At 68.5% G+C, this 82,857-nt stretch carries 71 protein-coding genes and 3 pseudogenes (1 of these 74 cut by a window edge); 34 read left to right on the forward strand and 40 right to left on the reverse strand.

Going from position 1 to position 82,857, the window contains the following annotated elements; all coding sequences use genetic code 11:
• The 4 genes from ACIF6F_RS29870 to araB form a co-directional block, all read right to left on the reverse strand.
• A protein-coding gene (locus tag ACIF6F_RS29870; protein WP_399953637.1) for a non-reducing end alpha-L-arabinofuranosidase family hydrolase crosses the window boundary here: on the reverse strand, window positions 1–279 show its beginning. Its footprint begins 1,200 nt before the window's first position; 279 of the gene's 1,479 nt are visible here — the first part of the coding sequence; its start codon is at window positions 277–279; its stop codon lies beyond the left edge, outside the window.
• A gap of 66 nt (window positions 280–345) precedes the next feature.
• Window positions 346–1,059 (reverse strand): L-ribulose-5-phosphate 4-epimerase AraD, encoded by a 714-nt coding sequence (araD, locus tag ACIF6F_RS29875; RefSeq protein WP_399953640.1) that lies wholly within the window; start codon window positions 1,057–1,059, stop codon window positions 346–348.
• 47 nt (window positions 1,060–1,106) lie between these two features.
• On the reverse strand, window positions 1,107–2,615 hold the full coding sequence (gene araA / locus ACIF6F_RS29880) for an L-arabinose isomerase (protein ID WP_399953643.1): 1,509 nt from the start codon (window positions 2,613–2,615) through the stop codon (window positions 1,107–1,109).
• 60 nt (window positions 2,616–2,675) lie between these two features.
• A complete protein-coding gene (araB, locus tag ACIF6F_RS29885; RefSeq protein ID WP_399953646.1) occupies window positions 2,676–4,385 on the reverse strand; it encodes a ribulokinase in 1,710 nt (569 codons plus the stop codon).
• A gap of 1,388 nt (window positions 4,386–5,773) precedes the next feature.
• Between araB and ACIF6F_RS29890 the strand changes: the two genes are divergently transcribed.
• Window positions 5,774–6,070 (forward strand): transposase, encoded by a 297-nt coding sequence (locus tag ACIF6F_RS29890; RefSeq protein WP_399953841.1) that lies wholly within the window; start codon window positions 5,774–5,776, stop codon window positions 6,068–6,070.
• A 262-nt stretch (window positions 6,071–6,332) separates the two neighbouring features.
• Here ACIF6F_RS29890 and ACIF6F_RS29895 read toward each other — a convergent pair whose 3' ends face one another.
• A complete protein-coding gene (locus ACIF6F_RS29895; RefSeq protein WP_399953844.1) occupies window positions 6,333–7,343 on the reverse strand; it encodes a LacI family DNA-binding transcriptional regulator in 1,011 nt (336 codons plus the stop codon).
• Between the two features lie 258 nt (window positions 7,344–7,601).
• Here ACIF6F_RS29895 and chvE point away from each other — a divergent pair, with 258 nt between their 5' ends.
• From chvE to mmsB, 3 genes are all read left to right on the forward strand, one after another.
• Entirely contained in the window at window positions 7,602–8,711 is a 1,110-nt protein-coding gene (chvE, locus tag ACIF6F_RS29900) for a multiple monosaccharide ABC transporter substrate-binding protein (RefSeq protein WP_399953650.1), read from the forward strand.
• A gap of 62 nt (window positions 8,712–8,773) precedes the next feature.
• Window positions 8,774–10,345: a multiple monosaccharide ABC transporter ATP-binding protein gene (mmsA, locus tag ACIF6F_RS29905; RefSeq protein ID WP_399953653.1), complete on the forward strand. Its 1,572-nt coding sequence runs from the start codon at window positions 8,774–8,776 to the stop codon at window positions 10,343–10,345.
• The gene (gene mmsB, locus ACIF6F_RS29910; protein ID WP_399953656.1) at window positions 10,342–11,586 is read left to right on the forward strand and encodes a multiple monosaccharide ABC transporter permease; all 1,245 of its coding nucleotides are present in this window, start codon (window positions 10,342–10,344) and stop codon (window positions 11,584–11,586) included. Before mmsA ends, mmsB begins: the two co-directional genes overlap by 4 nt.
• Window positions 11,587–11,686: 100 nt before the next feature.
• Here the strand turns inward: mmsB and yjfF are convergent, their stop codons facing one another.
• The 5 genes from yjfF to ACIF6F_RS29935 all read right to left on the reverse strand — a co-directional run bounded on the left by yjfF (window position 11,687) and on the right by ACIF6F_RS29935 (window position 17,944).
• Window positions 11,687–12,685, reverse strand: coding sequence for a galactofuranose ABC transporter, permease protein YjfF (gene yjfF, locus ACIF6F_RS29915; RefSeq protein ID WP_399953847.1), 999 nt, complete (start codon window positions 12,683–12,685; stop codon window positions 11,687–11,689).
• Window positions 12,686–12,690: 5 nt separating this feature from the next.
• Window positions 12,691–13,809 carry an ABC transporter permease gene (locus tag ACIF6F_RS29920; protein ID WP_399953659.1) on the reverse strand — a complete coding sequence of 373 codons (1,119 nt, stop codon included), beginning with the start codon at window positions 13,807–13,809 and terminating at the stop codon, window positions 12,691–12,693.
• Complete coding sequence (locus tag ACIF6F_RS29925; protein ID WP_399953662.1) at window positions 13,806–15,377, reverse strand: sugar ABC transporter ATP-binding protein; 1,572 nt, start codon at window positions 15,375–15,377, stop codon at window positions 13,806–13,808. The genes ACIF6F_RS29920 and ACIF6F_RS29925 overlap by 4 nt, the downstream gene beginning before the upstream one ends.
• Before the next feature lie 66 nt (window positions 15,378–15,443).
• Window positions 15,444–16,445: an ABC transporter substrate-binding protein gene (locus ACIF6F_RS29930; RefSeq protein WP_399953664.1), complete on the reverse strand. Its 1,002-nt coding sequence runs from the start codon at window positions 16,443–16,445 to the stop codon at window positions 15,444–15,446.
• 485 nt (window positions 16,446–16,930) lie between these two features.
• Window positions 16,931–17,944: a LacI family DNA-binding transcriptional regulator gene (locus ACIF6F_RS29935; protein ID WP_399953668.1), complete on the reverse strand. Its 1,014-nt coding sequence runs from the start codon at window positions 17,942–17,944 to the stop codon at window positions 16,931–16,933.
• Between the two features lie 303 nt (window positions 17,945–18,247).
• Between ACIF6F_RS29935 and ACIF6F_RS29940 the strand changes: the two are divergent.
• Window positions 18,248–19,212, forward strand: a pseudogene (locus ACIF6F_RS29940) (glycoside hydrolase family 6 protein).
• A gap of 113 nt (window positions 19,213–19,325) precedes the next feature.
• Window positions 19,326–20,606, forward strand: coding sequence for a glycoside hydrolase family 6 protein (locus tag ACIF6F_RS29945; protein ID WP_399953671.1), 1,281 nt, complete (start codon window positions 19,326–19,328; stop codon window positions 20,604–20,606).
• Between the two features lie 3 nt (window positions 20,607–20,609).
• Here ACIF6F_RS29945 and ACIF6F_RS29950 read toward each other — a convergent pair whose 3' ends face one another.
• Complete coding sequence (locus tag ACIF6F_RS29950) at window positions 20,610–22,541, reverse strand: serine/threonine-protein kinase (RefSeq protein WP_399953674.1); 1,932 nt, start codon at window positions 22,539–22,541, stop codon at window positions 20,610–20,612.
• A gap of 106 nt (window positions 22,542–22,647) precedes the next feature.
• Complete coding sequence (locus tag ACIF6F_RS29955) at window positions 22,648–22,827, reverse strand: hypothetical protein (RefSeq protein ID WP_399953677.1); 180 nt, start codon at window positions 22,825–22,827, stop codon at window positions 22,648–22,650.
• Between the two features lie 1,461 nt (window positions 22,828–24,288).
• Here ACIF6F_RS29955 and ACIF6F_RS29960 point away from each other — a divergent pair.
• Window positions 24,289–24,495: pseudogene (locus ACIF6F_RS29960) on the forward strand (helix-turn-helix domain-containing protein); the annotation flags it as partial.
• A gap of 66 nt (window positions 24,496–24,561) precedes the next feature.
• Complete coding sequence (locus tag ACIF6F_RS29965; protein WP_365134524.1) at window positions 24,562–24,969, forward strand: hypothetical protein; 408 nt, start codon at window positions 24,562–24,564, stop codon at window positions 24,967–24,969.
• Between the two features lie 1,250 nt (window positions 24,970–26,219).
• Here ACIF6F_RS29965 and ACIF6F_RS29970 read toward each other — a convergent pair.
• The 3 genes from ACIF6F_RS29970 to ACIF6F_RS29980 all read right to left on the reverse strand — a co-directional run bounded on the left by ACIF6F_RS29970 (window position 26,220) and on the right by ACIF6F_RS29980 (window position 28,246).
• Window positions 26,220–27,074, reverse strand: coding sequence for a tyrosine-type recombinase/integrase (locus ACIF6F_RS29970; protein WP_399953679.1), 855 nt, complete (start codon window positions 27,072–27,074; stop codon window positions 26,220–26,222).
• Between the two features lie 358 nt (window positions 27,075–27,432).
• Window positions 27,433–27,633 (reverse strand): helix-turn-helix domain-containing protein, encoded by a 201-nt coding sequence (locus ACIF6F_RS29975; protein ID WP_399953682.1) that lies wholly within the window; start codon window positions 27,631–27,633, stop codon window positions 27,433–27,435.
• A gap of 205 nt (window positions 27,634–27,838) precedes the next feature.
• Window positions 27,839–28,246: a MarR family transcriptional regulator gene (locus tag ACIF6F_RS29980; RefSeq protein ID WP_399953685.1), complete on the reverse strand. Its 408-nt coding sequence runs from the start codon at window positions 28,244–28,246 to the stop codon at window positions 27,839–27,841.
• Between the two features lie 230 nt (window positions 28,247–28,476).
• Here ACIF6F_RS29980 and ACIF6F_RS29985 point away from each other — a divergent pair, with 230 nt between their 5' ends.
• Both ACIF6F_RS29985 and ACIF6F_RS29990 read left to right on the forward strand, forming a co-directional pair.
• Window positions 28,477–29,286 (forward strand): serine/threonine protein kinase, encoded by an 810-nt coding sequence (locus ACIF6F_RS29985; protein WP_399953688.1) that lies wholly within the window; start codon window positions 28,477–28,479, stop codon window positions 29,284–29,286.
• Window positions 29,287–29,376: 90 nt separating this feature from the next.
• Entirely contained in the window at window positions 29,377–29,994 is a 618-nt protein-coding gene (locus ACIF6F_RS29990; RefSeq protein ID WP_399953692.1) for a class I SAM-dependent methyltransferase, read from the forward strand.
• A gap of 91 nt (window positions 29,995–30,085) precedes the next feature.
• Here ACIF6F_RS29990 and ACIF6F_RS29995 read toward each other — a convergent pair whose 3' ends face one another.
• The 3 genes from ACIF6F_RS29995 to ACIF6F_RS30005 are packed head-to-tail and all read right to left on the reverse strand — an operon-like array spanning window position 30,086 to window position 34,424.
• Window positions 30,086–30,985 (reverse strand): phospholipase D family protein, encoded by a 900-nt coding sequence (locus tag ACIF6F_RS29995; RefSeq protein ID WP_399953695.1) that lies wholly within the window; start codon window positions 30,983–30,985, stop codon window positions 30,086–30,088.
• Entirely contained in the window at window positions 30,982–32,853 is a 1,872-nt protein-coding gene (locus ACIF6F_RS30000) for an ATP-binding protein (protein WP_365134257.1), read from the reverse strand. The genes ACIF6F_RS29995 and ACIF6F_RS30000 overlap by 4 nt, the downstream gene beginning before the upstream one ends.
• Complete coding sequence (locus ACIF6F_RS30005; protein ID WP_399953700.1) at window positions 32,850–34,424, reverse strand: DEAD/DEAH box helicase; 1,575 nt, start codon at window positions 34,422–34,424, stop codon at window positions 32,850–32,852. Before ACIF6F_RS30005 ends, ACIF6F_RS30000 begins: the two co-directional genes overlap by 4 nt.
• A gap of 714 nt (window positions 34,425–35,138) precedes the next feature.
• On the opposite strand from ACIF6F_RS30005, the gene ACIF6F_RS30010 reads away from it, so the two are divergent.
• The 5 genes from ACIF6F_RS30010 to ACIF6F_RS30030 are packed head-to-tail and all read left to right on the forward strand — an operon-like array spanning window position 35,139 to window position 42,364.
• Window positions 35,139–36,314, forward strand: a complete 1,176-nt coding sequence (locus tag ACIF6F_RS30010; protein WP_399953703.1) for a cysteine desulfurase family protein — start codon at window positions 35,139–35,141, stop codon at window positions 36,312–36,314.
• 59 nt (window positions 36,315–36,373) lie between these two features.
• Window positions 36,374–37,480 carry a DUF4007 family protein gene (locus ACIF6F_RS30015; protein ID WP_365134248.1) on the forward strand — a complete coding sequence of 369 codons (1,107 nt, stop codon included), beginning with the start codon at window positions 36,374–36,376 and terminating at the stop codon, window positions 37,478–37,480.
• Between the two features lie 2 nt (window positions 37,481–37,482).
• Window positions 37,483–41,091 (forward strand): ATP-binding protein, encoded by a 3,609-nt coding sequence (locus ACIF6F_RS30020; protein ID WP_399953707.1) that lies wholly within the window; start codon window positions 37,483–37,485, stop codon window positions 41,089–41,091.
• Window positions 41,088–41,924: a phosphoadenosine phosphosulfate reductase family protein gene (locus ACIF6F_RS30025; protein WP_399953711.1), complete on the forward strand. Its 837-nt coding sequence runs from the start codon at window positions 41,088–41,090 to the stop codon at window positions 41,922–41,924. Before ACIF6F_RS30020 ends, ACIF6F_RS30025 begins: the two co-directional genes overlap by 4 nt.
• Window positions 41,925–41,968: 44 nt before the next feature.
• Window positions 41,969–42,364, forward strand: coding sequence for a contact-dependent growth inhibition system immunity protein (locus ACIF6F_RS30030; protein ID WP_399953714.1), 396 nt, complete (start codon window positions 41,969–41,971; stop codon window positions 42,362–42,364).
• Window positions 42,365–42,407: 43 nt separating this feature from the next.
• Here ACIF6F_RS30030 and ACIF6F_RS30035 read toward each other — a convergent pair whose 3' ends face one another.
• Window positions 42,408–43,301, reverse strand: coding sequence for an IS5 family transposase (locus ACIF6F_RS30035; protein ID WP_399953850.1), 894 nt, complete (start codon window positions 43,299–43,301; stop codon window positions 42,408–42,410).
• Between the two features lie 302 nt (window positions 43,302–43,603).
• Between ACIF6F_RS30035 and ACIF6F_RS30040 the strand changes: the two genes are divergently transcribed.
• Entirely contained in the window at window positions 43,604–44,455 is an 852-nt protein-coding gene (locus ACIF6F_RS30040; protein ID WP_399953717.1) for a phosphoadenosine phosphosulfate reductase, read from the forward strand.
• 204 nt (window positions 44,456–44,659) lie between these two features.
• Here the strand turns inward: ACIF6F_RS30040 and ACIF6F_RS30045 are convergent, their stop codons facing one another.
• Both ACIF6F_RS30045 and ACIF6F_RS30050 read right to left on the reverse strand, forming a co-directional pair.
• Window positions 44,660–45,463: a class I SAM-dependent methyltransferase gene (locus ACIF6F_RS30045; protein ID WP_399953720.1), complete on the reverse strand. Its 804-nt coding sequence runs from the start codon at window positions 45,461–45,463 to the stop codon at window positions 44,660–44,662.
• 165 nt (window positions 45,464–45,628) lie between these two features.
• Entirely contained in the window at window positions 45,629–46,711 is a 1,083-nt protein-coding gene (locus tag ACIF6F_RS30050) for a PQQ-binding-like beta-propeller repeat protein (protein WP_399953723.1), read from the reverse strand.
• A gap of 412 nt (window positions 46,712–47,123) precedes the next feature.
• Here ACIF6F_RS30050 and ACIF6F_RS30055 point away from each other — a divergent pair, with 412 nt between their 5' ends.
• A complete protein-coding gene (locus ACIF6F_RS30055; RefSeq protein WP_399953727.1) occupies window positions 47,124–47,621 on the forward strand; it encodes an NUDIX domain-containing protein in 498 nt (165 codons plus the stop codon).
• A 72-nt stretch (window positions 47,622–47,693) separates the two neighbouring features.
• Here the strand turns inward: ACIF6F_RS30055 and tyrS are convergent, their stop codons facing one another.
• From tyrS to ACIF6F_RS30100, 9 genes are all read right to left on the reverse strand, one after another.
• Window positions 47,694–49,097 (reverse strand): tyrosine--tRNA ligase, encoded by a 1,404-nt coding sequence (tyrS, locus tag ACIF6F_RS30060; RefSeq protein WP_399953730.1) that lies wholly within the window; start codon window positions 49,095–49,097, stop codon window positions 47,694–47,696.
• Window positions 49,098–49,206: 109 nt separating this feature from the next.
• Window positions 49,207–50,106 (reverse strand): glycosyltransferase family 2 protein, encoded by a 900-nt coding sequence (locus tag ACIF6F_RS30065; protein ID WP_399953732.1) that lies wholly within the window; start codon window positions 50,104–50,106, stop codon window positions 49,207–49,209.
• Window positions 50,103–51,197 (reverse strand): hypothetical protein, encoded by a 1,095-nt coding sequence (locus ACIF6F_RS30070; protein ID WP_399953735.1) that lies wholly within the window; start codon window positions 51,195–51,197, stop codon window positions 50,103–50,105. Before ACIF6F_RS30070 ends, ACIF6F_RS30065 begins: the two co-directional genes overlap by 4 nt.
• A gap of 5 nt (window positions 51,198–51,202) precedes the next feature.
• Complete coding sequence (locus ACIF6F_RS30075; RefSeq protein WP_399953739.1) at window positions 51,203–51,904, reverse strand: class I SAM-dependent methyltransferase; 702 nt, start codon at window positions 51,902–51,904, stop codon at window positions 51,203–51,205.
• Window positions 51,905–51,920: 16 nt separating this feature from the next.
• A complete protein-coding gene (locus ACIF6F_RS30080; protein ID WP_399953742.1) occupies window positions 51,921–52,937 on the reverse strand; it encodes a hypothetical protein in 1,017 nt (338 codons plus the stop codon).
• The gene (locus ACIF6F_RS30085) at window positions 52,934–53,836 is read right to left on the reverse strand and encodes a radical SAM protein (protein WP_399953745.1); all 903 of its coding nucleotides are present in this window, start codon (window positions 53,834–53,836) and stop codon (window positions 52,934–52,936) included. The genes ACIF6F_RS30080 and ACIF6F_RS30085 overlap by 4 nt, the downstream gene beginning before the upstream one ends.
• Window positions 53,830–54,981: a hypothetical protein gene (locus tag ACIF6F_RS30090; RefSeq protein ID WP_399953748.1), complete on the reverse strand. Its 1,152-nt coding sequence runs from the start codon at window positions 54,979–54,981 to the stop codon at window positions 53,830–53,832. The genes ACIF6F_RS30085 and ACIF6F_RS30090 overlap by 7 nt, the downstream gene beginning before the upstream one ends.
• A 17-nt stretch (window positions 54,982–54,998) precedes the next feature.
• Complete coding sequence (locus ACIF6F_RS30095; RefSeq protein WP_399953751.1) at window positions 54,999–56,084, reverse strand: alcohol dehydrogenase catalytic domain-containing protein; 1,086 nt, start codon at window positions 56,082–56,084, stop codon at window positions 54,999–55,001.
• On the reverse strand, window positions 56,015–56,824 hold the full coding sequence (locus ACIF6F_RS30100; protein ID WP_399953754.1) for an HAD family hydrolase: 810 nt from the start codon (window positions 56,822–56,824) through the stop codon (window positions 56,015–56,017). The genes ACIF6F_RS30095 and ACIF6F_RS30100 overlap by 70 nt, the downstream gene beginning before the upstream one ends.
• Before the next feature lie 409 nt (window positions 56,825–57,233).
• On the opposite strand from ACIF6F_RS30100, the gene ACIF6F_RS30105 reads away from it, so the two are divergent.
• From ACIF6F_RS30105 to ACIF6F_RS30135, 7 genes are all read left to right on the forward strand, one after another.
• On the forward strand, window positions 57,234–58,472 hold the full coding sequence (locus tag ACIF6F_RS30105; protein ID WP_399953757.1) for a helix-turn-helix domain-containing protein: 1,239 nt from the start codon (window positions 57,234–57,236) through the stop codon (window positions 58,470–58,472).
• Between the two features lie 108 nt (window positions 58,473–58,580).
• Complete coding sequence (locus tag ACIF6F_RS30110) at window positions 58,581–59,015, forward strand: hypothetical protein (protein ID WP_399953760.1); 435 nt, start codon at window positions 58,581–58,583, stop codon at window positions 59,013–59,015.
• A gap of 135 nt (window positions 59,016–59,150) precedes the next feature.
• Window positions 59,151–59,345 (forward strand): hypothetical protein, encoded by a 195-nt coding sequence (locus tag ACIF6F_RS30115; RefSeq protein ID WP_399953763.1) that lies wholly within the window; start codon window positions 59,151–59,153, stop codon window positions 59,343–59,345.
• 222 nt (window positions 59,346–59,567) lie between these two features.
• Window positions 59,568–60,557, forward strand: a complete 990-nt coding sequence (locus ACIF6F_RS30120) for a hypothetical protein (RefSeq protein ID WP_399953767.1) — start codon at window positions 59,568–59,570, stop codon at window positions 60,555–60,557.
• A 77-nt stretch (window positions 60,558–60,634) separates the two neighbouring features.
• Window positions 60,635–62,170, forward strand: coding sequence for an amino acid permease (locus ACIF6F_RS30125; protein WP_399953771.1), 1,536 nt, complete (start codon window positions 60,635–60,637; stop codon window positions 62,168–62,170).
• Window positions 62,170–63,615 carry a glutamine synthetase family protein gene (locus tag ACIF6F_RS30130; protein ID WP_399953774.1) on the forward strand — a complete coding sequence of 482 codons (1,446 nt, stop codon included), beginning with the start codon at window positions 62,170–62,172 and terminating at the stop codon, window positions 63,613–63,615. Before ACIF6F_RS30125 ends, ACIF6F_RS30130 begins: the two co-directional genes overlap by 1 nt.
• 107 nt (window positions 63,616–63,722) lie before the next feature.
• Window positions 63,723–64,196 carry a LuxR C-terminal-related transcriptional regulator gene (locus ACIF6F_RS30135; protein WP_399953777.1) on the forward strand — a complete coding sequence of 158 codons (474 nt, stop codon included), beginning with the start codon at window positions 63,723–63,725 and terminating at the stop codon, window positions 64,194–64,196.
• Window positions 64,197–64,297: 101 nt separating this feature from the next.
• Here ACIF6F_RS30135 and ACIF6F_RS30140 read toward each other — a convergent pair whose 3' ends face one another.
• Together ACIF6F_RS30140 and ACIF6F_RS30145 are read right to left on the reverse strand one after the other, a co-directional pair.
• Complete coding sequence (locus ACIF6F_RS30140) at window positions 64,298–64,723, reverse strand: acyl-CoA thioesterase (RefSeq protein WP_399953780.1); 426 nt, start codon at window positions 64,721–64,723, stop codon at window positions 64,298–64,300.
• A gap of 230 nt (window positions 64,724–64,953) precedes the next feature.
• The gene (locus ACIF6F_RS30145) at window positions 64,954–66,300 is read right to left on the reverse strand and encodes a helix-turn-helix transcriptional regulator (protein WP_399953783.1); all 1,347 of its coding nucleotides are present in this window, start codon (window positions 66,298–66,300) and stop codon (window positions 64,954–64,956) included.
• Between the two features lie 931 nt (window positions 66,301–67,231).
• Between ACIF6F_RS30145 and ACIF6F_RS30150 the strand changes: the two genes are divergently transcribed.
• The 10 genes and pseudogenes from ACIF6F_RS30150 (at window position 67,232) to ACIF6F_RS30195 (ending at window position 75,551) form a co-directional block, all read left to right on the forward strand.
• Complete coding sequence (locus ACIF6F_RS30150) at window positions 67,232–68,320, forward strand: hypothetical protein (RefSeq protein ID WP_399953786.1); 1,089 nt, start codon at window positions 67,232–67,234, stop codon at window positions 68,318–68,320.
• Entirely contained in the window at window positions 68,317–69,078 is a 762-nt protein-coding gene (locus ACIF6F_RS30155; protein WP_399953789.1) for an ATP-binding protein, read from the forward strand. Before ACIF6F_RS30150 ends, ACIF6F_RS30155 begins: the two co-directional genes overlap by 4 nt.
• 157 nt (window positions 69,079–69,235) lie before the next feature.
• Window positions 69,236–69,958, forward strand: coding sequence for a WhiB family transcriptional regulator (locus ACIF6F_RS30160; protein WP_399953793.1), 723 nt, complete (start codon window positions 69,236–69,238; stop codon window positions 69,956–69,958).
• Window positions 69,949–70,074: a hypothetical protein gene (locus tag ACIF6F_RS30165; RefSeq protein ID WP_399953796.1), complete on the forward strand. Its 126-nt coding sequence runs from the start codon at window positions 69,949–69,951 to the stop codon at window positions 70,072–70,074. Before ACIF6F_RS30160 ends, ACIF6F_RS30165 begins: the two co-directional genes overlap by 10 nt.
• Window positions 70,071–70,497, forward strand: a pseudogene (locus ACIF6F_RS30170) (DUF2637 domain-containing protein); the annotation flags it as partial. The gene ACIF6F_RS30165 and the pseudogene ACIF6F_RS30170, both read left to right, overlap by 4 nt.
• 1,057 nt (window positions 70,498–71,554) lie before the next feature.
• Complete coding sequence (locus ACIF6F_RS30175) at window positions 71,555–71,746, forward strand: hypothetical protein (protein ID WP_399953799.1); 192 nt, start codon at window positions 71,555–71,557, stop codon at window positions 71,744–71,746.
• Window positions 71,747–71,915: 169 nt separating this feature from the next.
• Window positions 71,916–72,524, forward strand: a complete 609-nt coding sequence (locus ACIF6F_RS30180) for a plasmid mobilization protein (RefSeq protein ID WP_399953802.1) — start codon at window positions 71,916–71,918, stop codon at window positions 72,522–72,524.
• Window positions 72,521–74,251: a relaxase/mobilization nuclease domain-containing protein gene (locus tag ACIF6F_RS30185; protein WP_399953806.1), complete on the forward strand. Its 1,731-nt coding sequence runs from the start codon at window positions 72,521–72,523 to the stop codon at window positions 74,249–74,251. Before ACIF6F_RS30180 ends, ACIF6F_RS30185 begins: the two co-directional genes overlap by 4 nt.
• Before the next feature lie 155 nt (window positions 74,252–74,406).
• Window positions 74,407–74,760, forward strand: a complete 354-nt coding sequence (locus tag ACIF6F_RS30190) for a hypothetical protein (RefSeq protein WP_399953809.1) — start codon at window positions 74,407–74,409, stop codon at window positions 74,758–74,760.
• 92 nt (window positions 74,761–74,852) lie between these two features.
• Entirely contained in the window at window positions 74,853–75,551 is a 699-nt protein-coding gene (locus tag ACIF6F_RS30195) for a hypothetical protein (RefSeq protein WP_399953812.1), read from the forward strand.
• 140 nt (window positions 75,552–75,691) lie between these two features.
• Here ACIF6F_RS30195 and ACIF6F_RS30200 read toward each other — a convergent pair whose 3' ends face one another.
• The 8 genes from ACIF6F_RS30200 to ACIF6F_RS30235 all read right to left on the reverse strand — a co-directional run bounded on the left by ACIF6F_RS30200 (window position 75,692) and on the right by ACIF6F_RS30235 (window position 82,827).
• On the reverse strand, window positions 75,692–76,504 hold the full coding sequence (locus ACIF6F_RS30200; protein ID WP_399953815.1) for a class I SAM-dependent methyltransferase: 813 nt from the start codon (window positions 76,502–76,504) through the stop codon (window positions 75,692–75,694).
• 524 nt (window positions 76,505–77,028) lie between these two features.
• Entirely contained in the window at window positions 77,029–77,778 is a 750-nt protein-coding gene (locus tag ACIF6F_RS30205) for a DUF317 domain-containing protein (protein ID WP_399953854.1), read from the reverse strand.
• A gap of 16 nt (window positions 77,779–77,794) precedes the next feature.
• Complete coding sequence (locus ACIF6F_RS30210) at window positions 77,795–78,085, reverse strand: hypothetical protein (RefSeq protein ID WP_399953818.1); 291 nt, start codon at window positions 78,083–78,085, stop codon at window positions 77,795–77,797.
• A gap of 56 nt (window positions 78,086–78,141) precedes the next feature.
• Entirely contained in the window at window positions 78,142–78,504 is a 363-nt protein-coding gene (locus ACIF6F_RS30215) for a DUF317 domain-containing protein (RefSeq protein WP_399953821.1), read from the reverse strand.
• A gap of 224 nt (window positions 78,505–78,728) precedes the next feature.
• Window positions 78,729–79,697, reverse strand: a complete 969-nt coding sequence (locus ACIF6F_RS30220; RefSeq protein WP_399953823.1) for a SpaA isopeptide-forming pilin-related protein — start codon at window positions 79,695–79,697, stop codon at window positions 78,729–78,731.
• Between the two features lie 74 nt (window positions 79,698–79,771).
• Window positions 79,772–80,668: a hypothetical protein gene (locus ACIF6F_RS30225; RefSeq protein ID WP_399953825.1), complete on the reverse strand. Its 897-nt coding sequence runs from the start codon at window positions 80,666–80,668 to the stop codon at window positions 79,772–79,774.
• Between the two features lie 21 nt (window positions 80,669–80,689).
• A complete protein-coding gene (locus ACIF6F_RS30230; RefSeq protein WP_399953828.1) occupies window positions 80,690–81,526 on the reverse strand; it encodes a DUF317 domain-containing protein in 837 nt (278 codons plus the stop codon).
• A 20-nt stretch (window positions 81,527–81,546) separates the two neighbouring features.
• Window positions 81,547–82,827, reverse strand: coding sequence for an acetyl-CoA carboxylase biotin carboxylase subunit family protein (locus ACIF6F_RS30235; protein ID WP_399953831.1), 1,281 nt, complete (start codon window positions 82,825–82,827; stop codon window positions 81,547–81,549).
• Window positions 82,828–82,857: the final 30 nt, after the last annotated feature.

An 82,857-nucleotide genomic window follows, 5' to 3' on the forward strand; every position in this document is an offset into this window, starting at 1 on the left:
CTTGACGCGGTAGTAGCCGTCGCCGGAGGCGACGAACTGCCACTGCTGCTGGTTCTGGTCGTTCCTGGTCCACTGGGTGATGCGGGCGCCGTCGCCGGTCGCCAGGTTGTACACGTCCAGGGCCTTGCCGCTGTTGCGGTTGACCAGCACGTACCAGGCGTTGGTGTCGACGGTCGCGGCGGCGGCCGGCGGGGCGGTGAGGAGAGAGGCCCCGAGCAGCAGGGACGACAGGACCGCGAGGACGAGACTCAGGACCAGGGGTGGGCGGCGCAATCTCATCGGAAGGGCTCCTTCGGGGGGCGGGTACGGGGTGAGGTGTCCGGTCCGGCCTCTGCCTCGGTGCGGTCAGACGGAGGACGGGTTGCCGTAGTAGGCGTCCGGGCCGTGCTTGCGGGTGAAGTGGCGGTCCAGGAGGTGCTGCGGGGGTTCGACCGTGCCGAGGGCGATGGTGTGGAGGGCCATCTCGGCCACCGCCTCGCAGATGACGGCGTGCTCCAGGGACTTCGTGGCGTCGGCGCCCCACGTGAAGGGGCCGTGGTGGGCGACCAGGGCGCCGGGGACTTCCCTGGCCCGGGTGTCGTCACGGCCCAGCAGGTCCACGATGACCTGACCGGTGTTGTACTCGTAGTCCGTGGCGCACTGCTGGGGGGTGAGGGCCGCGGTGACGGGGACAGGACCGTTGAAGGTGTCCGCGTGGGTCGTGCCGAGCACCGGTATCGGACGCCGGGCCTGGGCGAAGGCGACGGCGTGGGTGGAGTGCGTGTGGGTCACGCCGCCGATGGAGGGGAAGGCCAGGTAGAGGCTGCGGTGCGTCTCCGTGTCGGTGGACGGGCGCAGGTGGCCGTCCACGACGCTCCCGTCGGACAGGGAGACGACGACCAGGTCCTCCTCGCCCAGCACGTCGTAGGCCACACCCGAGGGCTTGATGACGAAGACGCCGGCTTCCCGGTCCACACCGCTCACGTTGCCCCAGGTGAGGGTGGCGAGGCCGGCTCGGGGGATGCGGAGGTTGGCCTCCAGCACCTCTCGGCGCAGTTCCCTGGAAACGGTCGTGCTCACGGAGGTCTCCGTCCGGGTGGGGGTGGAGGCGGTGGCGGCGGGGGTGTTCACAGGCTCTGCGCCAGACGGTGGTAGGCCTGGTTCCAGCGCAGCTCGCGTGTGAAGCGCCGGACGGTGGTGTCCTCGTCGATGACGGCGAGTTCGGTCCGCAGCATCTCGGCGAGGTCGTCGAGCTCCTCGCCGCCGAGAGCGGTGGTCAGGACGGTGTGGTGCGGTGCTCCGGCCGTCAACCAGGCCTCGGCCGAGGTACGGAGGTCGGGGCGGGGCTGCCAGACGGCTCGGGCGACGGGGAGCCGGGGCAGCGGCTCGGGCGGGGCGACGACGTCGACGTGGTTGGCCACGAGACGGAACCGGTCGCCCATGTCGGCGAGACCGACGACGACGGCCGGACCCGGGTCCGCGTCGAAGACGAGGCGGACCGGGTCTTCGCGGCCGCCTATGCCGAGCGGGTGGATCTCGCAGGTGGGCCTGGCCGTCGTGAGCGAGGGGCAGACCTCCAGCATGTGGGCGCCGAGGACGAGTTCCCGGCCGGGGGTGAGGTCGTAGGTGTAGTCCTCCATGAAGGAGGTGCCGCCGGGCAGGCCGTGGGCCATCGCCTTCAGGGTGCGCAGCAGGGTGGAGGTCTTCCAGTCTCCTTCGCCGCCGAAGCCGTAGCCGTCCGCCATCAGGCGCTGCACGGCGAGGCCGGGCAGCTGGCGCAGGCCGCCGAGGTCCTCGAAGTTGGTGGTGAAGGCGCGGAAGCCGCCTTCGGTGAGGAAGGCGCGCAGACCGGCTTCGATGCGGGCGGCGTAGCGCAGGGAGTCGTGGCGCTCACCGCCGGTCCGCAGTTCGGGCGCGAGGGCGTAGAGGTCCTCGTACTCCTTGACGAGGGCGGAGACGGTGTCCTCGGGGGCGGCGTCGACCGCAGCGACGAGGTCGTTGACGCCGTAGGTGTTGACCGAGACCCCGAACCGCAGCTGCGCCTCGACCTTGTCGCCCTCGGTGACGGCGACGTCGCGCATGTTGTCGCCGAACCGGGCGAGTCTGAGGGTGGTGAGTTCGGAGCGGCCGACGGCGGCGCGGGCCCAGCCGGCGATGCGGTCGACGACCTCGGGCGTGGAGACGTGGCCGGCCACGGTCTTGCGCGGGACGCCGAGGCGGGTCTGGACGAAGCCGAACTCGCGGTCGCCGTGGGCGGCCTGGTTCAGGTTCATGAAGTCCATGTCGATGGTGGACCAGGGCAGTCGGCGGTTGGCCTGGGTGTGCAGGTGCAGCAGGGGCTTGCTCAGCGCGTCGAGGCCGGCGATCCACATCTTGGCCGGGGAGAAGGTGTGCATCCAGGCGATCAGGCCGATGCAGCGGTCGTCGGCGTTGGCCTCCAGACAGACCGCGCGGATGGCGGCCGCGTCGGTGAGGACCGGCTTCCAGACGAGCCGGACGGTCAGCTGCGGCTGGTCGGCGAGGGTCGCGCAGGTGACGCGGGACTGGTCGGCGACCTGGGCCAGGGTGTCGTCGCCGTAGAGGGCCTGGCTGCCGGTCAGGAACCAGATCTCGCGGTCGGTCGTGGCGGGTGTCATGTCGGGTGTGCTCCTCGGAGGTACGGGGGTGGCCCGCTCGGGGCCGGTGGTTTCGGCCGGTCAGTCGGCGGGCGGGGCGACGCGTGCGCTGTTGCGGATCCGGCGCAGGCGGTGCAGGAGAAGGTCCGCGCCGGTACCGAAGTGCTCGTGCAGGGCGCGGTACTCGCCGAACAGCGCGTCGTAGGCGTCCGCGCGAGCGGCGTCGGGCAGGTACGCGTGGCGCCGGACGCTGCCCATGACGGAGGCGGCGGCGCGGACGTCGGGGTAGGCGCCCGCGGCGACGGCGGCGTGAATGGCCGAGCCGAGCGCCGGCCCCTGTTCGGAGGTGCCGACCGAGACGGGGCGGCGGAGCACGTCGGCGTGGATCTGCATGAGCAGCGCGTTCTTCTTCAGGCCTCCGGTGACGATGAACTCCTCGACCGGGATTCCGCCGCCCTCGAAGGACTCGACGATCACCCGGGTGCCGAAGGCGGTGGATTCGAGCAGAGCCCGGTAGACGTCCTCGGGCCGGGTGTCGAGGGTGAGGCCGACGACGACTCCGGAGAGGTGGTGGTCGACCAGAGGGGAACGGTTGCCGTTCAGCCAGTCCAGGGCGACCAGGCCGTGCGCGCCGACCGGCTGACCGGCGGCCTTGCGGGTCAGGAGCTGGTGGAGGTCCTCGCCCGACGCCTCCGCCTCGGCGCGGTAGTGGTCCGGGACGCCCTGCCGGAGCCACCAGGCGAAGATGTCGCCGACCGCGCTCTGGCCGGCCTCGTAGCCGTAGGCGCCCTCGACGATGCCGCCGTCGACGACCCCGCAGATGCCCGGGATCTCGGCGAGGGCGGCGCCGTTGAGGACGTGGCAGGTGGAGGTGCCCATGATGGCGAGCAGACGGCCGTTCTCGACGGCGCCCGCCGCGGGCGCGGCGACGTGGGCGTCGACGTTGCCGACGGCGACGGCGACGGTCTCGGGCAGGCCGGTCCAGTGCGCGGCCCGGCGGCTCAGGTTGCCGACGCGGGAGCCCAGCGGGGACAGCGGGTGCTCCAGGCGGGTGGCGGCGAAGTCGGCGAAGTCCGGATGCAGGCGGGCGAGGAAGTCGGGCGAGGGGTAGGCCCCGTCCTGGTGGATGCCCTTGTAGCCGGCGGTGCAGGTGTTGCGGGACTCGGCGCCGGTCAGCTGCCAGACGATCCAGTCGGCCGCCTCGATCCAGCGGGCGCAGGCGGCGTAGACGGCGGGGTCCTCCTCCAGGACCTGCAGGGCCTTCGCGTACTGCCACTCGGCGGAGATCCTGCCGCCGTACCGTGCGATCCACTTCTCGCCGTGCGCGTGGGCGAGGGCGTTGATGCGGTCGGCCTGGGCCTGGGCCGCGTGGTGCTTCCACAGTTTGGGCCAGGCGTGCGGGCGGTCGGCCCACTCGGGCGTCAGGGCGAGGGGGACGCCGTCCGCGGTGGTCGGCAGGACCGTGCAGGCCGTGAAGTCGGTGGCGATGCCGATGACGCGGGCCGGATCGACTCCGGCGTCGGCGAGCGCCGCCGGAACGGCGGTACGCAGGACGTCACGCCAGTCCTCCGGGTGCTGCAGGGCCCAGTCGGGAGGCAGGGGGGCTCCGGTGGAGGGAAGGCGGTCCTCGATGACGGCGTGGCGGTACTCGTGGACCGACGAACCGAGTTCGGCGCCGTCCCGGACTCTGACCACGACGGCGCGCCCGGAAAGAGTGCCGAAGTCGACTCCGACCGTGCACGCCTCGGGATGGTGACGGGCTGCGGGGTCGGAAGGGGTGTGTGCGGTCACGATGTGGTCTCTCTCGTCATGAGCGGGGCCGGAGGAGCGCTCTGATTGTTAACGCTCACATTTGGATTGGACAAGAGCTGGGTGCACTCCGATCGAATATCGAGCAAGAAATGAGGTCCCGGAGGTGAGCGCTCACTTACGCACCAGGACAGCCCCGGGAGCCGCGGCCGGCCCGGTGGGAGGCGGGACGGGCGAGCGGCCGAGGGAGCGGGGCCCGAGGCGGGCGGGTCGGCGGCGAGCGTCGGCCAGGCGCCGAAGGGCCGGCAGGAGGCCCGCCGGCGGCGGCCGGGAGACGGCGGGCCAGGGGGTGTCACCCGGATCGGGGGCCGGACAGGACGCGGCGCCCGGTGCATGGGGGCTCCGTACGAGTCGGCGATGGTGACCGCGCCCGGTGAGATCCTGGAGCGGGCCGACCGGCTCCAGGGGGCGGTGGACATCTCCGGCACACCGCCCGCGCCGTTGCCGGCTGAGCTCACGACTCACGACGACTCACGACTCCCGACCGGCAGGCGTCCATGTACCCGGCCGCACCGCCAACCGGACGTCCGGGGCCTGGGCCGTCTCCTTCGGGCCGCGCTCCCCCGGCCACCGCCGGGAGGTGCCCTCGGACCCGCGCCACCCGGCACCGCACCTCGCCGCATGGTCGAGGCGACCGAGTACGTCCAGTCCGCGGGCACCTCGCCGCCTTGCGGTGCACGGCACTGGACGGCGCGGGCTTGACCGGCAGGTCCGAAGGAGACGGCCCACCGGGGCGGGGCCACGACCGACGCCGGGGGCGCCTGCGTCATGGCCGAAGCCGCGGGCCACCGCCGGGACTTCGGCACGGCTGACGTGCCTGCCGAGCCGGCCGCCGATCCGGCCCTGCCGACCGCTCACCGATCCCATCCGGTCGCCGGCAGAGTGCGGATGGTCAACCGGCTGCGGGACGTGCCGACCGGCGCCTTTCCGCTCCGGAGCGGGCCTTCGACCACTCCGCGCACGAGGGTGCGCGGGTGCTGCCGACCGCTGCCGGACCCCCGGCCCCGATCCGCCGCCGCGGCCGGACGGGGCCGGCAGCGCGCCCTCCCGGAGGGGGCCCTTGCGGCTCCGACGCGGTCGCCGCGACCGCCCTGGAGGCAGCCCGAGCCCAGCAGACCGCACTGCCCGTCGAGGATGTCGCCGGGCAGTTCGCCGGCGACCCGGCTTGGCGGATCCTTGCCACGGACGACGGGCCAAGCGGATTGGCGAGCAGATCCGCGGGACGCGCCGCGGCCCCCGACAGGCCGGGATCGTCGAGTCCCGGTCCGGGAAGCTCACCGGCCCGTTCCGGTCCGGCTGGCAGGGCGACTACCCGCTGATCCAGAACTTCGAGCCCGATACTCGGGGCCGGGTTCGTCGTCGCCGCCGGCCTGTCGGCCCATGCCGACGACGGCCCCCGGCCTCGGCGGCCGGACCGGTGCCGGACCGGTGCCGGACCGGTGCCGGTCCCGCGCGACTCCGGAGGCCGCTCCGGCGACCTGCACCGCACTCAGCGGCACAGTCGGCGCCTGCGCAGGCCGTTCTGCACGTCCTCGCAGACCGGCATCATCCGCAAGGGACCGATCCGGGGCTGCCACGTCAGGAAGCGAGGCGGGGGCTGCGGGCACGTCCGGGCCGCCATCGCCTCGCCCTCGCCGGGCCGGAGTGCTGCGGGCCCTCCGACGTGACCGACGAGTCTTGACGTCTTGACTCCGCCCCACCCTCCACGCAGGCGGCTGACTTCGCCACCGAGGCTCCCCCGCCCCCGACGGGCCGAGGGCGGGGCCCGGGGACCCGGGGCCCGGGGACCCGGGGCCCGGGGGCCGCCCGGAGCCCGGGGGCCGCGCACGGAGCCCGGGGGCCGCGCCCGGGGGCCGGGGCCCGGAGGATACGGCGACGCGCCGTGGCCCCTGCCGTGATCCGCCGTCCACCCCCAGGGCGCCCCCGGCGTCAGGCTTCGTTCAGCGGGCGCGTGCTCGCGCGCATGATGAGCTGCGGTTCCACCAGGAGGTGCTCGGCCTTCCGGGCTCGGCCCTCGATGTGGTCCACCAGGAGCCCGATGCTGCGGCGTCCGATGGCGGCGAAGTCCTGGCGGACCGTCGTCAGCGGCGGAGGGAAGTACTCGGCCTCCGGGATGTCGTCGAAGCCGGCGACGGCCACCTGCGCGGGGGTGCGGATCCCGCCCTCGCGCAGCGCCCGCAGGACACCGAGCGCCATCTGGTCGTTGGCGACGAAGACGGCCGTGACCGGTGTCGCCCCGCGTCGGGCCAGCGCGAGTCCCGCCAGCTCCTGCCCGGCCCGGTACCCGGACAGCGGGCTCCAGTCCCCCGTCAGTACACGCGGAGGCCGGATGCCGCTCTCCTCCAGGACGGCGCGCCATCCCGCCGTGCGGGCCTCGCTCTCCAGCCAGTCGTCGGGGCCTGCCACGTGCCAGACGTTGCCGTGCCCGGCCGCGAGCAGGTGCTCCGTGACCATGCGGGCGCCGAGCTCCTGGTCGAGGGAGACCCCCGGCAGGTCGAGCTGATGGCCGCCCTCCACGGTGACCACGGGGAAGGGTGCGTCCAACTCGGCCAGCGCCTGCACGTGCGAGCGCTGCGGGGTGATGGCGACGACACCCTCCACACCCCAGGCCGCGAGATGGTCGATGGCGTCCTTGAGCGCCTGCCCCTCGCCGGCGCGGAGACTGACGGTCGAGACGAGGTAGCCCTCCTCGCGGGCCGCCTCCTGCAGGCCGGTCAGGGTGCTGGCAGGGCCGTACAGGGCGGTGTTGACGGCGATGACGCCCAGCGTCCTCGTACGGCGCGTCACCAGGGCGCGCGCGGCGGAGTTGCGGCGGTAGCCCAGCCGCTCGATGGCCAGGGTGACCTGCTCCCGAGTGGCCGCGCGCACGTTGGGGTGATCGCTCAGCACCCGGGAGACGGTCTGGTGGGAGACCCCCGCCTCGCGTGCGACGTCGGCCATCGTCGGCGGGCGGACGTCTTCCGCGGGATGCACCACGTTCGCCTCCCTTCTCCCTGCGAGCGGCTGTGGATCGATACGAGAAAAACCTTAGCGCCTCTTGTATCACGCTGTTGTGAGCGCTAACAATCAAGCTCGACCGGGGCGCGACGCCCCGGCGACCCAGCCGGAACGGTGCCGTCCAGGTGGTGCGAGGACGCGCGCTGCCGTCGAGCCCGTCCCCGGTCGGAGCCGCCCTCGACGACGGGATGGGTAACGCCCATGAAGAAGTTCCGATCCGTATCCGCCCTCCTGGCCGTGACCACCGGCTGCGCCCTGCTCCTGACCGGCTGCGGACAGGACGGCGAGGGCGGCATCCACGAGTCCAAGGACAAGAAGGACCTCACCATCGGCATCGCCATGCCCACCAAGTCCTCGGAGAGGTGGATCGCCGACGGCCGGAACATGACCGCGAGCCTGGCGAAGGCCGGTTTCGCCACGACCCTGCAGTACGGCGAGGACGACCCCGACCAGCAGGTCGCCCAGATCGAGAACATGATCACCCAGGGCGTCGACGCCCTGGTCGTGGCCGCGATCAACGGCGAGGCGCTGTCCAACGTCCTTCAACAGGCGGCGGACGCCCACATCCCGGTGATCTCCTACGACCGGCTCATCCTGGGCTCCCCGCACGTCGACTACTACGCCTCCTTCGACAACGAGAAGGTCGGCGAGCTCCAGGCCGCGTACATCGTCGACAAGCTGGGGCTGAAGGGCGGCTCGAAGAAGGGGCCCTTCAACATCGAGCTGTTCGCCGGGTCCAACGACGACAACAACACCAGGTACTTCTTCAACGGCGCCATGAAGGTGCTGAAGCCCTATCTCGACCGCAAGCAGCTGGTCGTGCGCTCCCAGCAGACCCAGCTCAACCAGGTCACCACGCTGCGCTGGGACGGCGGGACGGCGCAGAAGCGCATGGACGACCTGCTGACCTCCTCGTACTCCACGGCCCGGGTCGACGCCGTGCTGTCCCCCTACGACGGCATCTCCATCGGCATCCTGTCCGCCCTGAAGTCCGACGACTACGGGAGCGCCGCCAAGCCGCTGCCGATCGTCACCGGCCAGGACGCGGAGATCGCCTCCGTGAAGTCGATCATCGCGGGCCAACAGACGCAGACCGTCTACAAGGACACGCGCGCGCTCGCGCAGGTCGCCTCGGAGATGGTGGCCGCCGTCCTGGCCGGCAAGAAGCCCCGGATCAACGACGACACCACCTACGACAACGGAAAGAAGGTGGTCCCGGCCTTCCTCCTCGACCCGGTCAGCGTCGACAAGTCGAACTACCGGAAGGTCCTGGTCGACTCCGGCTACATCGACGCTGGCGCCCTGCGGTGACCCCCGCCGCGCCCCATTCCCCCGGCGTCCCCGCTTCGCCGCCGGTCGGCCCCGTCCTGGAGATGCGGTCCATCGTCAAGACCTTCCCCGGAGTCAGGGCACTCTCCGAGGTGACCCTGTCCGTGGCGCGCGGCGAGGTGCACGCCCTGTGCGGGGAGAACGGTGCCGGGAAGTCGACCCTCATGAAGGTCCTGTCCGGCGTCCACCCGCACGGGACCTACGAGGGCGAGATCCTCTTCGAGGGCGAGCCGTGCCGCTTCAAGGACATCAGGGCCAGCGAGCAGCACGGCATCGTCATCATCCACCAGGAACTCGCGCTCGTCCCCCACCTGTCGATCGCCGAGAACATGTTCCTCGGCAACGAACCGTCGCGGCACGGCATCATCGACTGGCACGAGGCGCTGCGCCGTGCGTCCGAACTCCTCAGGCGGGTCGGGCTCGACGAACACCCCGAGACCCGGGTCGCCGACATCGGTGTCGGCAAGCAGCAGCTCGTGGAAATCGCGAAGGCGCTGGCGAAGGACGTCCGCCTGCTGATCCTCGACGAGCCGACAGCGGCGCTCAACGACGAGGACAGTGCGAAGCTGCTGCGGCTGATGCGTGAGCTGAAGAGCCAGGGCATCACCTCGATCATCATCTCGCACAAGCTGAACGAGATCGCCCGGATCGCCGACTCCGTCACCATCCTGCGTGACGGGCGCTCCATCGAGACCCTCGACGTCACGGACCCGGCCACCACCGAAGAGCGCATCATCCGCGGCATGGTCGGACGGGACCTCGACAGCCGCTTTCCCGACCGCACGCCGTACGAGGGCCCGGCCGACGCCGAGTCCGTCCTGGAGATCCGGGACTGGACCGTGCGCCACCCGCTCGACCGCGGCCGCAGGGTGGTCGACGGGGTCTCGCTCCACGTCCGCCGCGGGGAGATCGTCGGGGTCGCGGGACTCATGGGGGCCGGCCGGACCGAACTCGCCATGAGCGTCTTCGGCCGTTCGTACGGCCGCTTCGAGCGGGGCACCGTGCTCAAGGAGGGCCGCGAGGTACGGACGCGTACGGTCCCCGAGGCGGTCGCCCACGGCATCGCGTACGTCACCGAGGACCGCAAGCACTACGGGCTCGACCTCGGGGCCTCCGTGAGCCGGAACATCTCCCTCGCCTCCCTCGGCGCGCTCGCCCGCCGCGGGATCGTGGACGGGCACGGGGAACGCAAGGTGGCCGAACGGTTCCGGCGGACCATGAACATCAAGGCTCCGAACGTCCTCGAACCGGTCGGCCGGCTTTCCGGCGGCAACCAGCAGAAGGTCGTCCTCAGCAAGTGGATCCTCGCCGGACCGGACGTCCTCATCCTCGACGAACCCACGCGTGGAGTCGACGTCGGGGCCAAATACGAGATCTACACCGTGATCGACCGGCTCGCCGCCGAGGGCAGGGCGATCCTCCTCATCTCCTCCGAACTGCCCGAACTGCTCGGAATGTGCGACCGCATCTACACCATGGCCGCCGGACGGCTGACCGGCGAGGTCACCCGCGAAGACGCCACCCAGGAAGTGCTGATGCGGCACATGACCCAGGACACCCCCGCACCGCCGGCGGTCACCGCAGACTCCGCCTCCAGCGAAGGACACCAGCCATGAGCACCGAAGTCGGCACGACGACGACCGCCCCGGCGCCACCGGGCAGCGCTTCCCCCTCCACCGGGACACCGGTGGCCCGGGTACTGCTGGACGGCGTCCGGCGGAACATGCGCCAGTACGGGATGCTCTTCGCCCTCGGCCTGATCGTGCTCCTGTTCCAGATCTGGACGGGCGGCGACCTCCTGCTGCCGCGCAACGTCTCGAACCTGGTGCTGCAGAACAGCTACATCCTCATCCTGGCCATCGGCATGATGATCGTCATCATCTCCGGGCACATCGACCTGTCGGTCGGCTCCCTGATGGCCTTGGTCGGCGGCATCGGAGCGGTGCTGATGGTCGAGCACCAGGTCTCCTGGCCCGTCGCCGTGCTCCTCACCCTGCTGCTCGGCGCGGTCGCCGGCGCGCTCCAGGGATTCTTCATCGCGTACGTCGGCATACCGTCGTTCATCGTGACCCTGGCCGGCATGCTGCTGTTCCGCGGGCTCACGGAGATCTTCCTCAAGGGCCAGACGCTCGGCCCCTTCCCGGACGGACTGCAGAAGATCGCCAACGGCTTCCTGCCGGAGGCGGGGCCGCAGACCAACTACCACAACCCGACCCTGCTCCTCGGCGTGGGACTGATCGCCTACGTGGTCTTCCAGGAGGTGCGGGACCGTCGCCGTCAGCGGGAGTTCGCCCTGGAGACGCTCCCGACCGGCCTGTTCGCCCTCAAGGTGACGGCTCTGGTCGCCGCGGTCCTGGTCACCACGCTGCTGCTCGCCAGCTACAAGGGTGCCCCTGTGGTCCTCCTGATCCTCGCGGCGCTGCTGGTGACCTTCGGGTACGTGATGCGCAACGCGGTGATCGGCCGCCACGTGTACGCCATCGGGGGGAACCTGCCCGCGGCGAAGCTCTCCGGGGTCAAGGACAGGAAGGTGACCTTCGCGGTGTTCCTCAACATGGGAATGCTCGCGGCGCTCGCCGGGCTCGTCTTCGCGGCGCGCTTCAACGCGGCCTCCCCCAAGGCGGGTGTGAACTTCGAACTGGAGGCCATCGCCGCCGCGTTCATCGGCGGGGCGTCGATGAGCGGTGGCGTCGGGACCGTACTGGGGGCGATCATCGGCGGCCTGGTCCTCGGCGTGCTCAACAACGGCATGAACCTCGTCGGGGTGGGCACCGACTGGCAGCAGGTCATCAAGGGCCTGGTGCTCCTCGCGGCGGTCGGCTTCGACGTGTGGAACAAGCGAAGGGCAGGCGCCTGACACCACTCCGGTCCGAAGGGGGGTGCTGCCCGGAAGGGGGGCGGGGAGTCCCTGCCCCCCCTTCCGGGCGCGGTCGTACGCAGGCGGGCTCGCCCGGAGGTCATCCCGCCCGGCGGGATCCGCCGAAGAGCCGTTGCAGCAGGATGAAGGCCAGCAACAGGCCGCCGATGACGATGCGTGTCCACCATGAGCTGAGCGTGCCCTGGAAGTTGATGACGGTCTGGATGAGGCCGAGGACCGTCACGCCCAGTGCGGTCCCCAGGACGAAGCCGGAGCCCCCGGTCAGCAGCGTCCCTCCGATGACTGCGGCCGCGATGGCGTCGAGTTCCATGCCGCCGGCGTGCAGGGCGTAGCCGGACAGCATGTAGAGCGTCAGCAGCAGACCGCCGAGGGAGGAGCACAGGCCGCTCACGGCGTACACCGCAACCTTGGTACGGCCCACGGGCAGGCCCATGAAACGGGCCGAGGACTCGTTGCCGCCCAGGGCGTAGACGGTGCGGCCGAAGCGGGTGTGGTGCAGCACGACGAAGGCGAGCGCGAGCACGACCAGGGCGATGACCACGGCGGGTGAGACGAACAGGCCGCCGGGCAGGAGCACTCGCGTCTGGGCGATCAGCGTGGTCGTCGGGTCGGTGACGGAGATGGACTCGGTGCTGATCGTGTAGCAGAGGCCGCGGGCGAGGAACATGCCCGCGAGGGTGACGATGAAGGGCTGGATCTCGAAGGTGTGGATCACCCAGCCCATGAGGGCGCCTCCGCCCGCTCCCACCAGCAGGACCAGCGGCACCGCCAGGGCGAGCGGGAGGCCGTTCCGTTCGACGAGCCAGGCCGTGAGCATGGTCGACAGCGCCACCACGGAGCCGACCGACAGGTCGATTCCGCCGGTGAGGATGACGAACGTCATGCCGATCGCGACGACGAGCAGGAAGCTGTTGTCGATCAGGACGTTGAGCAGGACCTGCGCGGAGAAGAAGCCCTCGTACCGCAGGGAGCCGATCGAGAACATCGCGATCAGCAAGGTGGCCGTCACCATGAGCGGCAGATGGGCGGCATGCCGTACGGGGAACCGCTGGAGCGGCCTGGTGAGGGAACTGGGGATGGTGCTCACGGGTGGACCTCCTGCTGGCGGGCTCCCACGTCGCCGGCTGCGGAGCCGGGGGCCGGGGAGGCCCCCGCCCGGCGACGGCGGGAGAGCCGCGCGCGGAACGCGGGCGACTGGACGAGACACACGACGATGACGACCAGAGCCTTGAAGACGAGAGTGGTCTCCGGCGGTACGCCGAGGGTGTAGATCGTGGTCGAGAGGGTCTGGATGATCAGTGCGCCGAGCACCGTGCCGCCGAGGGAGAAGCGGCCGCCCGTCAGCGCGGTACCGCCGATGACGACGGCGAGGATCGCGTCCAGCTCGATCCAGAGGCCCGCGTTGTTCCCGTCGGCGCTGGACACGTTGGAGCTGATCATGAGGCCGGCCACCGCGGCGCACACGGCGCTGACGACGTAGACCATGACCAGGAGCCCGGTCGCCCGGATGCCGACGAGTCGGCTCGCGACCGGGTTGCCTCCCACCGATTCGAGGAGCATGCCGAGCGCGGTCCGCCGGGTGACGAGGGAGGTGACGGCGACGGCGGCCGCGGAGAGCAGCACGGCGAAGGGGAGGGTGAGCCAGTACCCGCCGCCGATCATCTTGTAGGCGCTGCTGGACACGCTGATGATCTGGCCGTCGGTGATCAGCTGGGCCACGCCCCGGCCCGCGACCATGAGGACCAGTGTGGCGACGATCGGCTGGACGCCCAGCCGGGCCACGAGGAAACCGTTCAGCAGGCCGATCACGGCGGCGACGCCGAGCGCCACGGCGATCGCCGACGTGACGGTGCCCGCGCTTCCGGGATCCTGCGCGGTGGCGATGTGCTCGCACGCGAGCGCGCCGGCGATGGCCACCGTCGAGCCGACCGAGAGGTCGATGCCCCGGGTCGCGATGACCAGTGTCATGCCGAGCGACACCAGGATCAGCGGGGCGCCGAACTGCAGGATGTCGATCAGGCTGCCGTACAGGTGTCCGTTCTGGACGCGGACGGCGAAGAAGTCGTGGGTGAGCGCGACGTTGCCCAGCAGCAGGGCGGCCAGGACGGCGGCGGGCCAGAAGAGGCGGTGTTCGGTGAGCTGCCGGGCGCCGGACGCCCGGGCCGGACGCCCCCTGGCGCCGGTGTCGTCGAGTGGTGTCATGAGGTGGCTCCGGTGGCGATGGTGCCCAGGATCCGGTCGGGCGTCAGGGTCGGGTCGTTGGGCAGGGTGGCGACGAACCGGTGGTCGCGCAGGACGCCCACGCGGTGGCTCAGCCGCAGCACTTCCTCGAGCTCGGCGGAGATGAAGAGAACCGCGGTGCCTTCCGTGGCCAGCCGGGTGACCAGTTTCTGGATCTCGGTCTTGGCGCCGATGTCGATGCCCCGGGTGGGTTCGTCCAGGATCAGCAGCTCGGGGTCGGTGAGCAGCCACCGCGCGAGCAGCACCTTCTGCTGGTTGCCTCCGCTGAGGTTGCGGACCTGGGCCTCGGGGTCGGCCGGGCGGATGTCGAGGACCTCGGTCCACCGGGCGGCGATCTCGTCCTGCCGGGTGCGGGAGAGTGGTTTGGCCCAGCCACGTGCCGCCTGGAGGGCGAGCACGATGTTCTCGCGGACAGTGAGTTCGCCGATCAGGCCCTCCGCCTTGCGGTTCTCCGAGCAGAAGGCGATCTTGTGGGCAATCGCGGCGCGCGGCGAGCGCAGGGCGGCACGCTCGCCGTGGATCCGGAGCTCTCCTCCGTCGGCGTGGTCGGCTCCGAAGAGCAGCCGGGCGGCCTCGGTGCGTCCGGAGCCGAGGAGCCCGGCCAGGCCGATGACCTCGCCGCGGTGGATGTCCAGGTCGTACGGCTGGATGGAACCGGCCCGGGCGAGTCCGCGGGCGCTCAGGAAGGGAGCGTCCGCGGACTCGGGGACGGCGGCGGCGCCGGTGTGGGAGGTCCCGGCCAGTTCGTCCAGGGTGCGCAGTTCGCTGCCGACCATGTGATGGACGAGGGTGACGGGCGTCAGCTCGTCGATCCGGTACTCGCCTTCGAGGCGGCCGTTGCGCAGGACGGTCACCCGGTCGCACAGGTCGAAGACCTGGTCGAGGAAGTGGGTGACGAAGAGGATCGCGACGCCCCGGTCCCGGAGGCGGCGCACCAGGGTGAACAGTTGGGCCACTTCGTCCCGGTCGAGGCTGGAGGTGGGCTCGTCGAGGACGAGGACCTTCGCCTCGACGTCCACGGCGCGCACGATCGCGACCAGTTGCTGGACGGCGAGGGAGTACGCGCTCAGCGGCATGCGGACGTCGAGGTCGAGTTCCAGCTCGGTGATGAGCCGTGCCGCCCGCTGGTGGAGGGCCGACCAGTGGACCAGCCCGAGGCGTCTGGGCTCGCGGCCGACGAGGACGTTCTCGGCGACCGAGAGGTTGGGGCACAGGTTCACCTCCTGGTAGACCGTGCTGATTCCGGCGTGTTGTGCGTCCAGTGGTTCGGCGAACCGCCGGGGGCTGCCGTCGAGGGAGATCGTTCCCGCGTCGGGCGGGTGGACTCCGGTGAGCACCTTGATGAGGGTGGACTTGCCGGCGCCGTTCTCGCCCATGAGCGCATGGACTTCGCCCGGGAACAGGCGCAGGTTCACGCCGTCGAGGGCGACGACGCCGGGGAACGCCTTGCGGATGCCGTGGGCCTCCAGGACCGGCCGGCCGGTGCGGGTGGGTGTGCGGGGGGTGGGTGGGGTGGGTGGGCCTGCCATCCGCCCTCCTCTCCTGAGGGACCGGGGCGGCGTGCGGGCCGCCCCCGGTCCGGTGCGGGCGGAAGGTCAGTACTGGCGGCTCGGCAGGGCTGCCGCGGCCTGGTCCTGGGTGAAGACGCCCTCCTTGACCTCGACCCGCTGCGGAACGCTCTCCCCCGCCGCGACCTTCTTGGCGAGTTCCATGAGCTGGTCGCCGAGGAGCGGGTTGCACTCGACCACGACGTTGATCTTCTTCTCCTGCATGGCGACGAAGGCGTCCTTGATGCCGTCGACGGAGATCACCTTGATGTCGACGCCCGGCTTCCTGCCCGCCTCCTCGATGGCCTGGATGGCGCCGAGGGCCATGTCGTCGTTGTGGGCGTACAGGACGTCGATGTCCTTGTGGGACTTGAGGAAGGCCTGCATGACCTCCTTGCCCTTGGCTCGGGTGAAGTCCCCGGTCTGGGAGGCGACGACCTTGAACTTGGGGTCGCCCTTGATGGCGTCGGCGAAGCCCGCCTTGCGGTCATTCGCGGGTGCGGAGCCGGTGGTGCCCTGGAGCTCGACGAGGTTCACCGGCGCGGAGGTGCCCTCGTACTCCTTCACGAGCCACTTGCCGGCCTCCTGGCCCTCCTTGACGAAGTCGGAGCCGAGGAAGGTGCGGTAGAGCGAGGTGTCCTGCGAGTCGACGGCACGGTCGGTGAGGATGACCGGGATGCCGGCGTTCTTGGCCTCCTTCAGGACGGTGTCCCAGCCGGACTCCACCACCGGCGAGAAGGCGATGACGTCCACCTTCTGCTGGATGAAGGTGCGGATCGCCTTGATCTGGTTCTCCTGCTTCTGCTGCGCGTCGGAGAACTTCAGCGTGATGCCGGCCTTTTCGGCCGCCTCGCGGACGGACTTGGTGTTGGCGGTGCGCCAGCCGCTCTCGGCTCCCACCTGGGCGAACCCGAGCACCAGCTTGCCGTCGGAGGAGCCCTTGCCGGTGCCGCCGGTGGTGCCGGTGTCCGCGGGCTGGGTGGTGCAGGCGGTCAGCGCACCGCCGACCAGGGCGGCGACGGCGAAGATGCGGAGGGCTCTGTGGGCCATGTCGTGGTTCCTCTCGGGACGTACGTCGTACCAGGCGGTGCTCTGAAGGAGGCGGGCCCGGTGAAGGCGTGGCTGCGCAGGGGTGGTTGAGCCGGGGGAAGCAGAGTGAAGCGTCGGCCCCGATGACCGGAAAGCCGACGAACGCGAGACATTGTGAGCGCTAACAGACTTGTAACTCAAGGGCTCTTACCGCTGTTACTCGTTCTTGATGCAGCGGACTGAGTCTGCGGCGACGTACCGGAAGGCCCGCAAGTCGGGCGAAGTGAGCGACTGTCGATCAACCTCGACCCTCGCCACGGGCCACGCGACCCCTGCCGACCCAGGGACCACTCCCGCCTCACACAGAGCCGACGCGACGCCCCGCCTGGGAACATCCACCGGGTGGTTGTGAGCGTTAACATCAAGCGCCCGGGCGCCCGGATCGCGATCGCGGACCGGAGCCGCAGGGCCGGGGACGACCGGAAGGCCGGCCGCGGAACGGCCCGTCAGGCGCTGGCGCGGATGACCAGACGCGTGGGGAGGATCAGCGGGGTGGGGGCCTGCCCGTTGACGAGGGCGACGAGCATGCGCGCCATCTCACGGCCGAGACCCTCCACGGGCTGGTGCACCGTGGTCAGCGGCGGATCGGCGATCCGGGCCACGGCCAGGTCGTCGAAGCCGGTCACGGCGACGTCGGCGGGGACGCGTCGACCGGCCTCACGCAGCGTGCGCAACGCTCCCACCCCCATGTTGTCACTGGCGGCGAACACTCCTTCCAGGTCCGGGTGGCGCGCCAACAGCGCGGCCATGGCCGCCGCTCCGCTCGCCTCGGTGAAGTCACCGACTTCCGGTGGGTACGGTTCGAGGCCCGCCGCCAGCATGGCGTCCTGGTAGCCGCGGTAACGCGCCCGTCCCACCTCGGTGTCCGGCCGCCCGCAGATCGTCGCGAGCCTGGTCCGGCCGAGCGAGATCAGGTACTCGGTCGCCGCGCGCGCCCCTCCGAGGTTGTCGACGTCGACGTACCATCGCGGGTTCAGGCCGACGGGACGCCCGCCGAACACCACGGGAATCTCCGCGTCTTCCGCCATCCGGGCCAGCGGGTCGTCCTCGCGCAGCGCCATCAGCATCACCCCGTCGGCCCCCTTGGACCGGAGAAGCCGTGCCACGCGGCTGCGGCCCCGGTCGGAAGCGGCCAGGCACAGCATCAGGTGCAGGTCGGCGTCCTCCAGCGCGGCCGAGGCGCCCACGATCACCTGGGCGAAGAACGGGTCCGCGAAGATCGAGGGGTCCTCCCCCGAAATGACCAGGGCGGCCGCACCGGTCTGCCGGGTCGCCAGCGCGCGAGCGGTCGGATGGGGAACGTAACCGAGGCGATGGACGGCCCGTTCGACCGCCTCCCGTTTGGCGCGGCTGACGTGCGGGGCGTTGTTGAGCACACGGGAGGCCACCGACCGCGAGACCCCGGCGAGTTCGGCCACCTCGTCAAGCGTCGACTGCCGTCGCGGCACACCTTCGGCCATGATCCGCCTTTCCTTCGCGGCCTGCCCGCCCGGAAGGCTGGAAGCGCTTCCAGTTCCAGGACTGTAAGGCCTTCCCGCCGTCGCGTGAAGTGCCGTTTCAAACGAGCCCACTTGACAGGCCCAACAGGGCGTCACACGATACCGGCCGCACCTCAGGCCGACCGAAGCGCGTACTGGGACCGCTTCCAGTGGGAGCGCTTCCACGCCGCAGGGGTTCCGTACCACCGCACTTCCTCAGTGCGCCGCCCGCGCTCGGGACGAGAGCGTGCGGCGCGTCCGCCCGTCAGGAATCGAGGTACCGTCATGCGCCACCGAATCCGCGCCCTCACGGCAGCCTTGCTCGCCCTCCCGTTGGCACTCGCCGTCGCACCGTCCGCCCAGGCAGCCGATCCGACCACCATGACCAGCGGGTTCTACGTGGACCCGAACTCGAGCGCGAAGCAGTGGGTCGCCGCCAACCCGGGTGACGGCCGGACGCCCGCCATCAGCGCGTCCCTCGCCAACACCCCCATGGCCCGCTGGTTCGGCTCCTGGAGCGGCACGATCGGCACCGCGACGGGCGCGTACGTCGGCGCGGCGGACCAGCACGACAAGCTGCCCGTCCTGGTCGCGTACAACATCTACCTGCGCGACTCGTGCGGCGGCCACTCCGGAGGCGGAGCCTCGTCGGCTTCCGCCTACGCGACCTGGATCGCGCAGTTCGCCGGTGGGATCGCCAGCCGCCCGGCCGTCGTCGTCCTGGAACCCGACTCCCTCGCGGACTACGGCTGCCTGAACCAGGCGCAGATCCGCGAACGCCAGGGCATGATCAGCGGAGCCCTCGCGGAGTTCAACCGCCAGGCCCCCACACCTGGGTCTACCTCGACGCCGGCAACCCCGGCTGGGTGAGTGCGGCGACGATGGCCCAGCGCCTCCACGGGGCCGGGCTCCGACAGGCACACGGGTTCTCCCTCAACATCTCGAACCACTTCACCACCGCCCAGAACACCGCCTACGGCAACGCCGTCAACAGCGAACTGGCTGCCCGCTACGGCTACACCAAGCCGTTCGTCGTCGACACCAGCCGCAACGGCAACGGCGCCAACGGGGAGTGGTGCAACGCGGCGGGCCGCCGCATCGGCACGCCCACCCGGCTGGGCGGCGGCGCCGAGATGCTGCTGTGGATCAAGGCCCCCGGCGAGTCCGACGGCAACTGCGGCGTCGGGACCGGCTCCACGGCCGGTCAGTTCCTCCCCGAGGTCGCCTACAAGATGATCTACGGCTACTGACCTCGGGCCCACTCCTGTGGCCCGGACCCCGCCACCCCCGGACTGGGCCGCAGGCACCACCGCCCCTCCTTCCCCCTCCCCTTCCCCTCCTCCCCCTCCGACCAGGAGCCCTCATGAAGCCACGCAGCCTCCGGCACCGTGCGGCCGCCGCCCTCGCGGCGCTCGCGACCTGTGCCGCCCTCACCGCGACGCAGGGACAGGCGCAGGCCGCGCCCGCCGCGGATCCGCTCACCCCGGCCACGAAGTTCTACGTGGACCCGCACAGCAAGGCCGCAGCGCAGGCGCTCACCGACCTCGGGAACGGCGACTTCACGAACGCGGTGAACATGGCCAGGCTGGCGAGCTGGCCGCAGGCCGAGTGGTTCACCGAGGGCACACCCGACGAGGTCCGGGCCAAGGTGAGAAGCCTCGTCCGCGACGCCAGGACGGTGAACCGGACCCCCGTCCTGGTCGCCTACAACGTGCCGGGCCGGGACTGCACCCAGTACTCCAGCGGCGGCGCCCCGACCTCTGCCGCCTACCGCCGGTGGATCGACGCCTTCGCCGCCGGCATCGGCGACGGCAGGGCCGTCGTCGTGGTCGAGCCCGACGGCCTGGCCCTCCTCCCCAGCGACTGCGGTCCGGGGGTGGACCCCACCGGCGAGCTCACCGCGGCCCGCGTCGCCGACCTCGCGTACGCGGTCAGGACCATCAAGGCCAGGGCCCGCACCGTGGTCTACCTCGACGCGGGCAACGTCCTGTGGCGGCCCGTCGGCGAGATGGCGCGGCGCCTGCTCGACGCCGGCATCCAGAGCAGCGACGGCTTCGCCCTGAACGTGTCCAACACCCACCCCACCGACCACAACGCGCGGTACGGCACCTGGATGGCGAAGTGCATGTGGTACGCCACCGAGGGGCCCGAGCACGCCCGCGGACACACCGACTGGTGCGCCACCCAGTACTACTCGCCCGCCGCGCCCAACGACGGCGTCCCGGGCAACGCGGTCGACTCCGCCGACCCCGCCACCTGGCGCTGGACCGACGCCTGGTACGACCGGACCGTGGGCACCCCGCCGAACGACGCGCTGCACCACTTCGTCATCGACACCAGCCGCAACGGCCTGGGCGCCTGGACCCCGGAGCCCGGCAAGTACACCGGCGACCCGGAGATCTGGTGCAACGCGCCCGGCCGCGGCCTCGGCCCGCGCCCGACCGCCGACACCGGCGTACCGCTCGTCGACGCCTACCTGTGGATCAAGATCCCGGGCGAGTCCGACGGCAGCTGCACCCGCAACACCGGCGGCACGATCGACCCCGAGTACGGCATCGTCGACCCGCCGGCCGGCACCTGGTGGCCGGCCCAGGCCCACACCCTGGCCCGCAACGCAGCACCCCGCCTGACCTTCAACCACTGAACCTCACTCGGCCGCGGCGAAGCCCTGGGCGTAGCCCCAGCCCTGCCCCGCGCGAGATTCCGCGACAACAGTCCGGCAGGCAACGCCGGCGGCGGCCTGCGCCCACTCCTCTCGCGTGCTCCGGTCCCACTCGGGCTTCGTGGCCCACACGTACATCACGCCTTCGTGTGGAGCGAAGCCGATGCTGGTGTTCTCGTCGCTGATATAGCGGGGGTCTTCGAACAGACGGGAGTTGGCGTTCCAGTCGACAAAGAGCTGGTGGACCGCCTCGGTTGCCACTCTGATTTCGCGCTTGTCGACGCTGGGGATCTGGGCCGCAGCCAGTCCTTCGTCAGTGGGGTGCCAGGTCGGCGCCTGCCCGGGGTCGGTGGCAGTGCGGTCGATGGTCTGTGTGATGCAGCCAGTGTTGGCGCGGAAGTCGTCCTCCCACACGATCGCCGGCGCCGTGGGCGTGGTGTTGTCGACCAGGACGTACTCGTCGTACGGAAGGGACGTGTAGATGCCCGCCATCATGCGCAAGGTGAGGCAGGCGTTCTTGGCCACTGACTGCACAACACGTGACTCCACAACCGGGCCGCTGATGGATATGTAGAGCTCTCTCCGGGATGGGGCGTAGCCCACGTCGTACTGACCGCTGTAGTTGTACTCCTCGCCGATGCCGTAGCTGAGGTCGTGCCCGAGTGCGGCCTCGGTCTCGATCTCCACTTCTCCCTTGGCACGACGAGCTGCACGCCACGTGGCGATCGTCGCCTCGTCCACGTTCGCAGGAGTAGGGAATGACGCGGCGTCCACCACAGCCTGGGAGCTTGCTGCGGGTGAAGCGGAAGCCGGCATGGTGGCGGTCTGGCTGGGGGATGCGCTGGCGGGAGGACGGGAACTCGTCGAAGGCGTCTCCGTCTTGTCGGGCTGCAGGGCCAGCGCTCCACCTGCCAGGCCACCGAGGACAGTGCCCACCACCGCCGCGATGCCGACGAGTCGTCTGCTGGAACGGGCAGGACGTTTCCAGTTCGGGTCGTCCAGAGTAGGGACGTCCCACTGGGCGGCGACGAGATCGCCCACCAGTGTCGGCTCCGCACCCGTCGGCGCGACCTGTGTGGCCTGTGCTGCGAGGAGGACGGCACATGTCTCGGCAGCGTCCCACGCGGTGGCTCGGTCCCCCGGCTCCTTCGCAAGAGCGCTGCTCACGATGGCGTGGAGTTCGCCAGGAAGGCCACGCAGATCAGGGTCCTCGGACATGACCCGGTAGGCGACCGCGTCGGGGACTCCCCCACCGAAGGGCGCACGACCGGTGGCTGCGAAGGCTATGAGGGCGCCCCAGACGAACATGTCGCCCTCAGGACCCGTTGTACCGGTGCGGTAGTGCTCAGGGCTGATCCATCCTGGGGTGCCGGTCAGAATGCCGGTACGCGTCACGGATGTGCCGTCGGCGGCATGAGCGATGCCGAAGTCCAGGACGCGGGGACCGACCGGGGTCAAAATGACGTTCTGCGGCTTGACGTCCCTGTGGACGACACCCGCGGCATGAATGGCCGCGAGAGCCTGGGCCGTACCTGCGGCAAAGGCGTACAGGGTTCCACCGGCAAGTGGACCGTACGTCGCGATGTACCGGTCGAGGGTGAGCCCTGGAACGTAGGCGGTGGCCAGCCACGGCGACGCGGCTTCGACGTCAGCCGCGATCAGGGGTATGAGGCACGGGCCCTGGACACGAGCGGAGAGCTGCACTTCTCGGCGGAAGCGGGCCCGGAACTCCGCGTCGTCAGCCTGGGCAGGATGGACGACCTTGACCGCGACCCGTAGACCGGCGGCGTCGAGGCCGGCGTACACCGTGCCCATGTCCCCTGAGCCAAGGCGCCCGATGATCCGGTAGGGGCCGACGCGCTTGGGGTCACCAGGGTGGGCAGCCAGCACCCGCCCACCAGAACGAGCACTGCTCACCGGGCTTCCGATCTCCTTCAGACGTGCAGCAGGCCAAAGGCCGGACGCATGCCGGTACCTGAGAGCTGGATATTAGCCGCGCGTCGAGGCGATAGGCACTGCCTTCTCAGGCGATGGTCGGCAACGCTTCCTCATCGAGCGCACAAGAGCGAAACGGGCCGACGAGCCTCGCCCGCCGCGCTCCGTCGCTTTCGCCGCAGCGCGTCTGTTCATCGGTGCGCGCCGCGGCCCAGCCCTCCCCCACAATCGACTGACACCCCATCAGAACGAGCGTCACGAGCGTCATTTCAGCGTCAAGATATCGCCCGTAACGCCCACACTGCACATGCTACCCACCCATAAAACCGCAGGTCAGGCGTCCTTCTTCGCCGGCTCCAGGATCGCCACGCACTCCACGTGGTGGGTCATCGGGAAGGTGTGGACCCCTGAGGTGGTGAACAAAGCCGCAGGTCAGAGCCCGTTTCCCCCTGCTCTCCGGGGGGCCGTGCGTCAAACGAGCGTCACCAGCGTCGGCGTGCGCCACGGGCTAGCGCCACGCTAGCTGCGCCGCCCTCCAGGGGTGCTTTGGCCAGGGTAGCGGAAACGTGTACGGCGCCGCCGGCCACACACGGAAAGGGGTGTGGCCGGCGGCGCCGGGGAAACGCGATGGGCGAGGTGGGCGAGGGTTACCTACCGTCACCGACGCGAGTATCCGTGGTCGGGTTCGACGTGGCCCCCTCTGGAACGATCACCGCAGCGGCACCGGCCAAAGGGGCGGGCGGGCGGCGCACCGGCCCGGCCTCTGAGTGGCCGCCAGCTGCGTGCTGGTGGGAACGGACGGTCGCGTAGTCGACCGCACCAACCCAGTCCAGGTCGTCCTCTGCATCCGCCCGGGCGAGCAGGGCGGCGAAGACACGTTCCCACGCGCCGTCGATCGGACACATCCACAGCCTGCTGTGGGCGCCCTTCCAGGAACTGAACCTCCCCAGGGGGGCCATCCACGCGTCCTGATGCGGCACTTGAACGCTATCGCGTCAATCACCTGCCTGTGCTGCTCCCGCCACCGCCCACCCCGCTTCGACGTCTGGTCCGACTCAACCCGCGCCCGCTGCACGCCAGTCAAACGGTCAGGGGGCCCGTGCCGGGGCCTGACCTGCAAGATCCACCTCGCCGGTGGCGGTGCCGGTTCGGTGCAGCAGTCAGAACTGCGAGATCGCGAAGGTAGCATGAGCAAGGCCAAGCAAGTGATGTACACCACGACAGCTCCCTTGACAGTTTAGGGAGGGCGGCATCCCTTCCTTTCCCTACCGAACGCTCTCACCTGCTGTTTCTTCTCTCAGCAAGACGAACTCCCCGCGCAGCCAAGAGGGATTGTTGCGGTCCAGGTGCTAGACATCTGCACAACAATGAGTGTGGCGCCGAGGCCACGAGCGTGCGGAATATAGGCCCCGGCGCCGCAATCGGACGCGGCTGCAAGAACAGCCCACAGGTCATCGAGCTGTGGCGGAAGGGAAGAACTGTCATGTCAGTGAATCGGCCGTCCCGTTTGGACTGCGTCGTCCACGGAGCTGCTGAGGCACCCGCGTTCCCGAGTACGCAGGTCGTCGTCGTAGTAGTCGTGGCCATGACTCTGGCTACGGTCCTAGTAGCCCTTGGGCACGCGGTGCCGGATGCGTTGCAGGTCATCGGCGGAGTCGCCTTGATCTCCACGCTGTTCACCGTCCGCGGCCTCAACCCGATTGCTCACCGACTCCGAGTGTGACGTCAAATGGGACGTAAACCCAGGGCGTTGCCGAGGGAGCCCTCTCCCCTCGTGGAACTAGCTAGTTGGCTGCGAGAGCAGCGGAAGCGAACGGGAATGACCTACGCACAACTAGCCGAGCGCATCGAGTGCAATAAGTCCACTCTCAGCAGAGCAGCCAATGGCACGGAGCTTCCATCACTCAACTTGGTGGAGAGGTATGCGATGGCCTGTGGGGCTGACCTGAATACAGGTAGACGATTACATTGGCAGTGTTTGAGAGAACTGAGAATCAGGCGCATGCTCAGGGAAGAGAAGCCAAAGAGGCCGGACATGGTGGTGACACCAACCGACCTTTGGAACGCGCTTGTGTCGGTGTATGCACTATCGGGGCTCACGTACCGAAAAGCCGAGCAGAAGGCAAAGCGCCTCGCCGAGCAGGGAGTGCTCGCTCACCCGATCAGCCGTGCCAGCTTTCATAATTTTGTCACCCGGAGAACTCCTCTGACGCGGCGGATCATGCTGGCCGTCATCGCGGTCAGCGATGTCCCGCAAGATGAATGGATCTTCTGGGAGTCGGCATGGCGTAGCGCACGGATGGAGTTCGTTCGCTCGGCCGCTCGGGACGGATCGCCTGCCGCTCGCGAATATCTGGAGCAGCAGCGCGAACACCTTCCGAAGGTGTGGGGGATCCCATGGAACAACTGATCCCTTGAGTAATGCGACTCGGAATGTGGCGAGTCTGACCCGGATTCAAATCTGACTCGTTTGCTGAAAGACTCCGGAGTTGCGGTGCCGGACATGGCGGCATTAAATACAGGGGCCCTCGACTGAACACCGAGGGCCCCTGCGTGTATGTCGTTGACCAAACGATCACACAGCCCTGTTCTCCGAGGGCCTCACTCAACGTGTTGTATGCCTGTACCTCAGTAGCCAGCCGCCCCTGCCCTAGGCCGACGCCATCGACATACCGATCCTCTTCCGTAACGGCCCGGGTGGTCGGACCAAGGGCGAATGGCGCCAGGACGATCTCGCCCCATGGGAAGGCACAGGCTTCCCCAGCAAGGACGGCTGGTACCTGCCGACCACGACATGGCGGGAGATCCTCAAGGCCGCCATCAACGTCGGCCGCGATCTCCCTCCCTGGTTGGACCGCCCCGCACCACGCCGCGCGGGAGATCGCGGCCCGAATAGCGCCGATGGACACCTACATGGACCTCCATGACGGGCCTCACCTCCACGACTCCAACGCCGGCCGCCGCCTGACCGCGAACATCGTCCTCAACAGGGCACGGAGTCCAGTGCCCGCGGGTTGTTCAGCTACCGGGTGGGCATGACCATGGCCGAATGGGCTTGCCGTTCCCTCATGGGCCTGAGCCAGACCTGGCACATCGAGGACAAGTGGCCTCAGGGGATCACGGACACCGCACAGAAGACGAAGTCGGTCAAGGGCCAGAAGAACCCGCGGCCCGACCTGTGGCGGCAAGTCCGACACCCCCTCCGGCGAACCGACCAGCGCGGCCCCCTCCCCAGGGGGCCGCAATCCGCGGAGGCGAGCCTCGACCAGGACGAGAGCGGAGCAACCCTGCTGGACGTCGCCCGCTCCCAGATGCTCACCCTCCTGGCCCTGTGCGCCGCGGAGATGGCCTCGTTCACGCTGCTGCGCCTTGGCCCGTCGCCCGGGAACGCACAGAGCGCCGTCGAGAGTCGGGCCTGCTCACCCTCATGGAAGACGACCAGGCGACCCGCGACCGGCGCGATGCCCTCCGGGAACGAAGTGGATCCCCCTCCGACGACACAGCACAGGAGGTGGGCCTGGAGAGCTTCCTCACCGCCCGCATCCCCGGCACGGAAGTCACCCTCGGCATGTCACAACCGGCTCTATGCCGCCTGCGAAACAGTGTGGCCGGCGGCGCCGGGGAAACGCTACGTGCGAGGCGGACGGGAGTTACCTACCGTCACCGACGGCGAGCATCCGTGGCCGGGCTCGAGTTGGCCACCTCTGGAACGATCAGTTGGGAGTCCAGCCGCTGCCACGCTCCGAGGACCGCTTGGTGAGCATCGGGGGCGAGGTGCGCGTACCGCTGCGTGGTCTGGTAGCTCTCGTGCCCGAGCAGGTGCTGCACCTCGTACAGTGACACCCCCTTCTGAACCAGCCAGGACGCACAGGTGTGACGCATGGAGTGCGGCGGGTAGTGCGGAACCGGCCGGTTCGTCCCGTCAGGTTCTGTGTAGTGCGCGCGCTTGACCGCGGGCCACCATGTCTGGGTCCGCCAGTTGCCGTCGTCGAGCAACCGACCGGACCGGCCCTTGGTGACAGTGGTGAAGACGACTCCCGCGCGGTCGCGCCCGCGCATGTGGCGGGCAAGGGCGTCGAGAACGTGCTCGGGGATCGGGACCTCGCGGCGGCTCTTCGAGCTCTTCGGGTACTCCTTGATCCCTGACTTCGTGTTGACCTCCACGACGAACAGCCGGCCCCGCCGCCAGTCGATGCGGTGCCCGTGGAGGCCGGCCAGCTCTCCCCACCGCAGGCCGGTGTAGAAGGCGAGCAGCGCCATCGTCTGCCACGGCTCTTCGAGCTCATCGAGGATGGCTTGGGCCTCCTCGACGGTGAACCACTGCGGCGGCTTTACCGCCTCCCGGGGCAGGTCGATGCGCCTGCAAGGCGTCACGGAAATGAGATTCTCGTCGACCGCCGCTCGCATGATGGAGGACATCAGGTTGTAGGCCCGCCGGATCGCCGAGGCCCCCTTCTTGTCCACGACCAGCTTCCGGACCCAGGACTGCACGTCCAGGCGGGAGATCGCGCGCACTTCCCAATCAGACCAGTACGGAGAGATATGGGTACGTATGCACGAAGCGTCCCCTCGCTGCGTATGGGGTTCCACGACGCGGGCTTCCCACCAGCGGTCGTGCCACTCCCCAAACTTGATCTTCCCGGCCTGCGGATCTTGATACGCATTCCGGCGGAGTTTCGCTTCCTGGTCCAGGCCCCACTCGCGGGCCTGCGACCGAAGGGGAAACGTCTCAGTGAACCGCTCGCCAGTATGGTTTCTGACAGTGGCCTGCCAATTTCCGGAGGCCAGTTTGCGCAGGTACGGCATATTCCCTTTCCGATTGTCTTGGGCATGACGACGGACCTCGCCACAACACGTATGGGTCGGGCTCAGCTCAGCGCCAGGGGGAGGCGGCAGTGCGCCGCCGGACCAGTTCATGCACGTCCCTGCTCGGGATGCGGACACGCGAGCGCTCGTTGCCAGTGCGCAGGTCCACAACCGACAGCTCACCCGAGGAGATGTACCGGTAGACAGACCTCCGGCTGATGTCGAGAATCTGGGCAACGTGGGGGACAGAGAGCAGGTTTTCGCACATGGCCGGGTCTTTCACTTCGCCCTGGGCTTCCGACGACGCCTACGCAGTGACTGCGCAGGGCACGGTTCGGGCCGCAGCGGATATGGACAAGGAAGCCCGCACTACGCCACCGCCAAGGAGTCGGCGCGAGCTACGTCAATGGTCTGGAGAACCCCCGGTTTGGCTAACCGGGGATCGTCGGTTATACACGCACGCCGCCGTGTGCTCAGGCGCTGTCCGGAGAGGTCACCGGGGCCAACCGGTATCCCCGAGGCGGTCGCCCTTCGGCCCCGTCCCCCACAATCACGATGCCGTCGCGGACCAGGCGGTCGAGGCTTCGGGTCACGACCTTTTCCGAGACGCCCACGGCACGGGCGGCCTGTCGGGCATTCACGCCCGGGTGCACGGCGACGTGGGCAAGGACAGATCGAGCGCGTCGGTAGCCGTCCTGGAGAAGGTCTTCGGCGAATAGGCCGGCAGCGCAGACACACAGGCAGAGCGCCGTGGCGATGCCGTCATAGTCAACGTGCCGCTGCGCAGTCCATGCGCACACAGCGCCGAGGGTGAACAGAAGAGGAGCCGTCAGGCGCAGAGAGAGCAGTACGGACTTGGGCAGAGGACCTCCTGAAGCCATGGCTCGATCGAGAGTGCAGCGAGCCCACGGGCCGCCTAGAGGGCGTGCGGGGCCTTGCTGACCTGGTGTTTTCGGGGACGTTGTACGTTGACATGGTCTCGGAGAGCGTTCCAGTCGTTCGCGCCACTTCCCTGTCTGCCGTGGGCGAATGCTCCGAGCCGGGCGCGGTTCCTGCCGCGAACCGTAGAATCTCCCTGCGGCATCGGACCAGACTTGCCACGATCACGAGAATGACGCCGCACCCCCTCCTTGACGTCGCCCATGTGGCCACGCTCGACGCTTACGTTGCGGGCATCGGAACGATCTTTCGCACGTTCGCCGATCAGGACTCCGGATGTGTCTCGTACGGGGTCCTGGTGGATGGGCGGAGGTGGTTCGTGAAGAGCGCTTCAACCCCTGCAGCGCTGTCCTCACTGCGGCGAGCCGTCAACGTGCACCAGGCCGTCGCACATCCAGCCATCACGCCCCTGCTGAACAGCATCACGACGAATGAGGGGCTGGCCCTCGTCTACCCCTGGGTGCCAGGCGAAGTTCTCTACCACCCCACCAGATCCCACCACGGTGGCAGAACTGCTCCCGACAGCCCAATGGCCCGTTTCCGCGGCCTTCCACTCCCCGAGGTCCACGCCGCCCTGGACGTGATTCTGGACGCCCATCTCGCGGTAGAGGCCGCCGGCCTCGTGGCCGTCGACCTCTATGACGGCTGCATACTGTACGACTTCAACGAACGGCGGATGAGGCTGTGCGACCTTGACGAGTACCGACTGGGGCCGTTCACGCTGGACGCCGACCGGCTCCCCGGCTCCAGCCGGTACATGGCACCGGAGGAGTTCGTACGCGGTTCGCTGATCGACATCCGGACCACCGTATTCAACCTCGGCAGGGCCTTGCGGCTCCTGCTGGACGCTGGCGACGATGAGCATCAATGGCGCGGCACCGCCTCCCAGCTGGCAATCGCCAACAAGGCAACATGCAAGGAACCAGACCAAAGATTCCCCTCCGTCAACGCACTGACCGAAGCATGGCATGAAGCCCTGTAAGCACAGGATCGAGGCTAACGCTGACCAGCTGGACGTAACGGTCACATTCGCCAGGCAATGTTAGTGCGAGCCAGGAGGGAGGGTTTCGAGATGAATGGCAGAACCGCCAAGAGTAAAGCGAAACAACGCGAGGCACGCGACGAGAACGAAAATCTGGCCAGGCTCTATGAACAGGTGACTTTCGAGGAAGTACACCGCCAGGTACTCCACCTACTTCCGACGGAGCCAGTCAGGGTCTTGGACATCGGTGCCGGTACGGGCAGGGACGCAGCCGCCATGTCCCTCCTAGGGCACTCGGTGATCGCCGTCGAACCTGCCGAAGAACTACGGTCCGTAGGACAGCGCGCCCACGCCGGTCACAATATTGCCTGGGTGGATGACGCACTGCCCGAGCTAAGGAGCCTCGGTCGACAGAACGAGCGCTTTCAGCTGGTGATGCTGACAGCGGTGTGGATGTTCCTCAATGAGGATCAGCGCCACAATGCCCTGATCCGCATCGATGAGTTGCTGGAGGACGGCGGCCGGCTGGGGATGGTCCTACGCGCCGGACCGGTACCAGCCGGCCGCGTCATGTACACCGTGTCCGCAGCTGAGACGGTTTCTCTGGTATCTAGCCGGGGACTCCGCCTAATCCACCAGAGCCAGCAGGCCGACGCCCTCGGGCGCGACGGCGTGGTCTGGAACAACCTGTTCTTCGAGAAGCCATAGGCTGCCCGTCAAAACGACAGCAGTTGCGGCGCAGCGCCAGGACTTCCGGGCCGGCTGTCCGCTACCGCAACCAGCCACACCCCGTGAAGCATCAACCCAGCTCGCGACCACGGCGTAGTTCCCAGGAACCCACCTCGGTGTAGTACCTGTCGAAGTGTTGGAGCCAGGCTGCGATGTTCTCCGTTCTCCGGCGGGCCAGAGCGTCGGTCACACCCGAGTGCTGCGCAATGGCAGCCGCCAGCTCTACGTTGCTGAGACTCTCGCCCTCCTGCAGCTTCCGTAGTTCCGGTATGGCGTGCAACCGTGTCCGCACAGAAGCGTTGAACTGAGCCTCTTCCAGTCCGGCTGGAACGTTAAGCAGGGCGAGATCTCGCACGATGCCGGCCTCTACGGCGGACGCAAACGTTCCGCGCCCGCTGTAGAGGGCGAAAAGGTTCTCCGGTCGCCGAGTGGCCGGGTACCAAAGCGTGGTCGCCTCCGCACCTTCCGTTTGCGGCGGACCGGTCTCGGCCTTGAGGAGTTCGGCCTGTTTACGGATGAGGGCTGCCTGTTGTGGTGTCGCCTCACTGGAGGCGGCTTCGACTTGGTCCAAGACTCGCTGGACCTCAGGGTGTGCCGCGGGGGCCTCCACCAGTAGCTCGAAGTTGCTGTTCGGGACGCGACCAGTGGCCTTGCCCGTCAGGTTTGCGGAGCCGACCAGACAGCGGTCGTCAGCGAGGTAGATCTTGGCGTGCAACGCAGGGCAGAGATCGACCTGGACGCGTTTGTCGCTCTCTGTCAGTTCCATGATCTCCGGGTCGGAGACCCCGGCGGCTACCTCCGCCGGGGTCCACCGTGTCACGCAGCGAACGCGCTCCACGGATGCGGGCACGGCTGCAACAGCCGCTTCGAAGATCGGCTTCTTGATGAACGGCGCGATCAGGGTCACGCTCCGCGAAGCGTGCTGCAGCAGCCCCTCGATCTGCCGCCAGACGTGGTCGTACTCCGTCACGCCCCGTCGTCCTCGCCGTCGATGAAGTCGCGGGCGTAGCGGCCCCAGTCCTGCCGCGCATCTGCGATCTTCTCGCGCTGCCGGTCGCTGGGGATCTCGTCCTCCATACGGGCCCATGAGAAGAGGAGGAGCTTAAAGGTATCGGCCGCCCGGTCAAGGCGGTGCCTCAGTTCATCCGGGGTGGCGTCTTCCGGCACCTCTTCGAGCACTGCCAGCAGGTGGGCGTGCAGCGGGTGCTTTTCGTTGAAGATCACCTGGAGCATGCCTGCCATGAGGTCCACGCTGAAGAACGCATGCGAGTCCTGGTAGCTGGAGATCCAGCGCACGCGCCAGTCGTTCTCCAGGGCCTCATCGACCAGGGACTGCGCAGTGTCCTCATCGAGGTGGTGCCGCTGGGTCAGGGCATCGAACTGTTCCTGCCGCTTGTCTTCAGGAGTCGCGCCTTCCGCCAGGTCGTCGGTCTTACCCGTATGCCCGTCCTCGCTACGTCGCTTGACAGCGTCCGTGGCCTTGGCGTTGACGTCGTCGTCATGGCGCTTCTTCGTCTTGCGGTTGCCCACCGTCTGCTGCCGCAGCTGCCGCCGAATGGCGGGGAGCAGCTTGGTCTCGAGGTAGAGGGCAAGGTCGATGAGCCGCAAACGAGGATCGCCGAGGTCCGCGAGGCGATCCTTGAACGCCTTGAACGTCTCGTCAGCCTCCGCTTCAGACCTCCAGTCAAAGTGGGCGAGCGAGGAAAAGATCGTCGCAGTCTGCTTGTTATTCGTGACACCAAACACGTCATCGAGGGCCGGAGGGAAGTCGATCTCGACACCCCACCAGCGCTCCACAGGGTCATAACCGATGGCCCAGGAGGAGTCGAGGTCGAGTTCACGGCCGTGACGGACGAGCGAAATGCCGATGTTGTGGCGGGCGTGCTTGCCCCAGGGCTGGGCGCCGGCGTCCTTGGTGGCCTTCGCGCTCTCCGGCCAGGGCTGGCCTTCGAGATCCGGGCGGCGAGCCTCGGGGCGCGCGATGGAGGCACGCACCTTGACTACGTGCTGCTTGCCATCGACGGTGATGGGGAAGTGCGCAACACCGGGCTGATCTTCGGTGCCCATGTTGAAGGGTTCGAACATGGGCTGCTCATCGAACGGCTTCGGGGTGCTGGTCGATGCCATCAGGTACAGCGGGTCGTTGGGCGCGGCGTAGTACTCGCCGTCGATAACCGCTCCGTCGCGGACCGGAGCCATCCTGATGTCGACAGTGCCGGCATCCAGGTAGTGCCGGTAGACGCGACCGATGATGTCCGACGTATTACGCAGTGTGGCTGCGGCACCGTGCCAGTTGACGCGGTCAAGATTGGTCCACACCACGAGGGTTCCAGTACTGCCCAGCCCCAGGCTGAGATTACGCCAGTACTCGGGGAGCGGGCTGAACTCCGGAGCGGGGACGTCATCCCGCCCCTTGTTGATCTCTTCGAGATCAAGGTAGCTGTACATGGCGTTGCCAGGGCCATTGGTCCAGGACCACACTTCGAGCTTGGTGCACTGGGACATGCTGGAGTTGGGCAGACCCATCCCGAAACGACCGATGCGCTTACGGTCGTCACCGCTGCCGTCACCAAACTTCAGCGCTCGGCGCAGAGCCTCAGCGTCCATTCCGGTGCCGTTGTCGAGCACGGCGATGGTCTCAACGCGATGGCTTGTACGAGCGGCCACCTGCACCGGGCTCTCGCAGGCGAAAACCTCTACCAGCTTGGCCTTGGCATCGATGCTGTTGTCGATGAGCTCGGCGAGCGCGTACGCCGTGTTCTTGTATCCGCTGTCGCGCATGGCCTTCACGGTCAGCGAAGGGCTGACGATCCGGTAGTTGTTGCCTTCGCTGATCACGCTGTCTCCCATACATCTTCCCAGTTGATAAATGCCTCGGCGACGTCTCCGAATCCGGGAAGTTCCGGATCGACGACAGTGACGATCTCGCAGGTGGCGGTTCCGCCGGCCTTCGGTCCTCGGATGACCCGGCCGACCATCTGGCTGTAGAGCACCAGCGACATGGTCGGGCGGGCAATGACTGCGGCGCTGGCCGCAGGCGCGTCAAAGCCCGTCGTCAGGACCCCGTAGTTGCACAGGATCATCGGACGGGGAGCAGCGCTCTTGAAGCGGGTGATGACCTGGTTGCGGTGCCGGGTCGAGGATTCGCCCGTGACGAATTCGGCGTCGAGGCCTACGGCGGACAGCACAGCCGCAATGAGGCGGCAGTGGTCGACTGACGCCGTGAATACCAGGATTCTGCGGTGTTTTCGCTCCAGCAGATCCATGATGGTCTGGACAACCTTAAGGTTCCACTGCTCGTCCCGGGCGAGCTCGGAGATGATCCTGGCCGGGATGTCGAACGAGTTGGCCAGCAGGCGCTGGTCCTGTACCGACAGGTGCAGGCCAGCCTCGGACGCCACCGTCTTCATGGTCGGCTTGGAGAGATAACCCTGGTCGATCAAGGCCGTGACCGGGTTGCTGTAGCCATCGATCTTCAGCATGACCTTCTGGCGGGAGAAGAAGTTGGACAGCCGCTCATCCTGGGCAATGTCTGCCCAGGTACGTCCCGGTGTGGCCGTGAGTCCCAGCAAGCTCGCGTCCGGGCGGATGGTCAGTGCGTCCACGACCCGCTGGAAGGTGGGCGCGATGATCTGGTGCGCCTCGTCGAACACTGTCAGGCTGCTACGGGCGGCGAGGAGCCGCAGAAACTCCGGCCTGCTCTTTGCTGCCGAGACCGCCTTCTCGAGGCCAAGGATGACCACGCCATCCGTCACACCTTCCAGGTCGGTCGGCGCGTCAGCCCACATGCGCACCACGGATACCGGTCGGTCACCCAACTTGCTCCAGGCCCGCTCGAATTCAGCAGCTGCCTGCTCGAGGAGCTCTTGACCGTGAGCCAGCCATACCACGAGTGTCGGCTCATGCTGCCGCAGGTGATCGCAGATCAGGTTCATGCCGGTGCGGGTCTTGCCAACCCCGGTGGGCAGATGGAGAACCACCCGCCGCGGGCCGTCGTACAAGAGCTCCTTCACCCGGGCCGCCGCGGTCCGCTGATGCGGGAAAAGGGCGTACTCCGGCCCGCAGTCCTGACGGAACAGCGGCTGCGCCGCCGGCGCCCGGTCGATCGTGAACCCGAGGAACTCGAGCAGCTCCCGACGTTGGTCGAGCGACCACTTCAGGGACTTGAGGTATGCGAGCGGCTCGGTGCTGGCCTCCTCGGAGCCCACCCGCTGCGCCAACTCCCGCTGCTTCACGGCGGGCAGCAGCGCGAACAGCTCCTCGCGTTCCGCCGCATCAGCGACCAGCGCCTCGGCATCGATTGCCACGGACGCCACGGCGCGGAGTCGCTCGTCTTCCGCTGTACCACCGTCGATGAGGTCCAACAAGGCACACAGCTCCTTGCCGAGCCGCTCACGGATGTACGACATCGGGGCAGCGTCCAGGACCGCCTGAAAGGCCAAGCCAGGCGACCACGCCGTCAAGGGGCCACCATCCCGTGAGTGCCCATCGCAGCGCCGCGCGACGCACGCACCTGACCAACCATCAACATGAAGTGCCCCCACCTCAGTACAGCCGACACCACGCATCGCTCCAACGATGAGTAGCCCCAGCGCATCAGCGTGCGATCACCTTAAACCCGCCCACTGACAATCGGGTTCACGTCCTGCATATCAGCAGATCAGCAGACGTCTTTCGGGCATCCGCCTATCGAAATCACGCCACGAAGCGCTTGACGGGTGACGGCGATCGCTGCGCACGAGTGAATAGAAATTATGTTCGATTAAGTGCGCCGCTCACTCTGCCAACCCCAATCCCATATGGCTGGCAGAATTCGACTCCTGGTGGAGGCCCGAGGCGGGCGCCCCACATTCACCAGGAGTGCCGACTCAGACAGAGACCACAGGGGCGCCCGGCCCGTCATCGACCGAGCGCAAGCGCGGAGACTAGGCCGGATCGATCCCCTCGGTGACCCGGGGAGTGCGCGTTGTGCACCGCGCCACAGGGGGCCGGTTGTGGCGAGCCTGTCCCGGTTGTCTCAGGCGTTCGTTAGGATCTCAGTGCACTCCTGGTGGAAGATGAGACCCGGCCGAGGAGAGCCACCAGGAGTGACCGGAGCGCGCAGCAGCAAATGGGGGCGGAACATGACAGGTGACCTGCGAGACGTAGATGTGGTCTACCTTGACTACAACGCCACCGCGCCCCTGCGACCCGAGGCCTTTGAAGCGACCGTCGCCGCACTGCAAAGCGTCGGCAATGCCTCTAGCATGCACCACCCCGGCCGCGAGGCCGCGGCCCGAGTCGATGCGGCCCGCCGAGACCTTGCTGACCTGCTTAATTGCACCCCCGGGGAGATCATCTTCACTTCCGGGGCCACCGAGGCAAACAACCTGGCCCTGCGTACTGGCTATGCGCGCGGCGGCTTGCTGGTCACCACCGCCGCTGAGCATCTGGCCGTGATCGAAACCGCGCGAGCCATCACGGCGGAGCAACCCGACTCCCTCCTCATCCTGCCCGTCGACAGGGACGGTGTTGTTGATCTTGAACCCCTGGATGCAGCGCTTAGCGATGGCCCCGTGGCTCTCGTCTCCCTGATGATCGCGAACAACGAGACCGGAGTGCTGACGGACCTGGCCCCCGTCTGCAAGGCGGCCCACGAAGCCGGCGCCTTGGTCCACACCGACGCCACGCAGTACGTCGGGCGGCTCCCCCTAGATCTGCGCGAGCTCGATGTCGACCTGCTCTCCCTCTCGGCCCACAAGTTTGGCGGGCCGCAGGGCATCGGGGCCCTCTTCGTCCGTCGAGGGACACCGCTGCCGCACCGCCCGCTGCTCGTGGGCGGCGGGCACGAGCGGGGTTGGCGCGCCGGCACGCTCAATGTGGCTGGAATCACAGGCCTCGGAGCGGCTGCACGAGCTGCTCGACAGCAGCTTGCACATGAAGCAGAACGAATCACTGCGCTGCGTGACGCCCTCGAAGCAGCACTCACCGCCGAGGTCGCCGACTGCCGCATCAATGGAGCTCGGACCCGTCGCCTCCCCGGCGTCACCAGCATCACCTTCCCTGGCCTGCCGGCAGACGCTGTCCTTGCGGCAATGCCGCACGTGGCCGCATCCGACGGAAGTGCGTGCTCATCAGGAGCCCCGAGCCCAAGCCATGTGCTTCTCGCCATGGGGCACAGCCGCGACGACGCCGACTCCACAGTGCGCTTCTCTCTCGGCTACGCCACCACCGAACGCGACATCGAACGCGCTGCCACTGCGGCCTTGAACGCCGTACGGCACGTCCGGTCGGTCATGGCCGCGACGGCAGAGCCCTAGTCGGCGTTATCCCCTCTAGACGTCTCCCTCTCGTTCTTGTTCACTGAAAGGCCCCTCGCATGTCAGACAGCCGGCTTCCTGAAGCCGTGGAACTCTCCTTCGGGCGCCACGAGACGTTTGCCCCGCGTTTCGGTTGGCTACACAAGGCGTACATGCAGGTCAAAACCGATAAGGAGATCTTTCATCGCGAGGACGCCCCGGTCCTGCTGGGCGTGGGCAAGAACATGGTCCATTCCATGCGGCACTGGTCCAAGGCCTTCAAACTCACTCAAGAACACGCTCACGAGGACCCCTCCTACCGCGCCATGGCCGCTTCCCCTACGTGGCGTGCCCGGTGGCTGCTCGACGAGGAGGGAGCCGACCCCTACCTCGAGGACACCGGCAGTCTGTGGTTGCTCCACTGGTGGCTGCTGTCGGGCGAGCCTGAGGCCAAGTGCTGGGTTCCGAGCTGGTACGTGATCTTCAACCACTCGCCTCGTTCCAGGGTCACCTCGGCGGAGATGACCAGCTTCATCACGCGCACCATCCACGAGAACTTCGAGGAGAAGGACTGGCCTGCAGGGGAGTCCATCTCGCGCGACGTGGAGTGCATGATCAAGATGTATGCGCTGGACCAGGAGTTCAACCCACTATCCCCCGGCAGCTTCGAAGACCTCCTCATGTCCCCCTTCCGTGAGCTCGGCCTGCTGGAAGGCCAAGGCAAGGGTAGGGACCGCACCTGGTACTTCACCAACGGATCCCGCTCAAATCTCCCCGCGCCCGTACTGGCCTATGCCTGCCTGGACTTCGCCGCGCGGTTCTCGAAGAACGCCGGCTCCATCTCCTTGGCCCGGCTCGCCCAGGACCCGGGATCCCCAGGCCGCGCCTTCCGTATGCGGGAGCCCGAACTGACCAAGGCCATCGAGTCTCTCGTTAGCGACCACCCGGACCTGCAGATCGTCGAAACTCTCGGCCAGGGCAGTCTCGCCTTCTCCAAGGCTCCACTGGAGCTGGCCTGGGACATTCTTGATGCGCACTACGGACGTGTCCGGGAGCGTGAGGGATTTCCCACCCCCCAGGAATGGACCAAGAAGTACCCCGGACTTGATGGCGACGCTCCGAAGCGGACGCGCAAGAAGCAGCCGCAGCAGGTCGAGGCGCTGGACCTGATCGAGGAGAACGCGTAACCATGGAGACGAAGACCAACCGACGCCCTCACCAGGCTGCTGCCGCGCAACTCCCTGCTGGTATCACCCTGGTGGGCTCCGAACTGCGCTCGACCAATCTTGAGCGCGACGTCTACGAGAAGCACCTCAACAACCCCTACGTTGGGGTCCGCGCCCTCGATGTCCTTGATCGCGTCACGAACGCCGTGGCGGATCTCCGCCGTACCCGTGCCTGGTCCTTCACTGGTCCATATGGATCCGGCAAGTCCACCCTTTCGAACCTCTTTGACGCTTTCCTTGGCCACGACGAAACCCGCCGCGGCGAGGCCGAGGCTGCGGTCAGGGCCACCAACCCCGGTCAGGCAGCTCGGCTCGCCCGGGTACGCGACGAGCTCACCGACAAGGCTGGCTTCCTCGGTGCGGTCGCCACCGCTCGCCGCGAACCACTAGCTGCCACCGTGTACCGGGCGCTGCAGACCGCGGTAGATCGCAAGTGGAAGAAGCGCGTCCCCAAAGAAGTCGCTCAAGCGCTGGCCGTATGCGCGGAGCGCGAGGTGCCGAGCACCCAGAGCATCATCGATGCTGTCACCATCTTGTGTGACCGGCACCCCCTCCTGCTGATCATCGACGAGTTCGGCAAGACGCTCGAATACCTCGCCGCCAGCGGCGACGCGGGCAGCGCCGAGAGCGACGTTTTCCTGCTGCAGATGCTTGCCGAAAAGGGTGCTGGGCCCTCGGGCATGCGGTTGTTCATGTTCACCCTGCAGCACCTCGCGTTCACCGATTACGCGGCTCGCTCCAGCGCCATCCAGACTCAGGAGTGGGCCAAGATCCAGGGCCGCTTCGAAGACATCACCTTCGCTCCGAACCTCGGCGATGCCATCCATCTGATGCGTCGACGCCTGGACTTGACGGGGGTCGCAGAGCCGGGTCTCGAGCTGATCCGTATGCAGGCCGAGGCCGCAGCCCGCGCATGGAGCGATCACGCCCTTAGCGCTGTGGTGAGTATCTCCCCGGAGACGTTCGCTGGCGTCTACCCGCTGCACCCACTCACCGCCGTTGCCGCGCCGCTTCTCGCATCCCAGATCGGCCAGCACGACCGCAGCCTTACCGGCTTCCTCGCCAGCGACGAGCCCAACACAGTCCGCCGGACTGTGGACACCCTGTCGTCTGACGCACCCGAGCGAGCAAGCACCATTCGACTGCCGCAGCTCTACGACTACTTCTTCGCATCCGGCCGCACCACCATCCTTGCTTCGACCAACGCCGGCCGCTGGCTGGAGGTCGACAACCGTCTCAACGAGGCCCACGGCCTGCCCGCAGAGGACCAGGAAGTCCTCAAGGCGATCGGCATCCTGAACCTCATCGACGCCGACGGCTTGCTGCGCGCCACTCCGTCCATGATTCAGTTCGCGCTGCACGACCCGGCGGACGCGCCCGACCCTGAGCGCTACACCGCCCTGCAGCAGCGGCTGAACAAGCTCGTCGACGACGGTTTCATCGTCCACCGCGCTTATAGCAACGAATACCGAGTCTGGCAGGGCTCCGATGTCGACATCGACGCGCGTGTTCGGGAGGTCGCCACCCGTATCGCCCCGGCCGACGTCATGGGCTATTTCAGCAAGCACCTCGGGACTGTGCTGCCTGCGGCTGTCGTGGCCGGCGGGCACAGCCAGCGCACCGGCATGTTGCGCTACTTCTCCACTGCGGTCAGCCACAAGAGCGAGAAGCTCACCGGGCCCCAGGTTGTCCAGGACGCCGCCGACGGTCTGATCGTCTACCACCTCGGACCGCTCGAGAGCCGTCCTGTAGTGCAATCACCGTTGCCCGTACTCATCGGCACCACCAAGAACCCAGAAGCTGTTCTGCAGGCTGGCATCGACCTCGTCGCTCTTGAAGAGCTCCTGGACGATGACACCATCGACCACGTTGCCGCCCGTGAGATCGAGGAACGCGCAGCACACATCTCCCAGACCATCGGCACGCTGCTGGACGAGGCATTCAACCCCCTCAGCCCGCAGTCCAGCTGGTACTTGTGGCACAAGGGCACTGAGGTTGACGGCGGCGAGAGCGAGCCCATCGAGGCGCGCAGCTACGCCAACCTGGCCTCCCAGGCATGCGACCGGGTGTACCCCTACACCCCGCACATCCGCAACGAGATGGTTGGACGTCACCAGCTCACGAGCAACGGTGCCCGGGCCCGCCGCGAACTACTCACCTCCATGCTGCAGCGGTCCGGCAACCCTCTGCTCGGATACGACAAGTCGAAGTACACCCCCGAGCGGGCCATGTATCACGGCGTCCTGGAATACCTGGGGCTGCACCGGGCTGCTGGCGAGACCGAGGCGGGCACCGACTCCACCAGCATCCTCACCCACGGCCTGTCGCGCCCCAACCCCGAGAAGAACCCCAGCATCAGCAAAGCCTGGGAAGCCCTCGAGGAAGCGCTGACCGGCGCGAAGCAGGCCACGCCGATCGTCGACATCTATCGGCAGCTCATGGCGCCGCCCTACGGTGTCAAGGCTGGCGTCGTTCCGATCCTTGTGGTTACCGCGCTCATCCTGCGGGCTCAGGACGTCGCCCTGTTCGAGGACGGCAACTACTGCCAGCGACTCACTCCGGAGATCGTCGAGAGGCTCAACGTCCCGTATCCGGACCGCTTCACGATCAAGGCTTCCCCCACGGGCCGCGGGCAGCGCCTCCTCGTCGTCAACAGTCTGGCCAAGGCACTTAATGTCGATACCCCGCGCTCCCGGGCCGCCCGTAACCCTGCGCTGCTCGGCGTGACTCGGGCGATGCTCGAGCGCGTCATGGTTCTGGAGCCCTATGCCCTGAAGACTCGTCGGCTGAGCGCCGAGGCACTCGCGATCCGCGACGTGCTTTCTCAGGCCACCGACCCCGACGAGCTGGTCTTCACCTCTCTGCCCGCGGCGTTGGGCTTTGAGCCGATCGGGGCTACGGCACCTCGGGACGAAGAGGCAGCTAAGGCGTTCGTAACCAGCCTGACGGCAGCGCTCGACGATCTCACCGGTGCTGGCGCCGCCTTGCGCCAGGAGGTCGTGGCCACGATCGGCCGCGAGTTCCGTCTGCCGGCCGAGATCACCGGCCTTCGCGCCGGACTCACCGAACGGCTGCTCGGTTTCGCCAACGCGCCGCTCGAGCTCAACCTGCAGGGCTTCGTCTCCCGTGTTCTCAACGAGAGCCTGCCGGACGAGGACTGGCTCGACCCGATCATCATCCGCCTGGCGAACCGAGCTCTGGGAGACTGGACCGACAAGGACGCCGCGACCTTCCCGCGGCAGGTGAAGGAGGTGGCCCGCGCTCTCGACCGTGTGAGCCACCTGTACGAAGCCCACACGGCTACCGATGCGGCCAAGGACGAGACGACCGTCTCCCGGCAGATCGACACCCATCTGCTGACGCTCACCACACCTCAGGGGACCGAGGAGCGCACCCTCATCCACGTCCCCAAGCAGTCCCGCCAGGTGGCCGACGAGCTCGTTGTCAGTGTCATCAGGCAGGCTGAAGAAGCACTGGGTCCCGACGGCGCACGAATCCTTCTCGCCGCCCTGGCCGAGCGCCTGGCCGTGCAGGACGCCGACGCGGCCCCGACGACGAAGGAGATGCTGTGACCGACACCAACAGCCCGGCGGGGAAGAAGCGCCACGTCCTCGGCCTGTCGGGAGGCAAGGACTCCTCTGCTCTCGCGATTCACATGCGCGACCGGGTGCCGGAGATGGAGTACTTCTTCTGCGATACCGGCGCCGAGCTGCCGGAGACGTACGAGTACCTCAATCGCCTTGAGGCCGCCGTCGGCAAGCCGATCGTGCGACTCAACGCGACCCGCGATTTCGACCACTGGCTCGAGGTCTACCAGGGCACGCTGCCCAGCCCTCAGATGCGCTGGTGCACCAAGAACCTGAAGCTCAAGCCCCTGGAGGAGTGGGTCGGCGATGACGAGGTGATCTCCTACGTCGCGATCCGCGCCGATGAGAACCGCCTCGGCTACGTCAGCACCAAGCCGAACATCTCCGCGGTCTTCCCCTTCCGGGAAGACGGCATCGACCGAGCCGGCGTCGACCGCATCCTCGAGGAAGCTGGCATCGGTCTGCCGGCGTACTACGAGTGGCGCACTCGCTCGGGCTGTTACTTCTGCTTCTTCCAGCGCAAGCACGAGTGGGTGGGCCTCAAGGACCGCCATCCGGAGCTGTTCGAGAAGGCCATAGCGTACGAAGAGAAGGTCAACTACCGGCGCACTGCGATGCAGGGCCGCGAGTACACCTGGTCCCAGGGCGAGTCGCTGCACGAACTGATCGCCCGCCGGGACGAGATCGAGGAAAAGCACCAGGCCGCGCTCGCCCGCGCAGCCAAGCGTGTGAAGCCGAACCGCCCCCTACTCGAGATACTCGCTGACGCCCACGACGAGGATGACGACGAGGCCGGCTGCGCCGTGTGCCACCTGTAGAGCTCTCAGACCGCGTTTGAGATCTGACATGGGACGATCGGGCGGTGACTCGATTCGTGAACCGTGACCGCTCCCTTGAGGAGCTTGAGCGCGACCGCTGGTCGGCCCCTTCGGGCGGCGAAACCCGGCTGATGGCGAGCGTGCGTGAGCTTCGGCGCAAGCCGATTGGCGGCCTGACGGTCGAGGACATGCGGTTGCTGATCAGGCAGGACGTGGGCCTTGCCTATCTCCTGCCCTTGGCGGTGGAAGTCCTCCGGGTTGACCCACTGGCAGAAGGCGACATGTACGAGGGCGATCTGCTGGCCGCCGTGCTCACCAGGAGCACGGGGGTCTGGATCGAGTTTCCCGGCCTTGGACGGGAGGTCCGCTCTATCGCCTCGGAGTTGGCCGACGTGCCGCCGGCTCTGAAACGCGAGATCGAGGGGTTCCTGTCTCGGTAGCTCGGCGACAGCAGCTGCCGTCGGCGAGGGGCCGGCGGGCTCGTTAGGAGGATTGCCGCACGAGCGGTCGCGGGCCGGGGCGCGTAGCAGCACGGCCCCGGGTGAGCCGGCGGACCATGACGCCGATCATGGCCCATCGAATCATCGTCTCCGAGTGAGCCGGACTGGCCTCGTAGTCCCGGGCGAGGCGCCGGTGGGCGGTGAGCCACGAGAAGGTCCGCTCCACCGCCCACCTCTTCGGCTGGACCTGGAAGCCCCGCTGGCCAGGGTCCTTGCGGACGATCTCCAGGTCACGGCCGAGGATGTCTGCGGTCCACTCGACCAGACGGCCGGCGAAGCCCTGGTCCGCCCAGACCTTCCGAACCTCGGGGTGGTCAAGGCGGGTCCACAACAGCGACCGCTTCGCGCCGTCGCGGTCCTGGATGCTCGCCGCGACAACGTGGACGGCCAGGAGCAGGCCGAGGGTGTCGGTGACGATGAACCGCTTGCGGCCCTTGACCTTCTTGCCCGCGTCGAAGCCCCTCGTGGCAGCGGGGACGGTGTCGGCAGTACGGACGGACTGCGAGTCGATCAGCCCGGCGCTCGGCTCCACATCGCGGCCGTCGGCCTCACGGACCTTGCCGCGCAGAGCGTCGTGGATGCGCTCGACGGTGCCGTCGTCGTGCCACCAGGTGAAGTACCAGTACACCGTCGGCCAGGGGGCGAAGTCCTTCGGCAGCTGCCGCCAGGCGCACCCGGTCCGCACCACGTAGAAGATCGCATTGACGATCCGCCGCCGCGGATGTTTCTCCCGCCGCCCGCCCTTCGGCCCCACCCGCGCTGGCGGCAGCAACGGCTCCACCAGCGCCCACTGCTCATCCGTCAGGTCCGACGGATACCCACCCCCGACACCCGTCACAGCGGGCTCAACGAATGCCTCAGCAACGGGACACGGCAGATCTCAAACACGTTCTCACACCTTGAAGGGCCTTGCTGATTTCGGTCTATGCCGAAGTCAGCAGGGCCCTTTCCCTTTGCCTACGGTCCTCAGCAGTCTCCCCCTTCCCCAAGCGCCTCTTTCAAAGGCATACCGCCAGATTTCTACCTGCTGATCCTCAACTCCGCCTCATCCAGGGCAGATCTAAATTTGCTGAATAACCGGGCTCGCCAGTAGCTCAAGAACTCCATACAACTCATCGTTGACTTCTCCCTCATACGTGGGTTTGGTTGTACAGACCGAGACCGCGGAGGGGCCCCAACTTGACCGATTTTGCAATTACACACGACCTCGACCCAATTTCCGAGCATGAGCCGCAGAGCGCACTGAAGGTCATCTCATATGGAGGCGGCGTGCAGTCCACGGCTCTCCTGGCCCTAGCCGCAAAAGGAACGATCGACTTCCCCACATTCTTGTTCTCCAACGTCGGGGACGACAGTGAGAACCCAGACACTCTGCAATACATCAGGGAGGTTGCCTCCCCTTTCGCCCAGCAGTACGGCATCTCCCTAGAGATCCTGCAGAAGGTACGGCGAGATGGGCGCACGGAGACACTTTGGCAGATGCTGCACAGGCCAGAAGCGCGCTCCATACCAATCCCTGTACGGATGGCCAATGGAGCTCCTGGGCGCCGCAATTGCACAGGCGACTTCAAGATCAAAGTGATCTCCAAATGGCTCAAGACCAATGGCGCATCAGCAGACAGGCCCGCTACTGTCGGCATCGGAATATCTGTCGACGAGATCCATCGCGCAAACAGACGACGATCCGAACCCAATCAGAGGGTCGCGTACCCTCTGCTCGACCTCGGGCTACGTCGCGAAGACTGTATACGACTGATCAGAGAGGCCGGACTTCCGGTACCCCCCAAGAGCTCGTGCTTCTTCTGCCCATTTCACACTGTCGACGAATGGCGAGCCCAGCGAAAATTCGCGCCTGAGCTATTCAGCAAGTCGGAGAACCTGGAGAGGTTCATCAACTCTCGTCGCGCTGCGCTGGGCCGTGATGATGTCTACCTCACACGATATGGAACCCCTCTGGGGACTGCCATTCAGATTCCAGCTGGCGACGACCTCGGGGAAGGTAACTGCGACTCCGGCTGGTGCATGACGTAAAGGCTGCACAAGCCTGCCACTGAAGTTGATCGAGTTGTGTCGTTGAGAGGGCCGCGGCCCCTGCCTCGCATGGCCACTTCCGCTCCATGCACCCGCTCGTCGGTGGATGGCATGCGACAGCCCGAGAGTGTGCCAGCTCATCCCGCGCGCCCCCTACGACGACTCGTCCAGTCCCCCGAAGCGGACTCCGGCGAGCCCTGCGCCTCAGACTGTGCCGACCGCAAGAACGTGCGAGGAGGCGTCCACGAGCGCGCAGTGCTCGTCGGCGAGGCGAGCTGTCGTGATCGCATCCGCGAGCAGCGCTCCTGCTACCTTCTGGCTCGCATAGCGGTCTGCCGCGACTACGTACGCCCACCCCGGACCCTCGATTCCGTGCACGCTCACACCATTGAGTCCCGCCTCGGTGGCCTCCTCGGCGAGCTCAGCTGCGGTGTGGAAGTGAATCACCGTGAACCCCCTGCTGCCGTCGTAGGAGCCTGTGCTGATGACTTGCGCGACCTCGCCAGCCAGCAGCTCCGGGGTCAGGCCCGCGCTGACGGTGTAGTCCTGCATCAGGGAGTAGCGGGAGATCCCTGCGGCTGCCACCAGGCCGCCCGGCACCGTGACCCGGCAAGCCTCCTGGAGAGCCCTGAGGCGATCCGCGCGGTCCGCCAGATGGTATAGAGGGCCCAATAGCAAGACCGCCTCGAAGCAGTTGGACGGGAAGGCTAGATCGCGAGCGTCGCCGAGCTCGGCCGAACAGCCCGGCGCGTACGCGCGGGCCTGCTCGACGTGCTTGGGCACCGGATCTACGAGCAGCACCTCATAGCCGTCCTTGGTGAGCCAGCGGGCATGCGTACCGGGGCCACCGCCCACGTCCAGCACCCGGGCCGGCGCCACGGGCAGGTGACGCCGCAATAGCTCACGGGTCCTCTCGAACTCCAGACGGCCGACTGCTGTGGCGTGCAGCCGGGACGCCTCGTCGTACTCGGCGTAGAAGTCGGTGATCCGGGCATCAATGCTCTTCATGCCCTGCGAGAGTAGGGTCGGCAAAGCGGGTATCCGGCCGCGGCACGGCCGACGCGAGGGCAGAAGATCCGGTTGGGGGTCTACAGGCTCCCGTCGCAACCAGCATCCGCGCTACAGCTCGCGGCAGGATTCCGGAAATCGTGTCGCTTCCAGGACCCGCCATTGTTAACCAGCGGCGCGATGGAACGTCGATCCCACCACACCGCCATACCGATCGATCTCGTACGGCGCCGCGCCGGCAGAAGTCTGCCGATCCTGTCCCGTCGCGCCGTCCAGGACGATCGGTTCGCCGCCCACCTCCCCGTACACGGCACCGTGCCAAAATCCGTTGACTTTCGGCACCTTCCGTCCGGAGCCGTCGGGCAAGGCCCACCGCTTCTGAACCGAAGCGGCGTCGAACACCGTGATCCCGCGGTCTGCCTCCCTGTACCCGTATTTGGAGCACAGCACCAGGGACTGGGCGTCGTGGCGGCACCGCCAGCCGCTGCCATCGAGCGCCACGCGCTGCTCACCGCTGACGGCATCCACGACGAGCGTCTTGTCTTTGAGGGTTGCGCTCAGCAGCCGGGACGCGGCGGCGGCTGGCTGCCGCGCCTCCGCCACTGTCCATCGTTGTTCACCCGTGGCCGCGGCAACGCCCAGCAGCCTGCCCGCGCCGAACCCCGTCTTTTCACCCCCGGCAACGACGCCGTCAGCGAAGGTCACTGCACGGAAGTCGGGCTTCGTCCAGCGGACGGTGCCCGCAGAGGGTTCAACGGCGTACGTGGTGTCAGCCGCGGTGACGAGCGCTGTGCCCGGGTCGACTCCGATGACCTGTGGTGCGAGGATCTCGTCGGCCCCGATGGCCGTGGCGGCGAGCCCGCGGGAGCTGGGAGCGGCCACGATCTCGGCCGACCATGCCGTCTTGCCGGTGGCCGTCTCGACGGCCAGCACCTCGATCACGGCTCGGTCCGGCGTTGTCCCTTGCCCCTTCACATCCCTGTTCCAGGCGGCGTACACGGTGGCACCGTCAGGCGAGACGAGGGGGGCAGCCCGGTTGCTTCCGAACCCACCCTTGTCTGCCGCGTACTTCGTGGTCACGTCCCACCGCGGTGCACCGGTCTCGGTGTCGATCGCCTTCAGTCCGTCCTCAGCAGTGATGTAGGCGACCCCGCCGGCAAGCGTGACCGCGGGCCGTGCCGCTCCCCCGCTCGTCGTACTCGGCTGGCTGGCGTCCGGCAAGTCGACCGTAGGTCCGGCGAAGCGCACGGGCGGGTCGAACGCCGGACGGCTTGGCTTCCCGGAAGTCGCATGGGACGGTTCCGCGGACTTACCGGACGACTTCGCATCCGATGAGCTGCCGTCTCCACAGGCGACCAACGCAGCTGTCGCCAGCGTCACTCCGGCCGCAGCAGCGGCCCATCGTCGCGTCTTGCCGGTCCGGCCCATCGCTCCCCCTGCTCGTGATCTTCGTGATCACGACGACCATAGCGGTTGGGCTCCCTGGAGACCGGCAAGTTCTCCAACCACCCGACAGCGAGCCTGTGCGGTACGAACCAGGCCGTCTCGAAGCCACCTCACCATCATGAATCTGGTGGGTGGTGATCCGAAAGAAGCGCCTCAACAGTCGGGTGGTCCAAGGCGAAAGCCACTCCCGTCGGCAGTCGTAGGGGTGCAAGTAGTGTCGATCACCAGGCGAAGTGCGAGGGCCATCCTGTGGCACGGCGATGAGCTCGTGCTGATCAAACGAACCAGGCCAGGGCGGGAACCGTACTGGGTGACAGTCGGCGGCGGTGTCGAGGACGAGGACGCGAGCATCGAGGACGCCCTGCACCGGGAGGTATTCGAGGAGCTCGGCGGCAAGCTGAGCAGGGCAGAGCTGGTGTTTCTGATCACCGACTCGCTGGACGGGGGTGTAGGTGTCCAGCACATCTTCGCGGCGCGTCTGGAGCGGATGGACATCGCGGCACGTACGGGCACCGAGTTCGACAAGCCCGAGCGGGGCCGCTACGAGGTCGTGCGGATCCCGTTCACCGCGGAGGCGATCCGGCAGATCAAGTTGATGCCTCCGGAGCTGGCAGAGTTCACCGCTGGCAACGTCGAAGCCATCACGGCCGTGCTCGACGCGCAGATCGCGTCCGTCCCCGCCACGCAGACAGCGATTCGCCCCACCGAGTGAATCGGTGGGGCGAATCAAGGTCCTCAGCTGCCGGCGGTATCTCTCCGCGGTGTCGAGTCGCCTAGCCTGCCGTCAGGCATCGATGCGGGCGATCTTGCGGCCGGCCTTGAGGTAGAGGTCGGTGCCATCGGCCGCGCTGGCCTGAGCCAGCACCGCGGCCAGCGTCTGCTGGACGGCGGTCTCGGTGAGCGGCGTGGCGTTCTGTTCGCCGTCGGATTCGGCGATCAGGCGGAGTCCGTTCTGCTGGGCAATGCGCCGGACAGCCGAGAGGCTAGGGGCGAAGTCCAGCGTCTGGCTGAGCAGAGCGCCCAGGGGAGTCTCGGCGTGCTCCTTGAGGGAGATGACCGGGAGGTTCTGCGTGTCGCCGAAGGAACGCTTGGAGAAGCGGGCCGTGAACTCGGCGCGGGCAGCCCGGGCTGCGTCCAGACCGTGCAGAGCAGCCACGACTTCGCCAGCGAGGATGCGCTTGACCGCCATAGGGTGGGCGGTGCCGTCGGCCAGCCGCTTGGTGACCACCTGGATCTCTTCGTCCGTCCACTCGGTCAGCAGTTTCAGGTACGGCTCGGTTACGTGGTCGGGAATGGACATCAGGCGGCCGTAGACATCGTCCGGGGTGGCGGTGAGGCCGATGTAGTTACCCTTGCTCTTGCTCATCTTGGCACCGGTGCCGTCAGTGCCCTCGATGAGCGGGGTGGTGATGACGACCTCCGGCGTCTGCTCCGAGATCTCCATGACCTTGCGGCACATCTGGAGGTTGAGGAGCTGGTCCACCCCGCCCAGTTCGACATCGGCGGTGATGGCCACGGAGTCCATGGCCATGACGACCGAGTAGACGAACTCGGCAACGGACAGGCCCTGTCCCTCCGCGAGCCGGGTGCGGAAGTCCTCACGTTGGAGGGACATAGACACCGGCACGCGGGCCAGGATCTCCACGAGCTGGGGCAGGCTGACCTTGTTGAGCCACTCGCCGTTGAAGCGCAGATCGGCTCGCTCGAAGTCGATGAACGGCGTCACCTGCTGCTGGTAAGTGCTGAGGTTCCGCGCGATGTCGTCGTCGGTGAGGGCGGGACGCTCGGACGAGCGCCCGGACGGGTCGCCGATCTTCGCGGTGACGTCACCGATGATGAAGACGACATGGTGCCCCATGCGCTGGAACCGGCTCGCGATGATGATCGGCACCGCATGGCCGAGGTGTACGTCGGGGGATGTCGGGTCGATGCCGTACTTGATGACGAACTGACGACCTGCCGCCCGGGCGGACGTGATCTTCTCCGCGAGTGCCTCGGCTGAGGGGATCATGTTGATCGCGCGCCCTTCGACCAGGGCCGCCTGCTCCCGAGGGGAGAGGTCGGAGAGGTCGAGAGAGCGCCGGGCTGTTGTCTCCTCCAGGAGCTGAGCGACCGTATAGTCCGCGCCCAGGTCCGATCCCTCGAGGATCTGCATGACGCGGGTGACGGACTCGCTCAGACGGCTCATGGTGCCTATACGCTCCTGGGTCTGACAACTGGCTTGGTGCCAGTGTGGGTTGGTTGGCGACTTTATCATCGCTGCTCACGCCGTCGTATTCGAATAGTCACTCTCAGCTTCACCGTTCCTGATCGCTGGAAATGGATACCTGCGGTCGTCCGGTTAAGACGCTCGACATCGCCCTGCCCCATGAGGCGAAAGAGCCTCGGGAGCAGGCCGTATCGATCAGCATGGTGATGAGAGGACGCAGACATGTGCGACGGCACCCGAGTTGCACCTGTGCTTCCACAAGGTGCCCGGCGCCGAGTGCGTGGAAGTGCCGGGACATGCGATGGAGGTCGCGGCGCGCCGTCCAGCTCGGCGGGTCGGCAGTCAAAGCACGCAGTCGGCGGGCGAGGGCTGCGGAGACCTCGGCCCGGTACAGCTGTGACACTCCGCGGTTGTGCCGGTCGGTCATGCTAAGCGGGTGAAGTCGGTAGTACACCAAGGGGACACGCAGGGTGTGGCCACGGCCGGCCTCGCGCAGAGCGTGGAAGAAGATCTCGTTCGTGACCGGGAGGAGGGTGAGGGCCGCCTCCCGGTGTACGAGCAGGGTGCTGGTGTTTCCACCGGGGTGTGGCTCTGCGAGGAACGGGCGTCCGTCCACGTCGACCACGTGCTCCCAGTGCTCGATGAAGAGCCGGCCGTCGGTGATGGCGTCGGCACAGGTTCGCAACTTGGACGCGTGGAACCAGTCGTCGGCGTCGAGCGGGGCCACCCAGTCGCCGCTGCTCAGGCGGAAGGCATCAGTCAGACTGGGGCCGAAACCTTTCGTTTCGCGCCGGATTACGCGGACGCGGTCCTCGTAGCGACGGCAGACCTCCACGGTCTCGTCGGTGGATCCGTCATCAATGACGATGACCTCGTGCAGGACGTATCTCCCGGGCTCTTGTTCCAAGCAGCTGCTGATGGCCCTGTCGAGGTAGCGCCCGTAGTTGTGGCACAGGATGACGCACGATATTCGAGGCAAGTCGTTCACCGGTCGCCTCCGTATATCTGAGCGTAAGCGTCGATGACGGACTTGTGCTCCTGGGCGCGGTAGTCGAGAAACGTGCGGTCAAGACCACGCGATGTGGAGGAGGCCATGCGTGCTGTGGCGTTCTCGACGGCGGTGAGAAAGCGCTCGCCGAAGAGGTTGGGGTGTCCCGTTGACCAGTCGAACCACTCGGGCTCGCTCACCAGCCCTTGGTGGTGGCGGTACTGCTCGGGCAGGTGGCCGGTGCGGGAACAGACCGGCAGCAGGTTGAGGTCGAAGGCAAGTTCCAGCTGCCCCGAGTGGCTGCCCCAGAGGTAAGGGAGCAGGAGGACGTCTGAGGCGAGGCCGGCGTCGACCACATCGTCGTCGCTGGGGTACGGGCGCATCGACAGCCGGATCCGGGGATCGTGGCGAGCCGTCTCCAGAAGGAGAGGGATGCGGCTGTCCGGGGCGAAGTCAACAGGGCTGAACGCTCGGAGCAGGAGCCGGAGGGTGCTCTTGGGGTCGGTTACACCCAGGCTCCAGTTGATCACCGGGGAAAGCTGGTCGCGGCTGGCCCGGGACGCCCCGTACATGAGGAAGCGGGCGGAGGGAGAGCCTTGCTCCCGCTCTCTGCGGAGCAGTGCATCCGGCGGGACGACGTACCCATGAGGGATGACCGTTGCCGGAGGCCGGTCTCCCAGCAGGCAGGCCAGCTCGACGAGGGAGCTCTCCGTCAGGCATACCCACTGCACATCGGCGGCGAGCAGGAGCTGCAGCCGGGCGGTGAACTCCATCGCGGACCCGTACATGGGGCGGGTGTCGTGGGCGGTGAAGACGACGCGGACCCCGGACCTGGCGCAGGCGTCGAGGAGCCGCTCCAGAGTGGGGAGGTCCTCGACGTCGATGTGGTGCAGATGCAGCACATCGAGCCAGTCGAGCGGGGTGTGGGCGAGTAGCCATGACGCATTCACGGCCGCGGGGACGGTGGCTCCGGAGCGGATCGCGGTCTCGTTGAGGATCAGGATGTCCTTGCTGTGCAGCTTGCGGGCGTACGGGGTGCGGGCCGGCAAATGAACAACGCGTAGGGCCTGTGAGCGCGTGGCTGCCGTCATGGTGGTCACCCGTTGTCCCGCCCGAGGCCGACGAGTACCAGCTGCGTAGACAGGCCGTGGGAGACGTCGTCGCTGCGGGTGAGCCCGGCGTAGTGGATCTCGAAGCCAGCGGCGCGGACCAGGGCCTGGAACTCGTCGCTCGCCCACTCGCGAACGTGGCTGGGGTTGCGGGGCGGACCGGGAGCGTCGTAGCCGCTGCGGTACTCGCGGGCGGGTGTGGAGAGAACCGCGGCGGCGGAGCCCTCGGCGAGCAGTCCGCGGATCAGCGCGAGCAACGGTCCGGGATTGAGCAGGTGCTCCACGACGTCGGAGCAGACCACAACGGAACGGCGGATGAGGGCGGGGGCCATCGGGAGAACGCGGGTGGACTCCAGATCCGCCTCGACCCACCGGCCGAAGGCGTGGTTCTCGCGGCACCAGCGGAGGTTCTCGCCGAAGTCGACGCCGACATAGGTCCACTCGGGACGCGCCGCGGCCAGAGTGGCCAGCTTGCCTGCCCGGCCGCAGCCGATGTCGATCAATACGTCACGGCCGAGCTCCTCCGCTCGGGCTGCGGCGTAGGGGTAGACGTCGGGCTGCCAGACGGTGACGTCGTCCGTCTCATCGGCGAAGTACTCCACGGTGTCGCGGCTGAGGTAGCCGTTCCTGATGAAGTACGAGTCGGCGTCGCCTATGGGGCGACTGGATAAAGCGGGAGCAGTGTGCATCGGGTAGCTCCTTCGGTTACTTCGGCCAGAGGGAGAAGATGGTGATCAGGCGTTCGGTGAGCTCTTCGCGGAGCACCTGCCACTCGGGGGCGTTGTTGCGGCGTGCTGCAGCCGCTCGGTCGTAGGCCAGACCGTCGACCTCGGGGAGGCAGGCGTACATCTGGAGCAGGGCTGAGCCGTCGTCCTCGGGGGCGTTGTCGCTGTCGGCGGCGAGCAGGGCGCGGATGTCCTCGCCGGGCATCGAGGCGTCGATCCCGGAGCCGGGGATGCTCTTGCTCATCTTCGGCAGACCGCCCAGGCCGGGGATCATCTTGGTGTAGATGCCGGACAGGCGGTCCGCGGGCAGGCCCCAGCGTTCCGCTCCGCGGCGGGCGAGAGCCACGTACTTGTGCTCATCGACGCCGAGGGAGACCAGGACGTGCCGGCCCTCGGAGAGGAGCTGGACGAAGTCGGCGGCCATGAGGAGCGTCGCCTGCTTCATGCCGTACGAGAGGTGATCGAAGACGCCGTGGCTGCGGTAGAGGCCGGAGAGGTCCTCCTCGGCCCACTGGAAGTCTGCGTCGTCGAGGTGGCGGGAGAGCAGGAAGGCGGTGGCCAGCACGTCGGTGTGGCCTTCCTGGCGGCGCAGCACACCGCGGTCCTCGTCGAATCCGAGCCCGCGCACGAATTCCTCGTACTGGTCCGCGATGCGGCGCACGGTGTCCAGGGGGGTTCGGCGCGCGTTGTACGAGTCCAGATCGCCGAGCACGATCTGCACGTCCAGACCCTCCTGCTGGAGCTTGATCGCGCGCAAGAGCTGGAACACCGTGCCGGCGTGGGGAGGGCCGCCGAGGCCTACACCGGTGGTCACGATCGCGGGCTGGCCGGAGGTTACCGCCTTGGCGAACTCGCGGGCACCGGTGTGGCACACCCACTTGGTGCGCAGGTCGTCGGGGCTCATGCCGGCGAGGGCGAAGTCGATGGCGCCGAGCCCGAGGCGCTCGTAGCGGTGCTGGTCGATCACATTCTCGTAATAGGCGGTGTCGAATTTCATGAGGTCACTCCCAGATGCGAGGAGGCGTCTGCGCGGAGCGCGAAGGCGCGGCGGACGAGCGACTCGAAGCCGTCGGTCAGGAGGTTGCCGAGCACGGCGTTGCGCGGTGCCGAGACGCTGCCGAGGTCAGCTGTGACAGTGCCGTCCGCGAGGACCCAGACCCGGAACGGGTAGGCATCGTGCGGGGCGCGTGTCGGCTGGGCGAAGACAGGGATGTCGGGGACGAGGGCACGGGCATCGTTCACGGCCTGGAGGAAGTCCTCACGTCCGTAACCGTAGATCTCCGCCTTATGGGGGTTGGCGCGGCCGATGGGCCGGTACTGGGAGATCAGCCAGTATTCGACCTGGGTGGAGCCGGCCAGATCAGTGATGAACCGGGCCAAGTCCTGGAGGGTCTGGATGGAGTGCGCCGTCGTGAAGGTGTTGAAGGCGAGGCGCCGCCGGTCGGAAGTGAGCATGGCCGTGTTGGCCTGGAAGCAGTCGAAGTAGCCCTGTCCGCGGAACCAGTCGGCGGTCTCCGCATCCGGGCCGTCGATCGCCAGGGAGTAGACGGATACGTGCTCGCGGATCTCGGGGTAGCGCTCCTTCAGGAGCAGACCGTTCGTGTGCAGGTTCGTCTCGAAGCCGGCGGAGTGGGCGTGCCGGAGGGCGAGCTCCAGGTGGTTCTCGTACGGCATCACGGGGTCGCCGCCGGTGAAGACGATCCGGCGCGCCTCCGATTCGCGTCGGAGGCCGTCGATAACACGGACGACGGTGTCCGGGTCGGCCTTGACTCGGTTGCGCTCGCGGTAGCAGAAGCGGCACACCCCCGGGGAGGACGGCGTGGGGGCCAGGTCCCATGCGTTGCAGTCAGTGTTGAGAACCAGGTGGATGATGCCCAGTTCCTCGCCGGTCAGCATGCAGCCTTCTCCTCGATGGGTGCCTTGACTGCGAAGCCGGAGGGCGGGACCTGGCGGAGCAGTGCGTCGAGCGTGCGGGGCGACCCGCCGGTGAGGCGGACGAAGCACAGGAGCGTGTCCAGCCCGGCGCCGTTATGGAGGATGGTGAGCGCGGTGTCGAGTCCGGTCTGGAACGTCGGGACCACCCGGGCCGTCAGCAGAAGCAAGGCTGCGTTGAGGGCGACTGCGTCCCGCGCGGGTGAGGTGTCCTGGCCGGCCAAGACACGGACCGCGGCCGCCACGTTCACGTGAGGCTCGGCGTGCTGGGAGATGCAGCCCATGTGGCGGGGCATTGACGCTGCGGCGCGCATAACGTCGTCGGCGAGGGTGCGGTCTTCCTGGCCATCGATGATCCGGCAGGCACGGGCTTTGGTTCCAGGCAGGAGTTCGTCTACCTGAAGCGTCGCGTCGTCGGAGGAGTTGACGACGGTCGCATCCGGCAGCCCGAGCCGGGACAGAAGTTGCGCGGAGACGCGGACCGCGGTGTGGGAGAGCCCGTAGACGTACGCGGGGCAGACCACCGGGCTCAGCAGCGCGGGGAAGGCCAAGCTCAGGGCATGGACCGCCTGGAACCTGCCGCCGTAGCGGCGGTCGAACTCGGGCACCCGGTGCTCGATGGAGAAGAAGCCGAACCCGCACTCGGCCGTGATACCGACCATCTCCCTCTGGGGCACCGTCTCGGCGTTCGCGCCAACGAGGTCGATGAAGTCCCGGGAACCGGTCTTGGAGGATGCGCTGCGTGAGCCGAGCTTGGCGATGTGTGCCCCACCGGTGGCTGCGACGAGCGCGGCGGTCGAGCTCAGGTTGATGGTCTTGAAGGTCTTCTTTCCGCTGCCGGTGTAGCCGACGAAGCGAACGCCCTCGGGCGGCTGGTGGAAGTCCCAGGCGGCGCGGTCCAGGTGCGTGGCGGCGCGGATGGCCGCCTCGACCTCTCCAATCCTTGGGCCGCGTAACAGCAGGCCGGTCAGAACGCTGCCGAGCATCACGTCGCGTGTATGGCCGGCGGGGAGTTCGAGGACCGCGAGGATGCCGTCGTGGACCTCATGCGGGTCAATCTCTGCACGTGAATTGATCTTGTGGATCAGCGGAGGGATGGAGACGGTCATGAGCGTGGCTCCTGGAGCTAGGTGTTCGAAGTGAGCAGGACTTTGAGCGGGCGGCAGTGGTCCTGACGGCCCAGCGCCGCGAGCGCTCGCGGCAGTTCGGGCAGCGGATACCGGTCGCGCGTCAAGAGGTCAGCCCAAGCACCGCCGTGAGTAAGGAAGGCAAGTGCGTCGCGGAAGTCGTCGTGGCCGCTGCCGCGGCAGTATGAGAAGGACCCGCGCAGGGTGACTGACCGACGGAAGAGGTCGCGTAGTGGGAGGGAGAGGGTGACGTTCGGTGCATAGGCGTTCTGGACGAGCACTGTGCCCCCGTCCCGGACCGATGCCACGGCCTGGAGCAATGGGGAATCGTCGTACCCGGAGGCGGTGTCGACGACCGCGTCGCACGAAGGTAGAGCGCGGTGGTGCACGCTGAGGCGCGGGCCGGCGAGGGCTCGTTGCAGCTCCTGATGCCTGGCGGCGGATCGGACCGCAAGGTGGACATCCCACCCGGTGGAGGCTGCGCAGACCGCCGTGCAGATCCCAAGGGCTCCGGCCCCGATAACGCCGAGGCGCCCGGACCGCGCCCCCAGTCCGCAGCGAATGCCGTGCAGGGCAACTGCCATGGGGTCGGCCAGAATGCCGTGCGCGGCATCTCGGATGTACGGGAGCTTCACGATGCTGGACTCCGGCACCTGGACCAGCTCGGCCAAGCCGCCGGGCAGATCCCATCCGACGCGCCGCAGATCGCGGCACAAGTGTGTACGTCCCGATTGGCATGCACCGCATGAGTGGCATGTGATCAGGGGGTCGACACTGACCCAGTCGCCCCGAGCATCCTTGCCGACGATCTCGTGTCCGGGGAACCAAGGCGTGGGCAGGGAGCCACGCCAAGTGGGGAGGAGCTTGGGAACGTCACTGCCGCACACACCGGCGTAACGGACTCGGACCAACGCCGTACCTCGACCGGTACCGCAAGGCGCCGAGCCGGGTGCGAACCGAGCCTCCACGAATCGAGGAACACCGTCTCGCACCGTCCAGGCACGTGCCGCCGTGCTCATACGGACCACCCACTGGCCAAGGCCACAGGCAGAGCCTCGACGCTGGGAAGCGATGCCCCAGACCATGGTGTCTCGCCGAAAGCGAGGCGGTGTGCTCCACCTCGGCGTAACACCCGTAACGGCCGCATCCCTAACCGTTGGGCCCCCGCCAGCTCGTCCCCGCCGCCGTCGCCGCAGTAGACGGCCTTGGCCGGGGCGACTCCGAGCCGCGCCAGCAAACCGCCGTAGAGACGGGGGGCTGGCTTCACCGCGCCCTCCCAGCAGCTGAACGCTGCCACCTCGAAGTAGGAGGCCAGCGCCGACTCGCTCCAGCATTCCGCGATGTCCGGCGAGGCGTCGCTGAGCAGTGCCAGACGCAGCCCCGAGCGTTGGAGCTCGGCCAACGCCCTGCAGACCGACTCGTCCGGACGCAGCCGGGCAGTTGCGAGCCGTCGGAGCACCGATGCTGCACGGGCCGTGCGGTCCGCGGAAGCGCTGCACCTCTCAACAAGGTGGCCAGCGACAGCGGCGGCCGATCGCAGTTCCCCGTCGTGCCGTACCCGCCAGCTCGCGGAGAGCTCTGCCTCGACGGCCCCTGCCGTCACGCCGAGGGCAGAGGCAAGCTCGGCCACTGCGACGCTGCGTTCGGCAATGTCCGGAGCCGCGACAAGAGTCCCGAAGAGGTCAAGCACCAGGGCTTCGGGGCGGTCCGCTGCCTGCGAGTTGTCGGAACGGTGGGGAGCCGCCCCCGTTTGACCGGTCACAGCGGCGGACAACTGCGACGACAGCGACTCGCAGCTCGAGGACATCGTGGCCAGGTAGCGCAAGTCGAGACTCCCTCTCCTGTGTCGGGCATGCCTGTACGGGGGCACAGAAGCGCCGGCATACCGCGTTGTCATTGAGGAGACGGGGCGCGGGCAGGGGGCGCGTTGTCAGGAGACGATTCCACCGGCGAGGGCGCGGACAGCGGACAAACTGTCCGCAGCGATCTACTGCGCAACTATTGACTGAAAGTCATATGCGGTGTAGTAGCCGAGGCTCAGCTTCGGCTGCGCATCTGGGATGAAATGTGCACTGACTGGCGAAATCGGCAATTGCCTTGGATGGCCCCCGGACCGTCGGTGGGGCTCCGCCATGAGGTGGCGGGGGAGTTAACTCTTTCCGCAGCTCGTCGCGGAGCTGGACATCGAACGTACGCTGGACAGAGTGCTCCGTCGCGAAGGGACTGTTCCGCCCATGAGTGAAACCCTGACGTTGGGAGACCGTCTCCGTATCGCCCGAAAGACACGGAACCTGTCTGCCGCCCAACTGGCTCAAAGAGTCGCCATCTCACCCAGCTACGTGCAGAAGCTCGAGTCCGGTGCGCGCAAGGCGTCGCCCTCGCTGGTCCTGGCGCTCGCGAAGGCCCTGCACTTCGGGCCCGAGGTCCTGACCGGGCAGCCTTATTACGGGGAACCCGAGTCCGAAGACGGCGTACACGCCGTGATCCCCGAGCTGCGCCGGATCATGCTGTGCTACGACACCCCGGACGACTTGGAAATCGCCCCACGGCCGCTGCCCGTACTTGCGTCCGAAGTAGATCAGGTTGCCGCTCTCCGCCGCGATGCCCGCTACGCCCCCATGGGCCCGCTTCTCCCGGCGGTCATTACTGAACTGACGCACATCGCCCTGAGCGGCACCAACGGCGAGCGCGAGAAGGCCTTTGGTCACCTCGCCCGCGCCTACCGAGCGGTCAACTCCCTTGCGCACAAGCTGGGACACCACGACCTGTCCAGCACGGCGCTGGAGCGCGTCCGCTGGGCTGCCGACCGCTCCGGTGACCCCCTGATGCAGTTCACTGCCGGGTACCTCGTCGTCGGGGCGATGCTGCGGCAGGGAGCCTACGCACCGGGACGCCGCAAGTTGCTGGCCCTGCGGCACGAGCTCGAGCGAATGCAGCCGGAACACTCGTACACGAACGATGCCCTCGCCGTCGATGGCGCCCTCCTGCTGAAGCTGGCCGTGCTGGAGGCCCGGGAGAACAACCCGGACGGTGCTGACACATACCTCCGTGAGGCAGAGAGCGTCGCGCGCTTGGCCGGCAACCGCGACTCCCTCGCCTACGAGATGTCATTCGGGCCCACCAACATCCGCATTCACGAGGTGCACGCCCTTATAGATATGGGGGACGTGGAGCAGGCCCTCGCGCGTCTCACCGAGTGGTCCGATGCACCGGGACAGGAGTGGACACCGCCGGCCTCGACCGTGGGGGAACGATCGAGCCACCACTTCATCGACGTCGCCTCAGCGAAGCTGGCCGTCGGCGACAGGCGCGGCGCTTTCGCCGACCTCCGGCGAGCGCGGAAGGTCGCCCCCAACCACACGCGCTTCCACCCGTCAGCCCGAGAGACCTCAGCAGCACTCTTGCGCCTGGACACGCATCCCTCCGCCGAACTCACGGCCTTCGGAAGGTGGGCAGGCATTATCACAACCTAGCTCTCCTGTAAGGCAGTTCAGGGAACTCCCCCACAGACAATCTGTCCGTGCACGGCTCTGGCCACATGGAATGGTCTTCTCACCAGCCTTTGTGAGGAGACCATTTTCATGTCCGTGGACCGTCCCTCTCCCTTCGGGATCCCGCCCCGCTGGATGCCCATCGGTGACGACCCCGAGGTCTGCCCGGCCGGACAGTGGTGGGACGTGGTTCGAGTGTCCGAGGACGTCGGCCGACGCGCCATCGAGATCCTTCAAGCGGAGGGCGAGCCCATCGGCCCGGTGATCCTCTGCGACGAGGGCACGGAACTGCGCATGTGCCTGCTGGTGCCGGTGGGCACCGCCGCCACTTGGCAAGAGCCGGACACCGTGGCACTGGGTTCGCGATGCCACCTCGTCGTGCCGCCCCTTGAGGCCACCGACCCGCCCGGACTGCACTGGCATTCCTTGCCCGCCGGCCCGCGAGTCCTCACCCGCGCAGCTGCCCTGAGCAGGGCAATCGGCCGGGCGCGCAGGCAGTTACGCGGCCCCTCCCGGAGCGCGTGATGCCTTGCCACAACTCCCCCGATCTGCAGCCGCGCGCCACCCCGGTCCTGCCCATCCCGAAGATACCCAGCGGCCCGGTCAGGGCGGCACCGCAGCCGCTCCCGGTGCGAGCGCAGGTCCGCTGGAGGGCGTCCCGTGGCCGTTAGCGTCTCCGCTGTCGTACTGCTGACGGTGGTCGTCGTCCTGCTCGTCAAGAAGGGCGGCTTGAAGGCCGGGCATGCTGCGGTCTGCACCCTCCTCGGGTTCTATCTAGCCAGTTCCTCGCTCGCACCCGCGATCTCCGAGGCCGTGACAAGCGCCGCCCGCCTGATCAGCGGTCTGAAGTTATAGACCAGTCGCCCCAGGTGTCCCAGTGCGCCCTTCCGTCCACGGCCGTACTCCCTGACTCGACCGGCCACACCTACCGAGGAATCATCCGATGATCGAGAAATCCGTGCCCTTACCCCGCAGCATGGTCGAGCTCTTACGGTCTCCGCCTTCCCTGCCGCAGGCCTCCGCCGGTGGTCGCTTCCCTGGAGCACACTGATGCGCCCTGTGTATCACCCCGCCGGCGTGGACGAGGCCCTCGGTTTCGCCTTGGTCGAATTGCAGGCGGGCCGGTGGAGGCCGGCGCGCGATCTGCTGGCAGCCACTGGTGACCGCTGGGGGCTGCGTACGGCGCGGACGCAAGTGCTGGCTGTCACGGCCGCGCGGTCGGACGTGGTCGGTGTGTGGCTGTCGGAGGAGCCGGAGAGCTACGACGCGCAGGTGATGCGGGCGCGCGTGTGGGTGGAACGGGCCCTGCGGGCTCATCAGCAGCGGCACGCAAGTGCGGCGGCGCTGGAGGAGGCGGCGCGGCAGGCGGCGCTGGTGGCGGCGCACCGGGGACCGCTGGATCCGGTGCCCTGGGTGTGCTTACTCGCTCTCGCCCAGCTCGATGGGCGCCAGGTGCGTCGGGAGCACCGGGACCATTCGACAGAACCCATGTTGCCGACCGGTCCATGGGGGCTGCTGCATGGGGTAAACCAGCGGGACGCGTACAACCGGGAGGCCTTTCACCGGGTGTTGCAGTTCATGCTGGCCCGCGAGGTTCCGCCGGCGGCATCGCTGGCCGCGGTGTTCGACTTCGGTCGGTGGGTGGCCTCGTGGTCTCCGGCGGGGTCGCCGCTGTTGCTTTTGCCGTTGTACGCGCTGGTCGAGCAGTGCCGTCGGCAGTCGCTGCGGGATCGGGCCGAACCGCTGTGGCGGCGGCAGTGGGCGGAGGAGCCGACGATCCGGTACTCGCTCACCGCGTTCCATCACTGGTTCCGGCAGCCGGATCCCGCGCCGCGCTCGGTGACGGACCTGCACCACCTCGCATACGGCCTATGGGCCGGCCACCGCTTCGTCGAAGCCGCCGAGGTATTCACCGCCGTGGGCCCCTATGCCGCACGCGAGCCCTGGGCGTCGGTCCATGACGACCCGAACCGCCCCGACAGCGGCAAGTTGCTGCTGCTGCGGGCCCGTCGGGAGTCGTTGTCCTTCGCCCGCGCCCACCCGCCCCACGCCGCTTCACCCCGCTGACGGGTCACTTTGCGCGCAGGACCTTGGCATGCACCTGACTTACCCCCTCTGTTCCATTTGATCCTGGAGGATGTCCAATGTTACGAACACGCCCTGCCCGCCGAGGCAGCGGGACCGCGGCCGATGACGCGTTCCTGAGGGAGCTGGGATACGAGCCAGTGCTGGCCCGCCGTATGGGCCCGTTCGGGAACTTCGCCATCAGCTTCTCGGTGATCTCCGTGCTGAGCGGCTGCATGACCCTTTACGGCTTCGGGCTCATGACCGGCGGCCCGGCCGTGATGATGTGGGGCTGGGTCGCCGTCGGCGCGATGGTGATGCTCGTGGGCGCCGGCCTCGCCGAGGTCACCTCCGCGTACCCCACCTCGGGCGCCCTGTACTACCAGGCCGAGCAGCTCGGCGGCCGCAAGTGGGGCTGGTACACCGGCTGGCTGAACCTGCTCGGACTGCTCGGTGCGATCGCCGGCATCGATTACGGCGCCGCGCTCTTCACCGGAGCGTTCCTGAACCTGCAGTTCGGGTTCGTCCCTACGCCGGGCAAGATCATGGCGATCTACTTCTGCATCCTCGCGCTCCACGCCACCCTCAACCTCTTCGGCGTCCGGCTGGTGAGCATCCTGAACTCCGTCAGCGTGTGGTGGCACCTGGGCGGCGTCGCCTTGATCGTCGGGGTGCTGGTCGTCGTGCCGGGGCACCACCAGTCGCCGTCCTTCGTGTTCGGGGAGTTCGTCAACAACACCGGCTGGTCCAACTCGCTGTACGTGGTGCTGATCGGGCTGCTGCTAGCCCAGTACACCTTCAGCGGGTACGACGCCTCGGCGCACCTGTCGGAGGAGACCACCAACGCGCAGGTCTCCGCGTCCCGCGGGATCATGCGGGCGATCGGGTGGTCCTGGGTGGCCGGGTTTGTGCTGCTGGCCGGACTGACCTTCGCGATCCAGGACTACGCCGCCACCCAGGCCACGGCGACCGGGGTGCCGCCAGCCCAGGTTTTCCTCGATGCCCTCGGCGTCGCCGGCGCGAAGGCCCTGCTGCTCGTTGTGATCGTCGCGCAGCTGTTCTGCGGCAACGCCGAGACAGCCGCCGCTAGCCGGATGGTGTTCGCCTTCTCCCGGGATGGCGCCCTGCCCGGCTCACGGCTGTGGCGTCACGTCGATACCCGCACGGGCACCCCAACCCGCGCTGTGTGGCTGTCGGTCGGCGCGGCCGCGGTGCTGGCGCTGCCATCGCTGTACAGCCCGACCGCGTACGCCGCCGTCACCGCGATCAACGTCATAGGGATCACCCCCGCGTACGCGATCCCGATCTATCTGCGGATCCGCAACCGTCACCGCTTCCAGCCCGGCCCCTGGAACCTGGGCCGCTGGGGCGTGCCAGTCGGCGTGGTCGCCGTGGCCTGGGTGGCGTTCGTGACCGTGCTGTTCTGCCTGCCCCAGAGCCGCCCCGAGGTCGGAGTCGTCTCCGTCACGACGTTCAACTACGCGCCCATCGTCCTGCTGGTCGTCCTCGCCCTGGCCGCCCTGTGGTGGCGGAAATCCGGGCGGGACTACAAGGTGCCGACCGCGGCCGCCGACGCTGACTCGAACATGGCCAAGATCCAGGAAGAGGTCGTGTGATGACAGTCCAGCCCACCTCCGCCCAAGCGGCATCGCGCCTGAGCAGCACAGTGCAGCGTGAGGCCGAGACCGCATCGGTCTCCCGACAGCGGCCGGCCCGGGCGTTCAACGTCGACGAACTACGCAAGGCCGTCGGCGCGGGCCTGATCGACACCGTTCTCCTTGCCGTGCCGGACTTGCAGGGTCGCCTCAAGGGCAAGCGGTACGGGGCGCGGCACTTCCTCGACCGCGTCCTCGAGGGCGGCGCCGAGATGTGCGCGTACATCCTGGCCACCGACGCCGACATGACACCGTCTGACGGCTTCGTGCTCACCTCGTGGGCGACCGGGTACGAGGACATGACGGTCGTACCCGATGCCTCGACGCTGCGGATGCTGCCGTGGATGCCGCGCACGGCGCTGGTCCTCGGTAACGCCGTCGACCTCGACGATGATCCCATCGAGGTCGCACCCCGGCAGATCCTGCGCCACCAGCTGACCCGTCTGGCCGCCCACGGGCTGCACGCTCAGGCCGGGTTGGAGACCGAGTTCGTGCTGTACCGCGGCAGCCACACCCCTGCCTCCCGGGTCGGCCACGAGGGACTCGTTCCCGTGACCGAGGAAAACCTGGACTACGGCCTCGACCACACGCCGGAAGCCGACCGGTTCTTCCGGCGCCTCCAGGGCTCACTGGCCAAGGCGGGCATGCCCGTGGAGGCAGTCAAGACGGAGGGCGCGCCGGGCCAAGTAGAGGTCACCTTCCCCTACGGCCCCGCGCTGACCGCGTGCGACAACCACCTCGTCTTCAAGCACGCGGTGCGCACCCTGGCCGGCCGCTCCGGCATGACCGCCACGTTCATGGCCTCCCCCCAGAACGGACTGGTCAGCGGCCTGCACCTGCACATCTCCCTCACGCGCAGCGGCAACCCCATGCTCAACCATCCGGACGGACGGCTCTCTGAGATAGGCGAGCAGGCGGTCGCAGGCCTGCTCGCCGCCCTGCCCGGGCTCGCACCCCTGTACGCGCCGAACACCAACTCGTACAAGCGGTACACGCCCAGCTCGTTCGCCCCTACCTGCACGACATGGGGCTGGGACAATCGAACGTGCGCCGTACGCATCGCCGGCCACGGACAGGGGCTGCACCTGGAGGTCCGCGTACCAGGTGCGGACGCCAACCCCTACCTCGCTCTCGCCGCGGCAGTCGCAGCGATCACCCACGGCATCGAGCGGCAGCTCAAACCTCCGCCTCCCTGCACCTCCAACGCCTACGAGGCCACCGACGCGCCCAGGCTGCCCCTCACCCTCGACCAGGCTCGCTCAGCCTTCCGGCACAGCCCCGTGGCCCACGAGGCGTTCGGGAAGGCGGTCGTCGATCACTACGCGCACCTCGCGCAGCTCGAACTCGACCACCACCGCGGCACGGTCACCGACGCGGAGCAGACCCGCTGGTTCACCCGCGCCTAAGCACACCCGCCCCAAGACCAGGCTCCGGCCGAGCTTCCCCCCTCTTGCCGGGGCCTGCCCAACGGCCGCCCCCGGCCGACACCCGCCGACTCGAAAGTAATCCGCTGATGCCTGCACGCCCTGGTCCGGTCGCCTCGCACCCGACCCCCGCCCAGGTGAAGATCGCCGGCAAGCTCGCCCAGGGGCTGAGCACCGGCAAGGTTGCCGCCGAACTGGGCCTGTCCGAAGGCACCGTCGCAAATCAGATGTCGCACGGCAACCGGCGTGCCGGAGTACGCCACCGCTATGCCCTAGTCCACGCGTGCTACGTCACCGAGCAACTTCCCCGGCCGGAGCCGACAACACCACCCATCGGCGGCATCGACGACACTGAGACCAAGATCCTCTGGTCGCTCGCCCTGGAGGGCACTTACGCCGAGATCGCGCAGCACTGCGGCCTTCCCCACGACGCGATGAAGAAGCGGATTCGAGCGCTGCGGGCGCGCTGGGGCGCCGAGCACGACCCGCATCTGATCGCCCTCGGCTGGATGTTCGGCGTACTCGACGCCTCCCATGGAACCGGCGGCAACCAGGTTGCATGACTACAGACCGGCCAGACCAGGCCGCGGTAGGCCTGGGGGCTCGTCCTGGGGCGCGATGCCGGCCGGCCGCCGCCAGGCGGCCGATGGCCTGGCCGCGGGGTTCAGCTGGTGGTGGCCGAGGTGGTGTCGGCGTAGCTGTTGAACACGTCGAGTTCGTTCTGCTCGAAGCGGCGGATGCCGCCGCGGATGGAGTCGTAGCCGGCGACGACCGAGGTCGCGGTGGCATAGACGTGCTTGTCGTCCTTGATCTCGAAGTGGAAGGTGAGCGAGACACGCTTGACGTCGGCCACCCAGGCTTCGACGCGGACTGGGGTCTCCCAGGTCTCCAGCGGGTGCATATAGCGGATGGTCTGCTCGCGTAGGAGGAAGTTGCGGGCAAGGCGCTCGGCGGGATCGGCAGGAACCAGCACGCTGAACATGCGCATGCGGGTCTCTTCCAGGAGGGTTCCGTAGCGGGAGCTGTTGAGGTGTCCGTTCGCGTCGAGGTCCGACCAGCGAACGGGGCAGTCGTAGATGTGTCGGGACACAGTGACTCCTGAGAGCTGTGAGATCTGCCGTGCCTTCGAGGCATCCGGCCGATTCAAGGGCGTACTGGAACACGCTCCCTCGCGAGCGCCAGGGGCATCGGGAGGTCTGGCCGTCCGGACCCTCTCCGTGGTCCAGACGGCCGCGCCTCGGCCCCCACACCGGGGAAAGAGAGCCCGCACCAGTCGTGACGGTAAGTTACCTTTTGCGGCCAATGGGCCAGCCACACCAGCTAGCCAGGCAGGGCCTCGCCCTCTTGGAGATCGTTGAAGATCTCCCGAAGGAGCGCTGCCCTCAGGTCGACCTGGGGCAGCTGTTCGCGGAGCCGGCTGATGGCCGCCTGGTCGGAGTCCGGCAGCGAAGCACGCAGGAGTAGCTTCACCTCCGCTCGGGCCTGGGGGTCGACGATCGGCACCTGGATGCGGTCGACGACGGCGCCCGCCCCCAGCTGGGTGACGCCCCACTCGCCAGCGGATTCCTCGATTGCCCACACCACAGAGTGGTTCTCGGGCGACAGGGTGAGACGGCACCCGGGCCCGGCCAGGGCGCTGAGTGCCGGGAGCGGGACGCCGTCGGGGCCGGCGAGCGCCGCGGCTCCGTCAGCGCTGTCGACGACGAGGCGGGCAGTGAGCGCCCGGGCTGCGCGGCGGCGGGCGGCTTCGGCTTCGGCCTGTGCAGAGGGCTGCGGAGTCGTAGGCGTGCCGGGCTCGGCGTGGGCCCAGGCGTTGCGCTTGCCTCCCAGGGCGTCGGTCTCGTCATCGGAGGTCTCGGCCTCGACCCAGGTAATGACCACGAACCGGCAGTGCGGCATCGACGCCGGGTACAGGACATGGGAGACGACTTCGACGGTCTCCCAGCCCAGGGCAGGGATGATCATCCGGAAGACGTGGCCGTCCCTGTCGGCCTCCAGATCGGCCTCGGTACGCCAGATCCGCTCGACGTCCGGGTTCTGGCGAACCTCGGCGATCAGTTCGACGAGCTCGGCGTTGTCCTTGTGGGTGGCCTGGGCGAACTTCAGCAGGCGGACGTAGGCCGCAGCGTGCATGTCCCAGTCGTGGTACTGGGTGCGGGCCTCCGGGTTCGTCAGAGCCCACCGCATGAGGTTGGCGCGCGGCTCCATGACCCAGGGCCACCACTCAGCCATTGCCGCGTTGTACGCAAGGATGTTCCAGTTGCGGTCGGTCAGGTACGTCGGCGAAGGCATCTGCCTGTCAATCAGGAGGCGAAGGGCCCGGCGCAGCTCCGGGCTGGCATCGATCTGCGGGTCACCGTCGAGCGAGGTGCCGATGTTGTACAGCAGCAGGGCGTGGCGCTCACTCTTGTCGAGCCCGAGCAGGTCCGCGAGCGCCTCGCACTGAGGCTTGGTGAAGCGGGGCGGCACGGCCCCCTTCTCCACGTTGCGGTAGGTCCGGACCCCCATGCCGAGGGCCTTGGCCACCGGGGCCTGGGTGAGCCCCGCCGCCTGGCGCCATCGCTTCAGCCAGCCGCCGAACCCCATGAACTGACCGGCGATTTCTCCGCCGTGTGCGTTGTTCTCGGCGCGGTTATCGCCGAAGGGGACGGTCCCCTGAGCAACCATGAGGCTCTTCCTTTGTCTCCGCAGTGTGCAGGACGACATCCGGACGAGGGCATGAAAAAAGAGGGGCAGCACGAACGCTGGCCCCCCGGCCGGGTGTCTCCTACAAAGACGATACGACGACCCTGAGGGCTTTCCACAATTTGTGGCCTCGGCCACAGAGCAGGTGGTTAAACGTGAAACCATGCGGCGCCACACCCGACCGCCTTCCGTGACGAATCTGGACATTCCCACGCCCGAGCTATCCATGATCAGGAAAGCGGCAAATTCTTGCCGTTTTTTGTTGCAAGGGATTGAATGATCATTCATGCGGTCGGCTGCGACCCTAACCAGGCGGAGCGGAACCCTGCAACTTCCTTGAAAGCCAAGATTGTTACCCCACTTCCCTCCTCCGCCTCCACGCTTCCCACACCACCGTCTACGCGCGTGGATTCGACTGAGAGGTGCCGTTGACGAAGGCTTTGCCTGCGGGCTTAAATCCAGACCTGACCAGCCGGTACAGCGCGACAGCCTGCCGGTTAACAGCAGGTCAGAGCATGTGCGGGAAGTTGTATGAGGTCGTAGAGCTATCTCTGGACCTTGGCACAGCCTGCCCATATGTTCGTCGTCGCTCGCCGGGCAGTCCGCCCGGCCAACGGGGAATCGGGGGAGAGCCATATGCAGTGCGCGCACTAGCCGCGCGGGTTAAGACCGCAGAAACAGCGACGGCGCCTGAGAGAGGCAACTCTCAGACGCCGAACGCTCACGGTGCTCCCGCCCACGGCAAGGGCCGGAGACCACCTTCATCCGCACCGATCCTTCTCACGGGACCACCGGTGCGGCTTCACTGCACAGGAGAGTGTTGCATGACGCCTGCCCAGCGCAAAAGACCGAGTTCCTCGGCCCGCGCGGCAACGGCCCCCTTTCGTAGCCCCGCCCGCGGGGGTACTGCCTGATGGCCCGCATCCGGACGATCAAGCCCGAGATGTTCCTGTCCGAGGACATCGCCTCGGTCGACATCAGTGCGATGGTCACCTTCATTGGGCTGCTGACCCAGGCGGACGACAACGGACGTTTCCTGGCCCATCCGGCGATCATCGCCGGGTTCCTGTGGGCGCTGCGCGCCGAGCACACCTCGGAGCACGTGGCCAACGATCTGGAGCAGTTGGAGGCTGCCGGGTTGATCTGCCGCTACATCGGGTGTGACGGCAAGAAGTACCTGCACATCGTGACGTGGGAGAAGCACCAGAAGATCGACCGGCCGTCCGCCTCGCGGCAGTCGCGCTGCCCGAAGCACCAGGCGCACCAGCGGTGCGGAGGGTGCGCGGCGGAGAAGCAGGCGGCCTGCCCGGCCGTGGAGTCTGCCGCGGTGCAGGTTCCGGCGACGCCGGCGGGGATCAGCGGCCCGGTTCCGCAGGGTTCGGTGAACCCTCGTCGAGCCCTCGATCGCCCTGTTTCAACCGAATCTGCGTGCGCGGACGGGTACACCGCCGCACCGACCGGCGCTGGCGCTCAGTCGGAGCTGTCCCGCGAGACCGTCTCGGGCGCCCGTCTCGCACTGGCTGAGGAAAGCGCAGGTCAGGCGGCATTCGCCGAGTCCTCGACACAGGCTCGCGAGGGCTCGTCGTCTGGATCTAGGATCTTGGATCCTGGATCTTCCCCTAAGGGGGACGAGGCCCCCGCGCCCGAGTCGGCTCCCGATGCCGGTTCGACGAAGCACCTGGTGGCCGAGTACGTCGGGGGGCATGTCCAGCGCCCGCCGAAGGCCGTGATCGGATTGGTCGGGCGGCACGTCAAGGGGCTGCTGGAGGAGGGTTTCGACCCCGAGGTGATCCGGGCGGCGCTGGAGCGGCTGCGGTTCAAGAATCTGCATCCGAGCGTGCTCCCGAGCCTGGTCAACGAGGCCCTGAACGCCTCACCGCCGCATGCCGCCGCTGGGGTGTCGTCCGCCTCCGGCGCGGGGGCCTGGGCCCGCGCCTCGGGCTACACGCCCTACATGAACCCGACCGCGCCGGAGCCGACCACGTTCGGAGGCAGCCTGTGAGCCGCGCCCGCCTGACCGACCCGCTGCCCGCGGTCTCCGACCGGCTGCGTGAGCGTCTGGCCACCCGCCTGGCTGAGCGCGGCATCGACCCTGCCACCGCCCCGGTGCTGCCGGATACGCCGGAGCCGATCCCGGCGCTGGAGGCCGCCCAGAAGCGGATCCCGTACGCCTATCGGGATGCGGTCCCCCAGCATCCGCAGGTGGCCGCCTGGGTGCGGGCCATCGCGGACGCTGCGGTCGCCCCTGCCGCGGAGGACCTCAACTCCCAGTGGGGAAGGCCAGGGCGCCGGCGAATCGCTCACGGCCCGTCGCTGCTGCTGTGGGGCGGGACCGGGGTCGGAAAGACCCAGGAGGCGTACGGGGCGGTCCGGGCCCTGACCGCCGCCGGGTGCGGTGTGGAGTGGCACGCGACGACCGCCGCGGACCTGTACGCGGAGATGCGCTACCGGTCCGGGGTGGACCCCGAGCACATGCTGCGGCGAATCATGCGGGTGCCGCTGCTGCTGCTGGACGACCTCGGCGCTGCGAAGACCTCGGAGTGGACGGAGGAGATCACCTTCCGGCTGGTGAACTGGCGCTGCCAGAACCGTATGCCGACGATCTTCACCACCAACCTGCCGCCTGTCCGCGACGACCGAATGGACAAGCATCTCCCGGTACTGCGCGACAAGGTAGGCGACCGGGTCCTGTCCCGCCTGTCCGGCATGTGCACTGCGGTGGAGTTCACCGGCCCCGACCGCCGCTTCCAGCGCACCTGACCGGCCCGTATCCAGCACCCCTTCCCCGGCACGGCACCGTCACCATCGCCCCACTGCTCCGCCTCCCACCGGCGCCCCAGCAGCACCTGAGCCCGACCGCAGGTGCCGTGCTGCCCTGGCTGCCGGCCGGTGAGGCGTACCCGAAAGACAGCTCCCGATGCGCACGATCACCTCAAACAACACTCCCCCGCCGATCCTGCGGGGCGTCTCCGACCACAGCTGGCATGCCCGCGCCGCCTGCCACGGCATGGACCCGGACTCCGCCGACGAGCTGTTCTTCCACGCCCCCCGCGACCGCTGGGCCATTCGTGAGGCCCTGGAGACCTGCGGCATGTGCCCGGTTCGCCAGGAGTGCTTCAACTACGCCCTCGACAACGAGGAGAAGGAAGGCATCTGGGGCGGCATGACCGCTGACGAGCGCCTCCACTGGCACGAGAAGACCGAGCACCGGCTCGACTACGACCGCGTGCTGTCGGTGATCAACGGCCGGAGCATCCAGCTCAGCGAGCACGAGCGCAGGACTCTGATCCGGTACGCGGCTGCCCAGGGCTGGAGCCCCGAACGCCTGGCCTTCACCCTGCAGGTCAGCCTCAACTGGGCCCGCGATGTCCTGCGCGAGGAAGCCCGCGCCATTGAGGACCGCGACAACTTCAACGTCGTCATCGACACCAACCCATTCGCCACAGCACGCCAGGCCGAAGTCGACGGCGTCGAGCCCTCTGGTGCAGGCCTACGCCACGACGGCGATGGTCCCGAACGCGACCGCAGCAAGCAGACCCCCGAACCCGTGTCCCGACAGGTCCACACCGCCGCCCTGATCAACGACTTCCGAAAGGCCGCATGCCTCCCCGCCACCACCACGCCGTCGCCATGCCTCTGAGCACCCTGCGCACGGCAACCGCCGCCGTCGGCATCTCCGCAGCAGCCGTCTCCTACGACGACCCCCGCCAAGCGGCCCACGCCAGCACCGCAACGAACGGAGACACCGCCCGATGACCACCCAGACCGCCGAGCGCTACGTCCTGATCGCCGCCGGCACCGTCATCGTGGCCCTCACCGCCGCCGGGTTCTGGCTCTCCTACGCACACCTGGCCGAGGTCGCCGGCCTCCACGGCCTGGGCAGCTCCCCGATCCGCCAGTGGGCCTGGCCCGCCACCCTGGATGCCTTCATCGTCACCGGCGAACTGCTCATGCTGCGGGCCGGGCTGCGCCGGGTCACCGACTGGTGGGCCATCGCCCTGACCGCCACCGGCTCGGTCGGCTCGATCGTCCTCAACGTGGCCGGCGTGAGCGGCACCGGCACAGCTCCGGTGCCCCTGCTGAACTACGTGGTCGCCGCGATCCCTCCGACTGCCGCTCTGCTGGCCTTCGGTGTCCTGATGCGCCAGCTCCACCAGCTCGTCGCCACCCCTCAGCCCGGCCAGCGCCCGGACGGGGACCGCGCCCTGGCAGCCGCCACGCCGAAACCGGCCGCCGAGGACGAGGCGGTCGGGGACCGGGGGGTCCCCGAGTGGGGCCAGGGCGCCCAGAACGACGGGGACCGGATGTACGGGACGAAGGCGTCCGTCGCCGGGGACCGTCCCCGCACCACCGCGGGGACCGGCCACGGTCCCCTCCCAGACCGCACCACCACGGTCTCCGACACCGGCCACGATCCCCGCACGGTCCCGGTCCCCAACGGGGACCGTCCCCACGCAAACGCCCATCGTGCCGGAGGGGACCGGACCGCCACCGCCGGGACCGTCCCGCACGGCAGCGACCACGGTCCCCGGTCGGTCCCCAACGCCGCCGTCCCCCAGGGGGACCGCGCGAGCGGGACCGGGGGTTCCGCCGCAGGGGACCGTCCCCGCATCGAGGCGACCGTCCCCGGGACCGGCCACGGTCCCCTCCACAACCGCACGGCCACGGCGGCGGACAACGGCCTCGGTCTCCAGACGGTCCCGGTCCCCAGAGCTGCGGTCCCCAGTGGGGACCGTCCCCGGCACGAGCGCACCCTCGCGGTCCCGGGGACCGGGGACCGCCTGTGGGCTGGGCTGGGGACCGACGCCGAGGGACCGCGTCCCCACCCGGTCCCCGCGGGGGACCCGGACGGGGACGGGGACCGGGACGATGCTGGGGACGGGGACCGCGGTGACGGCGAGGACGAGCCCGCTGCTGGGGACCGGGGACCGAACCATGCAGCCACGCGCACTCGGGACCGTGCACGGGACCGGTCCCGAACGACACGGGGACCACGGCCCCGTACGGGACGGGGACCTCGGTCCCGGACCCGCCTGTCCGAGGACGAGATCGTCGACCTGCTGCGGCCCCATGTCCCGGCGGCGCTGAAGCGGGACGGCAACGAGTCCATCACTCGGGTGCAGCTGCGGCAGATCATGCGCGAGCACAGCATCCCGATCCGCAACGACCGCCTGAGCCCGGTTCTCGCGCGCCTGCGCGACGAGAACGCCGCTTCCACGAAGAGGAGTTCTGCCCGATGAAGACCTGCCGCACCTTCAGCCGCATCAAGGCGGGATACGAGACGGAGATGGGCCAGATGAGCAACCACTCCGTCCGCCACGCTGGCACCAGAACCGGCAAGTCCAGCGCCGGGTTCGCGGCCGGCGCCAAGCAGCGCATGGCCAAAGCCCTTACCCAGCACTACGCACACTGCCCCGAATGCAGCTGACACCCCGGTACCCGCAGGTCAATGGCCTGCGCAGCAACATCTGACACTCGGGTGGCCCGGTCACCAGCCGGGCCACCCCGCTCCTTCCGCACGTCCACGCGAGCGGCAAGCAGACGTCCCGACAGACACCCCACGCCAACAGCCAGCCCAGCAAAGAGGAGCCCGGTCCATGACCAGCCCGAACACCTCGCCCGCAATCGAGAACCCACAGCAGGAATCTAACTCGACCTCGAAGCGAGCAAGTTGGGGCGGAAGCGTAGCTTCCGCCGAACCCGCCCCCGAGGGGGCGGGCCAGGACCTGCACCAGGGGGCGCAGGTCCTTCTGGCTTCGACCGGGGGCGGATCGAAGCCAGAGCAGGAGGAGAAGCCGTCCGAGCGCCGCGACCACGCCCGACAGCGCCCGCGCCAGCCGCGCGAGAAGAAGCGTCTGCACCAGCCCAACACCCGCTTCAACGAAGAAGAGTTCGCTCTGATCAAGTCCGCCGCTGCCAACTGTCGCCTGTCCGTCGCCGGCTTCCTCGCCCGCGCCTCTCTCGCCGCCGCCCGCGACCTCGACCGCACCAGCGCCGAGATAGCCGACGAGCGCGAGGTGATCACCGCCCTGTTCGAGAGCCGCCGCAGGCTCGGCTGGGCCGGCAGCAACCTCAACCAGGTCTCCAAGGCCCTGAACTCCGGCGCTGACGTCCGGCAGCTCGACGCTGCCCTCGCCGCGGTCCAACGGGCCGCCGAGACCGTTCACGAAGCCGCCACCCATCTGATCGCGCAGCGCACCTCGTGATCCCCCGAGTGCACACGGCCGGATCGCGGACCATCGGCCTCCTCTCCTACCTGTACGGGCCGGGCAAGCACGAGGAGCACACCGACCCGCACCTCGTCGCGTCCTTCGACGGCATGTCCCCCGATCCCGGCCGTGACCCGAACGCCACCCTGAAGGACCTCCAGCAGCTCCTCGACCAGCCCGTCCAGGCCCTTCCCGAGCACGCCCGCCCCGCCAAGCACGTATGGCACACCTCCGTTCGCGCCACCGCGGACGACCGGATCCTGTCCGACGAGGAGTGGGGCGAGATCGCCCGCCGGATCGTGGCCGCCGCCGGCATCGACCCCGGCGGCGGCGAGCCGGGCTGCCGCTGGGCAGCCGTTCGGCACGCGGACGACCACATCCACATCATCGCCACCCTGGTGTGCGAGGACGGCAGCCGCCCCGACGACTTCCGCTCCGGCAAACGGGCCCAGGCCGAGTGCCGCCTCATCGAGAAGGAACTCGGCCTGCACCAGGTCGCACCCGGGGACGGCACCGCCGCCCAGCGCCCCACCAGCGCCGAACGCCACAAGGCCGAGCGCCAGGGGCGGGAGCGCACGGCCCGCGAAGAACTGCGCGAGACCGTGCGCCGCTCGGTCGCCGGCACGCACAGCGAGGAGGAGTTCTTCGCCCGGCTGGCCTCCGCCGGCCTGCTCATCCGCAAGCGAGTCGCCCCCTCCGGCGACCTCCTCGGGTACAAGGTCGCCCTCCCCGACGACCGCAACAAGAACGGCGAGCCGGTGTTCTACCCCGGTGCGAGGCTCGCCCCGGACCTGTCCCTGCCCCGCATCCGGGAGCGCTGGACCGTCGCTGCGCCGTCCGGCCAGGAGACCGGAAGCGCTCCGGCCGACACTCCGCTGCGAGCTGTACCCGGGCCCGCTTCCGCGCGCCGGGCCGCGACCACCGCCGCCTGGCAGGCGGTCCTGGTGATCGACAGCGGTGACGACGGCGTGATCGCCGCGCACATCGCGGCGGCGGGCGAGGTCCTCGACGCGCTCGCCAAGACCTCCGCCGCCCACACCCGCAAGCAACTCGGTGACGCGGCCGTCGCGTTCGAGCGGGCTTCGCGCTCTCACGTCCGGGCCGTACGCGGACACGACCGCGCCCTGCGCCAGGCCGCCCGCGACCTCGTCCACGGCGGCCCGGTGCTCGGCCGCGGCGAGGACGGCGCCACCACCGCCATGCTCATTGACATGGCGTTCTTCCTCATCACCGCCGCCGCGCACTGGCATGGCAGAAAGCAGCACGCCCAGCAGGCCGAGGCCGCGCGGCAGGCCGCCGAGCACCTGCGCGCCGCCTACCAGGCCGCCGCCGGCCAGCCCATGGCCGTCCTCCACCAGCGTGGCCGCCTCCTCCCCCTGCCCCTGCAGCGCCGCCACACCCTCCTCGTACGGGAGGCGCTGCCGGAGCTGGCCGAGCAGATCCTCGCCGAGGCAGGCTGGCCCGCGCTCGCGGCCACCCTCGCCGACGCCGAGGCCGCCGGCCACGACCCCGCCCTCCTGCTCACCGAAGCAACCGCCCGGCGGGAGTTGGACAGCGCGGCCTCCGTCAGCGACGTCCTCGTGTGGCGGCTACGTCGCGCAGCCGGGCTCCCCGCGGACGCCTCGGCCCAGCCCCTCCCCGGCGCCACCACGGCACAGGCATCGTCGCAGTCGCATACAACGGGGCCCTCGCAGAACCGCGACGACCGCCGCCGGGGCCGGTGACTATTCATAAATTTGCTAGTTGCGGCAGGTCGCGGGCTTGGTGCACCATCTCCCGTGCCCGGCTGGATCAGGACGAGGGGGGACTGATGCTTCGACGCAGACGTGAACGACAGCAGCAGCTTCAAGCACAACAGCAGTGGGAAGCCTGGAGCGCCATGCACGTCGAACCGGACCCGGCACCGGAGCCGGCCGCGCAGGCAACCGACCCGGGGGTGGACGACTTCCTGCCGCCCGACCTGCGGATGCCGAGCCGTCAGGACCTGGCCGGGATCCTGATGCCCCACGAGGCGCCGCTGGTCATCGACGGCGAGGTCCACGCCTGCGCCGACTGCGGTGCGTACCGGCAGTGGATCGTCGCCAGCACCCGCGACAGCGTGTGGCTACGCTGCCCCGCCGGCCACGAGAAGCCCGAGCCCCGCCTGGATGCGGCCTGGTTCAACCGGGTCAGCGGCCCCATCACCGCCCAGCACGCCTCCTACGAAGAGTGCCTGCGCCACCTCGGCCGCTGAAGCACCGCCCCCTGCCACCACCCGCCATCTGCCGGAGGAGAGCCCCACGCGGGTCCGGCTGTCAGACCCGCCATACCCAGCAAGGGGTTCCCATGCGCCGTCGAACCACCATCGCCATATCCCTGGCCCTGACCGCCTCCGCCGCGCTGTCCGGCTGCTCCGGCAGCCCGGCGACCGCACCGTCCGGCTCGGCCGTCTCCTCTTCGTCGGCCGGACCGGCCGCCCCTGCCGGCGCGCCGAGTACGCCGGTGTCCTCGGCCGCGCTCGGCCAGCGGCTCCTGACCGAGGCAGACCTCGGCCAGGGCTACACCCGCAAGCCTGAACGCGAGGGCCGCCGGGACGATGTCACTGTGATCGGCTGCCCCGCACTTGAGCAGCTCGGCGGCGACGCCGCGGCCGGCGGGAGCCTGGACTTCCCGAACAGGGCCAAGACCGCGTTCACGTACAACGGCAGCACCGGCTCCGAGGCGTCCGAAGAGCTTTACAGCGACACCCCCGACAAGCTCGCCGACGGCACGAAGCGCATCTTCGACGCGATGACCGGCTGCCCGGTGTACCAGGTCGCCATCGGCAGCAGGCCCGTCAAGGTCACCACCCAGAAGCTGACCGCGCCCGACCTGGGTGAACAGGCGTGGAGCCAGCTGCTCAGCTTCACCGCTGGTGGGCAGGAGAGCATCGTCAAGCAGACTGCCGTTCGTACCGGGTCCGTCCTTGTGGTGGTGGCCGGGTCGCCTGGGCTGGTCGATGCTCAGGTGGAGAGAGCCCTCGGCAAGGCATCCTCCGTCAGCTGACCGAACGCCTGCGCCTGCCGCGCCGCTGGTGCTTGGTGCACCGGGCAACGCGGCACGGCAGGACGCTGGCCGGGAGACGCCGACGGGCCGGCCCTCCCCCAGGGTGGCGTGTTCGGCGTGGATGCCCGGACGAGGCGGAATCAGCCTCGGGCGAATGCCAGCATGTGCGCCGAGGAATCCGTTAGGGCCGGGTATGGCTCGGCGACACGTGCAGCGGCAAGCGCCGCCTCGTACATGGGGGTGCCGATCAGGTCGTTGCCCGCGTACTTCGTGATCGCCTTGACCGCGACCCAGCCCGGCCCCTCCACCCCGTAGACGGTGTGCTCGGCGAGCCCTGCCTCCGTCAGCTCTTCGCGGAGCTCGGCGGATGTCTGGAAATAGGCGTGGGTGAACCCGCGGGAACCGGAGTAGCGGCCTTCGTCGAGGGTGGTGCGCACACCGTCCTGGATGGCGCGCTCGGCGATGCCAGTCGTGGCAATGTAGTCGAGCAGCGGGCTGTAGCGGCTGATCACGGCTGCAGCGAGGAGGCCTCCGGGCCGCAGGACGCGGCGGGCCTCGCGCAGGGCGGCGAGCCGGTCGGACTGTTCGTGCAGGTGGTAGAGCGGGCCCAGGAGCAGGACGACGTCGAAGGAGGCGTCGGCCGCGGTCAGGGTCCGGGCGTCGCCGAGTTCGGTGGTGACGCCCGGGATTTCGGCGGCCTGGGCGATGTGCTTGGCGACGGGGTCGATGAGGTGCACGGTGTGGCCGTCTTCGGTGAGCCAGCGGGCGTGGGCACCGGGCCCGCCGCCGACGTCGAGGATCCTCGCGGGTGCGGGCGGCAGGTGCCGGCGTAACAGCTCCCGGGTGCGTTCCAGTTCGAGCATGCCGGTGGCCGTGGTGTGCAGGCGTCCTGCTTCGTCGGACTGGTCGTAGAAGGCGATGATCTCCGGGCGAACGGGCTGGAAGCTGGACATGGGGTCCCCCTTTCTCGGTCGGATGGCGAGCAGGCTAGGGCACTGCTCGAACTGATCGCCTCGCATTTCTGGCCGGCGCGTCCCCTCGCCATGCCACGTCTCCCTACCTCGGGCGCCCCCGGATGGTGTCCCGCCTCGTCGGCAAACGCGACAGGCCCGGGACTCCCGTTAGGGAGTCCCGGGCCTGAAGTCGTGAGTGCCGAGAGGGCGGCATGCCGTCCGAGCCCGCTTTCTCCAGCAGACCGGGTCGGCGCCGTCATCCGCACGCGTGCCGTCTACGGGCGTCGTCGGGTACGACTCTGAGACTGGCCGTGCAGGTCCATCCGCAAGTGCAGACAGCTTCCCAGGTAGCGCGGCCGGTGCAGCCGTCGGTGCGGGGATAGCCGCGTGGGGAAAGGCGGTGCCGGTCGGGGCCGACAGTCGGGCATTCGGTGCCGTCAGGGTGGTAGGCGGTCAGTTTGGGCAGGCTGCGCGGCAAGGGATCCTCCAAGACGGACGTGCAGGTGGTGGGTTGGTGTCCGGGTTCAGTGGGCCCGGGTGAGGATGAGGCGGCCCTCGGTGCCGTCGGGCAGGTTGCGGCGCAGGACCGGGGCAGGTGAGGCCAGGGAGGCGGCGAACGCGGCGACGAGGTCGTGGGGGACGCTGGGGCTGAAGGTGGCGGCCCACTGGTAGGGGGCGCCGAGGATCGGTTCGGCCCATGCCTGCCAACCCATCAGGTCAGGGCGTGGGTCACCGTCCTGGATCTCTGCCGGCGTGGGTCCCCAGGTGAAGCCGGCAGACAGGCCGGGATCCCACGCGGTGGTCTCGGGCCGGTCGACGTCTCGGGCCCAGCCGAGCGCGGTCAGCGCGCCGAGGACGGCTTCGGGGCCGTCGTAGTTGAGGGCCGGGTCGGTGCGTGCCTCGACGGCGAGGAGGAAGTCCGCGACGGCTTCGTGCGGTGTGCCAGCGGTGAAGTAGGCGTTCCACTCGGCCAGCGCGCTGTCGGCGGCTGGGCGGGCGGAGACCTGCCAGGCGACGGGGAGGTCTCCGAGGTGGAAGAGGTTGTCGGGGAGGATCCATTCGGCGCCGCACAGTCGGCCGGGGCTGAGGAACAGCCAGGTGCTGCGGGCGGTGGTCCAGCTGGTCCAGTCGGCCTCGGTGAGCAGGCCGGTGATCCGGTCGGCGAGGATGCCGTCGTCGCCGGCCAGGTGGCGGGGGGTGACCCAGTACGCGGGGCCGGCGGGGTTGGGGGTGGACGGGTAGCGGGGGTGGTGCGGGTTCAGCAGCGCCTCCAGGCGGGTGCGGTACGGGTCACTGGCCGGCCTCCGCTGTGCCGGTGGCGGGGCGGCGTCGGCGCGGGGGTGCCTCGGTGGGCGCGTGCCAGGCCAGGTCCACGGCGACCGCAGGCGGAACAGGGCCGAGTTGTTCGCCGCGTTCGGCGATGTAGACGACCGTCCGCCCCCGGGCGTCCGCGGTCGCGGTGATGCCGGCGACCGTGTGTTCCAGCGGGAAGAGAGGGTTGATGGCCAGGCGCACAGGTGCGCTGCGGTCGAAGGCGGACAGGCGGTCGATGACCTCGCCGACGGTGGTCTCGCGATCCAACAGGTTCTCCTTCATAAGCGGGGGTGGGGCCGTCTTGCGGGCGGCCCGGGCGCTGCTCAGCCCAGGGTCACGGGGCGGGAGGTGGCCAGTACGAACGCGACGGCCGCCGCGACGAGCTCGGCGGGCGTGCCGACGTCGAACGAGACGTGGTAGCCGGGGAACTCGGCGGGCCCGGTGACCGCGAGTTTCCAGCCCTCGCCGTCGGTGCCGGGGCGTCCGGTGGGGAACCAGCCGAGGTAGAAGCGGCCGTCCTTGCTGCTGATGTGGAGATCGGCCCGGTCGTCCACGATGAGGTTGAAGTCCTCGGCGTTGAACTGGTCGATCACGCTGGACGGCTGCCCTGGACCGACCTGCCAGGAACGGAGCCTCAGCGCCTCGATCGTCGTGGCGAACCCGTGCTTCGAACCTTCCGCAGCCATGAGTGAACACCTCTCTGACCTGGGGTTTCTTGGGAAGGTGTCTACGTTGACATCGGTTGCCGCGCTCCACCAGTCCTTTGCCTCTCTTTCCTGTCTGCCCCAGGCGAACTGGATCCCCCGAGGCCAACTGCCCGGTGCGGGCAACGCAACAGGCCTCAGGAACCTGAGCGGTTCCTGAGGCCTGGCCTGGTGGGTTGTTAAGTTATGGCGCGTCAGGTGCGGAATCAGCCGTTCGACTGGCTGTCCTGGCTGGCTTCCCGACGGCGGCGCAGCGCGAGCAGCGCGCCTCCGCCCGCGCTGATCAGTAGTCCGGCGCCGGCGAGTAGCCATGAGGTGGAATCGGCGCCGGTCTGTGCGAGGGAGCCCTTCGGAGAGGAGGAAGCGGTGCTCGACGTGGTCGCGGTCGGCTGCGGAGCAGCCGAGGTCGGCGTGGTCGCGGAGGGGGTGGGCGTGGCGGGGGCGGTGGGGGTGCCCGACGGTGTGGTGGGTGTCGGGGTGGTGGGCGGGTTGGTCGGCTTGTCCTTCTTGGTGTTGGTGAAGGCGGTGGTCTTCTCGCCGGGCTTGGCGGTGATCTTCACTGGGGTGGAGTTGAGCTGGTAGCCGTCGGGGGCCTTGGTCTCGGTGGCGGTGTAGGGGGTGCCGGTGCGGGCGGAGACGTCGAGCTTGGTGGTGGCGGTGCCGTCCTTGCCGGTGGTGAGCGTGAGCGGCTTGCCACCGCCAGCTTGTGGGGTGATGTTGATGACAGCGTCGGCGAGCGGCTTGCCAGTGTCCTTGTCGGTCTTGGTCACCGTGACTTCGGCGGGCTTGAACGGGTCGACGACGGTGAGCTTGGCGGTCTGCCCCGGGGTGACGACGATGTCCTGGTCCGGGGCGAGGTCGTGGATGGGGCTGCCCGAGTTGGTTTCCTTGAGCCGCCACACGCCCGGTGTGACGCCCTCGAAGCGCAGGATGCCGCCCTTACTGGTCTTGCCCTGCAGGGCCTTGGTGCCGTTGAGGGTGTCGAGCAGGGAGAACTCTGCCCCGGCCAGGAAGTTGCCGCCGGGGTCCTTCTTCGTGATCTCTATGTGGCCGGGCTGCGGTTCGGGGGCTTCGGCCCAGGCAGACCGCGCCCAGGTCAGCGTGCCGGCGGCGAGGGTGGCCGCGGCGGCGACGGCTGCCGGTGCGGTGCGGCGGGCGGTGGTACGGGTACGCATGCGGTGGAACTGTCTCCTTATGTGGTGGGGCGGGGGGACTCCCGGGGTCCTCGGAGGTGCCGGGGCGGGCGGCGTCAGGGAGTACGGCCCGGTGCGGCCTGTGCGGGTGCCGGGGCGGGCAGAGCGAGCCGCCGGGCGGTGGGTGCGGCGGTCAGGGCCGGCAATCCCTGGGGTGCGCGGTAGCGGTGGGCTGCGGTCTTGACCAGGGCATGCTGGTCTTCGAGGCTCAGGGCGTCGATGCGGGCCAGGGCCGCCGCGGTGCCGGGGCCGTACGGGCGGCCAGCGGTCTGGGTGATGTGGGCGACGGCCTCGGCCTCGGCCAGGACGCCGTACTCGACGGGCAGTCCGAGGGTGTCGCGGACGCCTTCGCGGGCGTAGCGCAGGTTCTGCGAGAGGGGGATGCCGTCGAGGGTGCCGTACTCGGCGAAGTCGAACACGAGCAGGGTCGCCTGGTGGAGCAGGTCGAGGAAGTCGGTGTCGGCGGCCCAGAAGCCGGCCGGGTGACGCAGCCCGGGTGCGTCGAAGTGCTCTGCCGTACGGGTCTGCTCGCTCTGGTGTCCCATGGAGGGAGCGGCCGACGGGTCGATCCACATGGCGGTGAAGGCAGTCACGGCCTGCCGTAGTCCGGTGAGGTCGGCGCCTTGCCACGGCGGTGGGCCTGAAGGGTGCCAGTCGCGGATGCGGGCGTACCCGTCGTGGCCTGGAGACTTGCCGCGTGCAGTGTCCCGCTGGGTGAAGGTGTGGTATTCGGCGAAGGTGAGGGTCTCGACGTGGAGGGCGCCGCGTTCGGGGTGGATCACGGTGAGGCGCAGTCCGTCGTATTCGCCGTGGCGGATCGTCGGGGCGAAGTCGATGCGCAGCCGCAGCGCAGAGTCGGCGGCGAGGGCGGCGTAATAGCTGTCGCCGACGACGAAGCCGGTGGTGAAGGGCGGGTCGAGTTCGGCGAAGAACTTCTGGGCGTGCAAGGGCACCTGGGCTCCGGGGTGCGGGTGTCAGCGGCGGGCGGCGGGGCGGGTGCTGGTGCTCCAGCGGGGAACGCTGGTCGTGGTGAGGGCCGGCCGTGGCCTTGTGCCGGTGCGGCGGTGTATGTCCAGCGGGGTCGGTGCCGGCGGCGGGGGCGGGACGACCGGGGTGAGCTGGACGTGCGGGCGCAGCAGCGGGCTGAGGAAGCTGTTCCAGCGGGCGACCGGGGCGGGGTCGGCGAGCGCGGTGGTGATCGCGGCGACCAGGGGTGCGGGGGTGCCGGTGGAGGCGGTGGCGTACCAGCGGGGGCCCTTGGGTCCGCCTTCCATGTACCAGCGGGCTTGCAGCGTGGTGATCTCCTGCTGCGGGTCGAGGCGGCCGGTGGCGTACTCCAGGCCGGCCATGCCGTCGGGGGACCGTAGGGCCAAGGCGGAGCCGTATCCGGTGTACGGCAGCTTCCAACCTTGGTTCAGGAGCGGTGCAACGGCCGTGAACCGGTTCTGGTGGGCACCGTTGTGGAGGTAGGCCTCCGATCCGGTGGCGTACGCGGCGGCGAGCGCGGTGGTGAAGGCGGTGACCAGTTCGGTGGGGGCCGTGTCGTTGAAGCAGACGCCCCAGGTGGGGGCGGCGAACGGGTCCTGGTAGGCGGTGATGCGCCAGATGCCGTCGTCTTCGCCTTCGGGGAGGAAGTCGAGGCGGATCTTGCGGTCCGGGGAGGCGAGGTAGAGGTTGCCGTACTCGTCGTTGTGGCGGTCGAAGCCGAGGTCGAACAGCGGCTTCACGGCGGGGTCGATGTTCGCGGCGCTGCCGGCGAGGTAGCGGGGGGTTACCCACACGTCGCCGTCGATGTCGGGGGTGTCGGTCAAGGGGCTCCAGGTCTAGGGGTTCAGGCGGCGGGTGCGACGGTGATCGTGACGTGACGGGTGGCCGTGTCGAGACGTTCGCGGGCCTGGCCGGCGTCCGGGGCGACCACGACGAGGAGGCCGACTCGGGCAACGTCGACGTCTCCCTCGGGCGGGAGGGTGACGCGGTCGCCGGTATCGAGGATCCAGCTGGTCTGGTGCAGCCAGTCGGCCTCGGCGAGGGCAGGGTCGAGGCCGCGGGCGGTGACGGTGCCGGAGGTGTCGGGGTAGAGCAGGGCGATGGCCGCGGCCTGGTGCCGGGTCGGGGTGAGGTCGGGGCGGCGGCCGAGGGCGAGGTCGGCGGCGGCGCGGGGCAGGTCGATGCCGGTGGCGAGCAGGACGAGCTTGCCGATCAGGTCGCCGCCGATCCTTGCGTTGACCTCGACGATGCGGGGTCCGGTCGCGGTGAGCCGCATCTCCACGTGCTGGATGCCGGAGGTGACGCCCAGGGCGGCCACGGCTGCCTGGGCGATGGGTCCGACCTGGGGCAGCAGCGGGTCGGCGGCGTCCACGCTGTGGCCGGTCTCCTCGAAGTACGGGGCGAAGCCCAGCTGCTTGCGGGTGATGGCGACCGGTGTGGTGACGCCCTGGTGGGTGACGCATTCGACGGAGATCTCCTCGCCGTCGAGGTACTCCTCCACCAGCACCACAGTGGACTCCCCGCCGTGCAGCTGGGCGCCGGTGGTGGCGAAGGAGAAGGCGTCCGGGAGCTGCTCGGGGGTGTCGACGCGGATGACGCCGACGCTGCCGGCCTGGCCTGCCGGTTTGACGACGACCGGGTAGCCGATGGTCTGGGCAGCCGCTACGGCATCCGCAATGGTTACGGCCTTCACCGAGGTGGCGGAGGGCACCTGGTGGCGGTCGAACAGGGCGCGGCTGGTGGCCTTGTCGCGGCAGGCCCGCATCACGCCGGGCCGGTCGCCGGGCAGGCCGAGGTGGCGGGCGAGGCGGCTGGTGTTGACCAGCAGGGTCTCGTTCCAGGTGAGCACCCCTGCGACCGGGTGCCGTGCGGCAAGGGCCTGCCCGGCCTTGATCAGGGCGTCGAGGTTGTAGGGGTGGGCCTGTTCGTGGTCGATGACGTGGGGGTGTTCCCAGGTGAGGGGGGTGGGGGTGATGACGACGGTGTCGTAGGCGGCGGCGACGGAGGCGAGGCAGTAGCCGCGGTACAGCTCGTCGTTGGGGGCGACGACCAGGACGACGGGGGTCCGCGCGGAATTGCGTTCGTTGCACGATTCAGAGGGGTTGAACGTGGTGGTCTGCGACATTGTGCGCGTTCCTTTCAGGGGAGGTTAATG

The sequence above is a fragment of the Streptomyces sp. NPDC086023 genome, from assembly GCF_044540325.1.
Classification (GTDB): Bacteria; Actinomycetota; Actinomycetes; order Streptomycetales; family Streptomycetaceae; genus Streptomyces.

Coding starts and splice junctions, on each gene's coding strand:
- ACIF6F_RS30135 (WP_399953777.1), top strand. CDS start 63,723: ATGCCTGCACGCCCTGGTCCGGTCGCCTCGCACCCGACCCCCGCCCAG.
- ACIF6F_RS30165 (WP_399953796.1), top strand. CDS start 69,949: ATGCCTCTGAGCACCCTGCGCACGGCAACCGCCGCCGTCGGCATCTCC.
- ACIF6F_RS29925 (WP_399953662.1), bottom strand. CDS start 15,377: ATGGCAGGCCCACCCACCCCACCCACCCCCCGCACACCCACCCGCACC.
- ACIF6F_RS30095 (WP_399953751.1), bottom strand. CDS start 56,084: ATGGTCTGGGGCATCGCTTCCCAGCGTCGAGGCTCTGCCTGTGGCCTT.
- mmsB (WP_399953656.1), top strand. CDS start 10,342: ATGAGCACCGAAGTCGGCACGACGACGACCGCCCCGGCGCCACCGGGC.
- ACIF6F_RS30010 (WP_399953703.1), top strand. CDS start 35,139: ATGACAGGTGACCTGCGAGACGTAGATGTGGTCTACCTTGACTACAAC.
- ACIF6F_RS29985 (WP_399953688.1), top strand. CDS start 28,477: ATGACGCCGCACCCCCTCCTTGACGTCGCCCATGTGGCCACGCTCGAC.
- ACIF6F_RS29990 (WP_399953692.1), top strand. CDS start 29,377: ATGAATGGCAGAACCGCCAAGAGTAAAGCGAAACAACGCGAGGCACGC.
- ACIF6F_RS30020 (WP_399953707.1), top strand. CDS start 37,483: ATGGAGACGAAGACCAACCGACGCCCTCACCAGGCTGCTGCCGCGCAA.
- araA (WP_399953643.1), bottom strand. CDS start 2,615: ATGACACCCGCCACGACCGACCGCGAGATCTGGTTCCTGACCGGCAGC.
- ACIF6F_RS30190 (WP_399953809.1), top strand. CDS start 74,407: ATGCACGTCGAACCGGACCCGGCACCGGAGCCGGCCGCGCAGGCAACC.
- tyrS (WP_399953730.1), bottom strand. CDS start 49,097: ATGAGCCGTCTGAGCGAGTCCGTCACCCGCGTCATGCAGATCCTCGAG.
- ACIF6F_RS30005 (WP_399953700.1), bottom strand. CDS start 34,424: ATGTCGTACATCCGTGAGCGGCTCGGCAAGGAGCTGTGTGCCTTGTTG.
- ACIF6F_RS29920 (WP_399953659.1), bottom strand. CDS start 13,809: ATGACACCACTCGACGACACCGGCGCCAGGGGGCGTCCGGCCCGGGCG.
- ACIF6F_RS30175 (WP_399953799.1), top strand. CDS start 71,555: ATGAAGACCTGCCGCACCTTCAGCCGCATCAAGGCGGGATACGAGACG.
- ACIF6F_RS30015 (WP_365134248.1), top strand. CDS start 36,374: ATGTCAGACAGCCGGCTTCCTGAAGCCGTGGAACTCTCCTTCGGGCGC.
- ACIF6F_RS29980 (WP_399953685.1), bottom strand. CDS start 28,246: ATGGCTTCAGGAGGTCCTCTGCCCAAGTCCGTACTGCTCTCTCTGCGC.
- ACIF6F_RS29935 (WP_399953668.1), bottom strand. CDS start 17,944: ATGGCCGAAGGTGTGCCGCGACGGCAGTCGACGCTTGACGAGGTGGCC.
- ACIF6F_RS30145 (WP_399953783.1), bottom strand. CDS start 66,300: ATGGTTGCTCAGGGGACCGTCCCCTTCGGCGATAACCGCGCCGAGAAC.
- ACIF6F_RS30080 (WP_399953742.1), bottom strand. CDS start 52,937: ATGAAATTCGACACCGCCTATTACGAGAATGTGATCGACCAGCACCGC.
- ACIF6F_RS30195 (WP_399953812.1), top strand. CDS start 74,853: ATGCGCCGTCGAACCACCATCGCCATATCCCTGGCCCTGACCGCCTCC.
- ACIF6F_RS30160 (WP_399953793.1), top strand. CDS start 69,236: ATGCGCACGATCACCTCAAACAACACTCCCCCGCCGATCCTGCGGGGC.
- ACIF6F_RS30200 (WP_399953815.1), bottom strand. CDS start 76,504: ATGTCCAGCTTCCAGCCCGTTCGCCCGGAGATCATCGCCTTCTACGAC.
- ACIF6F_RS29945 (WP_399953671.1), top strand. CDS start 19,326: ATGAAGCCACGCAGCCTCCGGCACCGTGCGGCCGCCGCCCTCGCGGCG.
- ACIF6F_RS30070 (WP_399953735.1), bottom strand. CDS start 51,197: ATGACGGCAGCCACGCGCTCACAGGCCCTACGCGTTGTTCATTTGCCG.
- ACIF6F_RS30220 (WP_399953823.1), bottom strand. CDS start 79,697: ATGCGTACCCGTACCACCGCCCGCCGCACCGCACCGGCAGCCGTCGCC.
- ACIF6F_RS30090 (WP_399953748.1), bottom strand. CDS start 54,981: ATGACCGTCTCCATCCCTCCGCTGATCCACAAGATCAATTCACGTGCA.
- ACIF6F_RS29975 (WP_399953682.1), bottom strand. CDS start 27,633: ATGTGCGAAAACCTGCTCTCTGTCCCCCACGTTGCCCAGATTCTCGAC.
- ACIF6F_RS30045 (WP_399953720.1), bottom strand. CDS start 45,463: ATGAAGAGCATTGATGCCCGGATCACCGACTTCTACGCCGAGTACGAC.
- ACIF6F_RS30105 (WP_399953757.1), top strand. CDS start 57,234: ATGAGTGAAACCCTGACGTTGGGAGACCGTCTCCGTATCGCCCGAAAG.
- ACIF6F_RS29930 (WP_399953664.1), bottom strand. CDS start 16,445: ATGGCCCACAGAGCCCTCCGCATCTTCGCCGTCGCCGCCCTGGTCGGC.
- ACIF6F_RS30075 (WP_399953739.1), bottom strand. CDS start 51,904: ATGCACACTGCTCCCGCTTTATCCAGTCGCCCCATAGGCGACGCCGAC.
- ACIF6F_RS30130 (WP_399953774.1), top strand. CDS start 62,170: ATGACAGTCCAGCCCACCTCCGCCCAAGCGGCATCGCGCCTGAGCAGC.
- ACIF6F_RS30235 (WP_399953831.1), bottom strand. CDS start 82,827: ATGTCGCAGACCACCACGTTCAACCCCTCTGAATCGTGCAACGAACGC.
- ACIF6F_RS30110 (WP_399953760.1), top strand. CDS start 58,581: ATGTCCGTGGACCGTCCCTCTCCCTTCGGGATCCCGCCCCGCTGGATG.
- ACIF6F_RS29895 (WP_399953844.1), bottom strand. CDS start 7,343: ATGGCCGACGTCGCACGCGAGGCGGGGGTCTCCCACCAGACCGTCTCC.
- chvE (WP_399953650.1), top strand. CDS start 7,602: ATGAAGAAGTTCCGATCCGTATCCGCCCTCCTGGCCGTGACCACCGGC.
- ACIF6F_RS30125 (WP_399953771.1), top strand. CDS start 60,635: ATGTTACGAACACGCCCTGCCCGCCGAGGCAGCGGGACCGCGGCCGAT.
- ACIF6F_RS30215 (WP_399953821.1), bottom strand. CDS start 78,504: ATGGCTGCGGAAGGTTCGAAGCACGGGTTCGCCACGACGATCGAGGCG.
- ACIF6F_RS30150 (WP_399953786.1), top strand. CDS start 67,232: ATGGCCCGCATCCGGACGATCAAGCCCGAGATGTTCCTGTCCGAGGAC.
- ACIF6F_RS30085 (WP_399953745.1), bottom strand. CDS start 53,836: ATGCTGACCGGCGAGGAACTGGGCATCATCCACCTGGTTCTCAACACT.
- ACIF6F_RS29955 (WP_399953677.1), bottom strand. CDS start 22,827: ATGACGCTCGTGACGCTCGTTCTGATGGGGTGTCAGTCGATTGTGGGG.
- ACIF6F_RS29965 (WP_365134524.1), top strand. CDS start 24,562: ATGCTCAGGGAAGAGAAGCCAAAGAGGCCGGACATGGTGGTGACACCA.
- ACIF6F_RS30180 (WP_399953802.1), top strand. CDS start 71,916: ATGACCAGCCCGAACACCTCGCCCGCAATCGAGAACCCACAGCAGGAA.
- mmsA (WP_399953653.1), top strand. CDS start 8,774: ATGCGGTCCATCGTCAAGACCTTCCCCGGAGTCAGGGCACTCTCCGAG.